The 109,185-nt window shown below is 70.0% G+C and carries 118 protein-coding genes, 1 tRNA gene and 4 pseudogenes (1 of these 123 only partly in view); 67 read left to right on the top strand and 56 right to left on the bottom strand.

Going from position 1 to position 109,185, the window contains the following annotated elements; genetic code table 11:
- Nucleotides 1-330, top strand: the 3' end of a protein-coding gene (locus tag ACI2L1_RS07710) for a hypothetical protein (RefSeq protein ID WP_404738393.1). Its footprint begins 1,122 nt before the window's first position; only the last 330 of its 1,452 coding nucleotides appear in the window; its start codon lies beyond the left edge, outside the window; it ends in the stop codon at nt 328-330.
- An 86-nt stretch (nt 331-416) separates the two neighbouring features.
- On the opposite strand, the gene ACI2L1_RS07705 is transcribed toward ACI2L1_RS07710, so the two are convergent.
- The 9 genes and pseudogenes from ACI2L1_RS07705 to ACI2L1_RS07665 all read right to left on the bottom strand — a co-directional run.
- A complete protein-coding gene (locus ACI2L1_RS07705) occupies nt 417-827 on the bottom strand; it encodes a VOC family protein (RefSeq protein WP_404738392.1) in 411 nt (136 codons plus the stop codon).
- Between the two features lie 10 nt (nt 828-837).
- Nucleotides 838-1,098: a DUF3099 domain-containing protein gene (locus ACI2L1_RS07700; protein WP_355744465.1), complete on the bottom strand. Its 261-nt coding sequence runs from the start codon at nt 1,096-1,098 to the stop codon at nt 838-840.
- 79 nt (nt 1,099-1,177) lie between these two features.
- A complete protein-coding gene (locus ACI2L1_RS07695) occupies nt 1,178-1,465 on the bottom strand; it encodes a DUF1416 domain-containing protein (RefSeq protein WP_020122955.1) in 288 nt (95 codons plus the stop codon).
- Between the two features lie 60 nt (nt 1,466-1,525).
- Entirely contained in the window at nt 1,526-2,365 is an 840-nt protein-coding gene (locus ACI2L1_RS07690; protein ID WP_404738391.1) for a sulfurtransferase, read from the bottom strand.
- Nucleotides 2,366-2,483: 118 nt separating this feature from the next.
- Complete coding sequence (locus ACI2L1_RS07685) at nt 2,484-2,564, bottom strand: Ms5788A family Cys-rich leader peptide (protein WP_350751515.1); 81 nt, start codon at nt 2,562-2,564, stop codon at nt 2,484-2,486.
- Between the two features lie 201 nt (nt 2,565-2,765).
- Complete coding sequence (locus ACI2L1_RS07680; protein ID WP_404738390.1) at nt 2,766-3,494, bottom strand: DUF2993 domain-containing protein; 729 nt, start codon at nt 3,492-3,494, stop codon at nt 2,766-2,768.
- Between the two features lie 123 nt (nt 3,495-3,617).
- Complete coding sequence (locus ACI2L1_RS07675) at nt 3,618-3,980, bottom strand: DsrE family protein (RefSeq protein WP_404738389.1); 363 nt, start codon at nt 3,978-3,980, stop codon at nt 3,618-3,620.
- 27 nt (nt 3,981-4,007) lie between these two features.
- Entirely contained in the window at nt 4,008-4,244 is a 237-nt protein-coding gene (locus ACI2L1_RS07670) for a hypothetical protein (protein WP_404738388.1), read from the bottom strand.
- 65 nt (nt 4,245-4,309) lie between these two features.
- Nucleotides 4,310-4,516: pseudogene (locus ACI2L1_RS07665) on the bottom strand (hypothetical protein); the annotation flags it as partial.
- A gap of 181 nt (nt 4,517-4,697) precedes the next feature.
- On the opposite strand from ACI2L1_RS07665, the gene ACI2L1_RS07660 reads away from it, so the two are divergent.
- The 9 genes from ACI2L1_RS07660 to ACI2L1_RS07620 all read left to right on the top strand — a co-directional run bounded on the left by ACI2L1_RS07660 (nt 4,698) and on the right by ACI2L1_RS07620 (nt 13,252).
- Nucleotides 4,698-5,537: a helix-turn-helix domain-containing protein gene (locus ACI2L1_RS07660; protein ID WP_404738458.1), complete on the top strand. Its 840-nt coding sequence runs from the start codon at nt 4,698-4,700 to the stop codon at nt 5,535-5,537.
- On the top strand, nt 5,519-5,716 hold the full coding sequence (locus tag ACI2L1_RS07655) for a DUF397 domain-containing protein (protein ID WP_404738387.1): 198 nt from the start codon (nt 5,519-5,521) through the stop codon (nt 5,714-5,716). The genes ACI2L1_RS07660 and ACI2L1_RS07655 overlap by 19 nt, the downstream gene beginning before the upstream one ends.
- Nucleotides 5,717-5,830: 114 nt before the next feature.
- Nucleotides 5,831-6,556 carry a hypothetical protein gene (locus tag ACI2L1_RS07650; RefSeq protein WP_404738386.1) on the top strand — a complete coding sequence of 242 codons (726 nt, stop codon included), beginning with the start codon at nt 5,831-5,833 and terminating at the stop codon, nt 6,554-6,556.
- A complete protein-coding gene (locus tag ACI2L1_RS07645; RefSeq protein ID WP_404738385.1) occupies nt 6,553-7,368 on the top strand; it encodes a hypothetical protein in 816 nt (271 codons plus the stop codon). Before ACI2L1_RS07650 ends, ACI2L1_RS07645 begins: the two co-directional genes overlap by 4 nt.
- Before the next feature lie 587 nt (nt 7,369-7,955).
- Nucleotides 7,956-8,813: a hypothetical protein gene (locus tag ACI2L1_RS07640; RefSeq protein WP_404738457.1), complete on the top strand. Its 858-nt coding sequence runs from the start codon at nt 7,956-7,958 to the stop codon at nt 8,811-8,813.
- Between the two features lie 215 nt (nt 8,814-9,028).
- Nucleotides 9,029-9,604, top strand: a complete 576-nt coding sequence (locus tag ACI2L1_RS07635) for an FABP family protein (protein WP_020122962.1) — start codon at nt 9,029-9,031, stop codon at nt 9,602-9,604.
- Nucleotides 9,605-9,816: 212 nt separating this feature from the next.
- A complete protein-coding gene (locus ACI2L1_RS07630; RefSeq protein ID WP_404738384.1) occupies nt 9,817-10,260 on the top strand; it encodes a Fur family transcriptional regulator in 444 nt (147 codons plus the stop codon).
- 10 nt (nt 10,261-10,270) lie between these two features.
- Nucleotides 10,271-11,236, top strand: a complete 966-nt coding sequence (locus tag ACI2L1_RS07625) for a YgfZ/GcvT domain-containing protein (protein ID WP_404738383.1) — start codon at nt 10,271-10,273, stop codon at nt 11,234-11,236.
- 231 nt (nt 11,237-11,467) lie between these two features.
- Nucleotides 11,468-13,252 (top strand): helix-turn-helix domain-containing protein, encoded by a 1,785-nt coding sequence (locus tag ACI2L1_RS07620; RefSeq protein ID WP_404738382.1) that lies wholly within the window; start codon nt 11,468-11,470, stop codon nt 13,250-13,252.
- A 13-nt stretch (nt 13,253-13,265) separates the two neighbouring features.
- Here the strand turns inward: ACI2L1_RS07620 and dtd are convergent, their stop codons facing one another.
- The gene (gene dtd, locus ACI2L1_RS07615; RefSeq protein WP_404738381.1) at nt 13,266-13,691 is read right to left on the bottom strand and encodes a D-aminoacyl-tRNA deacylase; all 426 of its coding nucleotides are present in this window, start codon (nt 13,689-13,691) and stop codon (nt 13,266-13,268) included.
- Between the two features lie 159 nt (nt 13,692-13,850).
- Here dtd and ACI2L1_RS07610 point away from each other — a divergent pair, with 159 nt between their 5' ends.
- Nucleotides 13,851-14,462: an aerial mycelium formation protein gene (locus tag ACI2L1_RS07610; protein WP_404738380.1), complete on the top strand. Its 612-nt coding sequence runs from the start codon at nt 13,851-13,853 to the stop codon at nt 14,460-14,462.
- A gap of 88 nt (nt 14,463-14,550) precedes the next feature.
- Nucleotides 14,551-15,798 (top strand): GNAT family N-acetyltransferase, encoded by a 1,248-nt coding sequence (locus tag ACI2L1_RS07605; RefSeq protein ID WP_404738379.1) that lies wholly within the window; start codon nt 14,551-14,553, stop codon nt 15,796-15,798.
- 243 nt (nt 15,799-16,041) lie between these two features.
- Here ACI2L1_RS07605 and ACI2L1_RS07600 read toward each other — a convergent pair whose 3' ends face one another.
- Nucleotides 16,042-16,227, bottom strand: a complete 186-nt coding sequence (locus ACI2L1_RS07600; RefSeq protein WP_404738378.1) for a hypothetical protein — start codon at nt 16,225-16,227, stop codon at nt 16,042-16,044.
- 184 nt (nt 16,228-16,411) lie between these two features.
- Here ACI2L1_RS07600 and ACI2L1_RS07595 point away from each other — a divergent pair, with 184 nt between their 5' ends.
- Nucleotides 16,412-17,329 carry a winged helix-turn-helix domain-containing protein gene (locus ACI2L1_RS07595; protein WP_404738377.1) on the top strand — a complete coding sequence of 306 codons (918 nt, stop codon included), beginning with the start codon at nt 16,412-16,414 and terminating at the stop codon, nt 17,327-17,329.
- A 35-nt stretch (nt 17,330-17,364) separates the two neighbouring features.
- On the opposite strand, the gene ACI2L1_RS07590 is transcribed toward ACI2L1_RS07595, so the two are convergent.
- Nucleotides 17,365-17,553 (bottom strand): hypothetical protein, encoded by a 189-nt coding sequence (locus tag ACI2L1_RS07590; RefSeq protein WP_053851924.1) that lies wholly within the window; start codon nt 17,551-17,553, stop codon nt 17,365-17,367.
- Nucleotides 17,554-17,755: 202 nt separating this feature from the next.
- On the opposite strand from ACI2L1_RS07590, the gene ACI2L1_RS07585 reads away from it, so the two are divergent.
- From ACI2L1_RS07585 to ACI2L1_RS07550, 8 genes are all read left to right on the top strand, one after another.
- Nucleotides 17,756-18,637 carry a GntR family transcriptional regulator gene (locus tag ACI2L1_RS07585; RefSeq protein ID WP_404738376.1) on the top strand — a complete coding sequence of 294 codons (882 nt, stop codon included), beginning with the start codon at nt 17,756-17,758 and terminating at the stop codon, nt 18,635-18,637.
- A 29-nt stretch (nt 18,638-18,666) separates the two neighbouring features.
- Entirely contained in the window at nt 18,667-19,371 is a 705-nt protein-coding gene (locus tag ACI2L1_RS07580) for an HAD family hydrolase (RefSeq protein WP_404738375.1), read from the top strand.
- A gap of 60 nt (nt 19,372-19,431) precedes the next feature.
- Nucleotides 19,432-20,016, top strand: a complete 585-nt coding sequence (locus ACI2L1_RS07575) for a GntR family transcriptional regulator (protein ID WP_404738374.1) — start codon at nt 19,432-19,434, stop codon at nt 20,014-20,016.
- The gene (locus ACI2L1_RS07570; RefSeq protein ID WP_404738373.1) at nt 19,997-20,272 is read left to right on the top strand and encodes a hypothetical protein; all 276 of its coding nucleotides are present in this window, start codon (nt 19,997-19,999) and stop codon (nt 20,270-20,272) included. The genes ACI2L1_RS07575 and ACI2L1_RS07570 overlap by 20 nt, the downstream gene beginning before the upstream one ends.
- Before the next feature lie 184 nt (nt 20,273-20,456).
- A complete protein-coding gene (locus ACI2L1_RS07565; RefSeq protein WP_404738372.1) occupies nt 20,457-21,272 on the top strand; it encodes a GntR family transcriptional regulator in 816 nt (271 codons plus the stop codon).
- Nucleotides 21,273-21,551: 279 nt separating this feature from the next.
- The gene (locus ACI2L1_RS07560) at nt 21,552-23,414 is read left to right on the top strand and encodes a phosphotransferase family protein (RefSeq protein ID WP_404738371.1); all 1,863 of its coding nucleotides are present in this window, start codon (nt 21,552-21,554) and stop codon (nt 23,412-23,414) included.
- A gap of 32 nt (nt 23,415-23,446) precedes the next feature.
- Entirely contained in the window at nt 23,447-24,064 is a 618-nt protein-coding gene (locus ACI2L1_RS07555; protein ID WP_404738370.1) for a TetR family transcriptional regulator, read from the top strand.
- Between the two features lie 41 nt (nt 24,065-24,105).
- Nucleotides 24,106-26,139 carry a HelD family protein gene (locus ACI2L1_RS07550; protein WP_404738369.1) on the top strand — a complete coding sequence of 678 codons (2,034 nt, stop codon included), beginning with the start codon at nt 24,106-24,108 and terminating at the stop codon, nt 26,137-26,139.
- 25 nt (nt 26,140-26,164) lie between these two features.
- On the opposite strand, the gene ACI2L1_RS07545 is transcribed toward ACI2L1_RS07550, so the two are convergent.
- On the bottom strand, nt 26,165-27,007 hold the full coding sequence (locus ACI2L1_RS07545) for a nitroreductase/quinone reductase family protein (protein ID WP_404738368.1): 843 nt from the start codon (nt 27,005-27,007) through the stop codon (nt 26,165-26,167).
- A 157-nt stretch (nt 27,008-27,164) separates the two neighbouring features.
- Between ACI2L1_RS07545 and ACI2L1_RS07540 the strand changes: the two genes are divergently transcribed.
- Together ACI2L1_RS07540 and ACI2L1_RS07535 are read left to right on the top strand one after the other, a co-directional pair.
- On the top strand, nt 27,165-27,788 hold the full coding sequence (locus ACI2L1_RS07540) for an RraA family protein (RefSeq protein WP_404738367.1): 624 nt from the start codon (nt 27,165-27,167) through the stop codon (nt 27,786-27,788).
- Nucleotides 27,782-28,354, top strand: a pseudogene (locus tag ACI2L1_RS07535) (hypothetical protein); the annotation flags it as partial. The gene ACI2L1_RS07540 and the pseudogene ACI2L1_RS07535, both read left to right, overlap by 7 nt.
- Here ACI2L1_RS07535 and ACI2L1_RS07530 read toward each other — a convergent pair.
- From ACI2L1_RS07530 to ACI2L1_RS07515, 4 genes are all read right to left on the bottom strand, one after another.
- On the bottom strand, nt 28,327-28,839 hold the full coding sequence (locus tag ACI2L1_RS07530) for a lamin tail domain-containing protein (protein ID WP_404738366.1): 513 nt from the start codon (nt 28,837-28,839) through the stop codon (nt 28,327-28,329). The pseudogene ACI2L1_RS07535 and the gene ACI2L1_RS07530 sit on opposite strands and share 28 nt — an antisense overlap.
- A gap of 311 nt (nt 28,840-29,150) precedes the next feature.
- The gene (locus ACI2L1_RS07525; protein WP_404738365.1) at nt 29,151-29,729 is read right to left on the bottom strand and encodes an O-methyltransferase; all 579 of its coding nucleotides are present in this window, start codon (nt 29,727-29,729) and stop codon (nt 29,151-29,153) included.
- Between the two features lie 144 nt (nt 29,730-29,873).
- Complete coding sequence (locus tag ACI2L1_RS07520) at nt 29,874-30,461, bottom strand: class I SAM-dependent methyltransferase (RefSeq protein WP_404738364.1); 588 nt, start codon at nt 30,459-30,461, stop codon at nt 29,874-29,876.
- A gap of 76 nt (nt 30,462-30,537) precedes the next feature.
- Nucleotides 30,538-31,230, bottom strand: coding sequence for a TetR/AcrR family transcriptional regulator (locus ACI2L1_RS07515; RefSeq protein WP_404738363.1), 693 nt, complete (start codon nt 31,228-31,230; stop codon nt 30,538-30,540).
- Between the two features lie 53 nt (nt 31,231-31,283).
- Between ACI2L1_RS07515 and ACI2L1_RS07510 the strand changes: the two genes are divergently transcribed.
- The gene (locus ACI2L1_RS07510) at nt 31,284-32,405 is read left to right on the top strand and encodes an FAD-dependent oxidoreductase (protein ID WP_404738362.1); all 1,122 of its coding nucleotides are present in this window, start codon (nt 31,284-31,286) and stop codon (nt 32,403-32,405) included.
- A gap of 116 nt (nt 32,406-32,521) precedes the next feature.
- Here the strand turns inward: ACI2L1_RS07510 and ACI2L1_RS07505 are convergent, their stop codons facing one another.
- Nucleotides 32,522-33,034, bottom strand: a complete 513-nt coding sequence (locus ACI2L1_RS07505) for an NUDIX domain-containing protein (protein WP_404738361.1) — start codon at nt 33,032-33,034, stop codon at nt 32,522-32,524.
- A 211-nt stretch (nt 33,035-33,245) separates the two neighbouring features.
- Here ACI2L1_RS07505 and ACI2L1_RS07500 point away from each other — a divergent pair, with 211 nt between their 5' ends.
- The 3 genes from ACI2L1_RS07500 to ACI2L1_RS07490 all read left to right on the top strand — a co-directional run bounded on the left by ACI2L1_RS07500 (nt 33,246) and on the right by ACI2L1_RS07490 (nt 34,989).
- The gene (locus ACI2L1_RS07500; protein ID WP_404738360.1) at nt 33,246-33,758 is read left to right on the top strand and encodes a helix-turn-helix domain-containing protein; all 513 of its coding nucleotides are present in this window, start codon (nt 33,246-33,248) and stop codon (nt 33,756-33,758) included.
- 75 nt (nt 33,759-33,833) lie between these two features.
- A complete protein-coding gene (locus tag ACI2L1_RS07495) occupies nt 33,834-34,505 on the top strand; it encodes a hypothetical protein (RefSeq protein ID WP_404738359.1) in 672 nt (223 codons plus the stop codon).
- Nucleotides 34,506-34,644: 139 nt separating this feature from the next.
- Complete coding sequence (locus ACI2L1_RS07490; protein WP_404738456.1) at nt 34,645-34,989, top strand: DUF2516 family protein; 345 nt, start codon at nt 34,645-34,647, stop codon at nt 34,987-34,989.
- Between the two features lie 82 nt (nt 34,990-35,071).
- Here ACI2L1_RS07490 and ACI2L1_RS07485 read toward each other — a convergent pair whose 3' ends face one another.
- From ACI2L1_RS07485 to ACI2L1_RS07475, 3 genes are all read right to left on the bottom strand, one after another.
- On the bottom strand, nt 35,072-36,373 hold the full coding sequence (locus tag ACI2L1_RS07485) for a PP2C family protein-serine/threonine phosphatase (RefSeq protein ID WP_404738358.1): 1,302 nt from the start codon (nt 36,371-36,373) through the stop codon (nt 35,072-35,074).
- A 297-nt stretch (nt 36,374-36,670) separates the two neighbouring features.
- Nucleotides 36,671-37,750, bottom strand: coding sequence for a C40 family peptidase (locus ACI2L1_RS07480; protein ID WP_404738357.1), 1,080 nt, complete (start codon nt 37,748-37,750; stop codon nt 36,671-36,673).
- A gap of 700 nt (nt 37,751-38,450) precedes the next feature.
- Nucleotides 38,451-39,263 (bottom strand): class I SAM-dependent methyltransferase, encoded by an 813-nt coding sequence (locus ACI2L1_RS07475; protein WP_404738356.1) that lies wholly within the window; start codon nt 39,261-39,263, stop codon nt 38,451-38,453.
- A gap of 198 nt (nt 39,264-39,461) precedes the next feature.
- Between ACI2L1_RS07475 and mshA the strand changes: the two genes are divergently transcribed.
- Nucleotides 39,462-40,799, top strand: coding sequence for a D-inositol-3-phosphate glycosyltransferase (mshA, locus tag ACI2L1_RS07470; protein ID WP_404738355.1), 1,338 nt, complete (start codon nt 39,462-39,464; stop codon nt 40,797-40,799).
- Nucleotides 40,792-41,292, top strand: coding sequence for a YbjN domain-containing protein (locus ACI2L1_RS07465; RefSeq protein ID WP_404738354.1), 501 nt, complete (start codon nt 40,792-40,794; stop codon nt 41,290-41,292). Before mshA ends, ACI2L1_RS07465 begins: the two co-directional genes overlap by 8 nt.
- Nucleotides 41,293-41,318: 26 nt before the next feature.
- Here the strand turns inward: ACI2L1_RS07465 and ACI2L1_RS07460 are convergent, their stop codons facing one another.
- Nucleotides 41,319-41,837 carry a hypothetical protein gene (locus tag ACI2L1_RS07460; protein WP_404738353.1) on the bottom strand — a complete coding sequence of 173 codons (519 nt, stop codon included), beginning with the start codon at nt 41,835-41,837 and terminating at the stop codon, nt 41,319-41,321.
- 10 nt (nt 41,838-41,847) lie between these two features.
- Nucleotides 41,848-42,696 (bottom strand): AraC family transcriptional regulator, encoded by an 849-nt coding sequence (locus ACI2L1_RS07455; protein ID WP_404738352.1) that lies wholly within the window; start codon nt 42,694-42,696, stop codon nt 41,848-41,850.
- Between the two features lie 49 nt (nt 42,697-42,745).
- Between ACI2L1_RS07455 and ACI2L1_RS07450 the strand changes: the two genes are divergently transcribed.
- Nucleotides 42,746-43,171 (top strand): DUF2000 family protein, encoded by a 426-nt coding sequence (locus ACI2L1_RS07450; protein ID WP_404738351.1) that lies wholly within the window; start codon nt 42,746-42,748, stop codon nt 43,169-43,171.
- Here the strand turns inward: ACI2L1_RS07450 and ACI2L1_RS07445 are convergent.
- Nucleotides 43,146-44,408 carry an MDR family MFS transporter gene (locus tag ACI2L1_RS07445; protein WP_404738350.1) on the bottom strand — a complete coding sequence of 421 codons (1,263 nt, stop codon included), beginning with the start codon at nt 44,406-44,408 and terminating at the stop codon, nt 43,146-43,148. The genes ACI2L1_RS07450 and ACI2L1_RS07445 overlap by 26 nt on opposite strands.
- A gap of 164 nt (nt 44,409-44,572) precedes the next feature.
- On the opposite strand from ACI2L1_RS07445, the gene ACI2L1_RS07440 reads away from it, so the two are divergent.
- From ACI2L1_RS07440 to ACI2L1_RS07430, 3 genes are all read left to right on the top strand, one after another.
- Nucleotides 44,573-45,334 (top strand): phosphoglyceromutase, encoded by a 762-nt coding sequence (locus ACI2L1_RS07440; protein ID WP_404738349.1) that lies wholly within the window; start codon nt 44,573-44,575, stop codon nt 45,332-45,334.
- A gap of 217 nt (nt 45,335-45,551) precedes the next feature.
- Nucleotides 45,552-46,115, top strand: coding sequence for a dihydrofolate reductase family protein (locus ACI2L1_RS07435; protein ID WP_404738348.1), 564 nt, complete (start codon nt 45,552-45,554; stop codon nt 46,113-46,115).
- Between the two features lie 191 nt (nt 46,116-46,306).
- A complete protein-coding gene (locus tag ACI2L1_RS07430; protein WP_404738347.1) occupies nt 46,307-46,633 on the top strand; it encodes a GYD domain-containing protein in 327 nt (108 codons plus the stop codon).
- Nucleotides 46,634-46,769: 136 nt separating this feature from the next.
- Here the strand turns inward: ACI2L1_RS07430 and ACI2L1_RS07425 are convergent, their stop codons facing one another.
- The 4 genes from ACI2L1_RS07425 to phoU form a co-directional block, all read right to left on the bottom strand.
- The gene (locus tag ACI2L1_RS07425; protein ID WP_404738346.1) at nt 46,770-46,979 is read right to left on the bottom strand and encodes a hypothetical protein; all 210 of its coding nucleotides are present in this window, start codon (nt 46,977-46,979) and stop codon (nt 46,770-46,772) included.
- 12 nt (nt 46,980-46,991) lie between these two features.
- A complete protein-coding gene (locus ACI2L1_RS07420) occupies nt 46,992-47,639 on the bottom strand; it encodes an SAM-dependent methyltransferase (RefSeq protein ID WP_404738345.1) in 648 nt (215 codons plus the stop codon).
- A 56-nt stretch (nt 47,640-47,695) separates the two neighbouring features.
- Nucleotides 47,696-47,944: an SCO4226 family nickel-binding protein gene (locus ACI2L1_RS07415; RefSeq protein WP_404738455.1), complete on the bottom strand. Its 249-nt coding sequence runs from the start codon at nt 47,942-47,944 to the stop codon at nt 47,696-47,698.
- Nucleotides 47,945-48,362: 418 nt separating this feature from the next.
- Nucleotides 48,363-49,052, bottom strand: a complete 690-nt coding sequence (phoU, locus tag ACI2L1_RS07410; protein WP_404738344.1) for a phosphate signaling complex protein PhoU — start codon at nt 49,050-49,052, stop codon at nt 48,363-48,365.
- 223 nt (nt 49,053-49,275) lie between these two features.
- Here phoU and ACI2L1_RS07405 point away from each other — a divergent pair, with 223 nt between their 5' ends.
- Nucleotides 49,276-50,529 (top strand): sensor histidine kinase, encoded by a 1,254-nt coding sequence (locus tag ACI2L1_RS07405; protein WP_404738343.1) that lies wholly within the window; start codon nt 49,276-49,278, stop codon nt 50,527-50,529.
- Nucleotides 50,526-51,206, top strand: a complete 681-nt coding sequence (locus ACI2L1_RS07400; RefSeq protein ID WP_009340348.1) for a response regulator transcription factor — start codon at nt 50,526-50,528, stop codon at nt 51,204-51,206. Before ACI2L1_RS07405 ends, ACI2L1_RS07400 begins: the two co-directional genes overlap by 4 nt.
- 81 nt (nt 51,207-51,287) lie before the next feature.
- Here ACI2L1_RS07400 and ACI2L1_RS07395 read toward each other — a convergent pair whose 3' ends face one another.
- On the bottom strand, nt 51,288-51,950 hold the full coding sequence (locus tag ACI2L1_RS07395) for a DUF461 domain-containing protein (RefSeq protein WP_404738342.1): 663 nt from the start codon (nt 51,948-51,950) through the stop codon (nt 51,288-51,290).
- A 599-nt stretch (nt 51,951-52,549) separates the two neighbouring features.
- Here ACI2L1_RS07395 and ACI2L1_RS07390 point away from each other — a divergent pair.
- The 6 genes from ACI2L1_RS07390 (at nt 52,550) to ACI2L1_RS07365 (ending at nt 58,801) form a co-directional block, all read left to right on the top strand.
- Nucleotides 52,550-53,032: a CarD family transcriptional regulator gene (locus tag ACI2L1_RS07390; protein ID WP_003953493.1), complete on the top strand. Its 483-nt coding sequence runs from the start codon at nt 52,550-52,552 to the stop codon at nt 53,030-53,032.
- 252 nt (nt 53,033-53,284) lie between these two features.
- A complete protein-coding gene (ispD, locus tag ACI2L1_RS07385; protein WP_404738341.1) occupies nt 53,285-54,049 on the top strand; it encodes a 2-C-methyl-D-erythritol 4-phosphate cytidylyltransferase in 765 nt (254 codons plus the stop codon).
- A complete protein-coding gene (ispF, locus tag ACI2L1_RS07380) occupies nt 54,039-54,530 on the top strand; it encodes a 2-C-methyl-D-erythritol 2,4-cyclodiphosphate synthase (protein ID WP_404738340.1) in 492 nt (163 codons plus the stop codon). Before ispD ends, ispF begins: the two co-directional genes overlap by 11 nt.
- Before the next feature lie 75 nt (nt 54,531-54,605).
- Entirely contained in the window at nt 54,606-56,012 is a 1,407-nt protein-coding gene (gene cysS / locus ACI2L1_RS07375; RefSeq protein WP_404738339.1) for a cysteine--tRNA ligase, read from the top strand.
- Between the two features lie 112 nt (nt 56,013-56,124).
- A complete protein-coding gene (rlmB, locus tag ACI2L1_RS07370) occupies nt 56,125-57,066 on the top strand; it encodes a 23S rRNA (guanosine(2251)-2'-O)-methyltransferase RlmB (protein ID WP_404738338.1) in 942 nt (313 codons plus the stop codon).
- A 118-nt stretch (nt 57,067-57,184) separates the two neighbouring features.
- Nucleotides 57,185-58,801, top strand: a complete 1,617-nt coding sequence (locus ACI2L1_RS07365; protein WP_404738337.1) for a DoxX family membrane protein — start codon at nt 57,185-57,187, stop codon at nt 58,799-58,801.
- Between the two features lie 206 nt (nt 58,802-59,007).
- Here the strand turns inward: ACI2L1_RS07365 and ACI2L1_RS07360 are convergent, their stop codons facing one another.
- The 4 genes from ACI2L1_RS07360 to ACI2L1_RS07345 all read right to left on the bottom strand — a co-directional run bounded on the left by ACI2L1_RS07360 (nt 59,008) and on the right by ACI2L1_RS07345 (nt 62,378).
- A complete protein-coding gene (locus ACI2L1_RS07360; RefSeq protein WP_404738336.1) occupies nt 59,008-59,739 on the bottom strand; it encodes an NDP-sugar synthase in 732 nt (243 codons plus the stop codon).
- A 59-nt stretch (nt 59,740-59,798) separates the two neighbouring features.
- Nucleotides 59,799-60,257: a hypothetical protein gene (locus ACI2L1_RS07355; protein WP_404738335.1), complete on the bottom strand. Its 459-nt coding sequence runs from the start codon at nt 60,255-60,257 to the stop codon at nt 59,799-59,801.
- Between the two features lie 226 nt (nt 60,258-60,483).
- Nucleotides 60,484-61,620, bottom strand: a complete 1,137-nt coding sequence (locus ACI2L1_RS07350; RefSeq protein ID WP_404738334.1) for an ABC transporter ATP-binding protein — start codon at nt 61,618-61,620, stop codon at nt 60,484-60,486.
- Between the two features lie 17 nt (nt 61,621-61,637).
- A complete protein-coding gene (locus ACI2L1_RS07345; protein ID WP_404738454.1) occupies nt 61,638-62,378 on the bottom strand; it encodes an RNA-guided endonuclease InsQ/TnpB family protein in 741 nt (246 codons plus the stop codon).
- Between the two features lie 16 nt (nt 62,379-62,394).
- On the opposite strand from ACI2L1_RS07345, the gene ACI2L1_RS07340 reads away from it, so the two are divergent.
- On the top strand, nt 62,395-62,607 hold the full coding sequence (locus ACI2L1_RS07340) for a hypothetical protein (protein ID WP_404738461.1): 213 nt from the start codon (nt 62,395-62,397) through the stop codon (nt 62,605-62,607).
- Between the two features lie 127 nt (nt 62,608-62,734).
- Here ACI2L1_RS07340 and ACI2L1_RS07335 read toward each other — a convergent pair whose 3' ends face one another.
- Nucleotides 62,735-62,917: a hypothetical protein gene (locus ACI2L1_RS07335; RefSeq protein ID WP_404738333.1), complete on the bottom strand. Its 183-nt coding sequence runs from the start codon at nt 62,915-62,917 to the stop codon at nt 62,735-62,737.
- A 174-nt stretch (nt 62,918-63,091) separates the two neighbouring features.
- Between ACI2L1_RS07335 and ACI2L1_RS07330 the strand changes: the two genes are divergently transcribed.
- The 4 genes and pseudogenes from ACI2L1_RS07330 (at nt 63,092) to ACI2L1_RS07315 (ending at nt 65,253) form a co-directional block, all read left to right on the top strand.
- Nucleotides 63,092-63,164 (top strand) — tRNA-Thr (locus ACI2L1_RS07330).
- Between the two features lie 113 nt (nt 63,165-63,277).
- Nucleotides 63,278-63,754, top strand: a pseudogene (locus tag ACI2L1_RS07325) (tetratricopeptide repeat protein); the annotation flags it as partial.
- Between the two features lie 8 nt (nt 63,755-63,762).
- Nucleotides 63,763-64,047: pseudogene (locus ACI2L1_RS07320) on the top strand (NUDIX domain-containing protein); the annotation flags it as partial.
- Nucleotides 64,048-64,866: 819 nt separating this feature from the next.
- A complete protein-coding gene (locus ACI2L1_RS07315; RefSeq protein ID WP_404738332.1) occupies nt 64,867-65,253 on the top strand; it encodes a hypothetical protein in 387 nt (128 codons plus the stop codon).
- Nucleotides 65,254-65,293: 40 nt separating this feature from the next.
- Here the strand turns inward: ACI2L1_RS07315 and ACI2L1_RS07310 are convergent, their stop codons facing one another.
- Nucleotides 65,294-65,497, bottom strand: a complete 204-nt coding sequence (locus tag ACI2L1_RS07310) for a hypothetical protein (protein WP_404738331.1) — start codon at nt 65,495-65,497, stop codon at nt 65,294-65,296.
- A gap of 518 nt (nt 65,498-66,015) precedes the next feature.
- Between ACI2L1_RS07310 and ACI2L1_RS07305 the strand changes: the two genes are divergently transcribed.
- The 4 genes from ACI2L1_RS07305 to ACI2L1_RS07290 all read left to right on the top strand — a co-directional run bounded on the left by ACI2L1_RS07305 (nt 66,016) and on the right by ACI2L1_RS07290 (nt 72,349).
- Complete coding sequence (locus ACI2L1_RS07305; protein ID WP_404738330.1) at nt 66,016-66,375, top strand: RICIN domain-containing protein; 360 nt, start codon at nt 66,016-66,018, stop codon at nt 66,373-66,375.
- Nucleotides 66,376-66,633: 258 nt separating this feature from the next.
- On the top strand, nt 66,634-69,264 hold the full coding sequence (locus ACI2L1_RS07300; RefSeq protein WP_404738329.1) for a glycoside hydrolase family 97 catalytic domain-containing protein: 2,631 nt from the start codon (nt 66,634-66,636) through the stop codon (nt 69,262-69,264).
- Between the two features lie 75 nt (nt 69,265-69,339).
- Complete coding sequence (locus ACI2L1_RS07295) at nt 69,340-70,980, top strand: glycosyl hydrolase family 28 protein (protein WP_404738328.1); 1,641 nt, start codon at nt 69,340-69,342, stop codon at nt 70,978-70,980.
- 157 nt (nt 70,981-71,137) lie between these two features.
- Nucleotides 71,138-72,349, top strand: a complete 1,212-nt coding sequence (locus tag ACI2L1_RS07290) for a glycoside hydrolase family 64 protein (RefSeq protein ID WP_404738327.1) — start codon at nt 71,138-71,140, stop codon at nt 72,347-72,349.
- Between the two features lie 319 nt (nt 72,350-72,668).
- Here ACI2L1_RS07290 and ACI2L1_RS07285 read toward each other — a convergent pair whose 3' ends face one another.
- From ACI2L1_RS07285 to ACI2L1_RS07275, 3 genes are read right to left on the bottom strand one after another with little or no spacing between them, the layout of a single operon-like run.
- On the bottom strand, nt 72,669-73,748 hold the full coding sequence (locus ACI2L1_RS07285; protein WP_404738326.1) for a DUF4037 domain-containing protein: 1,080 nt from the start codon (nt 73,746-73,748) through the stop codon (nt 72,669-72,671).
- A gap of 19 nt (nt 73,749-73,767) precedes the next feature.
- The gene (locus ACI2L1_RS07280; protein ID WP_404738325.1) at nt 73,768-74,250 is read right to left on the bottom strand and encodes a GNAT family N-acetyltransferase; all 483 of its coding nucleotides are present in this window, start codon (nt 74,248-74,250) and stop codon (nt 73,768-73,770) included.
- A complete protein-coding gene (locus tag ACI2L1_RS07275; protein WP_404738324.1) occupies nt 74,247-75,170 on the bottom strand; it encodes an aminoglycoside phosphotransferase family protein in 924 nt (307 codons plus the stop codon). Before ACI2L1_RS07275 ends, ACI2L1_RS07280 begins: the two co-directional genes overlap by 4 nt.
- Here ACI2L1_RS07275 and ACI2L1_RS07270 point away from each other — a divergent pair.
- From ACI2L1_RS07270 to ACI2L1_RS07260, 3 genes are all read left to right on the top strand, one after another.
- A complete protein-coding gene (locus ACI2L1_RS07270) occupies nt 75,169-75,822 on the top strand; it encodes a rhomboid-like protein (RefSeq protein WP_404738323.1) in 654 nt (217 codons plus the stop codon). The genes ACI2L1_RS07275 and ACI2L1_RS07270 overlap by 2 nt on opposite strands.
- 11 nt (nt 75,823-75,833) lie before the next feature.
- A complete protein-coding gene (locus tag ACI2L1_RS07265) occupies nt 75,834-77,231 on the top strand; it encodes an NAD(P)/FAD-dependent oxidoreductase (RefSeq protein WP_404738322.1) in 1,398 nt (465 codons plus the stop codon).
- A 152-nt stretch (nt 77,232-77,383) separates the two neighbouring features.
- Nucleotides 77,384-80,626 carry a Tat pathway signal protein gene (locus ACI2L1_RS07260; RefSeq protein WP_404738321.1) on the top strand — a complete coding sequence of 1,081 codons (3,243 nt, stop codon included), beginning with the start codon at nt 77,384-77,386 and terminating at the stop codon, nt 80,624-80,626.
- 83 nt (nt 80,627-80,709) lie between these two features.
- On the opposite strand, the gene ACI2L1_RS07255 is transcribed toward ACI2L1_RS07260, so the two are convergent.
- Nucleotides 80,710-81,687 carry a zinc-binding dehydrogenase gene (locus ACI2L1_RS07255; protein WP_404738320.1) on the bottom strand — a complete coding sequence of 326 codons (978 nt, stop codon included), beginning with the start codon at nt 81,685-81,687 and terminating at the stop codon, nt 80,710-80,712.
- A gap of 55 nt (nt 81,688-81,742) precedes the next feature.
- Nucleotides 81,743-82,903 (bottom strand): NAD(P)-binding protein, encoded by a 1,161-nt coding sequence (locus ACI2L1_RS07250; protein ID WP_404738319.1) that lies wholly within the window; start codon nt 82,901-82,903, stop codon nt 81,743-81,745.
- 130 nt (nt 82,904-83,033) lie between these two features.
- Between ACI2L1_RS07250 and ACI2L1_RS07245 the strand changes: the two genes are divergently transcribed.
- Entirely contained in the window at nt 83,034-83,774 is a 741-nt protein-coding gene (locus ACI2L1_RS07245; RefSeq protein WP_404738318.1) for a pentapeptide repeat-containing protein, read from the top strand.
- A 72-nt stretch (nt 83,775-83,846) separates the two neighbouring features.
- Here the strand turns inward: ACI2L1_RS07245 and ACI2L1_RS07240 are convergent, their stop codons facing one another.
- Nucleotides 83,847-84,347: a hypothetical protein gene (locus tag ACI2L1_RS07240; RefSeq protein ID WP_404738317.1), complete on the bottom strand. Its 501-nt coding sequence runs from the start codon at nt 84,345-84,347 to the stop codon at nt 83,847-83,849.
- A gap of 41 nt (nt 84,348-84,388) precedes the next feature.
- Between ACI2L1_RS07240 and ACI2L1_RS07235 the strand changes: the two genes are divergently transcribed.
- Complete coding sequence (locus ACI2L1_RS07235) at nt 84,389-85,807, top strand: M1 family metallopeptidase (RefSeq protein ID WP_404738316.1); 1,419 nt, start codon at nt 84,389-84,391, stop codon at nt 85,805-85,807.
- 33 nt (nt 85,808-85,840) lie between these two features.
- Here the strand turns inward: ACI2L1_RS07235 and ACI2L1_RS07230 are convergent, their stop codons facing one another.
- Nucleotides 85,841-86,380 carry a GNAT family N-acetyltransferase gene (locus ACI2L1_RS07230; protein WP_404738315.1) on the bottom strand — a complete coding sequence of 180 codons (540 nt, stop codon included), beginning with the start codon at nt 86,378-86,380 and terminating at the stop codon, nt 85,841-85,843.
- 121 nt (nt 86,381-86,501) lie between these two features.
- On the opposite strand from ACI2L1_RS07230, the gene ACI2L1_RS07225 reads away from it, so the two are divergent.
- Nucleotides 86,502-87,707, top strand: coding sequence for an MFS transporter (locus tag ACI2L1_RS07225; RefSeq protein WP_404738314.1), 1,206 nt, complete (start codon nt 86,502-86,504; stop codon nt 87,705-87,707).
- 27 nt (nt 87,708-87,734) lie between these two features.
- On the opposite strand, the gene ACI2L1_RS07220 is transcribed toward ACI2L1_RS07225, so the two are convergent.
- Nucleotides 87,735-88,613 carry an alpha/beta fold hydrolase gene (locus ACI2L1_RS07220; RefSeq protein WP_404738313.1) on the bottom strand — a complete coding sequence of 293 codons (879 nt, stop codon included), beginning with the start codon at nt 88,611-88,613 and terminating at the stop codon, nt 87,735-87,737.
- Between the two features lie 111 nt (nt 88,614-88,724).
- On the opposite strand from ACI2L1_RS07220, the gene ACI2L1_RS07215 reads away from it, so the two are divergent.
- Nucleotides 88,725-90,662 (top strand): BTAD domain-containing putative transcriptional regulator, encoded by a 1,938-nt coding sequence (locus ACI2L1_RS07215; protein WP_404738312.1) that lies wholly within the window; start codon nt 88,725-88,727, stop codon nt 90,660-90,662.
- A gap of 29 nt (nt 90,663-90,691) precedes the next feature.
- On the opposite strand, the gene ACI2L1_RS07210 is transcribed toward ACI2L1_RS07215, so the two are convergent.
- The 4 genes from ACI2L1_RS07210 to ACI2L1_RS07195 form a co-directional block, all read right to left on the bottom strand.
- Nucleotides 90,692-91,348 (bottom strand): hypothetical protein, encoded by a 657-nt coding sequence (locus ACI2L1_RS07210; protein WP_404738311.1) that lies wholly within the window; start codon nt 91,346-91,348, stop codon nt 90,692-90,694.
- A gap of 4 nt (nt 91,349-91,352) precedes the next feature.
- Complete coding sequence (locus tag ACI2L1_RS07205) at nt 91,353-91,949, bottom strand: Uma2 family endonuclease (protein ID WP_404738310.1); 597 nt, start codon at nt 91,947-91,949, stop codon at nt 91,353-91,355.
- A 70-nt stretch (nt 91,950-92,019) separates the two neighbouring features.
- Nucleotides 92,020-92,847, bottom strand: coding sequence for a helix-turn-helix domain-containing protein (locus ACI2L1_RS07200; protein ID WP_404738309.1), 828 nt, complete (start codon nt 92,845-92,847; stop codon nt 92,020-92,022).
- 212 nt (nt 92,848-93,059) lie between these two features.
- Nucleotides 93,060-93,521, bottom strand: a complete 462-nt coding sequence (locus tag ACI2L1_RS07195) for an ATP-binding protein (protein ID WP_404738308.1) — start codon at nt 93,519-93,521, stop codon at nt 93,060-93,062.
- A gap of 155 nt (nt 93,522-93,676) precedes the next feature.
- Here ACI2L1_RS07195 and ACI2L1_RS07190 point away from each other — a divergent pair, with 155 nt between their 5' ends.
- Together ACI2L1_RS07190 and ACI2L1_RS07185 are read left to right on the top strand one after the other, a co-directional pair.
- Nucleotides 93,677-94,531 (top strand): helix-turn-helix domain-containing protein, encoded by an 855-nt coding sequence (locus tag ACI2L1_RS07190; RefSeq protein ID WP_404738307.1) that lies wholly within the window; start codon nt 93,677-93,679, stop codon nt 94,529-94,531.
- Nucleotides 94,528-94,728: a DUF397 domain-containing protein gene (locus ACI2L1_RS07185; RefSeq protein ID WP_404738306.1), complete on the top strand. Its 201-nt coding sequence runs from the start codon at nt 94,528-94,530 to the stop codon at nt 94,726-94,728. Before ACI2L1_RS07190 ends, ACI2L1_RS07185 begins: the two co-directional genes overlap by 4 nt.
- A 58-nt stretch (nt 94,729-94,786) precedes the next feature.
- Here the strand turns inward: ACI2L1_RS07185 and ACI2L1_RS07180 are convergent, their stop codons facing one another.
- Nucleotides 94,787-95,362 carry a TerD family protein gene (locus ACI2L1_RS07180; RefSeq protein ID WP_119103030.1) on the bottom strand — a complete coding sequence of 192 codons (576 nt, stop codon included), beginning with the start codon at nt 95,360-95,362 and terminating at the stop codon, nt 94,787-94,789.
- A 179-nt stretch (nt 95,363-95,541) separates the two neighbouring features.
- Between ACI2L1_RS07180 and arfB the strand changes: the two genes are divergently transcribed.
- Complete coding sequence (gene arfB / locus ACI2L1_RS07175) at nt 95,542-95,979, top strand: alternative ribosome rescue aminoacyl-tRNA hydrolase ArfB (protein ID WP_404738305.1); 438 nt, start codon at nt 95,542-95,544, stop codon at nt 95,977-95,979.
- A gap of 90 nt (nt 95,980-96,069) precedes the next feature.
- Nucleotides 96,070-96,252, top strand: coding sequence for a hypothetical protein (locus ACI2L1_RS07170; protein ID WP_404738304.1), 183 nt, complete (start codon nt 96,070-96,072; stop codon nt 96,250-96,252).
- 4 nt (nt 96,253-96,256) lie between these two features.
- On the opposite strand, the gene ACI2L1_RS07165 is transcribed toward ACI2L1_RS07170, so the two are convergent.
- Both ACI2L1_RS07165 and ACI2L1_RS07160 read right to left on the bottom strand, forming a co-directional pair.
- On the bottom strand, nt 96,257-97,207 hold the full coding sequence (locus ACI2L1_RS07165) for an alpha/beta hydrolase (protein WP_404738303.1): 951 nt from the start codon (nt 97,205-97,207) through the stop codon (nt 96,257-96,259).
- A 47-nt stretch (nt 97,208-97,254) separates the two neighbouring features.
- Nucleotides 97,255-97,620 carry a nuclear transport factor 2 family protein gene (locus ACI2L1_RS07160; RefSeq protein WP_404738302.1) on the bottom strand — a complete coding sequence of 122 codons (366 nt, stop codon included), beginning with the start codon at nt 97,618-97,620 and terminating at the stop codon, nt 97,255-97,257.
- Between the two features lie 131 nt (nt 97,621-97,751).
- Here ACI2L1_RS07160 and ACI2L1_RS07155 point away from each other — a divergent pair, with 131 nt between their 5' ends.
- Together ACI2L1_RS07155 and ACI2L1_RS07150 are read left to right on the top strand one after the other, a co-directional pair.
- Nucleotides 97,752-98,621 (top strand): MerR family transcriptional regulator, encoded by an 870-nt coding sequence (locus ACI2L1_RS07155; RefSeq protein WP_404738301.1) that lies wholly within the window; start codon nt 97,752-97,754, stop codon nt 98,619-98,621.
- A gap of 80 nt (nt 98,622-98,701) precedes the next feature.
- A complete protein-coding gene (locus tag ACI2L1_RS07150) occupies nt 98,702-99,553 on the top strand; it encodes a sigma-70 family RNA polymerase sigma factor (protein WP_404738300.1) in 852 nt (283 codons plus the stop codon).
- On the opposite strand, the gene ACI2L1_RS07145 is transcribed toward ACI2L1_RS07150, so the two are convergent.
- Both ACI2L1_RS07145 and ACI2L1_RS07140 read right to left on the bottom strand, forming a co-directional pair.
- Nucleotides 99,550-100,029 (bottom strand): GNAT family N-acetyltransferase, encoded by a 480-nt coding sequence (locus ACI2L1_RS07145; protein ID WP_404738299.1) that lies wholly within the window; start codon nt 100,027-100,029, stop codon nt 99,550-99,552. The genes ACI2L1_RS07150 and ACI2L1_RS07145 overlap by 4 nt on opposite strands.
- A gap of 42 nt (nt 100,030-100,071) precedes the next feature.
- Complete coding sequence (locus ACI2L1_RS07140; RefSeq protein ID WP_404738298.1) at nt 100,072-100,647, bottom strand: flavin reductase family protein; 576 nt, start codon at nt 100,645-100,647, stop codon at nt 100,072-100,074.
- Between the two features lie 293 nt (nt 100,648-100,940).
- On the opposite strand from ACI2L1_RS07140, the gene cdgB reads away from it, so the two are divergent.
- Both cdgB and ACI2L1_RS07130 read left to right on the top strand, forming a co-directional pair.
- Entirely contained in the window at nt 100,941-102,596 is a 1,656-nt protein-coding gene (cdgB, locus tag ACI2L1_RS07135; protein WP_404738297.1) for a diguanylate cyclase CdgB, read from the top strand.
- A 122-nt stretch (nt 102,597-102,718) separates the two neighbouring features.
- Nucleotides 102,719-103,666 (top strand): CBM35 domain-containing protein, encoded by a 948-nt coding sequence (locus ACI2L1_RS07130; protein WP_404738296.1) that lies wholly within the window; start codon nt 102,719-102,721, stop codon nt 103,664-103,666.
- Nucleotides 103,667-103,759: 93 nt separating this feature from the next.
- Here ACI2L1_RS07130 and ACI2L1_RS07125 read toward each other — a convergent pair whose 3' ends face one another.
- The 4 genes from ACI2L1_RS07125 to ACI2L1_RS07110 form a co-directional block, all read right to left on the bottom strand.
- Nucleotides 103,760-104,107 (bottom strand): peptidase inhibitor family I36 protein, encoded by a 348-nt coding sequence (locus tag ACI2L1_RS07125; protein WP_404738295.1) that lies wholly within the window; start codon nt 104,105-104,107, stop codon nt 103,760-103,762.
- 106 nt (nt 104,108-104,213) lie between these two features.
- A complete protein-coding gene (locus ACI2L1_RS07120; protein WP_404738294.1) occupies nt 104,214-105,131 on the bottom strand; it encodes a 1-phosphofructokinase family hexose kinase in 918 nt (305 codons plus the stop codon).
- Between the two features lie 79 nt (nt 105,132-105,210).
- On the bottom strand, nt 105,211-106,449 hold the full coding sequence (nagA, locus tag ACI2L1_RS07115; RefSeq protein ID WP_404738293.1) for an N-acetylglucosamine-6-phosphate deacetylase: 1,239 nt from the start codon (nt 106,447-106,449) through the stop codon (nt 105,211-105,213).
- A complete protein-coding gene (locus ACI2L1_RS07110; protein WP_404738292.1) occupies nt 106,449-107,393 on the bottom strand; it encodes an ROK family protein in 945 nt (314 codons plus the stop codon). The genes nagA and ACI2L1_RS07110 overlap by 1 nt, the downstream gene beginning before the upstream one ends.
- Before the next feature lie 168 nt (nt 107,394-107,561).
- Here ACI2L1_RS07110 and ACI2L1_RS07105 point away from each other — a divergent pair, with 168 nt between their 5' ends.
- Entirely contained in the window at nt 107,562-108,770 is a 1,209-nt protein-coding gene (locus ACI2L1_RS07105) for an extracellular solute-binding protein (protein ID WP_404738453.1), read from the top strand.
- Between the two features lie 39 nt (nt 108,771-108,809).
- Entirely contained in the window at nt 108,810-109,043 is a 234-nt protein-coding gene (locus ACI2L1_RS07100) for a DUF3263 domain-containing protein (RefSeq protein ID WP_404738291.1), read from the top strand.
- Nucleotides 109,044-109,185: the final 142 nt, after the last annotated feature.

The following is a 109,185-nucleotide window of genomic DNA, read 5'->3' as shown; positions in this document are numbered from 1 at the left end:
TACCTCGCGGCCGACCCGGACGCGGTCTCCGTCGGCGCGGCCGCGGTGGCCGTCGCCGTCCTGGCCCGCGCGCTGCCGCTGCCGACCCCGGCCTCCGTGGTCGTCTCGCTGCTCGCGGCGGCGGGCGCGGGCATCGCGGTCGGCGGGATGACGGGCCTCGGAGCCAAGGGCGCCCTCCTCGGTGCGGGCGCCGCGGTGTGCGCGCTGATCGGCCACCGGGTCGCGAGCTACGACTACCCCTCCCGCTTCGTCCACTTCACGGCGGGCGTGGCCCTGCCGCTGGCCGCGGCGGCTCCGGCGGTGTACGTGCTGGGCCGGGCGATCGGCTAGGGCGCCCTGCCTGGAGCGGGTGCTGCGATGCGTGCGCTGCTCCGGCTCCGTTTCCGGCGGTGCGTGCTGGGCCGGGCGATGGCCGGTCAGGGAGTCTGTCGGGGCGTCTCGGTCCAGAGGCAGAAGGGATGCCCGGACGGGTCGTAGAGCACCCGTACGTCGTCCTGGGGCTGGTGGTCCGCCAGGCGTGCCCCTTCCGCGACCGCCCGCGCGGTCTCGGCCTCCAAGCCGTCCGGGCCGCCGTCCACCTCGATGTCCAGGTGCAGCATCATCTGCTGCTCGCCGGGCTTCCGGGTGGGCCAGACGGGCGGGACGTAGTCGGGTTCGGTCTGAAAGGCGAGGGACGTGCCCCCGGTACCGGGCGGTGGCCCGGTGAGGACCCAGTCCGGTTCCTCGGCGCGCACCACGTATCCGAGCAGGCGCTGGTAGAAGGCGGCGAGTTCGTGCGCGTCGTGGGTGTCGAGGACGACGGTGGACAGCCTCGCGGAGGAAGACATGTGCGCCTTCCTACTGCCGCCGCTTCTTCCCGTCCAGCTCGTCCCACCACTCGTCGGACTTCGGGTCGCCGGAGGGGTCGTCCCACCACCGGTCGTCGGGCCCGCGCCGGTTGGCCACCATCGCGGCGAGCGGCGGGATCACCATGGCCACCACGCACATCCCCACCGCGACGGGCATCGACCAGAGCCGTACGACCCCCCAGGCCAGGACGAACAGCCCGATGCAGGTGCCCATCATGGCGAAGTAGACATGCCGCCGTCGCGCCAACATACGTCCAGCGTAAGGCCGGGCAAGGCCGGAGGGCCGTACCCCCAGGCAGGGGTACGGCCCTCCGGTCGAGCTGGATGCCTCAGACCGCGATCGCGACCTCGGCGAGGCCGCCCTGCTGGGCGACGACCGTACGGTCGGCCGTGGCGCCCGGAACCAGGGCGCGGACGGTCCAGGTGCCCTCGGCCGCATAGAAGCGGAACTGGCCCGTCGCGGAGGTCGGGACCTCCGCCGTGAACTCGCCGGTCGAGTCCAGGAGGCGGACGTAGCCCACCACGGGCTCGCCGTCACGCGTCACCTGGCCCTGGATCGTGGTCTCACCGGGCTTGATCGTCGAGGCGTCCGGGCCGCCGGCCTTCGCTCCACACATGTCTTCTCCAAAAGAGGGGTCTGACCGGAAGGAAGGCCGGTCGGGTTGGACTTGGATTGCTTACTTGTTGGCGCCGAGCTCGATCGGAACGCCGACCAGGGAGCCGTACTCGGTCCAGGAGCCGTCGTAGTTCTTGACGTTCTCGACACCGAGCAGCTCGTGCAGCACGAACCAGGTCAGGGCCGAGCGCTCACCGATACGGCAGTACGCGATGGTGTCCTTGGCGAGGTCGACCTGCTCCTCGGCGTAGAGCTCCTTGAGCTCGTCGTCCGACTTGAAGGTGCCGTCGTCGTTGGCGTTCTTCGACCACGGGATGTTGCGCGCCGACGGGACGTGGCCCGGACGCTGCGACTGCTCCTGCGGCAGGTGGGCGGGGGCGAGCAGCTTCCCGCTGAACTCGTCGGGCGAGCGGACGTCGACCAGGTTCTGCGAACCGATGGCCGCCACCACGTCGTCGCGGAAGGCGCGGATGGCCTTGTTCTGCGGCTTCGCCGTGTAGGTCGTCTCGGCCCGCACCGGGACCTCCTCGACCAGCTCGCGGGCGTCCAGCTCCCACTTCTTGCGGCCGCCGTCGAGAAGCTTGACGTTCTCGTGGCCGTAGAGCTTGAAGTACCAGTAGGCGTAGGACGCGAACCAGTTGTTGTTGCCGCCGTAGAGGACCACCAGCGTGTCGTTGGCGATGCCCTTCGCCGACAGGAGCTTCTCGAAGCCCTCCTGGTCGATGAAGTCACGGCGGACCGGGTCCTGAAGGTCCTTGGTCCAGTCGATCCGAATGGCATTGCGAATGTGGTTCTTCTCGTAGGCGGACGTGTCCTCGTCCACCTCCACGATCGCGATGTCGGCGTTGTCGAGGTTGGCCTCGACCCAGTCGGCGTCGACCAGGACGTCGCTGCGGCTCATGCTCTTTCTCCTCCGGGGCAGTTGCGGCGGGGCGTGCGGAAGGGTGCGCGGGGCGCACGGATGCCTGAGAGTGCCGAGACACCAGGGCAAGGGGATGCGGGGGTCGATGCCGTCCGCTTCAGAAGGGGCGACAGAGCATGGCGGCGACGCGGCACAGGTCTACTGCCCGCCGCTTCGTGAGATCCGCCTGTCGCTTCATGACCTCGATCGTAGGGACGGACATACCGGCATGTCACCGGTGTGTCGCATGCTGAGATGCGATCGTCCGGAATGTGGGACCAGAGAGGGGCCCGGGACGTGGTCCCACGGTTCCCGGGCGGATGTAGCCGTCATCACATCTACGGTACGGACGTCACCGTCTCGCCTGTCGGACGTACGGGCGTCCGGCCCGAGGCTCGTCCTACCCGGCCAGCTTGACGTCCGAACCCTTCACCGCGATCTCCACACCGTTCGCACCCGCCTCGACCTTGTCGAGCTTGATGCCGCCCGGCAGACCCTCGATCTTCTGGTCGAAGTCGGTGATCGAACGGACGTCGGAGTCGGCGAGCGTGATGCTGCCGAAGCTCGGGATCGAGTCGGCCCGCACCCGGACGGTGTCCCCGTCGACGACGGAGACCGTGCCGAGCACCGAGACGGGCTCCTTCAGGGCGCTCACCTCGATGTCCACCTTGATCTTCCCGCTGCCGCCGTCGGAGAGCCCGACCACCTTGGCGGTGACGCCCAGCGGAAGCTGGGTCTCCTCGGACTTGGCGGCCTTCAGCAGCTGGTCGTAGGTGACGGTCGCGGAGCCGGTGGCGGTGTTCGCGGTGGCGGAGCTGTAGTCGCCGGAGAAGGCGACGCCCTTCATGTCCGCCTTGAGCTCGTCGATACGGATGCTGCCGCCGCTGGTGCCGGTGTCCGCGTCGTAACTGTCCATCCCGACCTCGACGTTGTCGAGCTCCCCGCCCGCGACCTGGGTCAGGAACGGGAACCCCTTGATGTCCACGCTCGGCGTCGTGGTCAGCCCCTCCTGCGTCTTCAGCCGTTCCGCGACCTCGCCCTCCGCGAAGTGGACCGCCAGACGGTCGGCGGCGACGAACAGCCCGCCGAGAATCACGACGGTGATCAGAAGTATTCGCAGGGCGCGCATGCGGTGGGTCCCCCCAGGGCGGCGGTCTAGGCGACGGTCGAGTGGCCGTCGAGCGTGACACTAACCCCGCGGGGTAGTGCGCCCGCCAAATTGTCGACCAGCTGTGACAGGCAGCGGGTCCGATCAGTAGACGAGCGCCTGCGTCTCGTCCGCCAAGGCCTCCTGTACGAACACCTGCGCGCCCGCGATCCGTACGCCCTCGATGACGTCCTTCTCCGTGATGTCCCGGCGGGCCGCGCACTGCGTGCACAGGGTGAGCCGCCCGCCCGCGAGGATCGAGTCCAGCAGGTCGGGCAGCGCGGCCGCGTGCGGCAGCTCGAACTCGGCGGCCCGCCCCGGCAGCGCGAACCACGCCGACTCCCCGGTCAGCCACAGCGACACATCCACCCCGCTGGCCACGGCCACCGCCGCCACGGTGAACGCCTGTGAACAACGCTCGGGGGCGTCGGCCCCGGCGGTCACCTTGATCACGAGCTTCTTCGCCATACGGGCAGCGTAGTGCGCGTACGGCGGTCAGGTCGTCGCGACGATCACCGCCAGCAGTCCCGCGATGCTGAGCGCGGTGAGCACACCGGTCCAGAAGGCGTCGTCCACGAGGACCCAGGGGATCCGCAGGCGCGGCCGTCGGCGCCGGCGGCGGGGGTGTGCGGCCGGCGGGGGAGGCGCCGCCCGCGCCACGGCCTCCGTCGAGGTCGGGCCTTCGGTCGGCAGCGGATACGGATACGGATAGTAGGGCGGCGGCACGCTCATGCGAGGCCCGCCTCTCCCTGCTGCCCGCACGGATGACCGGCCACAAGGAACGGACCGTCGGTCTGCGGAAGGCCGGCCCGCGCACGGTCGTTCGCCGCGCGGACCCCGGCGCTCAGCCGCTCCTGGTCGGTGGCCGGCCGCAGCGCCGCCGGATCGGCCTGCCACTCCCGGCCACCGCCCACGGGACGCAGCATCGCGTACGGCCCCGAGCGGTCCTGGTACTCGCCGACTCTGTTGGTGGCGGGGTCGAAGAGAAGCGTTCCCGGTTCCATGGCTTTTCTGTCCTTTCGCCCAACATCTATAAGGAATGCGACAGTTGGACTACTCTGCGTATTCCTGGGTCGGTACGAGCATGGCTCAGGGCGGGGACGGATCGCGACGGGAACGGCCGCAAATTCCACAGCGGGCGTTCCAAATTCCACAAATTCCACAAGGATGATCAAGGAGGGTGCGGTGCCGCAGCGGCGGGTCGTCACGGGGCGGAGCCATGAACCGAGGGCGCGGTTCGCGGAGGAACTGCGGTTACTGAGGGCCGGAAAGGGTGAGAGTCTCCGGGACTTGGCGGACCGGCTCGGCTGGGACGCATCGACGCTCGGGAAGATGGAGAGCGGGCGCAGCCTGGGCAGCCCGGAGGTCGTGGAGGCCCTGGACCAGCACTACGGGACGTCGGGGACGCTGCTGGCCCTCTGGGAGCTGGCGGTTGGGGATCCGACGCAGTTCAAGGAGCAGTACCGTCGGTACATGGTGCTGGAGACGGAGGCGCACAGCCTGTGGCACTTCGGAGTCAGTACCGTGCACGGCCTTCTTCAGGCGGACGGGTACGCCCGTGAGCTGCTTGCGCTGGGCGGTGCCAAGGGTGAGGAGCTGGACCAGCAGGTCGAGGCCCGCACCGGGCGGCGCAAGCTGTTGGAGGAAGAGGACGCGCCGCTGTTCCGGGCTGTCCTCGCGGAGGCGGTGTTGCGGACGCCCCTGCGGGACGCGGGCGCGTGGCGAGGGCAGTTGGAGCACTTGCTGGAGGCGGCGCAGTGGCCCAACACGATCCAGGTGCTGCCGCAGGGCGCCGGGATGCACGGTCTGGTGAGCAGCGACGTGATGTTCCTGAAGCTGCTGGGCGGGCGGACGGTGGTGTACCTGGAGAACGCCCTGCGAGGTGAACTGGTCGAGGAAAATTCGTCCGTTGAGCGGCTCCACCGTGCCTACGATGCGATGCGTGACCTCGCGCTGAACCCGGGCGAGTCACGGAAGTTCATCATGCGGATGTTGGAGGAAGTGCCGTGCGAGCCATCGACCTGAACGGTGTGACGTGGCGCAAGAGCAGTTACAGCAACCCGGACGGCGGCGCCTGCCTGGAAGTCTCCGACGACCTCCCCACCCTCGTCCCCGTCCGTGACAGCAAGGATCCCGGTCGGCGCGGGCTGGTCTTCTCTGATGAGGCGTGGGCCGTGTTCGTTGCGGATGTGGCCGGATCGTGATCAACCTTCCGTACAACTCTGGGGGTTGACCAGGAGTCTCCTGTGGAGCGCGCATACGGAATGCGCGCTTCACGTTTTGTGGGGGACGCGTTGGAAGTACCCGAAGTACCGGAAGTGCCCGAAGAGAGACCCGGTGGGCGCCGCCGGGGCCGTACGACACTGTTGATCGCCGCCGCGGCCGTACTCGGCGTCGTCGCCGGGAGCTGTACCGGATATCTGATCCAGGCCGACCGTGAGCCGACGAAGCTCGCCTCGCTCTCCCAGCCGACGCTCGCCCAGGCCAAGGGCCCGGCCCCCGAGCCCCTTTCCGCCTCCCAGGACCGCCGCGTGAAGACCGACGGTGACCTGCGCAAGCTGCTGCTGAAGAAGCCGGCCGGGGCGAAGGACGGCGACTGGGTGACCGGTGACCGCTGGATGACGCTGGCCGACACGGCGGCGACGTACGACAAGCCGGCCGGGGCGTTCAGTGACCTCGTAGCCAAGGAGTTCCGCCGCGCGGTCGACACGGGTTGGGAGGTCGGCAGCACCTACGGCGTCGAGATCCGCCTGGTCCAGTACCGGCAGGAGGAGGCGCTGCAGACCTCCGACTGGGCCGACGGCGAGAACTACTACGAGGACTCCGTGGACGGCACCAAGAGCTGGGCGGTTCCGGGCAGCGACAACGCGATGGCGTATGTCCACACCAAGCCGGACACCAAGCCCGGCTATCTGCCGCAGTACAACGCCACGGCCGTCGCCTGGCGTGGGGACATCGCCATGAAGATCTTCGTCTGGGACACCAAGCCCATCCCGAAGGCGAAGATCATGGAGCTGGCCGAGCGGCAGGTGAAGAAGCTGTGAGCGAGAGCGGGATCGAGATCGAGCAGGTGGCCGAGGTCGGTCCGGCCGAGCCGGCGAAGAAGCCGGTTCGTCGTGGTCGTATCGCCGCGGTGCTAGGGGCCGTGGTGCTGGCCGGGGCGGTCGTCGCGGGCGTCGGTTACACGGTGATCACCGTTGACGGCGCCGACCGGGACGCGGGTGCCCCCGTGTGGAAGTTCCCGAAGGGCGGGGCCGTCAAGGAGAAGGCGGCCGCCGTGAAGGGGCTGTCGGCGATGCTCGTGCCGTACGGCGCCGACGGGTGGAGCCGGGGGCCGGACATCGGGGAGTACGGGTACGACGCCGAGCTCAGTGGTGCCCAGGCCACCGCGCTCCGCAAGGAGTCGCTGAGCGGCCTGCCCCGCTCCCAGCGCAAGGCGTTGGAGAAGCAGATCGACAAGCAGCGCCTCACGGGTATCGCGATGCGCAGTTACATGAGCACCGACGAGATCTCCTCCGTCTACACGGACAAGGCCTCCGCGGTGACCATCGAGCTGGTGCAGCTGGACAACAAGGCGGCGGCGAAGGGGATCACGGAGTTCCAGAACGAGCTCCTCGACGCGCTCGGCGACGTCCTGCGCGACGGGCCCCGGATCGAGGGCCACAAGGACGCCCGCTGCTTCCTGGCGCCGACGGATTCCGACACGAAGCTGGACTCGATGCACTGCTTCGCCCTCCAGGGAAACGTCCTGGTCAGCTTTACCGCGGACAGCGCGAAGCCAATGCAGCAGAAGGGTGTCGCGATGCTCATGCGCGAGCAGCTCGACCGCATCGCGGAGCCGGGGGAGTCGGTGTGACCGAGCAGACAGAAGAGAAGACCTACCCGAAGCCCGACAGGCCTGCGGCGCCGGATTCGACAGCGGGGCCCGGGAAGGCTGAGGTGACGGGTCCGGTCGGCGAGGCCGGGCATGCGGCGACGGGGACGACCGTTTCCGGCGAGGCCGAGCAGGTCGAGGTGACAAAGTCGGTCGGCGGGGTCGAGCAGGGCCACCCGGCCGAGACGGCGGAGCGGATCAGCGAGACCGACCAGGCCGACCAGGCCGAGCGGACCGAGCGGACCGAGCGGACCGAGCGGACCGAGCGGACCGAGCGGACCGAGCCGCAGGACGTCGTGCCGTCACCCCGGCCCGCCGAGCCCGCGTCACCCACGCCTGCATCCGAGCCCAAGGCCGCCCCCGAGTCGGGGCGCGTGCCCGCGCCAGGATCGGCGCTCGCGTCCGCATCCGAGCCGGAATCCGCGCGTGTGCCCGAGCCCGGGGCGGTGCCCGGATCCGCATCTGAGCCCGCACTCGCCCCGTCAGACGCTGCCCCGGCCTCGGGGCCGGTGTCCGCGCCCGCGTCCACATCCGCGCCGGAGCCCCCACAGGCCCCCGCGCCCCCGGCGCTGCCCGCGTCCGCCCCCGCCCCGGCACTCGTACCCGACCCCGCAGCTCTCCAAGACCCCACCCTCACCCCAGACCCCACCCCCACCCCCAAGAAGGACCACCGCGTCCTCCGGGCAACCCTCCGCTGGACCGCCGCCCTCCTCACCTTCGCCGCGTTCGGTGCCGGGACCGCGTACGGGATCGCCGGGATGGAGCGGACGGACGTGCCGGGGCTGGCGACCGTGTCGGACGGGCGGTGGGTGTATCCGACGTTGACGAAGGCGCCGTTGCCCTCCGGCAGCCCGGGGCCCCTCGCGGCGGAGAACAAGGCCGGCAGCCACTACGCCGACCTGCGCGCGCTGGTGCTGCCCGCGCCCGAGGGGGCGACCGTCGACAAGGCGCTCAGCGGTACCGACGGGTGGCTGGCGACCAAGGACCTGCTCTCGGAGTACGCCGAGAAGGAGGACCGCGAGGAGCTGGGGAAGAAGCTCTACGACAACGGTCTGCGGCACATCGCGGCCCGCGGCTGGACCACCCCCGACGGCACGCACACCCGCGTCTACCTGCTCCAGTTCGACACCGCGGCCGTCGCGGACGACCTGTTCGGCCGGGACATCGCCCCGTACGGCAGCCCCGGCTACGAACTGCGCGACGCCCCCGACTCCGTCTCCGACGAGGACTTCCCGGACGCGGCCCGGATCCAGGACATCACCGCGTCCGTCTACGTCGAGTCCAAGCCGTACGGCAAGGAGCAGGCCCGGCACGCCTACATCAGCGCAGGCGACGTACTCGCCCTGGTCGTCCAGTCCCGCAAGGGCACCGCGAACCCCGTCCCCTTCCAGCAGACGGTGACCCTCCAGAGCCAGCTCCTGGGGTGAGGAGACCCGCACGGACCCCCGGGCCCCGGCCGCGTAAGCTGGGGCCCGGCCCTGTGTACATGCACCGCACCCCGCTCATCCGAGGAGCACCCCGTGGAGATCTTCTTCGAAGCCCTGCTGGTCCTGGTCTGCGTCGGCGTCCTCGCCTTCGCCGGGCTGACCGTGAAGAAGCTGTACCAGGGCCAGCGCTGACCCCCGTCTAGGAACCGCCACTCATGATCGAGATCCCGTCCGACCTCCACAAGGACCTCGTCCCGCTCGCCTTCCTGCTCGGCAACTGGGCCGGCGCGGGCGTGCATGACTTCCCGGGTTCGGAGAAGTGCAACTTCGGCCAGGAGGTGACCTTCGGCCATGACGGCCGGGACTTCCTGGAGTACGAGTCCCACACCTGGGTGCTGGACAACGACGGCAACAAGGTCCGCCCGCTGGAGACCGAGCACGGCTTCTGGCGCATCGACGCCGACCGCAAGGTCGAGGTGACGATGGTCCGCGACGACGGCGTCGTCGAGATCTGGTACGGCGAGATGGCCGACCAGAAGCCGCAGATCGACCTGGTGACCGACGCCGTCGCGCGTACGGCCGCGTCCGGGCCGTACAGCGGCGGCAAGCGCCTGTACGGCTACGTCAAGAGCGACCTCATGTGGGTCGGCGAGAAGCAGACCCCCGAGGTCGAGCTGCGCCCCTACATGTCGGCCCACCTGAAGAAGGTCGTCACGCCGGAGGATGTCGAGCGCTGGGCGAAGGCCCTCCCCGACGACATGCCGGACGACGGAATCGCCTTCTTCAAGTAGCCCTCCCCCTGACTCGGAACAGCCCCGGCCCGCCCACGCCGGGGCTGTTCGACGTTCCGGGTGCGGGCACGGAAGCCTTGGATGCCGAGGGCTGGAGCCGGGCTGCCGGTACCACCGCGATGAGGTAGATCACATGCGCACTACGCGGAGCTTCCCGTCCCACATCCCTGACCGGGCCGACGTCTCCCCCCGACGCTCCTACACTGGACCCCGTGGTGAGCACCGACTGGAAGAGCGACCTAAGGCAGCGCGGCTACCGGCTGACGCCGCAGCGTCAGCTTGTCCTCGAAGCTGTGGACACCCTGGAACACGCGACCCCTGACGACATCCTCACGGAAGTGAAGAAAACGGCGTCGGGGGTCAACATCTCGACCGTGTACCGGACGCTGGAGCTCCTGGAGGAGCTCGGTCTGGTCAGCCATGCCCATCTGGGGCACGGGGCGCCGACGTACCACCTCGCCGATCGCCATCACCACATCCACCTGGTCTGCCGCGACTGCGACAACGTCATCGAGGCGGACATCGAGGTGGCCGCCGAGTTCACGGCCAAGCTGCGCGACACCTTCGGCTTCGAGACCGACATGAAGCACTTCGCGATCTTCGGCCGTTGCCAGGACTGTTCCCTCAAGCTCAAGAATTCAACTACCGAGTCGTAGGCTTGTGCATATGAAGAGCCCCCTGCTGTCCCTGCCCGGCGCCGTCCCCGCCGAGGGCGTGGACGAAGGCGTCGCCGCGCACTACGGCGACCTGTTCCGCGAACAGCGCGCCCTCGCCGACGGCACCGGATTCGTCGACCTCTCGCACCGCGGGGTCGTGTCCGTCACCGGTGACGACCGCCTCAGCTGGCTGCACCTCCTGCTCACCCAGCACGTCAGCGACCTCCCCACGGGCCAGGCCACCGAGGCACTGATCCTCTCCGCCCACGGCCACATCGAGCACGCCCTCTACCTGGTCGACGACGGCACCACGGTCTGGGCCCACGTCGAACCCGGCACCCAGAGTGCGCTGATCGCCTACCTGGAGTCGATGAAGTTCTTCTACCGGGTCGAAGTCGCCGACCGCACGGACGAGTTCGCGGTCGTCCACCTCCCCGCAGGTTCCATCGCCGAGGTGCCCCAGGGTGCCGTCGTACGCGAGACGCCGTACGGCCGTGATCTGTTCCTGCCGCGGGCCGACCTGGAGTCGTACGCCGAGAAGTCCGGTCCCGCGGCCGGTCTGCTCGCCTACGAGGCGCTGCGCGTCGAGCACCACCGCCCCCGCCTCGGCTTCGAGACCGACCACCGCACCATCCCGCACGAACTGGGCTGGATCGACACGGCCGTTCACCTCCAGAAGGGCTGCTACCGGGGGCAGGAGACCGTTGCCCGCGTCCAGAACCTGGGCAAGCCGCCCCGGCGCCTGGTCTTCCTGCACCTCGACGGCAGCGAGGTGCATCTGCCGCCCGCCGGGACCGACATCAGGCTCGCGGACGAGGCACCCGACGGCCGCAAGATCGGTTTTGTGACGACGTCCGTACGACACCATGAACTCGGCCCGGTGGCGCTCGCCCTGATCAAGCGGAACGTACCGGTGGACGCGCGGCTCGTCGCCGACACCACGGCCGCGGCCCAGGAAGTCGTCGTAGAGCCGTAGGCGTCCGGTCGGCCCGTCTGCGCGGCATGCTCTGACTCTCCGCGTCGTCCCCGTCGTGAGCGCCCCGCCCCCCGCGCGGGGCGCTCTCCACGTCCCAGGATGAGTCCGGCTGGAAACACAGGGCGTGATATGTCGTTGACAACCCATAATTTGGCAACGGGCAGCGACCACACGAACACGGGGAGCAAGTGTTCGGCGAACGAAGTGGCGATATGCCCCGGGGGAGGCGCCATGACACCGGAAGAGGAATTCGCCGAGGCGCTGCGCATGCGCAGAAAGGCGGCCGGGCTCTCGCTCGGCGGCCTGTCACGGCTCGTCAACTACAGCAAGAGCTACCTCAGCCGGGTGGAGAACGGCAGTCGGCTGCCCGGCCCCGCACTGGCCCGGGAGTGCGACACGGCCCTGCACGCGGAGGGTGAGCTGCTGGGGCTGCTGCCCGACCGGCCCGAGGCGTCCGAGCGGCCCGAGCGCCGCCGGGGCGGTCCCTCCGGCCCCTCCGCGGAGCCACCTGCCCGGCGGGTCGGCATCGATGACGCCGGTGCCTTCGGTGCCGAGTTCGAACAGCTGATCCGCCGCGGCGACGCCCGCCATCTGCTCGGCGACATGTACGAGGCGGGCCGGCTCTACCTCGCGGCGTACCGGGCCGCCGAGGGCGACGACCTGGCCCGGGCCTACGCGGTGGTGCGGTGCGCCCGTCGCTGGTCGGACCCCGGCCAGGTCGACCGGGACCTCCTCGCGCGGATCGACGAGTGCCTGAAGACGCTGGCCGGCCGCGAGGACCTGCCCGCGGTGGAGTTACGGCTGCGTCTGACCGCGCACCGCGCCAAGAAGCTGACCATGGGCGTCGGCGACGACACCGCGGTCCCCGGCGCCGAGCCGGGAACCAGCGTGGACCGCGCCCGGGGCGTGCTCCGGGAGTTGCGCGAGAGGCTCCCCGGCATCGGCGCCGAGACGCACTGCGAGATCCTGACCGAATGCCGTTGGGCCCTCTACGACTTCGCCCCCGCCGGTGAACTCCTCGCGCTGTCCGCCGAGTTACGCGACGTGGCCACCCGCTCCCGCTCGCTGTTCTTCATGGGCGAGGCCCTGGTCGCCCTCGCCATCGACCAGTTGCGGGTGGGCCGGGTGACCGCCGCGGACGCGACCGTACGACGCCATCGCGAGCACGCCGCCCACCGGCACAGCACCCTCGCGCACTGGCAACAGGGCACGCTGGACGCCCTGATGAACCTGTGGCAGGGCGAGTTCGCCGCCGCCGAGGAGTGGATTCTCGGCGAGTCCAGGACGATCGCCGAGACCATGGAGAGGGATCTGTCGGTGCCCGCCGACACCCTCAGCCAGACCTGTCTGGGCCAGGCCTACTGGCTCCGGCACGAACAGGGCCGGATGGCAGAGCTGTTCGGCTCCCCGCTCATGTCCGGCGTCCGACGCCGCGACTACTTCCCGGTGTGGCGGGCGGGACTCGCGCTCGCCCTGTGCGAGACCGGCCGCCACGACCAGGCGGCCGACCAGGTGCTGGCGTTCGCCGCGGACACCGGGGGGTTCACCAGGTTCCCGCCGAGCGGCTGGGCGCTGCCCACGGCGGCCGTGCTCGCCCAGGCGTGCGCCGAGCTGGCGGAGAGGGACGTACGCCTTCAGGAACTGCTGCCGTACGTCCCAGCCCTGCGCGCCCTCCTGGACGCGCACCCCGGGGAACTGGTCCTCGCGGGCTGGCCGACCGTCCTGCTGGGCCCCGCCGCGCGCTTCAGCGGACTGCTGGCGCTGGTCGCGGGGGAGCCGGAGACCGCGCTCGGGCACCTGCGGCGCGCGGTGCGTCTCGCGCAGCACTCACCGGCGCAGATGGCGCGCCTGCGGCTGGACGAGGCGCGGGCGCGTCGCCGTACGGACGATGCGGCCGTACGGGCCGGGGCGTGCGACCTCGCCCGTACCGCGCTCCGTACCGCGCGGGAGCTCGGGATGACGGCCGTGGCGCGGGACTGCCACGAGTTCCTGCTCAGGGCGTCGGCGGAGCCGTAGAAGTCCTCGGAACTCACATCTCCAGCAGGACCGTGAAGGGGCCGTCGTTCGTCAGGGACACCCGCATCCGCGCGCCGAAGCGGCCGGTGGCCACCGTCGCGCCCAGCGCGCGCAGTTGGGCGACGACCTCCTCGACCAGGGGCTCGGCGACCTCGCCGGGGGCGGCCGCGTTCCAGGTGGGGCGGCGGCCCTTGCGAGCGTCGCCGTACAGGGTGAACTGGCTGATCACGAGCAGCGGGGCGTCGATGTCGCTGCACGACCTCTCGTCGTGCAGCATGCGCACCGACCAGAGTTTGCGGGCCAGTTGGACCGCCTTCTCCTTGGTGTCCTCGTGCGTGACCCCGACCAGGACGCACAGTCCCTCGCCGCTGATCTCCCCGACCGTCTCACCGTCGACGACGACGCTCGCGCCGTCCACCCTCTGCACCACCGCTCGCATGCGCTCATCATGCCGGTCCCGTCGGAAGCGGCCACGCGCGGGTTTGTTTTTGATCCTTAACCCCCCCATCTGGGGCCGTTCGGGGGCACTCGGTCACATAGCGGCCACTTGGGGTGGCACGATGCTTCCACACGCCGGTCGAGGGGACGGTTGAGACGCATGAGCACACCGAGTACGGGGCAGCATTGCGGGCCTGTTCGTGAGACGGGCCCGGACACACCCCGGCCGCCCGTGCAGCGTACGGGCAGCCCTCTGCTGCCGCCGGAACCACCCGAGCACGATCTCGCCACGCTGAGCCTGCCCGAACTGCGCACCCTGCGCCGGGACGCCCAGAGGGACGAGGCCGACCTCAGCTATGTCCGGCGGCTGCTGCAGGGCCGTATCGACATCCTCCGCGCGGAACTGGCACGCCGGTCCCCGAAGGGTGCCGTCATGGACATCGGCGAGGTGTCGGTCGTCGCACGCCTCCCGGAGATCCTCACGGACGCCCCGGCCCGCCATCGCTCCTCGGCCCGCCACGTCACGCTGGGCACGCCGTACAGCGAGGAGTACCGGCTGCTGGCCGCGGAGATGCTCGCCGAGGTCGAGCTGTCCGACCTGGAGGCCCGCACCGACCTGGAACTGATCACGGCGATGGGCCGGCTGGTGCGGTACGAGCAGCAGGTCTCCGGGCGGCGCCAGCGGCTGCAGCGGACGGCCGACGAGAGCAGCGGGGAGATCGCGCGGCGGTACCGGGAGGGGGAGGCACAGGTGGAGGACCTGCTGACCTAGGTCTCTGTCCTTCGGGACAGCTCGGCGTCGCGGACCGCGGCAGGGAAAACGACGCGACACCTCACCCCCACCGGCCTACCGTGGCCCCATGAGCGCCCGAGCCGACATCGACGTCCGTCCGGTCACCGAGGCCGAGTACCCGGAGTGGCTGCGGGCCGTGCACGCCGGGTTTCTGCGGGAGCCGGTCGTGGCGGAGGCGGAGCTGGAGGCCCGGAGGAGTCAGTTCGAGCCCGGTCGGTTCATCGGGGCCTTCGACGGGGACCGGTGCGTGGCGACCTTCCGGTCCTTCGCGCAGGAGGTGACGGCGGTCGGCGGCGGGTTCGTGGCCGCCGACGCGATCTCCGCCGTCACCGTCACCGCCACCCACCGCCGGCGCGGTCTGCTCACCCGGATGATGCGCCAGGACCTCGCGGACGCGAAGGAACGCGGCGACGTCGTGGCCACGCTGATCGCCGCCGAGTACCGGATCTACGGCCGGTACGGCTTCGGGCCCGCGACCTCGGCCGCCGAGTGGACGATCGACGTCCCGCGCACCGGCCTCGACCTCCGTGGGCCGGACCTGCACGGTCGTATCGATCTCGTGGGCCCCGACGACGTACGCAAGTTCGGTCCCGAGCTGCACGACCGGATGCGCCGTGCCACGGCGGGTGCCGTCAGCCGCGGCGACTGGCTGTGGCAGACCAAGACGGGCGCGGTGCGCGTCGACCCGAAGTGGACCGAGCCGTTCTTCGCGGTGTACCGGGCGGCCGACGGCACGGTCGAGGGGCTGCTGGCGTACGAGGTCGACGACAAGTGGGGCGACGCCAAGCAGCCGTTGAACACGGCGAGCGTGCGGTCGATGATCACCACGGCCCCGGCCGCCGAGCGCGCCCTGTGGCACTACCTGTGCTCTATCGACTGGGTCAACCAGGTCAGGAGCGGGGTGCGCGCCCCCGACGACCTGCTCCCGCAGCTCCTGCCGGACCCGCGTGCCGCCCGTATCACCACACAGGCCGACTGGCTGTGGGTGCGGATCCTGGATGTCGTACGGGCCCTGGAGGCGCGGACGTACGAGGGTGAGGGCACGCTGGTGCTGGAGGTGGTGGACGGCGCCGGGCTGACCGGGGGCCGTTACCGGCTGGAGGCCTCGCCGGACGGGGCCTCCTGTACGGCGACGACCGCGAGCCCTGATCTCACGCTGGACGTGCGGGAGTTGGCGGCGCTGTGGCTCGGTGACGAGTCGGTGGCGCGGCTCGTGGCGCTGGGGCGGGTCCGGGAAGAACGAATGGGCGCCGGCCGGGGGGCCGACGCCCTGCTGCGTACGTCCAGGCGGCCCTGGTGCCCGGACATGTTCTGAGGCTCCTTCGGGGCGGGGACGGGTGGGCCGTGCGTTGATCTGAGCTGTGCTTCGCATCCGTAGCGAGCTGTTCAGTTGTGGCTGTGCGGGTGTGGCTGTTCAGTTTTGGCTGTGCGCGTGTGTGCAGCTGTCGCTGCTGTTCAGTTGTCGGTGTTCAGTTGTGGCTGTGCAGACCGACCAGGCTCCCGGCTCCCCTCCAGGAGGGAGCCCGGTCAGCCGGATCCTGGGCCCGGCGGGCGGGCGTCATCCGGACTGGGCGAGCAGCATCACGAGGATGACCGCTCCGATGCCACCGATCGCGACGTTCTTGGACTTGACGCCGATGGTCAGCGCGACGAACGCGACGATGCCCATCGCACCCCACTTCCACTGGACGAGTGCCTCGAAGCCGACGGCGAGGGCGGCGATGAGGACGGCGATGAACGGCATGACGGTCCCCCTTCGGGACGGTGGCCCCTGTCGACCGCCGACGTGGCCAACCTTGTGAAGCTTTGACCATGTTTCTCAAGGTTGCTCAAGTTGGCGACCAACTTCACTGTACTTATCTCCGCTTGGATGCGGCTCATAACCACCTTCCAGTGAACTGCCCAAAGATGGCGGGAAGTTGTAGTGTTTGGTCGTGGACCCGAAACACGCCTCCGCCAATGGGCGGAAGAGGTCGCAGCGGCCACAGAAGTCACCTCAGGAGGTGGCCGACGAGCTCCGCGCCCGGATCCGGTCCGGCGCGCTGCGAGCAGGTCAGCGCATGCCCACGCAGGCGAGGCTGGCCGACGAGTTCGGGGTCGAGCGCGGGGTGGTACGCCAGGCGCTGTACGTCCTGCAGGAGGAACACCTGCTCACCAATGTCTCCAAGGGAAGTCCGGCGACCGTCGCCCCCGACCTGGGTGTCGGCCGGGCGCTGACCGGGCCCGGAGCCGTGCCGCAGCCCACCACGGTGGCCCTCGGCCCCCGTATCGCCTCCGCGTTCGCGGCCCCGCACGTGGAGATAGACGCCCTGTGCCTGACGTCGGTGTCCCTCAACCTCGCCATCGGCGAGGGGCTGCGCGAGATCCATGCCGGACGGCTGAATCCGGCCAAGGTCGATGTCCGTGTCCTGCTGCCCGGCCGGGACATCGACCTCGCGTTCCCGGTGCCGGTCGAGGCCCACGACGGCGACGGCCCGGTCCATGAACGCTGGCTGGCCCAGCGCAACGCGCAGGGGCAGGTGTTGAGGCACAACCTCCTGGCCCTGCGCGCCACGCACGGCATCGACGTACACGTCTCCTTCCGCGCCCTGCCCTTCACACCACCGGTGAAGCTGTACCTCCTCAACGGCACGGAGGCACTGTTCGCGTACTACACGCTGACGCGCCGCAAGGAGGAGATCGACCACGAGCACCTGGAGTTGTACGACTCCGAGGGCACCCAGTCGATGCTGTTCGCCTTCGAGCAGGGCGCGGGGCTGCGGGACACGACCTTCGTGGAGCAGTCCCATCTGTGGTTCAACGCACTGTGGGAGACGATCAGTTCGGAGTTGGCACTCACGAACTGACGTCTCCCACACCGACTGACGGGTGCTCCTCACCCTCATAGGGCCGGTCCCGCGACCAGCAGGGCGAGGACGACGGCCCCCGTCGAACTGATCGCCGGGTTCTTGGCCTTGATGCCGATGGTGAGCAGGAGCATCCCGATGATGCCGCTGGCGCCGTACTTCCACTGCAAGGTCTGCTCGACGCCGACTACGAAGACGGCGGAGAGGAGGGCGAGGGCCGGCATGTTGGTTCCCCCTTCGGGCTTCCGGGCGGGCGGGGCGGGCGAAGCTGACGGAGCGAACGGAGCGGACGAGGTGAGCCTGGAGGCAAAACTTCCACCAACTCAACCAAGTTGGTAACCAACTCTGACTATGTTGTCCCCACTTGGTGGGGGTTGATAAACAACTTCGCAACAACTCCCCATAGATGGATTGGAGTTGTAACGTTTGGTCGTGACCCAGGAGAACGTGGCAGTGAACGGCAGCAGAAGGCTCTCGCCCCAGGAAATCGCCGACACCCTGCGGGAACGCATCCGCGTGGGCGACCTCAAGGCAGGCGACCGCCTCCCCACCCAGGCCGAACTCGCGGAGGAGTTCGGCGTGGAACGGGGCGCGGTCCGCCAGGCCCTGCGCGCGCTGCAGGAGGACGGGTTGCTGAGCAATGTGAGCAAGGGGAGTCCGCCGCGGATCGCGGAGCGGGCGCCCGCACTGTCGGGTGAGCCCCAGCCCACGATGGTCGGCCTGGCCCCCCGCCTCACGGAGGCGTTCTCCAGCCCGCACGTCCACATCGACGCGGCCTGCTTGACGGCGGAGACGCTGATGGTGGCCCTGAGCGAACCGGTCCGCCACATCCACGAGGGTCGGATCCACCCCGAGTCGATCGACGTCCGTATCCTGCTGCCCTCCCGCGACATCAACCTGGCTTTTCCGGTGCCGGTCGAGGTCCCAGAAGACGACAACCCCGTCCATCAGCGCTGGTTGGAGATGCGCAACGCCCAGGGTCACGTCCTGCGCCACAACCTCCAGGCCCTGCGCTCCTCCCACAACATCGACGTCAACGTCAGGTTCCGGGCACTGCCGTTCACGCCGCCGGTGAAGCTGTACCTGCTCAACGAGTCGGAGGCGCTGATCGCGTACTACATGGTCGCGCGCCGGGAGGAGGCCACGGAAGCCGGAATGCTCGACATGTACGACGTCCTCGGCACCGAGTCGCTCCTCTTCTCCTTCGAGAAGAGCGCCGGCGAACGGGACGCCTCGTTCGTCGACCAATCGCAGAAGTGGTTCGACGCCCTCTGGGAAACCATCACCACGGACCTGACACTCTCCTAGTGACTCCTCAGAAGACGCACACTGAACCGGTGACAGCAGAGACAGCACGACTCGCATCACTGGTCACCTCGGCCCGGTACGTGCTCTGGGATCTGGATGGGCCGATCTGCGGGCTGTTCGCGGGATATCCGGCGTACGAGATAGCCGAGCAACTGGTCGGGCAGATAGACGCGTTGGGCATGGGCTCGTTGTTGACCGAGCAGGAACGATCCAGCAGTGACCCTCACGACGCTCTGTGGGGTGTGCACAGACTCCGCCCGGGAAGCGACTTGGTCCTCGAACTGGAGGAATGGCTGACCGTGCGAGAGCTGGAGGCCGTTCCAAAGGCGATGCCGACGATGCACGCGGATCGTCTGATCAGGACATGGTGGGCGCACGGAGCCAGGTTCGCCATCACGACCAACAACTCCGCCCGCGCGGCCAAGGCGTACATCGAGAGCCGTACGTTGGCGGACTGCTTTGCGCACGTCTACGGCCGTACGCAGAACCTCGACCTGATGAAGCCCAACCCGTACTGCCTGGAAGAGGCCATCAAGGCAATGGGTGCCGATCCCTCGGTCACCCTGATGGTCGGCGACGCCGCTACGGACCTCAAGGCCGCGCGGCAGGCTGGTGTCGGGTTCCTGGGCTACGCGCGTAACCCTGACAAGGACCGAATCCTGAGGGACGCGGGCGCCGAGGTCGTAGTGGGCTCGCTGGAGAAGGTGCTGGACGCGCTGCGCGGCCAGTCCTGAGGTCGGTACGGTCGGGTAGTGAACGAGGCACACGGCAAGGGAGCCGCCATTCTGGCGACGATGCGGGCCCGCATCGCCGACGGCGAGTACCGGGAGGGCGCCCACCTGCCTCCGCAGCGTGCCCTCGCCGAAGAGTTCGACGTCTCGCGCGACACGATCCAGCGCGTCCTGGACGAGTTGAAGAGCGAAGGCTGGATCGCATCGCGCCAGGGCAGCGGTTCGCGGGTCATCGCGACCCCGCCGATACATGTGGCGCCCGCCCCGAAGACGCCCCCTGTGCGTGTCGCCCTCGGCCCCTTCGTCGCCCGCGCCTTCGCCCGGCAGGTTGTCGAACTCGATGTCTTCACCTTCACGTCGGAGAGTCTGGACACCCAGATCCGGGTGCATGCCGACGCGATTCGCAACGAGGAGATCCTCGCCCCGGAGAGCATCGCGCTCCGGCTGCTGCTGCCCTCCGATTCGACTGAACTGCCGTACCCGAGAGCCAGAGCGATGTGCCAGGGGGGCCGACGGGCAGGAACTGGACCGAATCCTGCAGGAACGGCTCCGGTGGATCACCCAGCGGCACACGTCCTCCCTGCGCGACGCCCTGCGCAACCTCAAGACGGACGGACTGGTCGACCACGTGGACGTACAGATCCGTGAGGTGCCTCTCATCCCGACTTTCAAGCTGTATCTGTGCCGAGGTGTCGAGGGGCTCATTGGTCCCTACAAGATCGTGAAACGCACGATCCTGACGGCCGACGACACCGAGATCGACGCCTGGGACGTACTGGGCCTGGGCTCGACCCTGATACGGCTCGCCAACGACGAGGGCGATTCCCACGCCACCGGATCCGTGTTCATGCAGAGCTGGCAGGAGTGGTTCGACTCCTGCTGGTGTCGTTACGACCCGTCCTGAGACCATCGACTCCCCCCAATTTCAGTCCAGTGGGCTGGTTGCCGTGTTGTGGTTGTCCCCGGCCGAACAGATCGATAATCAACGTGAGTTGACTGGAACTGGTTTGGTTTCTGACCGGCGGCGGTAGGGTCCGCTTGTGGGTACCGGGAGTGGGGCCGATGAAGGCGGCCGGAAGTTTCAGGAGTTGAAGAGCTCCCTGCTCTCCTACGTCACAGAGCGGGAGGAGGGAGACCTTCTGCCGTCACAGCGTGACCTCGCCGCGACGCACGGCGTGTCCCGGGACACGGTCCAGCGTGTGCTCACCGTCCTGGCCGACGAGGGCTGGATCGAGTCACGTCAGGGTCGGGGCGCGATGGTGCTGCGCAGGCAGACCCTTCGATCCAGCGCACGTCGGAACACCGCCGCGCGGCGGGTGACACTCGGCCCGCTGATCGCTGCCGCGTTCGAGGCGAGGGATGTCGCCCTGGATGCCTTCACGCTTACGTCGGAGGTCCTCTACACGCACGTACGGGTGCAGCAGGAGCGCATCCGGGTCGGTGAGATCAGCCCGGCCACGATCACCATCCGCATGCTCGTGCCGTCCGACGAGCCACCGCCGCCCTTCCCGTTCGCACTGGGCGACCGGGACGACGAGAGGCCGCTGAAGCGCCTTCAGGACATCAGGCAGCACTACACGGACAACCTCCTCCGCCTGGTCGAGGATCTCGACCAGAGCATCGAGGGCCTCAAGGCCACGGTGGAGATCCGTCGGGTCGGCTTCATGCCGTACTCGAAGCTCTACGTCTTCAACGGGGTCGAGGTGGTGACCGGCCCGTACGTTCCGTCCGAGCGGCGCATCACCTACAGGGACGGAACCACCATGGACGTCATCGACGTCATGGGCTTCGACTCCACGCTGACCCACTGCGCCAAGGACGACGACCCGAACTCCCAGGACTCGTTGATCGTGAGCAGCTGGCAGCGATGGTTCGACTCGACGTGGCGGCTGCTCGCGACGTAACAAAGTGAGCACGGGGACGTTAAAAAGTCCGGCGCGGCCCCGACATGTCCGACAGGTCTCGCTCCAAGGGCGGCATTGCGGCCATGTGAGCAGGCGCATCCCGCTATCGTGTGCATCAATTTTCTTGGGTGCGCATCCTCTTTGAGGTTTAGAACTAGCGTTTCAGGAGCACAGGTGGCGATCGGGGCTTGGCCTGACCGCGGGGGCGAAGTCCGTAGTGCCGTCATCTCGGAGATCCGTAAGAGCCGGTACCGCCTGGAGCTCTCTCTGGGGACACCCATGGCTTCTTCTGGGGCGGGCGGCGGTGTGCAGCCCAGGACATGCCTTCCCGGCAAGCCCGTCGACCCCCTGACCATCAGGGCGCTGACCCGTCTCCTCGCGCAGTTGACCCTGGTGCGCAAGGAGGCGCTGCCGGCGCTGCCGGCCGACTGGCCGCCCAACGAGAGGGACAGCCGGGCCTATCTGGACACCGTCGTCCGGCGTACGACACAGCGCATCCTCGGCTCCAACGGGACTGACTTCAGTGGGCTGTTCGCCGTACTCGGTGTGCCCTGCGACGCTCTGGCCCGGTTCGCCGGACAGATGCCCTCCCCGGCCCGCCGCCCGTACGGTTTCCTGCTCATGAACCTCAACCGGGACAACGCGGTCGTCCTGGAGGGCCCCAAGCCCTCGATGGCCCGCCTCGACTGGAACTCCGCGTCGTACGGGGATCCCCTGCACGGTCTCGCGAATCATGTGGTGCGGATGCGCTACCCCGACCACCAGCAGGACGAGGTCCTCGAGGCCTGGCTGCGCGAGATGGGCAGTGCGAGGCTCACGGCGGTCAACGGCGCGCGCCGGGACTTTCCGCGTTACGTCGCGTTCGAGCGCATCAACGTCGCGTACGGCGAAGTCATCAGGTCGGCCGAATCCCTCGGCGACGAGATCGACGTAGACCGGCTGATGGCGGTGGCCGGCGACATCGGGGCGACTCTGGGGCGCGCGACCGACGTGCTCGGGATGTACGAGGTGCCACCCGAGAGGGAGATCGCGGACGCGCTGTTCCGCTGGCAGGCGGGGCGTATCGCGCAGGGGAGGACGCGGCTGCCGATCGCGTTGTTCCGGTGGCAGCGCGACACACGGGTCCGCGAGCGGGAGGACTTCCCGTACGACCTGGTGCGGCGGGCTCTGGCGCTGGAGGGCACCGCCCCCGCTGGCCGGGTCTTCCGGGGGACGGCGCACCTCAACACCGTCGTGCACCTCGATGAATACGCGGAGCCCGTGGTGGTCCGGCGCGAAACCGCGGCGGCGCCCCGTCGCGAGCAGGGGGAGCTCAAGGAGCACGCCGTCCTGCAAGTGATCGAAAAGGCCGGTCGGCAGTTCCGGGCGCCGAGAATCCTCGCGCTTGGCTATGACGACCGGCGGCGCCACTTCGCGATCCACACCTACGAGGGCCCGGCGACCGGGGCCCCGCGGCATCCCGAGGACGGGCTGCTGCCCGGCGAGGCCGACGAACTCGTCGACGCGCTCGCCACGCTTGCGGAGATCGATCACTCGACGTTGTCTTCCGAGGAGACGGAGGGGAGCTTCTACGCGCGGCTGAGTGAACGGCTGGCTGTTTTCGTCGACGAGCTTCCCCTCGAAACCCGGCAGGCAGCCCGGAAGTGGGGGCTGCCGGACGGCAAGGTGCTCCGGAAGATCCTCGGCCGCTACCAGGTGACGGAACGTACCGCCGTCCTCCTCCACGGGGACCTCAACCCCTGGAACCTGGTCCGTGACGGGCGTCGCGGCGGGCTGACGATCATCGACTGGGAGATGGGGATGATCGGCGACCCCCTGTACGACCTGGTGCGCCATCTGCATCTCACCCCGACCCGGCCCGAGATGCGTACACGCATGTTCAAACGCTGGAGCAGGTCGCTTCCCTCCGAGTACGTCGCCGGATGGGAGCAGGACTGGCGGGTCTACCGCTGGATCGAGCAGGTCCGCTCGGCTTACGTCGACCTGGACCGGATCACCACGGGGGCCGCCCTCGACACGCCGAACGTACGGCGTGCCGTCGACGCGTACGAGATGACCCTGACGGCGGCCACCGGATCCCTGGGGCTGCGCATGCGCAGGCGTGTGGTGCCGAAACTGCCCGCCCCGCTCAAGGCGTCCTGACCCGCCCACCACCACTGCGTAGGCTCACAGCCATGAGCGAACCCGGCCTGCGTGAGCGCAAGAAGCAGCGGATGTACGAGTCCGTGTCCGAGATCGCCATCCGGCTCTTCCTGGAGAAGGGCTTCGACGCCGTCTCCGTCGCCGAGGTCGCCGCCGCCGCGGAGATCTCGAAGCCGACCCTGTTCCGGTACTTCCCGGCGAAGGAGGACCTCGTCCTCCACCGGATCGCCGATCATGAGGACGAGGCCGCGAGGGTCGTGGCCGAGTCCGAGGAGCGGCCCCTCATCGCTCTGCGGCGGCACTTCCTCGACGGCCTGGAGCGGGGGGATCCCGTCACCGGGCTCAGTGACCATCCCCAGGTGCTCGCCTTTCATCGACTTCTCTACGGCACCCCCGCCCTGGTCGCACGGGCTCATGGCCACCTGGAGCGGCAGGAGGCCGCGCTCGCGGAGGTGCTCGGTGGGGATCTGGACGCGCGGCTGGCCGCCGGGCAGATCATCGCCGTGCGGCGGGTGCTCGCGATGGAGAACTGGCGGCGGATCTCGGCGGGGGAACGGATGGCGGAGGTGAAGGGGGACGCCGTGGTCGCCGCCGGGCGGGCGTTCGACGCGTTGGAGAGGGCCTTGGACGGCCGTACTGAAGCGCGGTAATAAATTTAACTCGGTTACGCTTTTCGTTTAGGCTTGGCGGAATGACCACCATCGAGCCCGGCCTCCGTCAGGAACTCCACCAGGAGCGCGCCCACCACGAACGCTGCCGTGCCGCCCTCGCCGCCATGGTCGACGGCGCCCAGGAGCAGGTCGTCATCGGTGAGGACGTCTCCGCCTCCGGGGCCGACGCCGAAGTGCTCGGGTACCGGCTGCGCAGTCAGGCGAAGGAGTTCCGGGAACTTCCCGAAGGGCCGTTGTTCTTCGGGAAGTTGGACTTCGCCGACGGTGAGCACGCCGGGCAGGCCTATCACCTCGGGCGGCTGCGGATCAGCGAGGATCCCGCCGCTCCGCCCCTCGTCGTCGACTGGCGTGCCCCCGTCTCCCGTGCCTTCTACCAGGCCGGCGCCCGCGATCCACGCGGGGTCGGGGTGCGGCGGCGGTTCGGGTGGGCGCCGGGGAGCAAGGGGGACTCCGCCGATCTCACCGGGTTCGAGGACGAGCGTCTGGCGGAGGGGCAGGACACCTCCAGCGCCTTTCTCGCCCGGGAGATCGAACGGCCTCGCGTCGGCCCCATGCGGGACATCGCCGCGACCATCCAGCCCGAGCAGGACGATCTCGTACGCGGAGACCTCGCCCGGTCCGTGTGCGTGCAGGGTGCTCCCGGCACCGGAAAGACCGCCGTAGGGCTGCACCGGGCCGCCTATCTGCTCTACACCTTCCCCCAGCGCGTCCACCGTGGCGGCCTGCTCATCCTCGGGCCCAACCGGACGTTCCTGTCGTACATCTCCGAGGTGCTGCCCGCGCTCGGCGAGACCGGCGTACGGCAGGCCACGCTTCAGGAGGAGATCGGCCGGCATCCCGTCAAGGGGAGTGACAGCGAGCGGGCCGCCGTCGTCAAGCACGACCCCCGGATGGCGGAGGTGCTGCGGCGGGCGCTGTACACACGGGTGTCCAGTGACGCGGTTGCCGACTCCCTTGAGATCGACGACGGTTCGTACCGATGGCGGGTCCGCGCCGACGAACTCGCGCGGATCGTGCACGGCGTACGCGCCGAGGAACTGCCGTACGACACCGGGCGGGAGCGAGTGCGCGGGCGGGTGGTGCGGAGCGTGCAACTCCAGGCCGAGCGGCGGGCCGGGCCGCAGAACAACGCCTGGGTGCGGAGGATCTCGCGGTCCGCAGCCGTCAGGGAGTTCCTCGAACTCGTGTGGCCGCGCGTGCGGCCCGAGGGGGTCCTCGCTCAACTGCTCGGTGACCGCGAGGCGTTGGCGGGCGTGGCCGAGGGGCTTCTGCGACCGGAGGATCAGGAGGAACTGCTCTGGACGCGACCGCCGCGATCCTGGAAGTCCGCCCGCTGGTCGTCCGCCGACCTGGTCCTGCTCGACGAGGTCGCCGGGCTCATCGAGCATCCCGAGGGCTACGGCCATCTCGTCGTCGACGAGGCGCAGGATCTGTCCCCGATGGAGTGCCGGGCGATCGCCCGCAGGGCGCGCTTCGGGTCGCTCACCGTCCTCGGTGACCTGGCCCAGGGGACCACACCCTGGGCGGCCCGCTCCTGGCACACCGTCCTGCGCCATCTCGGCAAGCCGGACGCGGCCGTCGTACCGCTGACCATCGGATTCCGGGTGCCGCGGGCCGTCGTCCAGCTCGCCAACCGGCTCCTCGCGCGGCTGGACGTGGAGGTGCCGGCGGGGCGGTCCCTGCGTGGGGACGGGGAGTTGAGGATCAGCCCGACCTCCCCGGACGCCCTGCCGGACGCGGTCGTGGACGCCGTACGGGACTCGCTCGCGTACGAGGGGTCGGTGGGGGTCGTCGCCGCGGACGCCGACGTCGAACGGGTGCGGCAGGCCCTCGACGCGGCCGGGATCGTCACCGCCGGGCCGGACGAGCTCGGGGCGCGGGTGAGCGTCGTACCGGCCGGTGTGGTCAAGGGACTTGAGTACGACCATGTGGTGGCCGTCGAGCCCGCCGCGATCGCGGAGGCGGAGGAGCGGGGGCTGCACCGGCTGTATGTCGTGCTGACCCGGGCGGTGTCGCGGCTGGTGGTGGTGCACGGGCGGCCGTTGCCGTTCTAGGGCGACGGCCGCCCGTGCCGCTGTGTCACACGCCGTCGAGGAGCGGGATCAACTGCTCCTCCTCGTACGTCAGATGGGCCTCCAGCTCGGTCGTCAGGCGGTCCACCTCCGTGCGCACGGAAGCGGGGCTCTGGCCGGCGAGCGCCTCGCGCAACTCCTCCACCAGAGCCGCGATGCGCTCGTGCTCGGCGCGCAGACGGTCGAGGGCCGGGGCCGCCTCCGGGTGGCGGTCGGCCAGGAACGGGAACATGGCCAGATCCTCGCCGGTGTGGTGGTTGTGCAGGCCCTGGCAGAACGTGAGGCAGTTGACGCGGAGTTGGGCAGCGAGGGTGGACCCTCCGGTGGCCATCTCCTTGCGTATCAGCGCCAGTTCGCGTCGGAAGGCGTCGTGGACGACTTTGATGGCCTCTCCAGGCGACGAGGCGTTGATGTTCGGCGGCCCCGGGCGGGCGATCTCGTGCAGGGCGACCACGGGGATGATCCGGTCCGTCTTCTCCTGGTACGCCGCCCAGCCGCGGTCCGCCTCCACGGCTCGCGCGAAGGCCCGGTCCCGCTCCTCGCCCGTCAGGACGACGGCCTCCGCCTCGTAGGTGAACACCCCGCTCTCGACGGTGACTTGGGGATGTGCGACGAGATTGCGGTACCAGTCGGGGTGGCGGGGCGAGCCGCCCGCCGAGGCGATCACGAGGATGCGGTCGCCGCCGTCGGGCAGGTAGCCGACCGGGTTGGTGTGCGGGGTGCCGGTGCGGGCGCCGGTGGTGGTGAGGAGGATCAGACGGCCGCCCTCGAAGGGGCCGCCGACGCGGCCGTTGTTGGCGCGGAACTCGTCGATGATCTGCTGGTTGAAGTCGTGGAAGGGGTTGGTCACTCTCTCTGCTCTCTCTGGTCTCCGGTCATGTCCTGGACGACTCAGAGAAAGCGGCGGACCCCTGGCCCTCCCCGGCCTCACTCAGAGGCCGGGCACCCAACTCGCTCACGGCACAAGGCCGACCCGGCAGTCATGCACACACGGTAACGTCCGGAGCGTGATCGAGACCACTGAGTTTGCGGACATTCCCACAACCACCCTGGCCGATCTGCTCGGCCGTGACCGGGTCATGGACATGGGGATCCGGCCGCTGTGGGGGCCGGTGCCGAGGATCGCAGGCCCGGCCTTCACCGTACGGTGCCCACCCGGCGACAACCTGATGCTGCACGCGGCGATCCACCGGGCGCCGGCCGGATCGGTGATCGTGGTCGAGTCGGGCGACCTCGACTACGCGCTGGCCGGCGGGAACGTGTGCGCGGTCGCGCAGCGGCGGGGGATCGCCGGGTTCGTCGCCGACGGCCTGATCCGAGACCTGGCCGAGGTGCGGGAGGCCGGCTTCCCCGTCTTCGCCCGGGGCGTCGTCCCGATCCCGGGCGCCAAGAAGGCCGTGGCGCCGCTGGGTGAGCCGGTGCGGTGCGGTGGGGTGCGGGTCGAGGCCGGTGACGAGGTGGTCGCCGACGAGGAGGGCGTCGTGGCGGTCCCGGCCGCCCGCCGGGCCGGCATCCTCACGGCCGCCCGCGCCAAGCTGGCCAAGGAAGCCGTCGAGACGCTCGACGAGTGGGAGGCGGCGCATCGGGCTCGTATCGACGAGATCCTCGCCGAAGGTGGGTTCGAGGGCTGAGGATGCTGCGCTGGATCCACGGTGACGCGACCGAACTTCCGCCGCTGCGCGTCGACTTGGTGACCATGACGGCCAACGTCGCCCAGCAGATCGTAGAAGCGGATGCCTGGCGGGAGACGCTGCGCGGCGCGTATGAGGCGCTACGGCCCGGTGGGCGGCTGGTGTTCGAGACGCGGGACCCGGCGCGGCGGGCCTGGGAGGAGTGGCACCGGGAGGCGTCGTACGCCATGGCGGACGTACCCGGTGCCGGGGTGGTGGAGAGCTGGGTCGAAGTGACCGCGGTGGAGGCGGAGTTGGTGTCGCTCCGGTGGACCTATGTGTTCGCCGCGGACGGCCGGGCGCTGACCTCGGACTCGACGTTGCGGTTCCGGGAGCGGGAGGAGGCCGAGGCATGTTCGGCAGCCTGTCCGTATGTTGCCACCGGCGCGCGGCGCCGACGGCAGATGGCCCCGACCGGTTCGCCCGGTCGGGGCCATCTGCCGTCACTCAGCGGGCATCACCTGGCGGGGTGGATGCACGGGGTGGGTGCACGGGAGGGTCAGCGGCGGACGTTGTCGCGCTGGTGACCGCCGTGCTGGTGACCGCCGCGGTGGTGGCGGCCCCAGGACTCGTCGTCGACGAAGCGGCCGTGGTCGTTGCGCAGGGTCGCGGTGTCGGAGTAGTCGTCCCAGACGTAGTCGCGGAGGTCCTGGAACAGGTCGGTGTCGGTGTCGCGGCCCTCACCGGTGTGGATACGGACCGTGGCACGGCCATCGAGGCGGTAGTGGTGGAAGGTGTAGGTGCGGCCGTCCTTGTTCCGCAGGGTCCAGCCGTCGAGGTTGACCGTCCGGCGCGTGGTGTTGGTGAGCTCCACCCACTCCTTGTTCAGCGAACGCCGCGAGCGGTCGTCGCGTCCGGGCGAGTCGTACTGCACCGCGCTGATCTCCACCTTCGGCCGCTCGGGCCGGGCGTGGTCGGCCGCCGACGCCGGCAGCGCCACCGCCCCGACGATCGCGGCGGCCGCGAGTGCGGCGGCGGAGATACGACGGGCGGTCACAGTGGAAGAAGACACAAAGCCCCCTGGTGCGGTTGTGCGGGTGGCGGCCGGTCGGCCGCGCCTTCACACCGTGGCCGTTCCGTGCAGGTTGTGAAAGCAACACGGGCACTCCGTTACTGTTCGCCCACTTCACTGTGATTCTCGTGTGTAACGTCCATTCATGCGGCGTATGCGCCAAGTTGACGCCCCTGCTGTTCGACGACCCTTGTGGGTACTGATCCGTATGCTCCGACCGCCAGGTCGCGCCACCCCGGCTCGGACGAGACCGTCACCCGAAAGTGAGTAACAGCTCTGGAGTGGTCGTGATCGCGGTCGACTCCTGGTCGTCAGGCTGTGCGCACCGCCATCAGCAGTCCGCTCGCCCATGCCAGGCGGACGCACCGGAAGTCCTCGCGTTCGTCCAGCTCTGCGAGAAGCCGTTCGACGGAGGCTTCGTGGCCCTCCGGCCAGCCGGGCTGGGGGAAGAGGTCGTCGATCAGATAGGTCCCGCCGGGAGCCACGAGTTCCAGGGCCCGGTCGAGGTGGGTGAACTTGCCTGGCCAGGTATCCGCGAAGACGAGGTCGAAGGGGGCACCGTCGAACTCCTCCAGCCATCTGCCGCCGTCCCCGGAGACGAAGGTCACCCGCGGGTCGGCACCCAGCTGTTCTCGGGCGATGGCCTGGACGGTGGGATCGAGTTCGACGGTGGTCAGACGGGAGGCGCGGTCCATCCCGCTGAGGAGCCAGGCGGTGCCTTCCCCGACTCCGGTGCCGAGTTCCAGGATCCGGCCCGCGAGCCGGGCGGCGGCGAGTGCTGCCAGGAGGCTTCCGGTGCGGTCCTCACTGGACATGATGAAGCCCGCGTCGCTTGCCTTGGAGCGCAGCACGGGCAGGGCGGTCGGGAGGCGGCTCGGCGTATCGTCCATCCGCCGATGATGCGAGGGCCGTGTCCTTGCGGACAAGGTATGCCTCAGGTTGAGCGGGACAACCGGGCGCGGCCCATCTCGCCGGGGAGTGTTCGTCTACACGGTGCGGCACACCGGTGACGCCCACTACGGCGTCGGCACCGCTCACGGCGACGACATCTGGGAGCACGGAGGCTTCGCCGTGCACTTCTTCCCTCGCGACCTGGTCAACGCGCTCGCCGAAGGGTGGGTCCCGGAAGACGTCTTCGCCTTCGAGGAGGGAGACCTCCCCCGCCGCCTGTGGCGCATCACTCCCCCCGGTCGCAGGACACGGCGCACCTCGCCGACAAGCGTGTGGATCTCCGAGGTGGACAGCGCCATGCACAGCAGCATGTGTGCGAAGACCGCGTCCACCGAGGCGTCCGGCACGGGCAGCTGGTCACGGACATCGTGCACGAGGGTCGTCACCCGCTCGGCGACACCTTGAGCCCGGGCGGCTGCGCGCAGCTGGCCAAGACCGGTGGCACTGAAGTCGGTGGCCTGCACCAGGAAGCCTTCGCGGGCGAGGAAGAGGGCGTCGCGGCCGTGGCCGGCACCGAGTTCCAGAACATCCCTTGCCCCGGCCGTGTGGAACACGCGGGCGGCGTGGACGGCGGGCGCGGACGGATGCGCGCCGTACATCCCCGGATGAGCGGCGTACGTGTCCTGCCAGTGCGCGAGCTGGGCCTCGCCCAGGTCCTTCTCCTCCGCCACGGATTCTCCCAGGTCAGCTCGTTGCGCCGCGTGCCCGAGGACGCTGCGGAGCACGTTACTGGTCAGGAGCTGAGTGTCACGCCGGCGGCCGGGCGAGTTTGGCGGCCACGGCGTCGAGGACCCAGTCCAGGCCGGTCGCGAAGGATGTCTCGGCGTCCACGTCCGTGCCGTCGTACACGGCCTTGGCCAGCGCCGGGAAGCGGCCCGTGGCCAGCATTTTCGTCATATGCGGGCCGTGGGCGCGCTGCCAGTCGTACTTGGACAGGCCCGTGGCGCGCTCGGCCCGCAGGTTGGCGATCTCGCGCCTGATCGCGCCGGTGAGGTAGGCGCTGACGGTCTCCACGGCGCGCATGACGGTGTCGAGGTCGGCGAGACCGTCGAGGGCGGCCAGCCTGGCCTCGGCCACGGCGAGGCCGTTCGGGCCCAGGGTCGGGCGGCCGCCGAGCAGGTCGGCCAGCCATTCGTGACGTAGAGCGGCCTGTCTGGTGCGGTGGGCGAGGCCGCGCAGCGCCTCCCGCCAGTAACCGGGCTGCTCCTCGGGGAGCATCTCAGCCTGGACCTCGTCCACCATGAGGTCGAACAGCTCCTCCTTGGTGGAGATGTAGCCGTACAGCCGCATCGGGCCGGCGTCCAGCCGGGCGGCGACCTTGCGCAACGACACCGCCTCCAGTCCGCCCTCGTCGGCCAGCGCGATGGCGGCGGCGACGATCCGCTCCCGGTCGAGCGGCACGGGGCGAGTCGGCGGCTCCGGCCGGTCCCACACAGTCATGGACACATCGTACTGTTGCGATACACCGTCATGTGTCAATACAGTGTATCGCCATGAGACATCGCATCGCAGTAGTCGGGAGTGGTCCCGGCGGCCTCACCTTCGCCCGCGTCCTGCACCGCCATGGCCACCCTGTGACCGTCCTCGAACGCGATTCCGCTCCCGACGCCCGCCCCCCGGGCGGCACGCTGGACCTGCGCGAGGGGCTGGGCCAGTTGGCGCTGGACAAAGCGGGACTGCTGGTGGAGTTCAAGGCGCTGTCTCGTCCCGAGGGGCAGGCCATGCGCATCCTGGACACGGACGGGACCGTCCTGCGCGACTGGCGACCCCGCCCGGATGAACAGGCCAATCCCGAGATCGACCGCGGGCAACTCCGTGACCTGCTGCTCGGCCCTCTCGACGTCCGGTGGGGCCAGGGCGTGACGCGGGTGGTGCCGGGGGCCGGCGATGGCGTACTGGTCCATTTCGCGGACGGGCGACAGGAGGCGTTCGACCTCGTGGTCGGCGCGGACGGCGCATGGTCCCGGGTCCGCCCCGCAGTCTCGTCGGTGACGCCGCACTACACCGGCGTCACCGCGATCGAGACCTCCCTGGACGACGTCGACGCCCGCCACCCTGACCTCGCCCGGCTGGTCGGCGACGGTTCCGTGGCGGTGTACGGCGTGAACCGAAGCCTCGTCGCCCAGCGCAACAGCGGCGGCCACGTGAAGGTGTACGCCCAGTTCCGCGCGCCGCTGGACTGGCACACGAACCTGGACCTGGCCGACGTCGAGGCCGTGCGATCGAGCCTGCTGGCTCTGTTCGACGGCTGGGCCGCTCCCGTCCTCGACCTTCTCTGCCACGGCGCCGCTTTCGTCCACCGCCCCCTCTACGTCCTGCCCGTGTCCCACACCTGGACCCACGTCCCCGGGGTGACGCTACTGGGCGACGCCGCCCACCTGATGCCGCCCTTGGGGGCGGGCGCGAACCTCGCGATGCTGGAAGGCGCCGAACTCGCCGAGTCCATCGCCACCGCCGGTGCCGGAGATCTGGACGACGCCGTCCGCGCCTTCGAGGAACGGATGTGGGCACGGGCCGGCAGGTGGGCGAAGATCACGACGGCCGGTCTGGAACGCCTCGTGAGCCCGGACCCCGCCGAAGCCCTCGCCCTCTTCGACCAAGTCCAGCCATCCTGACCGCCAAGCACGCGAGCACCAGCACAAACGGCTCGCCACGGGTTCACGGCAAAACCGCCCTCAAGCGAACGCACGGACGTCCGCACCGAATGCAACCTGCCGCGAGGCGAGCGAGGTCAGGACTGCGCGCTCCGGAACGCGAGATACCGGCTGAAGGCTTCGTGGCTGTCGGGGGTGAAGCGCCACTCCAGCAGTGCCGACCGCAGCTCCGGCTCGGTCAGCCGGCCATGCCAGGCGACCTCATCAGGATCGGCGGCCACGGTGTCCGGCACCACGGCTTCGTGCACGCCGAGCCAGTGAGGGCTCAAACCGCTGCGGTTGAGGAACGTGAACAGCAAGCGCGGCAGCACACGAATGCCCAGTTCTTCGGCCAGCTCGCGCGCGGCGGCCTGCTCATAGGACTCACCGACGTCCACGGCGCCACCGACCACGACCTCATAGAGCCCGGGGAAGCGCGACAGTTGCTCCGACCGCCGGTGGACGAGGATGCGGCCACCCTCATCACGACACACCGTCACGGCGACCCGATGCAGCCAACCCTCCCGGATGGCCTGCCGCCGGCTGACCACCACCCCCAGCACGCGATCTTGATCGTCGACACGCTCCACCAGTTCGTCCACGACGGACACCCTGGCAGAGCCCACCGACAACGCCGCTTCCCTGCGACTCGCGGAACCGGACCAAGAGCACCTGCGCAAGGAGGCCGGACCCGGATGACGACAGGTGTCGTGCGATTACGACACCTGTCGTGTTCAGGCTCAGCTCACCGGTGCAGTGGCGTGGCGCACTTTTGCAAGCGGGTGCTTGCAATAGTTAGCGGGGGTGGGGCAAGGTGGAGGCATGGCATCGCTCAACGTCGGCAATCTCGGTGAGTATCTGCGTGAACAGCGGCGCACTGCGCAGCTGTCGCTCAGGCAGCTCGCCGATGCCGCCGGGGTGTCCAATCCGTATCTGAGCCAGATCGAGCGCGGGCTGCGCAAGCCGAGCGCGGAGGTGCTGCAGCAGGTCGCCAAGGCCCTGCGGATCTCCGCCGAGACGCTGTATGTGCGGGCCGGCATCCTCGACGCCGAGCGGGACCGGGACGACGTGGAGACACGTGCGGTCATCCTCGCCGATCCCACGCTCAACGAGCGGCAGAAGCAGGTGCTGCTCCAGATATACGAGTCCTTCCGCAAGGAGAACGGCTTCGAGATAGCCCCGGCGGACGCGGCTCCCGCGCCGGGCGACGGTGCGGTGGATCCTCGGGGCGACGTCCAGGACGGTGACACCGCCGTACGCGACACCCGTAAGCCGAGCAGGACCCGTAAGAAGACCGGCGGCAGCGACGCCGACCCGCAGCAGACGGCCAGTTGAGGCACAGCCCGACCACCGGCCGACCGCGGGACCCCCAAAACCCTCAAGTGAAAGCGACCCGGGAGGACCATCACCATGGCCATCACCGACGACATCCGCAAGGCCGTCACCGACCCGACCCCGCTCTACTTCCTCGCCGGCGCCGGTGACCTGGCCTTCCAGGAGGCCAAGAAGGTGCCCGGCCTGGTGGAGCAGCTGCGCGCCGAGGCGCCGGCCCGTATCGAGGCCGTGCGCGGCACCGACCCGAAGGCGGTCCAGGAGAAGGCCCAGACCCGTGCCAAGGAGGCCGGCGCCAGGGTCAAGGAGACGCAGGAGACCCTCCAGACCAAGGTCGGTGAGTTCATCACCAACCTGGACGGCGACATCAAGAAGCTCGGCTCCACCATCGACGCGGACCTGAAGAAGCTCGGCGAGTCCGCCCAGGACATCGCCCTGCGCGGCGTCGGCGTCGCCGCCGAGTACGCCGTCAAGGCCCGTGAGACCTACGAGAAGGTCGCCGAGCACGGCGAGCAGACCGTGAAGACCTGGCGCGGCGAGGCCGCCGAGGAGATCGAGGAACTGGCCATCGCGGTCGAGCCGACCGCCGAGCCGGGCGAGATCAAGGTCGAGACCCCGACCCCGGCGGCCCCGGCCGCGAAGCCCACCAAGGCCAACGTCCCCGCTCCGGCCAAGGCGACGGCCCCCGCCGCCAAGAAGGCCACGCCGCGCAAGACCACGGCGAAGAAGACCACCCCGCCCGCCAAGTAAGGGCACCGCGGGACGCTTCAGGACTCAGGGCCGGGCACTTACCGAGTGCCCGGCCCGTTCTGCGGGTAGCGGGCTTGTGGGAACGGGTACGGTGACCGCGTAATCGTGTGAAGACGAGCCGAGTCTGGTGGTGGACGTTGTGTTGATGCAGGGGTTCGCAGGGTTTCTGTGGCTGCTCTACCTCGCCATGCTGGTCCTCGCCGTGGTGGCACTGGTGATGGCCTTGCTGTTCCGCGACGACGCCTACCGGGCGGCCGACAAGCAGAACAAGGGTTTCTGGCTGATCATCCTCGGCATCGTGGTCGCGGTGAACCTCTTCGTGCCGATGCTCTTCCTGCAGATCGCGGGTCTCATCGCCACGATCGTCTTCTTCGTGGACGTCCGTCCGGCCCTCAGCCAGGTCTCGGGGGGCAAGGGCTGGGGCCGCCGTGGCGGCGGAAGCAGCAGCGACGGCCCTTACGGCCCGTACAACGGCGGCCGCTAGCGGAAGCAGCCCTCAGGGAAGCAACCCGAGCGGCCCGAGCGGCCAGAAGGGCGCAGGCAACCGCGCCGCGACTTCCAGACCGTCACCCCTCCCGGTCGAGCAACAGCACAGCCACGTCATCCGCCAGCTCACCCCCGTTGAGCGACCGCACCTCATTCACCGCGGCCCGCAGCAACGCCTCCCCGCGCAGCCCCTCGGACAACTGGCGGCGGATCATGGACACCATCCCGTCCTCGCCGAGCCGTTCCCGTCCCAGACCGACGTGCCCCTCGATCAGTCCGTCGGTATAGAGCATCAGACTCCACTCGGCCCCCAGCTCCACCTGCATCCGAGGCCACCGAGCCCCCGGCAGCAGCCCCAGCGCGGGCCCGTTGTTGTCGTACGGCAGCAACCGCGCGGGCCGCCCCGGCCGGGCCACCAACGGCGACGGATGCCCGGCGAGACACAGTCCCGCCCGACGCCCGTCCGGCGCGATGTCCACCGTGCACAGGGTCGCGAAGATCTCGTCGTCGGACCGCTCGTGCTCCAGCACCTCCTGCAGCGTCCCGAGCAGCTCGTCCCCGCACAGTCCCGCCAGGGTCAGCGCCCGCCAGGCGATCCGCAGCTCCACACCGAGTGCCGCCTCGTCGGGCCCGTGCCCGCAGACGTCGCCGATCATCGCGTGCACGGTCCCGTCGGGAGTCCGTACGACGTCGTAGAAGTCCCCGCCGAGCAGCGCCCGCGACCGCCCCGGCCGGTACCGCGCCGCGAACCGCAGCGAGGAGCCCTCCAGCAGTGGCGTGGGCAGCAGACCCCGCTCCAGGCGCCGGTTCTCCTGTGCCCGCACCCGTCCCTCGGCGAGCCTTCGCTCGGCCGTGTCGGAACGTTTCCGCTCCACCGCGTACCGGATCGCCCGGCTCAGCAGCCGCCCGTCCAGCTCGTCCCGGAAGAGATAGTCCTGGGCGCCCACCCGCACCGCCTCCGCCCCGCGCTCGGCGTCACCGGACGCGGTCAGCGCGAGGACGGCGTGCCGGGGGGCGAGCTTCAGGACATGACGGAGTACGGCGAGCTCGTCGTCGTCAGCGGAACGGCCGGGCGCGGGCAGCGCGAGGTCGAGCAGGATGCAGTGCACGTCGTCGGTGAGCAGCCGCTCCGCCTCCGTGAGGTTGCGGGCGGTGCGGACGCGCATCGGCTTGCCGGTCGGGTCCAGGAGTTCGGGGACGACCGTGGAGCCGCCGGGATCGTCCTCGATCACCAGCAGGGTCAGTTGGGTGGCGGCGTTGTTGTCGACCGTGGCTTCCTTGCGCGGGGGGACTCCCTTGGAGGGGCCGTCCTTGGGTGTGGCCTGCGCCTGACCACCCTCCGCGGCCGGGATCGCTCGTTGCCGCGGTATGGGTACGGGCATGGTCTCGGATTCCTTCCCTCCCCCCGAGGGCACGATGGGGCGAGGGGTCTCGATCCACCGACGGGGACCATAGCGGGTGGTGGGGCGGGAAAGGAATGGCGTGAGACACGCCGCTTGGCGGGTCGCCAGTGTCATATGCCGCGTTCCGTACCGCAGTTGGACAGGTGACGGGTGTCGCGGGAATGACGAACGTCACGTTCGCGGAAGGTTTGCGGAGAGGTCAGGGGTGCCCCGCATCACATGACCCAGGTCTCGCACCGCTGCTCTGACGTCCTTTGTACGGCAGGCCGCAAACCCTCACGCATCCGGTCGAACCACCCCGAGTATCGGCATCGATCCCGCCCCCGCGAGCGTCACCGTCCGTCCCGGCCGCGGGGCGTGCACGATCGCGCCCTCGCCGATGTACATCGCGACATGGCTGGCGTCGTCGAAGTAGATGATCAGGTCCCCGGGCCGCATGTCCTTGATGTCGATGTGCTTGAGCTGCTTCCACTGCTCCTGCGAGGTGCGCGGGGTGGGCTTGCCGGCGGCCGCCCAGGCCTGCGAGGTCAGTCCGGAGCAGTCGTACGAGTCCGGACCCTCGGCGCCCCATTCGTACGGTTTGCCGATCTGTGTCGTCGCGTACTTGACGGCGAGCTTGCCGGCCTCGCTGGCCTTGCTGTCGATCTCGTCGAGGATGCCGGAGTCCAGCCAGGCCGACTGCGCCTTGTAGGCGGCCTGTTCCTCCAGTTCGGCGAGGCGCTCGCGCTCCTTCTTCTCCAACTGGGACTCGAGCTTCTCGGCCGCCGCGATCTGCTGCTCGACCTTCTTCTTGGCCGCTGCCTTCGCCTTTCGGCCCGCCTCCAGCTTGGTCCACTGGGCGGAGGCGTCGGCGGCGTACTGCTTCAAGTCCTGCTGCGTCTGTGTCAGTTCCGCGATCAGTGCCTTGGTGGCGCGCTGGCCCTGCAGCACCCGGCCGGTGCCGTCCAGGAACTCCTGCGGGTCGTCGCTCAGCATCAGCTGGGCCTCGTCCGGCAGTCCGTTGGTGCGGTACTGGGCGGCGGCCGCGGCACCCGCGCGGGCCTTCAGCTGCGCCAGCTTCTCCTGGCCCTTGACGATCTTCTTGGCCAGCGCGACGATCTGCGCCGACTGCTCCTCGGCCTTCTCCTCGGCGGCGTTGTAGGCGTCGGTGGCGACGGCCGCGTCGTGGTAGAGCGCGTCGAGCTGTTCGCGTACGGCCTCGATGTCCTTGTTGGTCACGTTGGTCGGCGAGGCCGTGGGGGTCGGCGTCGGAGTGGGGCTCGGGGCGGCGAAGGCGGCGCCCGGAGCCGACAGCACGGCCACCGCGCCGATCACGGTCACGGCCGTGGCGATCAGACCGCGCTTGCCCGTCCCCATACCCCTGCCCCCAAAGCTGATTTACCGTCAGTAACTTACGGTGCTCGGGGGATCGTGCCACGTCACGGCCCAAAACGACAGAGGCAGGCCTTCTCGGCGTATCCCTCCGCGTCCGGCGCTTGTTGGTGCTTCCCCCGCTCCCCGCCCCCCGAAGACGATCTCTCCGCCTTTGTGACGAACGACTCACACGGATCGTTCCCGGCAGGTCAGGACTTCTGGAGGGGATTTCCCGGGTGGCATCCCGGAGCTCATGCGCGAGGACATCGGAGTTCATGGGCGGAGGGCGCGCCGAGTTCATGCGCGCGGCCTGTGGGGACCAAGGCGTGAGGGCATCCCGGCGTTTCCGCGCGAGGCGAACCGGAGTTCTCGCGCGGGGCTTCCCGGAGGCCGGCCGCACGGCGTTCCGGAGTTCATGCGAGCGGTACCTCCCTCGGCGTGCCGGAGTTCATGCGGTCGGCGCCCCGCGCAGCCCCCCGGAGTGCACGCGCCAAGGCGCCCCCGTGGCTCACGCCGACGGCTCGCGCCGATGGCTCACGCCGATGGCTCGCGCCGATGGCTCGCGCCGATGGCTCGCGCCGATGGCTCACGCCGACGGCTCACGCCGACGGCTCGCGCCGACGGCTCACGCCGACGGCTCACGCCCGCGGCTCAAGCCCACGGCTCGCGCCCTTGGCTCAAGGCGACGGCTCGCCCCCGCGACTCACCCCCGCGGCGCCAACGCCCCCCACGCCACCGTCACTTCCCCCTGCCGCCACCGCGAAGGCCCGTCCACCACCGGCCAGTCGGCCGTCAGGTCCCGTGCCGTTCGGATCCACCGCTGCCGGGCGCCGTACGACGCGTAGGGCGCGGCGGCCGCCCACGCTCGGTCGAAGTCGCGCAGGAAGGAGTGCACCGGCTCGCCGGGGACGTTGCGGTGGATCAGTGCTTTCGGCAGCCGCTCGGCGAGATCGGAAGGCCGCTCAAGTGACCCCAGCCGGGCCGCGAAGGTGACAGTCCGCGGTCCCTCAGGGCCGAGCGCGACCCACACGTGCCGGCGCCCGATCTCGTCGCAGGTCCCCTCGACGAGCAGCCCGCCACGGGAATCCCCCGAGGCCGGCGCGAGCCGCGCACACAGCCGTTCCCATACACCGGCCACCTCGGCCTCGTCGTACTGGCGCAGCACGTTGGCCGCCCGGACCAGCAGCGGCCGCTGGGGGACCGGGATCTCGAACCCGCCGTGCCGGAAGACGAGCCCCTCGCGTGCGTACGGCTTGGCCGCCGCCACCCGCGCCGGTTCGATCTCGACGCCGACCACGCGCGTGCGTGGGGCCGTCTCGCGGAGCCGGGTGAGCAGCTCGACGGCCGTCCAGGGCGCGGCTCCGTACCCGAGGTCGACGGCGACCGGATCGGCGGCGCGGCGCAGCTCGGCGCCGTGTGTCGCGGCGATCCAGCGGTCCATGCGGCGCAGCCGGTTGGGGTTGGTGGTCCCGCGCGTGATCGTGCCCACCGGGCGGGAGGGGGCGCGGGGCGTCATGCCTACGAGGGTATGCGCCGGGCGGCAGGCCACCGCGTTCCCGACGCACCCCTCCATCGAACGGTTGAGCGATGGCCGGTAATCCTTCGGTAAAAAGCGCCACCGCCGGAATGGGAATGTCGCCCTCCGCTGTTGGACCCCCTTGGAGGGCGCCCCACACCCTCCGCCCGGCATGCCCGCAGCAAGGAGGAGCGCCACGTGAGCCAATACGTCAGCAGGCTCCAGCGTCGTTCCCAGGCCGCACCCCACCGGCTGCGCCTGCACCGCCGCCCGCGCCGCGTCGCCATGCTCTCCGTGCACACCTCACCGCTCCACCAGCCGGGCACCGGCGACGCGGGCGGCATGAACGTCTACATCGTCGAACTCGCCCAGCGCCTCGCCGCGATCAACATCGAGGTCGAGATCTTCACGCGCGCGACGACGGGCGGTCTCCCCCCGACCGTCGAGATGGCCCCCGGCGTCCTGGTCCGCCACATCGACGCCGGCCCCTACGAGGGCCTCAACAAGGAGGACCTCCCCGCCCAGCTGTGCGCCTTCACTCACGGCGTCATGCAGGCCTGGGCCGGCCACCGCCCCGGCTACTACGACCTGGTCCACTCGCACTACTGGCTCTCCGGCCACGTCGGCTGGCTCGCCGCCCAGCGCTGGGGCACCCCCCTGGTGCACGCCATGCACACCATGGCCAAGGTCAAGAACGCCAACCTCGCCGACGGCGACACCCCCGAGCCCGCCGCCCGTGTCATCGGCGAGACCCAGATCGTCGCCGCCGCCGACCGCCTCATCGCGAACACCGCCGAGGAGCGCGAGGAACTCGTACGTCACTACGCCGCCGACCCCGCCAAGGTCGCCATCGTCCACCCCGGCGTGAACCTCGACCGCTTCCGCCCCGCCGACGGCCGCGCCGCCGCCCGGGCCCGCCTCGGCCTCCCCCAGGACGCCCTGATCCCCCTCTTCGCGGGCCGCATCCAGCCTCTGAAGGCCCCGGACATCCTCCTGCGCGCGGTGGCGGTGCTGCTGGACGAGCGCCCCGACCTGCGCTCCCGCCTCCTCGTCCCGGTCGTCGGCGGCCTCAGCGGCAGCGGCCTCGCCAAGCCCGAGGGCCTCCAGAAGCTGGCCTCCCGCCTCGGCATCGCGGATGTCGTACGGTTCCACCCGCCCGTCGGCCAGGAGCAGCTCGCCGACTGGTTCCGGGCCGCGTCCGTGCTGGTCATGCCCTCCTACAGCGAGTCCTTCGGCCTGGTCGCCATAGAGGCCCAGGCGGCAGGCACCCCGGTGCTCGCGGCGGCGGTCGGCGGGCTGCCGGTGGCGGTGGCCGACGAACGGACCGGCTTCCTCGTACGAGGACATGATCCGGCCGCCTACGCGCGCGTGCTGCGCGACTTCGCCGACAACCCGGAGCTCTCGCCCCGCATGGGCGCGGCGGCGGCCCGGCACGCCCAGTCCTTCGGCTGGGACACCGCGGCCGCGGCGACGGCGGACGTGTATGCGGCCGCGGCCCAGTCGTACCGGCGTCACGTACGCTCCCACCATGGCTGACGAACCAAAGGCAGCACAGGTCATCGAGGGGGTCCTGAAGGACGCCGAACTGGAGTGGGAGAGCCCCGCATCCGGCCACTACGTCGTGCAGCTTCCCGGCACCCGCAAGCTGAAGACGACGGTGTCCCTGCTGGTGGGCCGCCACTCCCTGTCGCTGAACGCCTTCGTCATCCGCCACCCCGACGAGAACGAACCCGGCGTCCACCGCTGGCTCCTGGAGCGCAACCTCAAGCTCTACGGCGTGAGTTACGCCGTCGACCGGCTCGGCGACATCTACGTCGCCGGCAAACTCCCCCTGGCCGCCGTCACCGCCGACGAGGTCGACCGCCTCCTCGGCCAGGTCCTGGAGGCGGCCGACGGCAGCTTCAACACCCTGCTGGAGCTGGGTTTCGCCACCGCGATCCGCAAGGAGTACGAGTGGCGGGTGGCCCGGGGCGAGTCCACGCGCAACCTGGACGCGTTCGCGCATCTGACCCAACGCACGCAGGACTGACCCCGGGCTTTTCCGCTGCTCTACGCCTAGTTGGGCGGAAGTGAGTCGGTGGGCTGGGGATCGTTGGTCGGCTCGTGGGTCTCGCCGGGATCCTCGGGCGTGGCCGGCTGGTCCAGCTGGTCCGCGAAGGCCCGTAGCGCGTCGGCGAGTTCCTTCTTGGTGGGCAGCTCGTCGACCTTCTTTTCGAGTTCGGCGATACGGCGGTTGAGCTCCTCCAGCTCGCTCGGCGTGGAGGGTTCGTCCGTCGGTTCGTCGGTCGGTTCGTCGGTGATCGGGGGGTCGTCGGGGGACGTGGAGGTCGGGCTGGGATCGGTGCCACCGGCCGTTCCACCGCTGCCGCCGACCGTGCCGCCGTCGGTTCCGCCCTCGTCCGACGGGAGGGCGGTGGACACGCTCGGCTCGGCGGTGGGCTCGTCGTCCGAGCTCGCGGCGATGGCACCGCCGACACTGACCGCGACCAGGACGGCCGCCCCCGCGACGGCGACGGAGAGACGTCTGAACGGTAAGGACTTCTGTCGGTCATCCATGTTCTGTCTGTCATCCATGCCGCCGACGCTAACCGCCGACGATCACCGGACGGATGCCTTCCGTCGATCTCCTCGCGCTCATCCGGTAGCACCCCGGCGTCACCCCCACCAACCGCTTGAAGTGCCGGGTGAGATGGGCCTGGTCGTGGAAACCGGTGAGCGCGGCGACCTCGGCAGGACCGCTGCCCGCGAGCAGCAGACTCCGGGCCCGGTCGACCCGCCGCGAGGTCAGGTACTGGTGCGGCGCGATGCCGTAGGCGGTACTGAACGCCCGTACGAGATGCGCCGGATGGGCCTGCACCTGTGCCGCGGCCGCCTCCAGCGACAGCCCCTCCACGACCCGCTCGTCGAGGAGTTCGCGCAGGCGGCGGGCGAGGACGGGGTCGAGGCGCGGCGACTCGGCGTACAGCCGCGGCCGTAGCAGAGTCCTCAGTCGGTCGCCGATGAGCGTCAGCCGGCTCTCGGCCTCGAACTCCTCACCGGGCCCGGCCAGCGCCGTGTGCAACTGCCCCACCCGCCGCCGCAGTACCGGATCGCGCAGGTCGGGACCGTCGACGGCGGGTCCGATGAGGTCGTCGCCGAGGTGGGTGTGGTCGAGGTAGAGAACCCGCTTGCGGAAGCCGCCAGGAGTGGCGGGCGAGCCGTTGTGCGGGACGTGCGGCGGCAGCAGGGACACGGTGTCGCCGGGGGTGCCGTGCTCGTGCCGGTCGAGGTCGTACCGTACGGCGCCGTCGTCCACGATGAGCAGCGTCCACGCCTCGTGCACGTGCATCGGATAGGCGTACTCGGTGAAACGGGCGTGGAAGACCTCGGTGACGCCCGGGACGGCGGGGCGCCAGGCGATGACCTCGCGCCGGTTCGTCTCTCTGGCCGCCATGCAAAGAACGTACAAGACGAGGCCGTACGGCGGCCGTCAGTCTCGTCGTATGAACGAGGAACCCATCCGCTTCGACACCAAGATCGCCGTCCTGCTGCGCGAGGACCTGGAGACCTGGCAGCGCCTGAACGTCACCGCGTTCCTGGTCAGCGGCCTGGGCGCACAGGCCCCCGAGGTGATCGGCGAGCCGTACGAGGACGCCGACGGGGTGCCGTACCTGCCGATGTTCCGGCAGCCGGTGCTGGTCTTCGAGGGCACCAAGGAGACCCTGACGACGGCCCACGCGCGCGTGCTGTCCCGTTCGCTCCCGCGCGCGGTCTTCACGAGCGACCTGTTCGCGACGGGCAACGACCGGGACAACCGGGCGGCGGTGCGGGCGGTCGCGACGGCGGAGCTGGACCTGGTGGGGCTCGCGGTGCACGGGCCGCGCAATGCCGTGGACAAGGTGCTCAAGGGCGCGCGGATGCATCCGTGACGGCGGCGGACTTCTCGAGTACGGCGGTGTGGGACCCCTCGTCGGGCAGCCGGCGCATGAGGGCGGCGTACCCCACCGCCGCGACCGTACCGACGACCGCGCACAGCCCCCACAGCCAGGCGGCGCCGTAGCGGTCGATGACGAAGCCGGACATGAGGGGTGCGACGAGCGCGGCGACGGACCACGACAGGGTGTACATGCCCTGATAGCGGCCGCGGCCGTGGGCGGGGGAGAGGCGGACGACGAGCCCGGTCTGGGTGGGCGCGTTGATCATCTCGCCGAGGGTCCACACGCACACGGTGACGGCGAAGAGGCCGACGGACCCGGCGAAGGCGGTGAGCCCGAAGCCGTATCCCGCGAGCAGGGACGACACGACGAGCAGCCGCTGCGGATCCCGGTCCTGGATGAACCGGGTCACCGGGATCTGCAGCGCGACGATCAGCACGCCGTTGAGGGCGATGGCGAGGCCGTAGTCGGCGGGCGTGAATCCGGCCGCGCCCATCGCGACGGGCAGTCCGATGGAACCCTGCTGGAAGATCACGGCGACGAGGAAGGACAGCCCGACGACGCTCATGAACCGTCCGTCGCGCAGGACGGTCCCGAGGCGGACGTCGTCGGTGGCCTTCATGCCGTGCCGCGCCGGGGGCCGTGACTCGGGCAGCTTGAGGAAGACGACGACCGCGCAGACGGCGGTCATCCCGGCCTCGATGAGAAAGCCCGCGAGATAGCTGAACTCGGCGATGAACCCGGCGGCCATGGCGGAGACGGCGAAGCCGAGGTTGATGGCCCAGTAGTTGAGCGAGAAGGCCCGGACCCGGTCCTCGGGCCGCACGATGTCGGCCATCATCGCCTGCACGGCCGGCCGGGAAGCGTTGGAGGTCATGCCGACCAGGAAGGCGACGGCGGCGATGGCGACGGGGTGGTGCATGAAGCCGAGCAGCGCGACGGAGGCGGCGGTCGACGCCTGTGCCACGAGCAGGGTGGGCCGCCGCCCGAGCCGGTCGGTCATGACCCCGCCGCCGATCGACGAGACGACTCCGCCCAGGCCGTGGAGCGAGGCGACGAGACCGGCGTAGGAGGCGGAGTAGCCGCGGTCGAGGGTCAGGTACAGCGCCATGAAGGTGGCGACGAAGGCACCGAGCCGGTTGACGAGGGTGCTGGTCCACAGCCACCAGAACGCGCGGGGGAGCCCGGAGACGGTCTCGTGGGTGGCGCGTCTCAGGGTGGCGAGTGGCATGGACGATCCCCCGTGTATGTAAGCGTCCCAGCTGACGAGCACAACTTACGTAGACGGGCTGACCGCAGGCCACTCAATTAACAGATGCCGTCAACAATCCCGTCAACCGTCCGTCTGTCGAGCGGGCCCTACCCGTACCGAAGGTGTGGATTACGCTCCTACGCATGGCCGACGCACCGTACAAGCTGATCCTCCTCCGCCACGGCGAGAGCGAATGGAACGCGAAGAACCTGTTCACCGGATGGGTGGACGTCAACCTCAACGAGAAGGGCGAGAAGGAGGCAGTCCGCGGCGGCGAACTCCTGAAGGACGCCGACCTCCTCCCCGACGTGGTCCACACGTCCCTCCAGAAGCGCGCGATCCGAACGGCCCAGCTGGCCCTCGAATCCGCCGACCGCCACTGGATCCCGGTCCACCGCTCGTGGCGCCTGAACGAACGCCACTACGGCGCCCTCCAGGGCAAGGACAAGGCGCAGACCCTCGCGGAGTTCGGCGAGGAGCAGTTCATGCTGTGGCGCCGCTCCTACGACACCCCGCCCCCGCCGCTCGCGGACGACTCGGAGTTCTCCCAGTCCTCCGACCCCCGCTACGCGTCGATCCCCCCGGAGCTGCGCCCCCGCACGGAGTGCCTGAAGGACGTCGTCGTCCGCATGCTCCCGTACTGGTACGACGGCATCGTCCCCGACCTTCTCGCCGGCCGCACGGTCCTGGTCGCGGCCCACGGCAACTCCCTCCGCGCCCTGGTCAAGCACCTCGACGGCATCTCGGACGCCGACATCGCGGGCCTGAACATCCCCACGGGCATCCCGCTCGCCTACGAACTCGACGCCGACTTCAAGCCGGTGAACCCGGGCGGCACGTACCTCGACCCCGAGGCGGCCGCGGCGGCCATTGAGGCGGTCAAGAACCAGGGCAAGAAGAAGTAGGTTCCGTGATCATGCCTCCCACCTGCGCTTACGGCGCTGGCGGGAGGCATTTTCATGCGTTGGCACCTCCCTGGAACCTCAGCCCTTGGGATATTGAGGTCGGAGCGCCTTGCCGGCCGGAGGTGGAGTTCTGCCTGTGAGCCCAGATCGCACCGATGAGTTTCCCGCGCCGCGCCGGTCTCTACGCTGGAGACCGACTGACGGAAGGCATGGGGCCATGCGGAAACTGCTCTACGGCATGAACCTGACCCTGGACGGCTACATCGCCGCGCCCGGCGACGACATCGGCTGGGGCGGGCCGAGCGACGAGCTGTTCCAGTGGTGGCTCGACGAGGAGCGGGCGATCGGGCTGTTGATGTACGGGCGCAAGCTGTGGGAGACCATGAGTTCCTACTGGCCGACCGGCGACCAGCAGCCGGGCGCCACCCCGGCGCAGATCGAGTTCGCGCGGAACTGGCGGGACACGCCGAAGGTGGTGTTCTCGTCGACGATCGACAAGGTCGACTGGAACACGCGCCTGGTCACCGGTGACGCGGTCGCGGAGATCACCCGACTCAAGGCCGAGGACGGGGGGCCGATGAGGGTCGGTGGCGCGATGCTCGCCGGGGCGGCCATGCGGGCAGGGCTGATCGACGAGTACGCGACCGTCACCCATCCGGTCCTGGTGGGTGGTGGCACACCGTTCTTCACCGCGCTGGACAGCTGGGTGAACCTGAACCTGGTGGAGACACGGACGTTTCCCGGCGGGGTGGTCCTGAACAGGTACGAGACGAGGCGCTGAGCGCGATTCTTCCGGGACCACCAACAACCACCCAGGCTGGTTTGGGGGCGTGGAGCGCGTCGACGGCACCAGGTCGCTCATGGCAGTGGCCATACCGGTCATCATCCCGGCCGTTCGGGGGACGCGCGCGGCCTCGGGGGCCGTATCCCGCCCTGAGCGGGCATCCCTTGCTGGGACGAAAGGGAGACATGATGCCGCTCTATCTATCGAGGTTCAGCTACACACCGGAGACCTGGGCGAGACTCATCGGCCACCCCGAGGACCGCGCAAAGGCCGCTCAGTCGTACATCGAGTCCGTCGGCGGCAAGCTGCACGGCTTCTGGTACGCGTTCGGCACCCGCGACGGCTACAACTTGTGGGAGGCCCCCGACAACGTCTCCATGGCCGCGGTCGCCCTGGCGATCAACGGAGGCGGCGCACTCAGCTCGTTTGAGACGACCGTTCTCCTGACCATCGACGAAACCATGGATGCCCTGCGCAAAGCCGGGCAAGTCCAATACCGGGCTCCCGGCGCGTAGCGGTCCAGGTGGTCGCGGAAAGCCCCCAACCGGCGGTGTTGTCGCTGGTAGGGGGCGAGGCGTTTCTCGTCGCGTTCCGTGCGGGACGGGACCAGAAGCCGAAGCCCGCACAGCAGGAGCAGTCTCCGTGTCGTGGTCATGAGAAGAAGCCGGCCCAGTACTCGTCGGGACCGCACACGAAGTCGTCAGGGCGGTCCTTCCTCAGTGCCTCGTACCGTGCGCCGAAGACATCCAGCGCCTCTTGGAGCGAGCAGCCCAGGTGTTCGCGGAGTGCGATGAGGCCGAGGATGATCCGTTTGTCGAGGATGTGGTCGTCGGCGATGTCCACCGCGGCACCGTCCGTCATCACTGCTGCTCCTCAGGACCTCGCGCGGAGTCTGTCGTAGCCCACGAAGTCGAAGACGCGTGTGCCCGGTTGGAGTGGGGCGGGGGACGCGTCGTAGCGGTGTACGGCGACCGACTGGACCTGGTCCGCGGGAGTGAGCCACTCGCGGGTGAAGCCGCGCTCCTCGAACCACTCGCAGATCCGGGGGACCCGGTCGGGGGACTTGCGGTGCCGGGTCCAGATGACCCTGCCGCCGGTGCGGCACAGCTGCGTGCACGCCTCGGCCGTGCGCTCGATGTCAGTGTCCGTGATGTTGCCGAACACCCCGCAGAGCAGGACGAGATGGGCCGGGGCCAGGTCGGCGTAGTGGTCGAGGAGGGCGGCGTCCGCGGCGAGCGCCTCGATGCCGGACAGGCCGAAGGCGGTGGCGCTCTCCCTCGCCACGGCCACGTTGGCCGGGTCCAGTTCCACCAGGCGGGCGCGGACATCCGCACGGCGTGGGTGCGCGGGCAGTACGCCCAGCAGGTCACGGCCCTGGCCGGCGCACAGGCTCAGTACCCGCAGCGGACCGGGCGGGGCGGCGTCCAGGGCCAGGCGGATTCGGTCCTGGACCGACCGAAGGCGCTGGGCCAGCGGTGACTCGGGGGCGTCGTAACGGTCGTGCCACTTCTCCCAGTCCATGCGCGGACCCTACGGTCGGTCCGGACGCCGCTCCAACCGATATTCGCGAGACCGGGTCAGACCGTCAGCGGCACCTCGTGGATCTCGTCCGCCTTGTGGCCCGTCCGTTCGTGGATGCGCTGGACCGCCTCGGCCGAGGGCGCCTCGGAGAGGCAGTAGACGGTTCCCGACTCGGGGTCCGCCCAGGCGCGCTCGAAGTGCACGCCCTCTTCCTTCTCTATCGCGAGGTCGGCCTGGTGGGCCTCCATGAGCTGGTCGGCCGTGATGCCCTGCATCCCGTGGTGTACGTCCATGTACCGCGACATCGCCCGCACCTCCTGTTCTTCGGACTGCTTCAGGCTCCTTCGAGCTCCTTCCATGCTGCGCTTCCCGCCCTGTCGCGGCGACACGACGAAGGGCCCCGGTGCCGACACCGGAGCCCTTCACTGCCGTACGCCACTCAGCCGCACTGACACGGGTTGCCCGACTGGCACCCGCACCCGCAGCCGCACGCGCCGATGACCGTCAGGGTCCTGACCGGGGCGGGCCGCTCGGTCCGGCGTTCCTTCGTGGGGTCGGGCTGGGGAGTGCTGGGGGATTCGGCCATGGGTCCTCCTTGAGGCGAGGGCCCGAACGCCCCGACTGTCGGATCAGGCCCGATACCCATTGCACGTCCGCTCCACTGAGCGCATCAACGGCGCACTGTGGCTCGCACGCGCCCCGAACAGACCCGAAGGCGCCGGATCAGGCGCTCTCCACCCCTGTCACCGGCTGGATGTCCTGCTGGAGCTCGTCCGCGTGCTCGCCCGTCACCAGGTACACCACGCGCTTGGCCACCGACACCGCGTGGTCGGCGAACCGCTCGTAGTAGCGGCCGAGCAACGTCACGTCGACCGCCGTCTCGATGCCGTGCTTCCACTTGTCGTCCAGCAGGTGCTGGAAGAGCGTGCGGTGCAGCAGGTCCATCTCGTCGTCGTCCGACTCCAGCTGGAGCGCCAGGTCGACGTCCTTGGTGATGATGACCTCCGCCGCCTTGGCCATCAGGCGCTGCGCGAGCTGGCCCATCTCCAGGATGGTCGCGTGCAGGTCGTGGGGGATGGCCTTCTCGGGGAAACGGAGGCGGGCGAGCTTCGCCACGTGCTGGGCGAGGTCGCCGGAGCGCTCCAGGTCGGCCGACATCCGCAGGGAGGTGACGACGATACGGAGGTCCGTCGCCACCGGCTGCTGCCGGGCGAGGAGCGCTATCGCCCGGGCCTCCAGGTCGTGCTGGAGGTCGTCCACCTTCTGGTCGGCCTCGATCACGCTTTCGGCCAGCTTCAGGTCGGAGTCGAGGATGGCCGTCGTGGCGCGTCCGATCGCCGAGCCGACCAGCCGGGCCATCTCCACCAGACCGTCGCCGATCGAATCAAGTTCCTCGTGGTACGCGTCCCGCATCAGGGTTCCCTCTCGTACGTCGTTCCTGTGGGTTCCAGGGGCCAAAACCGGCCGCGAAACCGGTGCTGCGTACCCCACGCTCCCACGTTCGGCCTCGTACGCGTCCGTTTCCGACCTCCCAAATGAACCAATACTGGCTCCAAGGTGAACTCTGGGCGACGAGTGTTCGAGCTCCCACTCGGACGGCTGTGGCCAGGACGGATCCCATGCCTAACCTGGAGGCATGGACGTGAACGCGGCGGTCGCCGCAGCGGCAGCGATCGCCGGTGTGCTCACCGGTGTCATCGCCATGCTGGCGTTCCGCTGGAGCGAGCGGGAGCAGAAGCGCCCCACCCGCACCTCCCTGCACACGGACCCGGTGCTTCCGCCGGGCGTGGACACCGTCCTCTCCGTGCTCCGCTCCTCGGCCGTCGTCCTCGACGAGGCCGACGCCGTCGTCAAGGCGAGCTCCGCCGCGTACGCCCTCGGGCTGGTCCGCGGCGGCAAGCTCTCCGTGGAGCCCATGCTCCAGATGGCCCGGGACACCAGGAGGGACGGGGAGATACGCCAGGTCGAGCTGGACCTTCCGAGGCGGGGGACCGGACGTGGCGAGGCCCTCGCGGTCTCGGCGCGCGTCGCGCCCCTCGGCTCCCGGCTGGTGCTGCTGCTGGTGGAGGACCTCACCGAGGCCCGGCGGATAGAAGCGGTACGACGCGACTTCGTCGCGAACGTCAGCCATGAGCTCAAGACCCCCGTCGGCGCGCTCTCCCTGCTGTCCGAGGCCGTCATGGACGCCTCCGACGACCCGGAGGCGGTGGAACGCTTCGCCGGCCGTATGCAGATCGAGGCCACCCGCCTGACCAGTCTGGTCCAGGAGCTCATCGACCTCTCCCGGGTGCAGAACGACGACCCGCTGGAGGACGCCGAACCCGTCCGTGTCGACGAGCTCGTCGCCGAGGCCATGGACCGCTGCCGTCACCAGGCCGGCACCAAGCAGATCACCATGGCGGCGGCCGGCGCGGCCGAACTGCGTGTCTGGGGCAACCGCGGCCAGCTCGCCGCCGCCCTCGGCAACCTCGTCGAGAACGCCGTCAACTACTCGCCCGCCCGCACCCGCGTCGGCATAGCCGCCCGCAGGGTGTCCGCGCCGGGCGGCGACCACATCGAGGTGGCCGTCACCGACCAGGGAATCGGCATCTCCGACAAGGACAAGGAGCGCATCTTCGAGCGCTTCTACCGCGTCGACCCGGCCCGCTCCCGCCAGACTGGCGGCACGGGCCTCGGTCTCGCGATCGTCAAGCACGTGGCCGCCTCGCACGGCGGGGAGGTCACGGTGTGGAGCTCGGAGGGACAGGGCTCCACTTTCACCCTCAGGCTGCCGGAGGCGGGCGCGGCCCGCGACCGCGCGCTCCAGCACCCCGACCTCGACGACGAGGACGGGTCCACTCCCGAGTCGACTTCTTACGACCCGCTTCCCGCCCCGGAGGTCCTTCCGTGACCCGAGTGCTCGTCGTCGAGGACGAGGAGTCCTTCTCCGACGCCCTGTCGTACATGCTCCGCAAAGAGGGCTTCGAGGTCGCCATCGCGACCACGGGCCCCGACGGACTCGACGAGTTCGAGCGCAACGGCGCCGACCTCGTCCTCCTCGACCTGATGCTGCCGGGCCTGCCCGGCACCGAGGTGTGCCGACAGCTGCGCGGCCGCTCCAACGTCCCCGTCATCATGGTGACCGCCAAGGACAGCGAGATCGACAAGGTGGTCGGCCTGGAAATAGGAGCCGATGACTATGTCACCAAGCCGTTCTCCTCGCGCGAGCTGGTCGCCCGTATCCGCGCCGTCCTGCGCCGCCGCGGCGAGCCCGAGGAGGTCACCCCGGCGGCCCTGGAGGCCGGTCCGGTCCGCATGGACGTGGACCGCCACGTGGTCACGGTCTCCGGCTCCAAGGTCGACCTGCCCCTCAAGGAGTTCGACCTGCTGGAGATGCTGCTGCGCAACGCGGGCCGCGTCCTGACCCGCATGCAGCTCATCGACCGCGTCTGGGGTGCCGACTACGTCGGCGACACCAAGACCCTCGACGTCCACGTCAAGCGCCTGCGCGCCAAAATCGAGCCGGACCCGGGCGCGCCTCGGTACCTGGTGACGGTGCGAGGCCTCGGGTACAAGTTCGAGCCGTAAACAACAGTTGCCGTAAGCCGAAGGGCGGGACCTCCTGAGAGGTCCCGCCCTTCGTGTCGTACGACGGTGTCGTACGGACGCTCAGTGGCCCGCGGCCGACTCGCTCGCCGTCGCGCTCGCGGAGGCCGCGTCGCCAGGCGTGGTGGAGCCGCTCGGCGTGGTGGAGCCGCTCGGGCTGCCCGAGGTGGACGGCTTGGCCGTCTCCGCCGGTACCGAGGGCATCGCGGTCGGGCCCCACTTGGTGAAGTAGCTGTCGGCCGGGACCACGAAGGCCTGCAGGCTCACGTCTCCGGTCGTGCTGAAGGTGAAGGTGACCTTCTGGGCGTTGCCGTTCTTGACGCTTTCGCCGAGGTCGTTCACCGCGGCGGAGGCGTTGCCCTGGCCGCCGAGGATGACGGAGCCGTGGGCCGGGACGGTCACCTTGCCCTTGCCCTTGGCGGCCGTGATCTCGGCGCTCCCACCGTCCGCGATGGTCACGGAGTCCAGCGTCTGGGCGGTGTCGCCGCTGTTGAAGAGGGTGGCGGAGATCACCGCCGGGCCCTTGGTCTCACCGGAGGCCTCGGTGGAGGGCTGGGTGATGACCACCACGTTCTGGAGCTTGATGTCGCCGACGCTGGTCTCCGCGTTGTCCGGCTTGACCTCCAGCGTCTGGGCTGTGGTGCCGGCCGCGCACGCGGAGAGCGCGGCGACCGAGAACGCGAGGGAGGCGGCGGCGAGGGCGCCGCGTCGAAGGCTGCTGCTCACGGCGGCGGCAACTCCTTGACTTGAGCGGGGCGGCCCGTAAAGCCGCGCTAAGTGTCTGTCAGCGGGCTTAGGTTACCGAGCCGTTCCACCCGGTCCGCACCCGACCCTCCCCAAGGGGCGTGTCACTCCCGTTCACCCCGTCCACAAGTGACTCGTGAGTCACTTGCACTCCGCACTCCGGCGCTCGTCCTGCATTCACATAAGAGCCTTCGGCATCCAGTAGCAAAACTTCCGTGAAGGAATGCGCGATCGCCCCCGGAATTGATCACCGTCTGATCCGGTGGCCCCGCGTGATCAATTCCGGATTCGACGCGGAACCGACTCCGGACGCCGAACGGAGTAGCGGAAGTCGCACACTTGGAACCGGACATTTGTGGATGTTAGCCCGCCTGGCGGGGCCTCCGGATGCGTGTACCGTACGCGTTTCACCTCCCCCGGAGAGCCGCTCCGACCTGCGAATACCTTCTTCCGCTCGGCCTCCGCAGCACGTTCCTGTTGCAGTTGTCAAGCCCCGAGATATGCCCTGACCTGCGAAAACGCCATTCAGAACCCGCAGTTTCCGTGTTACCCTGGATAGCCACGGAAGGGGTACCTGTCACATGACGTTCAAGGTTGGCGACACCGTGGTCTATCCCCATCACGGGGCCGCGCTGATCGAGGCTATCGAAACTCGCCAGATCAAAGGCGTGGACAAGACCTACTTGGTGCTGAAGGTCGCCCAGGGTGACCTGACGGTACGTGTGCCAGCGGACAATGCGGAGTTCGTCGGCGTGCGTGATGTGGTCGGTCAGGACGGGCTGGACCGGGTCTTCGAGGTGCTGCGCGCGCCGTACGCCGAGGAGCCCACAAACTGGTCCCGTCGTTACAAGGCAAACCTGGAGAAGCTCGCCTCCGGCGATGTCATCAAGGTCGCGGAAGTCGTGCGTGACCTGTGGCGTCGTGAGCGCGAGCGCGGACTCTCCGCAGGTGAGAAGCGCATGCTCGCCAAGGCTCGACAGATCCTGGTGAGTGAGCTCGCTCTCGCGGAGAACACCAACGAAGACAAGGCCGAGGCCCTGCTCGACGAGGTCCTCGCGTCCTGACGACGCACGCTGCCGCCAGGTTCGGCTCAGCACATTGAGATGCCGCGGTGCCCGATGACGTATTTCTGTCGCCGGGCGCTGCGGCATGTTCGTACCCGAACACCGTACGACGGGACGGGTCCCCGATACTTGGCGTGCCGGGCCCGGGCAGCAGGCTCGACCGGTGTCACGGAAGGGTCCGGTCAAGGCGTCGCGCCCGGCACGCTGTCTCCGTACCCACGTTGGCCGAGCACACAAACCTGACAGGAACCGATGTCTGACGTTTCGCGCCCTTCGACCGCCGAAGCACGTGCCGAAGCCCGTACCGCGGTGGTGATTCCGGCCGCCGGAAAGGGCGTACGCCTCGGTCCGGGCGCCCCCAAAGCGCTACGCGCGCTGAACGGCACCCCCATGCTGATCCACGCGGTCCGCGCGATGGCCGCGTCCCGTGCCGTCTCCCTGGTCGTCGTCGTGGCCCCGCCCGACGGCGCCGGCGAGGTCAAGTCGCTCCTCGACGCGCACGCGCTGCCCGAGCGGACCGACTTCGTCGTCGTCCCGGGCGGCGACTCCCGCCAGGAGTCGGTGAGGCTCGGCCTGGAGGCGCTCCCGCCCGACTTCGGCATCGTCCTGGTCCATGACGCGGCCCGCCCGCTCGTCCCGGTCGACACCGTCGACGCGGTCATTGAGGCCGTACGGACGGGAGCACCCGCGGTCGTCCCCGCGCTGCCCCTCGCGGACACGGTCAAGGAGGTCGAGCCCGCTCAGGTCTCCGGCGAGCCCGAGCCGGTCGTGGCCACCCCGGCCCGCGCGCGCCTCCGTGCCGTACAGACCCCGCAGGGCTTCGACCGGGCCACCCTGGTCCGCGCCCACGACTCGGTCACCGAGGACGTCACCGACGACGCGAGCATGGTCGAGCAGCTGGGGCTGACGGTCGTGGTCGTGCCCGGCCACGAGGAGGCCTTCAAGGTGACCCGCCCGCTGGACCTGGTCCTCGCGGAGGCGGTCCTGGCCCGCAGGAGGCTCAACGATGGCTTCTGAGTTCGTGTTGCCGCAGGTCGGCATCGGCACCGACATCCACGCCTTCGAGGAGGGCCGCGAGCTGTGGTGCGCGGGCCTGAAGTGGGAGGGCGAGGGGCCCGGCCTGGCCGGCCACTCCGACGCGGACGTCGTCGCCCACGCCGCGTGCAACGCACTCTTCTCCGCCGCCGGACTCGGTGACCTCGGCCGGCACTTCGGCACCGGGCGCCCCGAGTGGTCGGGTGCATCCGGGGTCACCTTGCTGACGGAGGCGGCCCGGATCGTCCGCGAGGCGGGGTTCGTCATCGGCAACGTCGCCGTGCAGGTCGTAGGACCGCGGCCGAAGATCGGAAAACGCCGGGACGAGGCCCAGAAGCTTCTGTCGGAGGCGGCTGGAGCTCCGGTCTCGGTGTCGGGAGCCACCACCGACGGGCTCGGCTTCCCCGGCCGGGACGAAGGGCTGATGGCGGTGGCGACGGCGCTGGTGGCACGCAGGGTCTGAGCCGTCCTGGCGCGCGGAGTCTGAGATGTCGCGGACGGGTGCAATGCACGGGGGATCGCCCACTACCCTGGACCCGTGACCATTCGCCTGTACGACACCAGCGCCCGGCAGATCCGTGACTTCGCCCCCCTCACACAGGGCTGTGTCTCGATCTACCTCTGCGGCGCCACCGTGCAGGCCGCCCCGCACATCGGCCACATCCGCTCCGGCCTGAACTTCGACATCATGCGCCGCTGGTTCGAGTACCGCGGCTACGACGTCACGTTCATCCGCAACGTCACGGACATCGACGACAAGATCATCACGAAGTCCCGCGACCAGGGCCGCCCCTGGTGGTCCATCGGCTACGACAACGAGCGCGCGTTCAACGACGGCTACGACGCCCTCGGCTGCCTGCCGCCGACGTACGAACCGCGGGCCACCGGGCACGTCCCCGAGATGATCGAGATGATGCGCGGGCTCATCGAACGGGGCCACGCCTATGAGGCCGAGGGCAACGTCTACTTCGACGTGAAGTCCTTCCCGGAGTACCTCCAGCTCTCCAACCAGGAGCTGGACAACCTCCTGCAGCCCGCCTCCGACGGCGAGACCGGCAAGCGGGACCCGCGGGACTTCGCGCTCTGGAAGGCGACCAAGCCCGGCGAGCCCGACTGGGAGACCCCGTGGGGCCGCGGCCGCCCCGGCTGGCACCTGGAGTGCTCGGCCATGGCGCACAAATACCTCGGCACCGCCTTCGACATCCACGGCGGCGGCCTGGACCTGATCTTCCCGCACCACGAGAACGAGATCGCCCAGGCCAAGGCCTACGGCGACGAGTTCGCGCGGTACTGGGTGCACAACGCCTGGGTCACCATGAGCGGCGAGAAGATGTCCAAGTCGCTCGGGAACTCCGTCCTCGTCTCCGAGATGGTCAAGCAGTGGCGCCCGATCGTGCTGCGCTACTACCTCGGCACCCCGCACTACCGCTCGATGATCGAGTACAGCGAGGACGCCCTGCGCGAGGCCGAGTCGGCGTTCGCGCGGATCGAGGGCTTCGTGCAGCGAGTCACCGAAAAAGCAGGGAAGGCCGGGGACGTGGAGCCGGCGGCCGAGGTGCCGCCCGCCTTCGCCGAGGCCATGGACGACGACCTGGGCGTCCCGCAGGCGCTCGCCATCGTGCACACCACCGTCCGGCAGGGCAACAGCGCCCTCGCGGCCGACGACAAGGAAGCCGCGGTGGCCCGCCTCGCCGAGGTGCGCGCCATGCTCGGCGTCCTCGGCCTAGACCCGCTCGACCCGCACTGGGCAGGCGAAGCCGATCGCGGCGACGATCTGCACGGCGTCGTCGACAGCCTCGTACGCCTGGTCCTCGACCAGCGCGAGGCGGCCCGCGGCCGCAAGGACTGGGCCACGGCGGACGCCATCCGCGACCAGCTCGGCCAGGCCGGACTGACCATCGAGGACGGTCCGCAGGGGCCGCGCTGGACACTGGGTCCCCGTTAGTTCCCGGTCCTCTTTTTCTTGATCGATTGTGCCGCCCGGCCATCCGGGCGGCACACTGCATGTACGTACGACGATTTTCAGCGACGTAGAGACTCACGTAGACGGGTAGGTCATGGCAGCCAACAACCGCCGCATGTCCGGCAAGAAGGGCGCGCAGGTCGGCAGCGGCGGCCAGCGACGCAGGGGCCTGGAGGGCAAGGGCCCGACCCCGCCCGCCGAGATGCGCAAGGGCCACAAGAAGAACCGAATCGCCAACGCCAAGTCGAAGCAGGCCGTACGGCGTCCCGCGCCGCGCGGCCGGGGCGGCAAGGGCACCTCGGAGATGGTCGTCGGCCGCAACCCCGTCGTCGAGGCGCTGCGCGAGGGCGTGCCCGCGGTGACGCTCTACGTCCAGCAGTTCATCGACAACGACGAGCGGGTCCGCGAGGCTCTCCAGCTCGTCGCCGACCGGGGCGGCGTCCACCTCATGGAGGCCCCCCGACCCGAGCTGGACCGTATGACCAACGGGCTCAACCACCAGGGCTTGGTCCTCCAGGTCCCGCCGTACGAGTACGCGCACCCCGAGGACCTCGCCGCTGCCGCCTACGACGACGGCGAGGACCCGCTGATCGTCGCCCTCGACGGCGTCACCGACCCCCGCAACCTCGGCGCGGTCGTCCGCTCGGTCTCCGCCTTCGGCGGCCACGGCGTCGTCGTACCGGAGCGGCGCGCGGCCGGCATGACGGCGGGCGCCTGGAAGACCTCCGCAGGCACCGCCGCCCGTACGCCGGTCGCCCGTGCCACGAACCTCACCCGCGCCCTGGAGGGGTACAAGAAGGCCGGCATCGTGGTCGTCGGCCTCGCCGCCGACGGTGAGCACGAGATCGGCGACCTGGAGGCCCTCGGCGGCCCCGTCGCCATCGTCGTCGGCAGCGAGGGCAAGGGTCTGTCGCGACTGGTCGGCGAGACCTGCGACTACCGGGTACGGATCCCGATGCCGGGTGGTGCGGAGTCCCTGAACGCCGGTGTGGCGGCGGGGATCGTGCTGTACGAGGCGGCTCGTCGGCGGGCCTGAACGACTGTTCGGCGCGGTCACTCACACGGGGTGTTCCCGGCGTACGGGACAACCTTGACGGGGTCCGGACAGATCCGCCCAGTCAAAGCAGTGTCCTAACCACACGTCACTCGGTTAGATGAGTGTGGACACCAGAACACCCCGCACACCCACGGGGGGCCGCTCGTCGGGATTCGATTCCGGGTTCGATGACGCTCCCGCGCTGAGCATGGTGAAGGTGCCGAGCGATCCGGCGCAGATCATCGTCAACCACGCCAGCTTCCGCGTGCAGTTGGGCGCGTCGACGCGGCGCGTTGCCCAATCCCCGCGGACCGCACGGCGCTTGATCGCCGCCGAGGACACCGCCCGGATGCCGGCCGCCGGCGCCGCGGGGCGCCGTCGCCCCGTCGTATGGAGCGGCAAGTCAGCCCCCGACGACACCGGCGCCCACCGCCTGCTCCAGGCCGTGCGGGGCGGCAGCGTCGGCCACGGCGAGCCCCCCGCCGTCGACGCCGGAGCCACCCAGGTCATCCCCCGCATCGACGTCGACCACGGCTACCGGGCCGACTACGACGACGAGTTGGCCCAGACCATGCAGACGCCGCTCGTCGGCGCCCAGCGCAGCTACGACAGCGACAGCACCCGACTCCTGCCGCCCATGCCGACAGTTGGCAGCACCGACGACGAACCCGCCTACGCGCACGCGGACTTCGAGGACACCGGCGCCGACCGCCCCCTGCGGCGGCAGGGCGACGAGCCCGCGCGGCACGCGTACTACCCGGGCCGCCGGATGAACCTCGGCGTCGTCCTCCTCCCGCTCCGGATCTTCCTCGGCTTCATCTCCATCTACGCCGGCATGGGCAAGCTGTGCGACCCCGTCTACTTCGACGGCGGCAAGCGCGGCTCCATGGTCAAGTGGCTCAACACCCTGCACCCGTGGGAAGTGGCCGAACCACTGCGCCAGTTCGCCCTCCAGCACCCCGTCGGCTCCGGCCTCGTCATCGCCTTCCTCCAGGTCATCGTGGGCGTCCTCACGGTCCTGGGCTGCTGGCAACGGGTCGGCGCGGTCGTCGGCGCCGGCCTCTCCGCCGCGCTCCTCGTCACCGTCAGCTGGAAGAGCGTCCCCGCCTACGACACCCCCGACATCATCTACCTCGCCGCCTGGTCCCCGCTGATCATCGCCGGCGCCCCCGTCTACTCCATCGACGGCCGCCTCGCGGGCAGCGCCTGGCGCCGCCTCGGACCCCGCTCCGACATCTGGGAACTGCGCCGTTACGTCCTGCGCCGCGGCGCCCTCATCACCGCGATCGTGATGGGTCTGACGCTGCTGATCGGCTCGGTGCTCGGCGGAGCCGTCCGGGACGCCGACCGGGTGATCGTCCCCGGCCCCGGCGAGGCCCCGCGCAACGAACTGCCGGGTTCCCCGCTCCCGCAGGACTCCGCCAAGGCCCGCAAGAAGAGCCCGTCGGCGTCCACCGCACCCAGCCAGGGCGCGACCACAGGCCCGTCCGTCGGCACCTCGGCCACCCCGGGCGCCACCGGCGACATCGGCGCCAGCACCGGCGGCTCACCCAGCCAGACCCAGGGCACTACGGGCCAGACCTCACCCCAGCAGTCCTCCCCGGTCCAGCAGGCCCCCAGCACCACCTCGGGCCCGACCGGCGGCACCAGCACCTCCGGCGGTTCAACAGGCGGCTCCGGCACCGGGGGTTCCTCCTCCGGCGAACCGGGCCTGGTCGGCGGCCTGTTGGGGTAGGCGGGCCGGTGGGCGACGCACTGGGCAACCCCACCGGCTGAGAGACACCGCCCACGCAGAGAGAAGGTCCCGCACAGAGGATTGTGCGGGACCTTCTTGGCGCAGAGGGGGCTGTAGTGCTGTCAGGGGCGCGGGGCCTTATCAATGTGCGGCTCCGCCGCGCGGGCGCGACCAGCCACAGCGGACCCGCACCCTGAACACCACCGTCACCGCCCCAACGCGGCCAGCTCCTTCGCGGCCTCGGTCAGATCCTTCGCCGTGTCGATGGCCCGCCAGTACGCCCCCTGAGGAATCGGGAACCCAGCAAGCCGCAGCTCACGCGCCAACGTGGGGAACGTAGTCCGCTCATGATCCCCCCGCTCCGGCAGCAACGCGGCGAACGCGGGCGAGAACACATACACACCGGCGTTGATCTCGAACGTCGACGGCGGCGCCTCGATGAAGTCCGTGATGTGTCCGAACCCGTCGGTCTGCACGGCCCCCCAGGGAATCCGCGGCCGCGCCAACGCGAGCGTAGCCATCGCGTCCCGCTCGGTGTGGAAGTCCGCCATGTCACGCAGCGAGAACCGGGTCCAGATGTCACCGTTCGTCGCGTACCACGCCTGGTCCGGGTGCGGCAGATGCGCGGCCGCGTACTTGAGACCGCCGCCCCGTCCGAGCGGCTCCGTCTCGATGACGGTCTGGACGCGCACCGGGAGGTCGGCCGTCTTCAGCCAGTCCTGGAGCACCTCGGCGAGATGCCCACAGCTGACGACGACGTCCGTCACGCCTTCCTCGGCGAGCCATACAAGCTGATGGCCGATGATCGGAGTCCCCGTACCGGGGATCTCGACCATCGGCTTGGGCCGGTCGTCGGTATAGGGACGCAGCCGGGAACCCTGGCCGCCGGCCAGGATCACGGCCTGGGTGGGGCGGGACGCGGCGTTCGGATCGGTCATGACCGAAACTGTACGACGCGTCCCTTTCCCGACCTCGGTCGGCGCCCCTTCTCGTGAGGTCAGCCGTGCGCGGCCGCCACACCCGTCGCGAAGGACGTGTCGCAGACGGGGCGGGCATACGACTGCGCGCGCGTGGGGCCGTACACACGGACCGCTGCGCGGCCCAGGGCCCTCGCGAGGGAAACGCAGTGCCTGGCGAGCGACGGGCGGTCGTTCACCGCCTCCTGGAGGTGGGTGAGGGCGATGCCAGGGTCCTTCTCCTGGAGCTCGGTCATGAGCTGCCCCCGCAGGACGTCCTGCGGGGCGAGGGGCGCGCTGCGGGGCTTGCCGTCGGAGACCGTGGCGTCCGACGCGGTGAGCACCGAGGAGGTCGAGGGATCCCCGGACCAGTTGACTCGGGTGACCGCGAGGGTCCCGGAGAGCACCAGGACGACGGGCAGGACAAGGGCGAGGGAGCGGCCGATCCGGCGGGCGGGGCCCCGGCCGCGTCGCGTCTGTTGGCTAGTGGAGTGCTTCACGCGTGTGAGGGTAGCGCGTGGTAATTATTTGGCGACATTTAGTCACCGGTTCGGGGGACGAGGTAGTGCCTTTTGTGGGTAGGGCGTTGACGCACACTGCTCGAAATGACCGGTGTGCCGGGGTATTTGTCGACACCGTCCGAGCATGTCCCAGGCGCGAGAAGGGCCCCGCAGAGCATCTGCGGGGCCCTTCTCATGAACCTGGGTGATTCGCTGCTGTTCGTCCTCAGTCGGTGAGGCGCTCGCCCGTGGAGGTCGAGAACACGTGGGTCTCGCCCGGCCGCGGCACGACGTGCAGCGTGGCGCCCTTCTCCGGGACCGCGCGGCCGCTGACGCGGACGACCAGGTCCTTCAGCTCGTCGCCGACCTTGGCGGAGCCGTAGACGTAGCCGTCGGCGCCGAGCTCCTCGACGACGTTCACGGAGACCGCGAGGCCGGCCGGGGCGTCCTCGGTCGCCTTCGACAGCGCGGTCGCGGCGGCGCCGCCCTGCTCGACGATGTCGAAGTGCTCGGGGCGGACACCGACGGTCACCGTGGTGTCACCCTTGTCGGAGGCCGCCTTGAGGGCCTCACGGTTGACGGGCACCACGCTGTTGCCGAACTTCACACCGCCGTCGGTGATCGGGACCTCGACGAGGTTCATCGCCGGGGAGCCGATGAAGCCGGCGACGAAGAGGTTCGCCGGGCGGTCGTACATGTTGCGCGGGGAGTCGACCTGCTGGAGCAGACCGTCCTTGAGTACGGCCACCCGGTCGCCCATCGTCATGGCCTCGACCTGGTCGTGGGTGACGTAGACGGTGGTGATGCCGAGACGGCGCTGCAGCGAGGCGATCTGCGTACGGGTGGAGACACGGAGCTTGGCGTCCAGGTTGGACAGCGGCTCGTCCATGAGGAAGACCTGGGGCTCACGCACGATGGCGCGACCCATGGCCACACGCTGGCGCTGACCACCGGAGAGGGCCTTCGGCTTGCGGTCCAGGTACTCGGTGAGGTCGAGGATCTTCGCGGCCTCCTCGACCTTCTGCCGGATCTCCGCCTTGTTGATGCCGGCGATCTTGAGCGCGAAGCCCATGTTGTCGGCGACCGACATGTGCGGGTACAGCGCGTAGTTCTGGAACACCATGGCGATGTCCCGGTCCTTCGGCGGCAGGTGCGTGACGTCGCGGTCACCGATGCGGATGGCGCCGCCGTTGACGTCCTCCAGCCCCGCCAGCATGCGGAGCGAGGTGGACTTGCCACAGCCGGAGGGGCCGACCAGGACGAGGAACTCGCCGTCCTCGATGTGGATGTCGAGACCGTCGACGGCGGGCTTCGTGGAACCCGGGTAAATGCGGGTCGCCTTGTCGAACGAAACAGTGGCCATGGCTCAGAGGCCCCCTTCTACCGGCAGGAACGTGCCGGACGATCCGTTGTAGGAAGGTGGTGGTGTAGTCCACACAGATGGACTGGGTCAGGACGGTACCTGGCGTTCAGGCGTATGTCAGTACCTGAAGGACTGTGAACTTCGCGGAAATTTTCGAGCGGGGCAGAGCATCGCGCTTTTGACCTCGCCTCTTGACTTCCTGCTTCATCGCCTGCTGCCGACCGCACACAGCCCTGGTGAGCTGTGCCCGACCGGTCTTGCACGGGCTCCACAGGCCTTCCGGCCGACGGCCCATCGGTCCGTACTGCACCAGCCGTCCATGCGGCCAGCAAACGCAGACCTTCGTCTCGGAGGTTCACGGCGGCATTCACGTCACGATCGTGCGGGGGGCCGCACTCGGCACATGTCCACTGTCGAACCGAGACGTCCATCCTCGGCCCTGTGGCGTGGCAGCTGGAGCACCGCCGAGTGGGTGGGAAGAAGCGGTCGATGACGTCCAGCGTGCGGCCGTACCACTCGCACTTGTAGCGCAACTGCCGAAGCAGCTCGCCCCACGAGGCATAGAGCCGTGCGAGCTTCTCCCGGACGTTCTCCCGATTCCTCGAACCCCGCACCTTCGTGCGCAGCTCCCGCTGCAACCGCGCCAACTTCTCCGCGTACCGCTTCAACAACCGTGGGTGATCGAACTTCGTCCCGTCATCCAGGATGACCAGCGACGCCAGACCGACATCCACCCCAACCACCTTCGGCTCCCGCATCCCCGGGGCGAACACCATGGGCAGAGGCGCTATCCGCTCCTCCACCAACACGGCCACGAAGTACCGGCCCGCCCGATCCCGCGTCACCGACAACCGCACCGGCACATCCCCGGCAGGCAACGCCCGAGACCACCGGATGTCCAACGGCCCCGACTGCTTGGCCAACGTGATCAGCCCGGTCCCTGGCCGCTCCGGATCCTCCACCCACCTGAACCCCGTACGCACCTAGGTCGCCGTATCGCGCGATCGACCCTTCTTCTTCCGCCTCGGATACCTGGCCTCACCCCTGAAGAAACGGCCGTACGCCTGATCCAGATGGCGCAGAGACTGCTGAAGCACCGTCGAGGACACGTCCCTCAACCACGCAACTGCCGAGACCGCTCCTCGGTCGGGTAGAAGCGGAACCGGTACAGCCGGTGATGCGTGTCGGGCGCCTTGGCGTGGGACTTCAAGGGAGTCCCTTTGCGCGTGTGGTGCTTGCGACGATCGCCGATGCCGAGAACGTCAGGCTTGATGCGCTCGGCCTCCGTCTCCGCCATGGCCCCTCCCTGACGATCTGATCTTCGGAGCAGCACGTCAGCTCGATCAACGAACGGGTGCGCGGATGGTTACGCGCGGTTTTGGGATCGAGTGAGGGCGGAACTGCGTGGCTCGGGGCCAGGAGCTCTGTGTACAGTGGTGCAGCCTCCGCGTACGGCGTTGTAGTGCGCGTTGCCGCCTTAGCTCAGTTGGTAGAGCGCCGGCTTTGTAACCCGAAGGTCGTCGGTTCGATTCCGACAGGCGGCTCAACAAAAGCCCAGGCCAGGAGTTCTCCGGCCTGGGTTTCGCATGTTCTCCGGGGATGACGCGTCACGAGAGTGCTTGCGTGAGTGGCGGACTCGTTGACCTCTTGTCCTCGCGGCCTCGGCCACGTCGACGGCCAGACCGAAGCCCTCCTCCACATCACCCACGCCCGTGCCTTCGCCGCCGTCGGTGAGAGGCCCGCAGCGGCACGCACCTTCGCGGCCCCGCCGCCAGCACCTTCGGCGGGCACACCGCCCGCACGCTCACCGACCTCGCCGACCACGTCGGCACCGAACAGCAGCACCGAGACGCCCTGATCCGCTGGGACCCCAAGAAGTACGCGCGTCCACGCCCTCACCTACGCCGGCCTCGGCGACAGCCTCGCCGTGCAGGCCCATGCCGACGAGGCCGTCGCCGCTTGGTCCCAGGCCCTGACGCTTTTGGTCCCAGGCCCTGACGCTTATAGAGGGCATGACTTCCGACCGCGCCCGCAAGGCGATCACCTCGCTCCGCTCCACCCTCGCCATGGACGAGCGCCGCAAGTGTCCGGAGCCGCCGAACTCGCCCGCCGTGCACGCGAAACACTGGCCTAAGCTGCCCCACCAACCGCGTCGTCCTCCTCCAACGCAGCCAGAACGCCAAGTTCGCCCAGGGCATGTGGGACCTTCCCGTCGGCAAGAGCGAGGCGGGCGAGCCCATCACAGAGACGGCAGTGCGGGAGCTGTGCGAAGGGACCGGTCTGGTCGTGAAGCCGGAAGCCCTGAAGGTCGCCCACATCATCCACGGCGCCTGGGGCGTGGAGGCCCCCAACGGCTTTCTCACCGTGGTCTTCACCGCCCATGAATGGACCGGCGAACCGGAAAACCGCGAACCACGCAAACAGAATCCGAACTTGAACTCGCGAGAGGGCGTTAAGTCCGTTTCTGGTAGCGGCCGCGTCCGGGTTGTTCGAGGGCTCGTCGGTGGGCCGGCCGAGGTGCTCGTGCAGATCGCGGATGCGGAACACCTGCCTGGGGTGCTCGTTGAGCGTGGTCACGATGTGCTGGTAGACGGTGGCGGTCTCCGCGGGGGTTGTTGCGTGGTCGGGAGGGGTGAGGCTGTCGATGACCTTGCGGGTGGCGGTGAGCTCGGCCAGGCGGGTTTCGGTCTCGGCGAGGGTGGTGGTGAGCCGCTCGCGGGCGAGGCACCGGTGTGCAGCCGCTGCCCCGACCGCTCGGGACGGCGAAGCCGCGCCGGGCGAGCAGGGGAACCGATCTCGGCGATCTCCTCGCTGACCGTGGAGCGGCCTATGTCGTACAGTTCGCCAGCGCGGCATGCGGCGGGTTTGTGCGCAGGTGGACGAGGGCGAGTACGACGCGGTCGGTGAAGGCAAGCTCGTGCTTGGGGCCGGCCCCCGCCGCCCTCAGGCGCACGTGGCCCCGCCGCTCGTGCAGCGCCGCTTCGTGCAGAGCACACCACGGCTGGGTCAACTCTTCGATCAAACCGCCGAGATGTTGGCCGGGAACCCGGTGAAGGCAGGATGGGACAAGGCCGTGCGGGCCCACTTCTTGGTTCACACTCGAAGAACCCGGGCGGCCGTCCTCATGTCACGGCCGGACGGCGATCAACTATCGCCGACCGAGTCGTCAGCGTTCGTAGCGGCGGTGGAGGCGGCGCCAGTTGGCGAGGAGTGGGTAGGCAAGGACCTATGGGAACCAAAAGACGCTTGGGCTGGAACGAGGAGCGGACGATAGACGGCGCCGTTTACGCGGTGCTGTCCGTCATCGCCGGCGCACTCGTCCTCATTGGTATATGCGGGTTGTTGCTCGGTGTGAACGCGGATGCGAGCGGCGGCGAGTCTCTGAAGTGCGGGACCGCCGTCACTGGCGTGGAAGGCGCCATCACTTATGACGCCGTGCAGGCGGGTCTGCCGGAGCGTGCCGTGGACGCTCGTGCTGCGGCATGTGAATCGGCGATCAACACGCGCCGCATGTGGGCGTGGCCGGCCACCGGGGCGGGCGCAGTCGGCTGTTTGGTGCTCGTCTACCTGGTGCCCTTCGTACGCCCGAAGCCCGACTGGGCCTTCTCGGAGGTGCGCGGTATCCACCGTTGAGCCTCAGCGAGCCACGACATAACGCCGCACCTATTGCCGCTCATAGGGCGTCAAGTCCGTTTCTGGTAGCGGCCGCGGCCGGGTTGTTCGAGGAGTCCTTGGCGGACGAGTCGTCCCAGGCGGGAGCGGGTGACGTTGTCAGCTGGGACAGGGTCACCGCGCACCTCGGGTTGAACTGGCCGTTCACCAAGGAGAGTTGGAGGTGGCCCGCCTTGTGGGCGGGGAGCGGAACCGCTATCAGCACGCCCCCGGGCGTACGCCCCAGCCTTGATCGGCTACACCATGGCGGGACGCCATCCGGGACGTCGATGCGGTGACGTCGATGCGGTGTGCGGACTGGCCGATGAGGAAGTGGAGTCCGCAGCAGCTTGTGCGCCGGTATGGAAACGGTCTGCTGGCGGCGGAAGTTGACGCTGCTGGCGTCCGTCCGCAATGTCGCTTCCGATGTCACCGAAGTGGTCGGAGGTGGCGGCGACGTCGAACCGCCCACGGTAAGCGCGAACTTCGCGGCCGACGCGACGATGTACTCCTGATCGCAGGTAATCCCTTGAGAAGCGGCGGCGCGTCTGCCAGCGAACTCGTCCCAGAGGGCATCGCGCGCATGATCGCCGTGCCGGGGGATCGGCTGGTTCCGCGTCGACCACTTCAGGCCCGGCTGGGCAAACGCTTTCCATCTGATGCAAACATGTTCTTTGGTATAGACCTTGACGGTAAATCAACAGGACTTCACACTGGCGCACAATCCTCCACGGACAATTCGGCGTGGCGCGTGCGAGAGCTCTCCGAAGCTGTCCTCATCCCCCACTGGAGAAGGACGACGCTGTGCAACGAAGCTTGAGACATCTCCTGCCGTTGTGGCTGATAGCGCTTGTAGCCGGCGTGGCCGGACGGTCGACGGGATCGGTGCGATCAGCAGTGCCGGGGCAACTCCCGGCTGCTGCGGGACCATCCAGCCGCTCAGCAGTCGCAGATCCTCAGTGGCGGGTGCGTTGCGAGGGCAGCGTGGTCAACGTCGGACCCGGCAAGTGCCTGGATGCGGTTGAGCACGGGACAGCCAACAGCGCCCCGCTGGAGATCGGGACCTGCACCGGCGGCGCCCACCAGATCTGGCGGCCGTCCTAGCCACCCCTGCCCCCCCCGCCGGGCCGTACGCCCCCCCACACCTGCCCACGGCCCGGCGGGCTCCCAACCCGGCATCGCCTGCGGCACCGCCAAACGACACACCGACCGACCTGTGGGGCCGCAACGGCGGCGCCGACCAGCAGTGGACCACCCCCTGGCCAGGCGGGGATCCGGGGCAGGGCACAACCCGGATCCCTGTCATCTGACGATCGCTTCACGGCCCGTCGTCACCTCCACTCACCTCGATGAAGGACGCCCATGTCCATCAATCCGCCCAGACGCCTGCTGCAACGCTGTCTGCTGGCACTGCTGCTGCCCCTGGCTCTCGTGGTCCTGCCGGCGCACACAGCGGCCGCGGCCACCGGCTGGACCGTCACCGGCCCGTCCGCAGGCTCCCCGACGGCGGCGCAGGTCACGCTGAACGACGACGGCACGCTCACCTTCGCCGCATCGAGCCACGGCCAGACCGTCCTGTCACCGTCCCCGATCGGGATCCGCACCAGCGCCGCCGACCTGACGACAAACCTGACGTTCCTGCAGCGCAGTGACCGGACGGTCACCGAGTCGTACACGATGACCACGGGCAAACAGCGCAGCCGGCAGACTGCCTACACCGAGACGACCCTGTCCTTCTCGGGCACCGGCGGTGCCCGGCTCGACGTCGTGGTCCGTGCCTCGGACACCGGTGTGGCCTACCGTTACGTGCTGCCGGGCAGCGGATCGGTGACCGTGACCGGTGAGGCGTCGTCGTGGACGGTCCCGGCCTCGGCCAACGCATGGCTCGTGCCGCCCGACCGCGAGGACCAGGGCCAGTGGTTCGCCACCACCGCCGGTGGCGCTCCCACCAACACCTACCATCAGCCCGCGCTGTTCCAGATCGGCAACGCGTACGCGCTTGTGGCCGAGACGGACCTCGATGGCCGGTACGCGGCCTCCTACCTGTCCCACACGTCCGGCTCCGCCACCTACACCGCCCAGCTGGAGGGCGGGATCACCACCACGCTGCCGCTTTCGACGCCGTGGCGCACCGCGGCACTGGGCGACCTGGCGAGCGTCACCCAGTCCACGATCACCGACGACCTGGCCGCGCCCTCAAAGGTCTCCGACACCTCCTGGATCAAGCCCGGCACCGTCGCCTGGTCCTGGCTGAGCGAACACAGCAGCCCGTCCAGCGAGGCCCGGCAGAAGCAGTACGTCGACTTCGCCCAGCGTCACGGCTGGGGCTACGTCCTCATCGACGAGGGCTGGTCCTCGTCCTGGGTGCCGGACATCGTGTCCTACGCCAAGGCCAGAGGCGTACAGGTCATCCTGTGGTTCAACTCCTCGGACCTGCACACCGCGGCGCAGCGCGACCAGTGGCTGCCGCAGGTCAAGAACTGGGGAGTGGCCGGGGTGAAGATCGACTTCATCGATGAGTACTCCCAGCCGACCCTGCAGTGGTACGACGCCGTACTCGCCCAGACCGCGAACCTGAAGCTCATGGTCAACTTTCACGGCACCGCCATGCCGCGCGGAATGCAGCGCACCTGGCCGCAAGTGGTCGCCGCCGAGGCGGTGTACGGCTCGGAACAGTTCCACAACCGCGCCGCCTTCGACACCATCCTGCCCTACACCCGAAACGTGATCTCCAGCATGGACTTCACCCCCGTGGTGTTCAGCATGACCAGCCGTGACACCACCGACGCCCACGAACTGGCCACCTCCGTCGTGTTCGAGTCGGGCTGGCAGCACTTCGCCGACAGCCCCGAAAGCTACGAGGCACACCCCGAGGCGCTGCGCATCCTCGACCAGCTCCCCGCCGCCTGGGACGAGACGCGCCTGCTCGGCGGCAGCCCCGGCAAGGAGGCGTACCTGGCCCGTCGCGTCGGCGGGCGCTGGTACGTCGGTGGCATCTCCGCAGGGTCCGCCAGGACTTATCAGACGCCACTGTCCTTCCTCGGCTCCGGGCAGTGGCTGGCCGAGACCGTTCGCGACGGCTCCGGAGGCCTGACCCACGAGACCCGCGTCGTCACCAACGCCGACACCCTGTCCGTGGCGGAGGCTGCCAACGGCGGCTTCGTGACGGCACTGTGCCCCTACACGTCCGGCATGTCGACCTGCTCCCCCAAGGGCCAGGCCGGCGCGCTGAAGGGAAGCCAGTCCGGTCTGTGCGCGGACGTGCCGGGGGCGAGCCGGACCAACGGCACGCAGGTGGCGCTGTGGGACTGCCAGGGCCAGGCCAACCAGACCTGGACCGCCTCCCCGACCGGGCAGTTGACGGTCTACGGCGGTGCGAAGTGCCTTGACGTCAAGGGCGGCGCCACGTCCGACGGTACGGCCGTGCAGATCTACGACTGCAACAATTCCGCGGGCCAGCGGTGGACCGTGGGCAGCGACGGCACGGTGGTGAACCCCGACTCGGGCAAGTGTCTGAACGCCGCCGGGGGCGGCACCACCCCCGGCACCCTGCTGCAGATCTGGACCTGCAACGGCGGCCCTGACCAGACCTGGTACCGCGCCAACACCCCCGGCGCCTACAAGGGGAAGGGGTCCGGCCGCTGCCTGGACCTGCCCGGCGGCAACCAGGCAAGCGGCACCCGCCCGGTGCTGTGGGACTGCAATGGCGGCACCAACCAGACCTGGTTCTCCACGGTGAGCGGTGAACTGACCGTCTTTGCCAACCGTTGCCTGGAGGCCGCCGGAGGAGCCACCGCCAACGGCACCGCGGTACAGATCCACGACTGCAACGACACCTACGGCCAGAAGTGGCGGGTCCGCTCCGACGGCACGGTCGTCAACCTCGGTTCCGGTACCTGCCTGGACGCGGTCGACGCCGGCACGGCCAACGGCACCCAGCTGCAGCTGTGGACCTGCAATGGCGGCGCCAACCAGGTGTGGACCAGAAGCTGACCGCCCGTGCACTCGACCGGAGCCCCGTCCATGCGGTGTACCCGGCCCGCACTTCACCAGCCCGAAGGAATCCGGATGAGATCACCGTTCACGGCGACCGGCGGAGCCGAGCGTCGTGTCGCACGCAGCCTGGCGCTGGGACTGACCGCTCTCCTGCTGGCCGTCGCGACCCTTGCAGGATTTCCGCATCCCGTGCAGGCCGCATCGGCGAGCGTCGGAGCGTACCCGGTCGCGTCGATCTACCCGTCGTCGACGGACTACACGCTCACCGTCAACGGAACGGCTGTCCCCGTCACCAAGTACCCGGGGTACGACATCGCCCAGTTCGCCCTGGGAAGCGGTACCGCCACCATGGCGGTGACCAAGACCAACAAGACCAACATCGGCTCGTACAGCATCAGTCCGCAAAAGCTGAACATCAGCGGGGCGGTCAGCGGCCCCACCCTGACCTTCACCGTGCAGCACGACGACTACCTGATCGTCAAGCTCGACGGCCGCCCCAACCTGGTGATCGCAGCCGACCCGGCGGAGTCCGGCCGTCCGTCGTCCGGCGGCACCGGGATCTTCAACGTGCAAAGCGCCCCGTACAACGTGCAGCCGAACACCGGCGCCTACACCACGACGGCCTTCCAGACCGCACTGGACGACGCCGCCGCGTGGGGCACCAAGAACGGCGGACAGGGCATCGTCTACGTGCCGGCCGGTGTCTACACGCTGGGCAACCTGTACCTGCGGAGCAACCTCGCCCTCTACCTGGCCCCCGGTGCGGTGCTCCGCTACACCGGAGAGGCCGACCACTATGTGGTGGGCGGGCACAAGAACTCCCAGGGGCGTGACCTCACCTGGTTCATCTCCACCCGCTATTCGTCGTCGAACATCAAGATCTACGGCCGGGGGATCATCGACGGCAACGGAGCGGCCTCGCTCAAGCCCAGCAACCTGGGCGTGAATCTCCTCATGCCCATCTACACCGACGGATTCACGGTCGACGGCATCACGTTCCGGGAGTCGAGCAGCTGGGCGGTCATCCCCTTGCGTTCCTCGAATCTGACGTTCCGCAACGTCAAGTTCTTCAACAGGTTCGACATGGGCGAGAACGACGGGATCGACGTCACCGAGTCCACGAACGTCACCGTCACCCACGCGATCGGCATCGGTCTCGACGACCCGTTCAGCACCAAGACCTGGGGCGACGTCGCCGACATCTACAAGTCCGTCCCCGGCACCGCACGCCCGTTGAAGAACGTCACCTTCGACGACCTCGTCTCCTGGACCTACTGCTACGGAGTCAAGGCGGGCCAGGGCGTCATCCAGCCGCAGGACGACGTCACGTTCAAGCACGTCGTCGTCTACGACGCCGCCGTTGGCATCGGCGTCCACCACAAGTACGGAGCGTCGAGCGCCACGAACATCCGCTTCGACGACATCGACATCGAGCGGCTGGACTTCACCAACGACGGCAACCGGACGTGGCTGGCGCTGATGACCGGAAACACCCAGGGCGTCGGTCCGGTCACGGGTGTCAGCATCTCGAACGTAAAGGTCCGCAACGCCGGTACCACGGCCGCGCGCATCAACGGCCAGCCCGGTGCCCCCATCACCGGGGTCACCCTGAACAACATCGTGATGCCGACAAGCACCACCGCCGCGACCACGCTCGGTCAGATGAATCTCACCAACCTCTCGGACTACGGCCCCGTCACGATCACGCCGTAGACGCGTACTGCTCGAGTGTCGATCTCCCACCTGCCACCGCGCCGCTGCGCACACACCCACGGCAGCCGGATGGGCTTCGGCCGGGTCTCCGGCCCGGTCCTCACCGACTGACGGCGCACGGCGCGGCGTGATCCCCACCAGAAACCGAGGAGAACCCATGAGAACCCCCGTCATACTCCGCAGAACGATGGCCGCAGTGGCCGCTGCGCTGGTCCTGACCGCGTGGCCGGCCCTCACGCCCGGAGGTGCGGACGCGCAGGCCGCCGTGCCCAGCACTCTCCAGCTCACCATCAGCAACAACTCCGGCCGTACGGACCCGTTGTACATCTACAACCTCGGTAGCCTGCTCACCGTCAATCCCAACCCGCAGGGCTGGGCCGACGCGAGCGGAACGTTCCACCAGTGGCCGACGGGCTCCATTCCCCCCATCCCGGCACCCGACGCGTCCATCCCCGGTCCCGCCAACGGCCAGACCATGACGATCAACATTCCGCGCTTCTCCGGCCGCATCTACTTCTCCTTCGGCCAGAAGCTGGACTTCAGGCTGGCCTCGGGCGGCCTGGTGCAGCCGGCGGTGCAGAATCCCTCCGACCCCAACCGCAACATCCTGTTCAACTGGTCGGAGTACACGCTGGACGACACCGGCCTGTACATCAACAGCACGCAGGTCGACATGTTCTCCGCCCCGTACGCGGTCGGTGTGAAGAACACCTCCGGCACCGTCAAGAACACCGGCCACCTCAAGCCCGGCGGCTACAACAACTTCTTCAACGCCCTCAAGGGCCAGCCCGGCGGCTGGGGCAACCTCATCCAGACCCGCTCCGACGGCACCATCCTGCGCGCCCTCTCGCCCGCCCACGGTCTGGAGACCGGCGCGCTGCCCGCCTCGACCATGGACGACTACGTCAACCGGGTCTGGCAGAAGTACAGCACCTCGACCCTGACCGTGACGCCCTTCGCCAACGAGCCCAACAACAAGTTCTACGGCCGGGTGTCGGGCAACACCATGAACTTCACCGACGGTTCGGGCGCGGTCGTCACCAGCTTCCAGAAGCCGGACACCGACAGCATCTTCGGCTGCCACAAGCTCCTCGACGCCCCCAACGACCGCGTTCGTGGGGCCATCTCCCGCACCCTGTGCGCCGGCTTCAACCGCTCCACCCTGCTCACCAGCAGCAACCAGCCTGACAACAATTCAGCCGACTTCTACAAGGATGTGGTCACCAACCACTACTCCCGCAAGATCCACGCCCAGATGGCCGACGGCAAAGCCTACGGTTTCGCCTTCGACGACGTCGGCAACTTCGAGTCCCTGGTCAGCGACTCCAACCCGCAGACGGCATACCTGACCCTCGATCCCTTCAACTAGCCGCGGCCCCGCCGGCTCTTTCCCCTGACGGTGGCACGACGAACACGCGGTCAGGGGCCCACGAGAGTGGGCCCCTGACCGCGTTTCGCTGTGTCTGGTGGACACGTTCCGGGGACCGCGGGTCGTCAGCACACGCCCCCCGGGCGTACGCCCCAGCGCCTCGACCCAGCCGGGCCGGGTCAGGGGTGCGAGGGCGCCGATCAGGATGGCTGAGGTGGTGGGGCGTTCTGCTCCGGTGCGCGATGGCGGTGCGTTCATAAGTGTGAGTCTCCCCGTGAGTGTGAGTCCCCCCCCGTGTCGGCATATGGGCGCGAGACCGTCAGACCCGCTCCGGCCGGGCCCCGCGCATGTTCTCCGGCTCCGTGTCCGCAGGCCCCGGCAAGGGCAGCTGTCGGATCGCCCGGTCCGAGACGCGGGCCATCAGCGCCGCCGCGAAGCGGTCCGCGCGCAGGACGCGGAAGGGGCGGGAGTGGTACGGGCGGGTCGTGGGGTCGATCCGGTCCGTGAGGCGGAGCTGGTTGTGCAGGCCGGCGACCGTCTCGTAGGCCGCGGCGAGATGGGTCTCGCGGGTTCGCCAGTCCGTTGCCGTCAGGGCTGCTGTGAGGACCGGGGTGAGGCGGTCGCCCGCCGAGGTGCGGGCGAAGGCGCTGCCGAGCCATTTGCCGTACGGCGGGTAGCGGCGGTCCATGAGGAGGCACAGGCGCATCAGGTCGCGGGCCAGGCGGGCGGCGACGACGGCCGAGCCGAGTTCGTCGCCGACCTCGCCGCAGCGGCCGACGAAGGCCTCCTCGTGGGCGATGCGCTGCCACTGGCAGGCCAGGACATAGAGCCACAGGTCGTGGGGGTACCAGCGCAGGGCGGCGCGGGCGGGGGCCAGGGCGTGCAGGCCGTCGTGGAAGACGGCTCCGGCGGTGATCTCGGCGAGGCGTTGGGTGGGGGTGCCGAGCCAGTCGGCGGCGGTGATGGCGGACGTCGGGTCGAAGCCGAGGGTGTCGGTGAACCAGGAGGAGACGTGGGTGATCTCGACGCGGTGGTGGACGGGTCCCGCGGTGGCGCGCATGACGCGGATGTCGCGGGTCTCGCCGGTCGGGGCGAAGTTCGTGGGATAGCCGTGGAAGGTCTTCGGGAGGTGCTGGGCGAGGACGTGTCTGATACGACCCGCGTGGCGGGAGACGTCCCGGGAGCGGAGGAAGACCTGGAGGCGCGGGCCCCATTCGTGGTCGGCGGAACGCGGGGTGTCGTAGCCGAGGACCTCGGAGCCCGGGCCGATGCGCGCGGCGGTGTGGGGGATGCCGGGGGCGGCCTCCTCCAGTAAGGGGCCCACGGCTTCGGCGTAGAAGCGGCGGGAGAGTTCGAGGCCGGGGAGGAAGGCGGGGGTGCCGGGGCGGGTGATGCTCATGTCAGTGAGCCGTGCCCATTCAGTGAGTCGGCATGCGCGAGACCTTCACGAGGGCCTCGTCGGTCAGGCGGTACACCGTCCACTCGTCCTGGGGACGGGCGCCGAGGGACTCGTAGAAGTCGATCGCAGGGGTGTTCCAGTTCAGGACGGACCATTCCAGGCGCTGGTAGCCGCGTTCGACGCAGATGCGGGCGAGTTCGGTGAGGAGTGCCTTGCCGTGGCCGCCGCCGCGGGCGCCGGGGCGGACGTAGAGGTCCTCCAGGTGGATGCCGTGGACGCCGCGCCAGGTGGAGAAGTTGAGGAACCAGATGGCGTAGCCGATCACCGAGTCCGTGGAGTCGGTCGCCACGTGGGCGTGGGCGGCGGGGTGGGTGCCGAACAACGCCTCGTGGAGCTGTTCCTCGGTCGCGCGGACCTCGTCCAGCGCCTTTTCGTAGTCGGCGAGTTCGCGGATCAGGGTGTGGATGACCGGGACGTCGGCGGGAGTTGCGGGGCGAATCACGGTTGTCGGCTCCGGTGGGTGCGCAGGCGGTGGGCGATCTCGACATGGTGGGGTGCCAGGGGGCGGCTGTCCCAGATGGCGTTCTGGAGGAGTCGTCCCAGGGTCCAGGCACGCGCGCGTGCGCGGTCCAGGCCGAGTACGTCGGTCATGGCGTCGAAGCGCCAGGTGATCTCGTCGGCGTCGAAGCGGTTGTCGAGGGCGGGCCAGAGTTCGAACCCGGGGTCGCCGGCGAGGGGTTTGGGGTCGATGGCGAGCCAGGGGGCGCGGTCGGAGGCGAGGACGTTGTCGTAGTGCAGGTCCCAGTGCAGGAGTCGGTCGCCGGGTTCGTCGGCGACTTCGCGTACGGCGGCCGCGCAGTCGGCGACCAGGCGGCGGCTCTGCGGATCGGGGATTCGCTTCAGGGCTGCCGGGGTCTCGTCCCTCATGGCCCGCGCGATGTCGCCGAGTCGACGCATCCCGGTGGGGGCGGGCCCCGCGGTCAGGTGGGCGAGCAGTCCGGCGATGACGAGGACGGCCTCGCGGGTGTCGGGCAGGGCGGACAGCATGCGGGTGGAGTCGAGGCGTTCCAGGAGCATGGTGTGGGTGACCGGGTCGTGGTCGAGGAGGCGGACCGCGCCGTCGCCGTCCCAGACGCGCAGGGCGACGGGCTCGCCGGCGCTCTCCTCGTCGCGGAGTTGCAGCTTCAGGACCGCCGGGGTGCCGTCGTTCAGGACGACCGGCAGGACCAGTGCGGTGACCCCGTGCATGGGCGAGCCGTCCGGTCTGAGCTGCCAGCGCTCCAGGAACTCGGCGACGAGCGCGGGCAGTCCGGCGATGAACTCCCGTCCTTTGTCGCCGTTGTGAAGCTCCTGTGTCGCCGCCAGTTCCGCCGGGATGTCGATCACGTGCCGGACCCTACTCGCGTGCGTGAATCGCCTCATGCGAATTAACCGGGGTGTCCACAGGGTGCGGGCGTACGTCCGCAGCGCCCCCGGCACCTATGTGTGGCTGGCGGTCCTCTTCGTGACGACGGTGGCGTTGCACCACATGTCGCCGGAGTTCGAGGAGGAGTTCCTACGGCAGCGTTCGACCAACATCCATGAGTTGTCGAGCAATCCGCTGCGGGTGCTGGTCGCCAGCGCGATGTGGATCGACAGCGGGCACTGGCTGCCGTACGTCGTCCTCTACTCCCTCTTCCACGCGCCGGCCGAGCGGTGGCTGGGCACGGCGCGCTGGCTGGCGGTGTGCGCGGCGGCGCATGTGCTGGCCACGCTGATCAGCGAGGGGGCGCTGCTGTGGGGGATCCGGCACGGGATGGCGCCCGCGTCGTCGGTCAACACGCTGGACATCGGGGTGAGTTACGCGCTGGCCGGGGTGATCGCGGTGCTGGTGTACCGGATTCCGGCGCCCTGGCGGTACGGCTACGGGTTCGCCGTTCTCGTCGTGTACACGGTGCCGCTGGTGACCGGGCGGGCCTTCACCGACCTCGGCCACTTCACCTCCGTACTGATCGGGTTCGGGTGCTATCCGTTGGTCAGGGGGCGGGAAAGAACACGGAATCCGAAGGAGACAGCTACCGCGTCGGCGGGCTAACGTCCCAGGCCATGAGCAGCAGTGTCGTGAACGGCGGCGTCTCCTTCTGGTACGCGGACGACGGCTTTCCCGAGGTGCGGGAGCCGCTCGGCGGTGACGCGTCGGCGGACGTGGTGATCGTCGGAGGCGGCTACACGGGACTGTGGACGGCGTACTACCTGAAGAAGGCCGTGCCCTTTCTGCGGATCACCGTCCTGGAGCAGAAGTTCTGCGGCTACGGCGCCTCCGGGCGCAACGGTGGCTGGCTGTACAACGGCCTCGCGGGCCGCGACCGGTACGCGAAGCTGCACGGCCACGAGGCCGCCGTACGGCTGCAGAAGGCCATGAACGACACCGTCGACGAGGTCGTGAGGGCCGTCGGCGAGGAGGGCTTCGATGCCGGGCTCCACAAGGGAGGTGTCCTCGAAGTCGCCCGTACGCCCGCGCAGTTGGCGCGGCTGAGGGCCTTCCACGAGCACGAGCTGTCGTACGGCGAGAAGGACCGTGAGCTGTACGGCGCCCGGGAGACGGCCGAGCGGATCCGGGTCGCGGACGCGGTCGGGTCGTCGTGGACTCCGCACGGGGCGCGGGTGCAGCCGGTGAAGCTGGTGAAGGGGCTCGCGGCGGCCGTCGAGGCGTTGGGCGTGATCATCCACGAGCAGACTCCGGTGACGGAGATCCGGCCCAAGCACGCGGTCACGCCGTACGGCACCGTCCGCGCGCCCTATGTCCTGCGCTGCACGGAGGGCTTCACGGCCGCGTTGAAGGGGCAGAAGCGGACCTGGCTGCCGATGAACTCCTCGATGATCGCCACCGAGCCGCTGACCGGCGAGCAGTGGGCGGCGATCGGCTGGGAGGGTCTCCAGACGCTGGGGGACATGGCGCACGCCTATATGTACGCGCAGCGCACCGCCGACGGGCGGATCGCGCTGGGCGGGCGCGGGGTGCCGTACCGCTTCGGGTCGCGCACCGACAACGACGGGCGGACGCAGCCCGCGACGGTCGAGGCACTGCGGGAGATCCTGGTGGGCTTCTTCCCGATGCTGGCCGGCGTGCGGATCGCGCACGCGTGGTCGGGGGTGCTGGGGGTGCCGCGGGACTGGTGCGCCACGGTGACGCTGGACCGTTCGACGGGCATCGGCTGGGCGGGCGGCTACGTCGGCTCGGGCGTCGCGACCGCCAACCTCGCCGCCCGGACCCTGCGCGACCTGGTCCAGCAGGACTCCGGACAGGGCGGCCGGACCGAGCTGACGGAACTGCCGTGGGCCGGGCACAAGGTGCGCAAGTGGGAGCCGGAGCCGCTGCGGTGGCTGGGGGTGCGGGGCATGTACGCCACGTATCGCACAGCGGACCGGCGGGAGCTGACGAGTCACAGCGCGGAGTCGTCCCGGCTGGCGCGGTGGGCCGATCGGGTCGCCGGTCGGCATTGACGGGGTTGCCGGTGGGCACGGGCGGGATCGCCGGACGGCATTGATCGGATAACGCTTTCTGCGCCTGTGGATAACTCACGGTGCGTTGTCGGACCCCTGTGTCACTATCGCCTCATCGTTTACTGATCCAGGATTGATCCAGGGGGGATCCTTTGCCTGACGACGACTCCTGTCCGCCTGCGCGCAGACGCGGACGGGCGGCTGTCCTTGCCGCTCTCTTCGCCCTGCTGGCCTCGCTGTTGAGCTTGACGGGGGCGAGTACGGCCGTCGCCGCCGACGAGGAGTGCGCACCGCTCGCCCTCGCGTCCTTCGGTGACCCCGGGGACGCGGTGAACAAGGCCACCTCGCCGATCGAGGGCAGCAGTTGCTTCACGCTGACCGCACCGGCGGCGGGCCTGTATCTGGTGTCGGACGACAACAGCGAGACGTACGCGCAGGTTTCGGCCGCCGACGGCACCGAAGTCGACTGCTACGACGAGCGGTCCGGCCAGAGCGGCATGTGTCAGGTGCCCACGGCCGGCACCTACACGCTCAGGATCGTCAACAGTGGCTGGGTGGAGGCGCAGACCTCGTTCACCGTCGTGCCGCTCGGCGCGGACACCCCGGGCTGCTACGACTCCGTCGGCACGGGCTGGGACCTCGACCCGGTCAGCCGGACCTCCGCGGGTGAACTGGAGATCGACTGCCAGGCCTTCGAGGGCACGGCGGGCGAGCGGGTCCGTCTCACTCAGGGCACGAAGTACTACGGCGACACCCTCGCCCGGATCACCGACTCGACCGGTGCCTGGATCTGCCCGCGCGTCACCGAGGACGACGAGGACACCCGCAGCTGTGTGCTGCCCGGGGACGGCCCGTACCGGGAGATCTCGCAGGTGCGGTACGCGGAGCGGGGCTACCCCGCCGAGTACGCGGTCAAGGTGCGGTCGCTGTCCGACCCGCAGGGCTGCCGTACCGCGTCCGTGCGGCCCTTCGGGGCGCTGACCGGCCTGGAGTACGGCACCAACCCCTGCTTCACCTTCACCGTCGACAAGGCGGGCAGCTACCTCGCGCACTCCGCGGACGTCTACTCCGCGGCCGCGGTCCGGGTGTACGACACCGACGGGAAGATCGTCTGCCGGGAGAGCGATCCGTGCCGGCTGTCGGCCGCGGGCACCTATACGGCGGTTCTCGACGGCGCCTACCCCTTCCTCTACGAGGACGGTGAGCCGGACGACCTGCTCCTGTTCGACCGTGCCTCCGACGCCGGGTGTGCGACGGCCGACACGGGCGTCTTCCAAGGGGAGTTGAGCACGGTAGGGCAGTACGACTGCCTGACGCTCAACGTCCCGCAGGGCGCCCACATCGCCGCGCTCACCCCGATCGGAGCGTCCGGCGTGGACGCCGAGGTGGCGGTCTACGACGCGGACGGCAGCGCGCAGTGCACGGACACCGAACTGGCCGACGGCGACTGCGCGCTGACCGGTACGGCCCCCTACCGGGCGCTGGTCCACACCGACGACGTCGGCGACGACGCGACGGGCCCGTACACGATCGCCTTCCACCGCACCGACGCCGCGAGCGACTGTCCGGTCCTGCCGGCCGGCAGCTTCTCGGCCGACGGCGCGAAGGCCACGCTGAGCACCGGTGACGGCGTCTTCTCGGGCTGCCTGACCATCCCGGCCGACACGCACACCGGCGCGGAGCTCCTCCAGCTGGTCAACACCTCCGGCGGGACACCGGCAAAGTTCTCCGTCCTGGACGCCGACGGCCGGAAGGTCTGCGAACGCTCCGCCGCGCTCAACGGCTGGACGGTCTGCGCGCTGACCCCGGGCCAGGCCCACACCGTGCTGGTCACCGGCCGCGACCTGGCCGCCGACTACACGCTGACCCGGCGGGACGTCACCGCGAGCGCCGCCTCGGCGGGCTGTGCGAAGACCGCCGCGACGAAGGTCGGTGGCCCGTCCGTGACCGGCGCGGCCGCCGAGCCGGGCACCGTGACCTGCCACCAGGTCACCACCGACGCCGCCACCGATGTCCTGCACCTCGACGTGCGGGACGCGCTGGGCACCGCCAACATCGCCGTGTTCGGCGGTGACGGCACCGCCGAGTGCTCCTTCCGCAACCGTTCCTGCGCGGTCACCGGGTCCACCACCCATCAGGTCATCGTGCAGACCCCGGCCACGCTGCAGGCGGCGCCCGAGTACCACCTCGACGCCCTGCGCATCGCGACGGCGGACGGTCCGGCGGCGGAGTGCTCCAGGGTGCCGTCGGTGTCGTACGGCTACGGGCCGGTCACCGGGACCCTCGACGAGCAGCACAGCGCGGTGTGCGCGGTGCTGCCGACGGCCGGGTTGGACCGCTTCGACATGGCGATCACGGACACCACCGGTGCGACCGCCACGGCGGTGCCCGCGCTCTACAACAAGTCCTGGAACAACGGCTGTTCGCTGTACATACCGTCCGGCTGGCAGTGCGCGGCGGGCGGCTCCTCCTCGGCGGCGAGCCCGAGTGTGCTGGTGCTCGGTCTGCCGGAGAAGGCGTCCAGTACGTCGTACAGCGCCAAGCTGGCGTGCACGAGCACGCTGTGCGGCCCGGACAAGGTGGGCGTCACCGCGGTGAGCCCCGCCACCGGGGTCGCCGGGAGCAAGGTCACCCTCACGGTGACCGGCACCGCGCTGCCGGTGAGCGCCACGGTACGGCTGAGCCTGAGCGGCAAGACCGTGACGGCCACCGCGGACTCGGTCTCCGCCGACAACCGGACCCTGACCGCGACCCTGGACCTGACGGGCGTGGCCGCCGGCACCTGGAACGTGAGTGTGCTCGCGGGCGGCTACGAGTTCCCGCGCGGCACCTTCACCGTCACCGAGCCCCAGCTCACCAGCACGGCCGCACCCAAGATCACCGGGACGGCCAAGACCGGCGCCAAGGTGACGGCGGTGCCCGGCAGTTGGTCGGCCGCCCCGACGTCGTACACGTACCAGTGGAAGGCGGACGGCAAGGCGATCAGCGGGGCCACGGCGAGCACCTACACCGTCGCCGCCTCGGTGGTGGGCAAGAAGCTCACCGTGACCGTCACCGCCGTCAGGAGCGGCTGGAAGAGCGGTACGGCGACCTCGGGCGCGGTGACCGTGGCCAAGGGCGACGCGCCCAAGGCGACCAAGACGCCGGTGATCAGCGGCACCGCGAAGGTCGGCAGGACGCTCAAGGCGTCGAAGGGGACGTGGAGTCCCGCGCCGACGTCGTACTCGTACCAGTGGTACGCGAACGGCAAGGCGATCAGCGGGGCCACCAAGTCCTCGCTGGTGCTGAAGACCGCTCAGAAGGGCAAGAAGATCACCGTGAAGGTGGTCGCGCACCGGACCGGTCACAAGGACGGGTCGGCGGTGAGCAAGGCGACGAAGGCGGTCGTCAAGTAGGTCGTGCGTGGCAGGGGGGCGGCCTGGGGCCGCCCCCTCTTTTCATGCGCGTCGCAGCTGGGCGGGTCAGGGCTCCAGGCGGGTCAGGGCTCCAGGACCACCTTTCCGGTGGTGCCGCGCGTTTCCAGCGCCCGGTGCGCGGCGGCGGCCTCGGCGAGCGGGAAGCGCTGAACGGCGGGGGTGAGACGGCCCGCCGCGGCCTCGGCGAGGGCGCGCAGCTCCAGGGTGCGGACGGGGTCGGGGCCCGCCTTTTGCAGCATCACGGGCCCGAGGACCTGCTCGGAGACACCCTCGACGAGATACGGCTGCCCGTCGTGGATGCCCTCGCCGGACCAGCCGAAGACGATGTGCCGGCCGCCGGGGCCGAGGAGCGCGGTGCTCTCGCGGGCCACCTCCCCGCCGACGCCGTCGAAGACGACGGTGACGGCCCGGCCGCCGAGGAAGGCGCGGACCTTCCCGGGCCACGACGAGTCGGTGTAGTCGACGGCGAGGTCGGCGCCGTTGTCCCGTACCCGAGCTGTCTTCGTCGGTCCACCCGCGAGACCGATGACGACCGCCCCGGCGTTCTTCGCGTACTGCACGAGCAGGGTGCCGATGCCTCCGGCCGCCGCCGGGATCACGGCCACGGAGTCCGGGCCGAGCTCGGCGAACTGCACGATGCCCATGGCCGTACGGCCTGTCCCGATCATGGCGACGGCCTGGGCGAAGTCCAGGTTCTCGGGGATCTCATGGACGCGGTCGACATCGGTGGCGGCCAGTTCCGCGTAACCGCCGGGGGCGAAGCCGAGGTGGGCGACCACGCGCCTGCCGAGCCACAGTCCGGCGACGCCCTCGCCGAGGGACTCGACCACCCCGGCGACCTCGCGGCCGGGCACGGTGGGCAGCGCGGTCGGCTCGGGCAGCGGCCCCTGCCGCCCCTCGCGCAGGGCGGTGTCCAGGAGGTGGACTCCCGCCGCTCGTACGGTGATACGGACCTGGCCGGGGGCCGGGACCGGGTCGTCGACGGTCTCGTAGGAGAGGTTCTCGGCAGGGCCGAAGGTGTGCAAGCGGATGGCGCGCATGGAGGAACTCCCTCTGTAAGCAGGGCTCGGTCGGCAGGACACCCACGCTCCGACCTCAAGCATGCTTGAGGTCAAGGGTGTTCCGGCCGAGAGCCAGTGACACGGCGGTGAGGGCGCTGTTGAAGGAGACCTCCGAGAGCACTCCGGGCGCCGCGACCTGGTCGCCCGCGAGATAGACGTCGTCACCCCGGTCGACGGCGGGCCGGTCGCGCCAGCTGGTGCCGGGCAGGTCCACGGCTCCCGTACGGCCGTTCGCCACGGACTCGCGCCGCCAGGTGACGCGCTCGCGCCAGCCCTCGAAGGCGAGATCGAGCAACTGCTCCGCGCGCGCGACCCCGTCGGCTTTGCTCTCGTGCGGGGCGATGGGGATCTGCCCCTGGACGAGCTGTTCGCCCGCGGGTGCCAGGGTGCGGTCCTGGGCGGTGAACCGTTCGATCCAGCCGGGGGAGTCGAGGTCGGAGACGGCGAACGCATCGCCCCGGCGGCTGCGCAGGGCGAGGTCGACGAGGGTCGTACGGCCGCTCGGCCAGGTCAGCGAGTCGTCGCCCAGGAGGCGGCGGGCCGCGTCGAGGGAGGTGGCGACGACGACGGGGGTGTCGGTGGGCAGGGTGTCGACGCGGGCCAGGGTCTCCATCCGGACCCCGAGGTTCCAGGCCCGGGCGGCCATCCGGTCCACCACGGTCGCCCAGCCGCCGCGCGGATACTGGGCCTCGGGCGGCAGCTTGGTGGCGCGGCGCAGCCGCTCCTGCACGAACGCGGCGGACAGGGCGCCGGGATCGTGGTGGAAGAGCGCGACGGCGGAGTAGTGCGCGGCGGCCCGGGCGCCCTCCTCGCCCGCCTGCTCGGTCGCCCACGACAGGAAGTCCACGTCGACCGGTGCCTGCCCGGAGCCGCGGCGAAGCAGCTTGAGCATCGCGAAGGGCGGGGTGCGGCGGAGCGTGCCCCTGTGCCGCAGTCGCATCCGGGCCGCCTCCAGGGGCGGGAGCGGTGCGAGCGGACCGATGAGGTCGCGCTGCCTGAGCCAGGACCAGTGCGGGCCGCCGCTGTAGAGGGCGTGCGGGCCGTCGTTCGTGCGGTACGGCCCCTCGGCGGTCCTCGCCCGGCCGCCGAGCGTGTGATGGGCCTCGTGGACGGTGACCTTGGCGCCCGCCTCGGCGGCGGTGATCGCCGCGGTCAGTCCGGCGAGGCCGCCGCCGATGACGGTGATGCGGTGCATGTCCGGTGTCTCCTCTGCCTCGGGATCGCGCGTCTCTTCGGTATGACTGATCGAGGGCACCGGAATGTGACATGGGGGTGGTTTTCGCAGGTCAGCAGGATTGTCAGTGGTGGGGTGCAGGATGGGGGGCATGGTGAGGCGAGCGGCGGGTGGCGCGGGTGGCGCGGGCGGGGCGAGTGGTGTCGGTCGACCGGGCGCCTCGGGTGGTTCGGGCGGTTCGCGGGTGAAGGGGGCGCGGCGGCCCGAGGTGCGGCTGCCGCCGCTGGAACCGTTCGGGGGAGGGGACCTGGAGCCGGACGGGGACTACGACGGCCTGGAGTTCCTGGAGGCGGACTTCGTGGGGCAGGACGGGGCGGGGTCCCGCTTCATGGACTGTGCGCTGAGAGGCTGCGCGCTGGACGAGACCGGGCTGCGCAACGCCCGCTTCCTCGACTCGTCCCTCACCGGCATACGGGGCGTGGGCACCGACCTCTCGGGCGCGACCCTTCGTGACACCGAGCTGATCGACGCACGCCTCGGCGGGACCCAGCTGCACGGCGCGGCTCTCGAACGGGTCCTGATCCGCAGCGGCAAGATCGACTACCTCAACCTGCGCACGGCCACTCTGAAGGACGTCGTCTTCCAGGGCTGCGTCCTGGTGGAACCGGACTTCGGGGGCGCCCGCCTGGAGCGCGTCGAGTTCGTCGACTGCACGCTGAAGGGGGCGGACCTCACGTCGGCCACCCTCAAGGACGTCGACCTGCGCGGGGCCGCGTCGCTGGAGATCGCGCGGGGGATCGACCGGTTGGCGGGGGCGGTGATCAGTACGGCCCAACTGCTGGACCTGGCACCGGCGTTGGCGGCGGAGGTGGGGATCAGGGCGGAGGGCTGACACGGGCACGGGGCGGAACCCTGCTCTCCTGCTCGCAGGGCCGACCCCGCTCTCCCCTGCTCACATCCAGCGTCACTTCACCCTCGGGAATCGTGCCTGGAGCGTCCAGATCGCCGGGTTCTCGCCCAGGTCCTCGTGCAGGTCCACGAGGTCGGCGATCAGGTCGTGCAGGAAGTCGCGGGCCTCACGGCGCAGGTCCGCGTGGGAGAAGGTGAGCGGGGGCTCCTCCGCGGGCATCCAGTCGGACTCGATGTCCACCCAGCCGAAGCGGCGCTCGAAGAGCATGCGGTCGGTGGACTCGGTGAAGTCGAGTTCCGCGTGCTGGGGGCGGGCGGCGCGGGAGCCCGCCGGGTCGCGGTCCAGGCGTTCCACGATGTCGCACAGCGCCCACGCGAAGTCGAGCACCGGCACCCATCCCCAGGCTGTGGACAGTTCCCGGTCCTCCTTGGTGTCCGCGAGATACACGTCTCCGCAGAACAGGTCGTGCCGCAGCGCGTGGACGTCCGCGCGGCGGTAGTCGGTCTGCGGCGGGTCCGGGAAACGGTTGGAGAGGGCGTAGCCGATGTCGAGCACGTACGCGATGGTGTCACGCGACCTCTCATAGGATCGCGCGCGTGTCCCGATCCGCGCCGCTCGCCCGTCCAGCCCTGCTCGCCCGTCTCGCCCTGCTCCTCGCGAGCGGCGCCCTCACCGCGTGCGGCGGCGGAGTGCACGGCACCCCCGGCGGCTCCGGCCTGCGCGACCCGTACTTCCCGAAGGCGGGCAATGGCGGCTACGACGTCACCCACTACGGCCTCGACCTCGCCTACGACCCGGACACCTCGCGACTCTCCGGCACCGCGACCCTCACCGCCCGCGCCACCCAGGACCTCTCCGCCTTCGACCTCGACCTCGAAGGACTGGACGTCGAGAAGGTCACCGTCGGCGGCGACACGGCCCGCTGGAACCGCACCGGCCAGGAGCTGACCGTACGCCCGCACGACGACCTCGACGAGGGCCGCACCTTCCGAGTGACCGTCCGCTACTCCGGCACCCCGAAGACGATCACCGATCCCGACGGCTCGGAGGAGGGCTGGATGGAGACCGAGGACGGCGCGGTGGCCCTCGGTGAACCGACCGGCTCCATGGCCTGGTTCCCCGGCAACCACCACCCCTCCGACAAGGCGTCCTACGACCTCACGATCACCGTGCCCGAGGGACTCCAGGCCGTCTCCAACGGCGAGTTGACGGCGAGCAGGACCGCCGGCGGCCGTACGACATCCCACTGGCACACCGCCGAACCGATGGCGAGCTACCTCGCCACCGTCGCGATCGGCGAGTACGACATCCACCGCACCACCACCTCCGACGGCCTGCCCGTCCACACCGCCGTCGACCCGGCCGAGGCAGACGCGAGCCGGAAGGTGCTGGCGCAGATCCCGGCCGTGATGACGTGGGCGCAGGACACCTTCGGGCCGTACCCCTTCTCCTCCACCGGGGCGATCGTCGACCGCCGGGGCGACGCCGGGTACGCCCTGGAGACCCAGAACCGCCCCTTCTTCCCCGGCGCCCCCGACACCGGGACCCTCGTCCACGAACTCGCCCATCAGTGGTTCGGCGACTCGGTCACGCCGAAGACCTGGCGGGACATGTGGCTCAACGAGGGCTTCGCGACCTACGCCGAGTGGCTGTGGGCCGAGGACCACGGCGGCGACAGCGCCCAGGAGACCTTCGACGCGCTCTACGACCACGGCGAGGACGACTACGAGGACCTCTGGGACTTCCCGCCCGGAAAGCCGTCAAGCGCCGCGCACATCTCCGACAGCCCCGTCTACCTGCGCGGCGCGATGGTCCTGCACCGGATCCGGCAGACGGTCGGCGACGCCGCCTTCTTCGCCCTGCTCCGCGACTGGCCCACCACCCACCGCCACGGCAACGCGGACACCGACGACTTCACGTCGTACGTCGAACAGCTGGCCCCCGACAAGGACTTCGCCCCGATCTGGGACGACTGGCTGTACGGCGAGGGAAAGCCCGCGAAACCCGGGCCGTGATTCCGTCGCCCTCGGGTCCACAGGCGCCGCCCGTCAGCCGCGCGTCCCGCCCCCGCCGCCCGACAGCACCTTGCGCAACACCGTGCACAGCCGCCCGCGTTGGCGGTCCGGACGATGGCCGATCACCTCGTAGCCGAGGGCCGTCCAGAAGGCGAGGGCGCGGTCGTTGCCGTCGAGGACGGCGAGGCGTACGGCGGTACGGCCCTCGGTGCGGAAGCGGTCCTCGACGAGTCCGGCCAGGCGACGTCCGTAGCCTTGCCGCTGCACGCCCGCCTCGATCATCAGCAGCCCGATCCACGGGTCCGGGTCGGCCGGGTCGGGGTGGTGGGCGAGGGTGACCGCGATGCCGACCAGCCGGCCCTCGCTGCGGGCGAGCAGCACCTCCGCGTCCGGGTGCGCCAACTCCTCGGCCAGCGCGACCGCCACCTGCTCCGGACGGATGTCGTCGGGGTCCGGGAAGTCACCGCTGAGGGCGTGGAAGCCGCGGTTGGCAGCGTAGAGGGCGGTGAGTTCGGTCAGGAGGGGCGCCGGGATGTCGTGGTCGGGCGTGAGGGTGAGGGGGGTGAGGAGCACATCGGGCACAGTAGTTGAGGGTGTGGGGCCTGCGGTCGTACGTTGAGGGTTCGAATCGGGTTCGTCGACGCGCTGGTGGCTGGGTGGTGCGTCTCCTCGACATGCCCGATGGAGACGTTCCGTGCCGTACCGCTCTCTCCTGCGCATCGCAGGCGTCGGTTTCTTCCCCCTGGGATTCCTGGCCCGCCTGCCGTACGCGTCCTCCGCCCTCGCCACCCTGATCCTGCTCCAGGCGGCGACCCACAGTTACGCCTTCGCCGGTCTCGCCGCCGCCGCGCAGAGCATCGCCACCGCGGTGGGCGGCCCCGTCGTCGGAGCACTCGCCGACCGCCATGGTCACCGAACCGTCGGCGCCCTCGCCGCACTCGCCAACTGTGCCGCCTGGGCAGCCCTGTTGGTCGCGAGCCAGGGCGCTCGGCCCGCCATGCTCCTGTCGTCCGCCCTGGTGGGGCTGACCCAGCCGCAGGTCGCCCCGCTCGTGCGGGCGCGCTGGTCGCATCTCGTGCGGGCACGCGGTGAACTCCACCTGCTGCCCGCCGCGTTGTCGTACGAGGCCTCCGCCGACGAGCTGAGCTTCGTCGCCGGACCGGCGCTCGTCGGACTGCTCGCGACAGCCGGGTCGGCGGTACCGGCCGCGGCGACCATGGCACTGATCGTCGCGGCCACGTTGCCGTTCGCGCTGGTGCACAGCGCGGGGGCCGGTGCCCCCGCGCGGGGCGACAGCGGGGCGCGGCTGCCCCGACGTCCGCTGGCGGTGATGGTTCTCGGCATGACCGCGATGGGCGCGGTCTTCGGGGCCGTCCAGACCGCGGTCACGGTGTACGGCGACACCGTCGGCGGAACCGGTGCCGCGGGGCTCGTCTACGCGGAGTTCGGCATCGGCAGCGCCCTGGCCGGTGCCGCCTGCGCCTGGCTCCCACTACGGTTCACCCCGCGCGCCCGTTACCTCGTCTTCGCGGCGACGCTCTGCGCCGGGATGCTGACCCTGTTCGCCGGAGCGCGGCTGGTGTCGCTGCCGGTGGCCGTCGCCGTGGCGAGTTTCACCGTCGCGCCCTACATGATCAGCCTGTACGCCCTGACCGAACGGCTCGCCCCCACCGGCCGCACCGCGACCGCCATGACCGTCCTGTGCGCCGGCGGCCCCCTCGGCACCGCCACCGGCCAGTCCGTCTCAGGGGCGCTCGCCCAGTGTTACGGCATCCAGGGCGCCCTTCTCGTGGCCCTCGCCGCCGCGACCGGCGCGCTGCTGCTGGCGCTGGGGGCGGTCGTGGCCGACCGGGGGCGTGGGGACTGGATCGTGGAAGGGGAGGACACCAGGGCCGTCTAGTGCTGTGTCTCGGTTTGTACAGGAGGCTCAGCGGGCCAGCAGGTCCTGGATCGCCGCCGCGATCTCGTCGGGTGCCTCCTCGGCCATGAAGTGCCCCGCTCGGGTCAGCCGGTGGTCCAGGTCCGGCGCCCACGCCTTCCACACCGCGGCAGCGTCGTAGCCCAGCTGCGCGCCCCAGTCCTGCTGGACGACCGTCACGGGCATGGCCAGCTGCGAGCCCGCGTCCAGGTCAGCTTGGTCGTGCATGACGTCGATCCCTGCCGAGGCCCGGTAGTCCGCGACGATCGACGTCACCGCCGCGGCGCTCGCCCGCAGGTATTCGGCACGCACATCCTTCGGCATGGCGGTCGGGTCGTTGGCCCAGGCGTCGAGGAACGAGCCGAAGAACGCGTCCGCACTGCCTGCGATCATCGCCTCCGGCAGGCCCGGCGGCTGCGCCATCAGGAAGAGGTGGTAGCCGACCGCCGCCGAGACGCCGTGCAGGACGTTCCACATGTCGAGCGTCGGCACGACGTCGAGGATGCCCAGGTGCGTGATGGTCTCAGGGTGGTCCAACCCCGCCCGGAAGGCGACCAGGGCGCCCCGGTCGTGGCCGACGAGGGCAAAGCGCTCGTGGCCGAGCGCCGCCGCCAGGGTCACGACGTCGGCGGCCATGGTGCGCTTGGCATACACATCGGGGTCGGTGGCGGTCGGCTTGTCGCTGGCGCCGTAGCCCCGCAGGTCGGGACAGATCACCGTGTGCTCCTCGGCGAGCCGCTCGGCAACGTGTCGCCACATCAGGTGGGTCTGGGGAAAACCGTGCAACAGCACGACCGGGCTGCCGCTGCCGCCGACAGCGGCCGCCAGCTCCACACCGTCCGCACCGGGCAGCCGGATGTGATCGAAGCCGGGAAGGGTGAGCGCCATGAAGGGCCGTCCTTTCGGGTCGGGGACCGACCGGATCAGCCTGGGCGACGGCGATCAGCAGCCGATCAGTACGGCTGGGCGCAGCCGACCCCTGGCACAGAGGATGGGGGCATGCGAATCGACGTGCTCGGTGCCGTGCGGGCCCTCCACGACGACGGCAGCCCGGTTGACCTGGGCGGACCCCGCCATCGTGAGGTACTCGCCCGGCTCATCGCCGCCGAGGGACGGATGGTTACCACCGACACCCTCGTCGACGACCTGTGGACCGATCCACCGGTCCGTGCCGTGGGCGCATTGCGTACGTTCGTCGCCGCGCTGCGCCGCGCCCTCGAGCCCGACCGGCCGCCCCGCGATCCGCCGCGCGTCATCGTCACCGAAGGTCCCGGCTACGCGCTGCGCCTGCCGCGCGAGGACGTGGACGTCCATCGGTTCCAGGACACTCTGGCCCGCGCCCGGCGCGACCCCGACGTGCTGACCGACCTCGGCGCGGCACTCGCGGCCTGGCGCGGGCCCGCCTACGCCGATGTGCCCGGCTCCGCATGGGCGCAGCGCGAGCGGACCCGGCTGGAGGAACTGAGGTTGGAGGGGGTGGAACTGCGCGCCCGCATCCTCCTTGACTCCGGAGAAGGCGCCGGTCTCGTCGCCGAACTGGGTGCCCACGTCGCCGAACATCCGTGGCGTGAGCCGGCCTGGGGGCTGCTTGCCCGCGCGCTCCACCGCGGGGGCCGCCAGGCCGACGCGCTGGCCACCCTCCGACGCGCCCGCGCGATGCTCGTTGATCAACTCGGACTAGAACCTGGTGCCGAACTCCAGCGTCTGGAGACGGACATCCTCGTCGGGTCCGTGCCTCTCGAAGGCGCACGTACCGCGTGGACCGGCCCCGATGTCCGGCTCGGCCCGCGCACCACCGTAGAACTGGCCCGCACCCTCGCACTGGCGGGTGGCGACGCCCTCGTCCACTCACGGCGCGACCGCCTCGCCGCAGTCCAGGCGGCGGAACGCATGGGAGACGTCTCCCTGACCGCCCGGGTCATCGGTGCCTACGACGTGCCCGCCATCTGGAGCCGGGCCGACGACCCCGAGCAGTCCCGCGCCGTCGTCGCGGCTGCCGAACGCACGCTCACCGCGCTCGGCCCCGACGGCCCCGCCGACCTCTCCGCCCGACTCCTGGCCACGATCGCAGTCGAGAGCCGCAGCGCCGATCTGTCCGGGACCGAGCTGAGACGAGCCCAGCGCGCGTCACGGCAGGCCGAGGCGCTGGCACGGCACTTGGCCGATCCCGCCCTGCTGGCCTTCGCCCTCAACGGAGTGTTCCTGCAGTCCTTCACCCGCCCCGGGCTCGCGGCGGTACGGGACAGGATCGGCGCCGAGATCCTCGACCTGGCCACCCGGCACGAGCTGCCGAACTTCGCCGTACTCGGCCGACTCGTCCGCCTTCAATCCGCCTCGGCCCTCGGCGACCTCGACGCCGCGGCCTCGCACGCCGAGGCCGCCGAAGAGCTCGCCGCCACCACCGAGGCGCCCCTCGTCCCCGTCCTCACCGGGTGGTTCAGGGCCAGGGCCACGGCCGCCCGCAGCACGGAACCCGGCGGACCGACCGCCGCCACGGCCGCAGCGCACTACCGCGCCGCCGAGAACGCCCTCCGTACGGCCGGAATGGCGGGGCTGCACCGCGGCCTGTTCCCGCTCGCCCTACTGGGGCTGCGCCTGCTGCACGACCGGCCCGCGCCCACCGACCCGCACCTCGACTGGGGCCCGTACCGGCCTTGGGCGCGCCCCCTCGTGCTGCTCGCCCAGGACCGGGTCGAGGAGGCCCGTACAGCCCTCGCCGCGGTGCCCGAACCAGCGCGTGACCACATGCAGGAGGCCATGTGGTGCCTGACCGCCCGCGCCGCCGTACGCCTCGGCGAGCGCGGAATCGCCGCACACGCCGAGGCCTACCTGCGCGAAGCCCGTGCGGAACACGCCGGCGCCGCCAGCGGAATGCTGACCCTGGGGCCGGTGACGCGGTACCTGACAGAGGCGGAGGCATGCGCCGGAGCGGAGTAAGCGACAGCAACACGAACCCGGCCGTTCCTCTAGGTTCGCCGGGCTGCCGGGCGGGACTCGTGGCGCGGTGTGCTCTTCCAGCGCCACGTGGTGAGACGAGGGTGCCCCGGCAGTTCGGCGCGGCCGGTGGCCCACAACAGGGTGAGCCAGGGGTCCGCGCCGCCCGGAGCCTCTGGGAACAGACGGGCGAGCACACGCGAGCAGAGAGCGGAGGGCGGGGTCCAGGCAAGCCCGAAGCCTTCCGCCAGATCGTGCGTGTGTACCAGCGTCTCCACCACCCCCATCGCCGCGAACCCTTCGGGGTCCGACACCCCGGCGGCGTGGTGGGCGCGAACCCGGGGCGGCGTCGTACGCACCATGGCGACCAGCAGCGCGCCGCACGCCTCCAGCACCTGCAACAGGCCGGCCGGACCCGCGTCACGCTCCGCATGGACGAAGACCGGGGGCCCGTCCGGCCTCTTCCGGTTCAACGCGAACGGCACATGGGTGTCCAGCGGCGGGCTCTGCGGCCCCAGCTGAACGGCGTAGTAGAGCAGGTCGTTGGCGAGGTGCTCGGCGGTCTCCCAGCAGTCCCACTCCAGCGAACCGGCCTTGGCGCCCCACCCCTGCGCGGGTGCGTCCCTAAGGACGCCCACGGCGAGCCGCACGGCAAGGTCGACGTCGTCCGCGGTGACTCCGGCTTCCATGGATCTAGGAGTCCTTGTACCGCGGCAGGTTGTCCGTGGAGATCGTCCAGTCGCCGATGGTGACGTCCTCGCCGTACACGAAGTCCTTGCGGGTGGCGTAACGGGGGCCGTCGGGGGTGGGGTGGATGTCGGTGAGGACGGCGCCGGTGCCGGTGCGGGGGTCGAAGATCGCGTAGATGGGGATGCCGATCAGGGGGTAGTCGCGGACCTTGCTGACCCAGTCGTTGTCGGGATTGGAACGGGAGACGATCTCTACGGCAGCCACGATCGAGCGGGGGTCGAAGGAGCCGTCTCCTTCCATCTCTGCCTCGGTGATCACCATCACATCGGGACGGCGCATGATGCCCTCGGGCTCGTCCTCGACGTCGGGTTCGCCCGTGTGAGCCACAAGCACCTCCGGCATCACCTGCTCCAGGCGTTTGCGGACGCGCAGCACGGTGAGTTCGTGCGGCTTGGAGGGCGACATCATGTCGAGGACGATCCCTTCCTTGGTGATCTCGAACTTGCCGGGAAGGGTGTCGTCCGTGGACTGCACGAAGTCCCGCATGGCCCGGTAGAGAAGCGATGCGCCCTGCCGCATGTCGTCCGGCGCGATGGTCATGGCGCTCGCTCCTCGTCTGTGCCCAGGGGCCAGGATCGTCACGTCCATGCTAGGCGGCCTCCGGGAGATCTCATCGGCAGTCTCGGCAGCGGCCGGGTTCCGGGGCGCGGAAGACGCGGTCGCAGCCGTCGCAGGTCTGCTGCGGGTGGCGTACCTCCGGAGGTGGGGCCGGGGGCCGATACGGGGGCAGGGGCGGCAGCTGGGCGGTGAGGCGGTGGGCCAGGAGGGCTGCCGGGCGGTGCAGGGGTTCCGCGGGGAGGTCCGTGGTGAGGGCGTGGCGTACGGCGGTGGGGGTGACCTCCCGTTCCAGCCAGGCGGCGACTCCGGGGGCCAGGTGTTCCGTGTCCGTGGCCGACAGGAGCAGGCGGGGGTCGTGGCGGCGGAGGGTGGCCAGGACGTCGATGGCCTGCTGGAGGAGGACGGGGGCGGGGTAGCCGGGCTGCGGGACCGAAGGGAGTTTCCTGCGTGGTTTGTCCGGGGTGGGACGTCTGGCGGGCTTCCGGGGCGGGTCCGGGTCCGCGTGACGTCGGCCGGGCTGGTTGCAGGAAGTGGTGCGGGTGACGATACGGCCGCCGGGGACGCGTTCGCGGGTGCGGCGGAGGTAGCCGTGCGCTTCCAGTTCCCGTAGAGCCGCGGCGATACGGTCCCGGCCCTCGGGGAAGCGGGCGGAGAGGGTCTTGATGTCGACGGGGGCACCCTTGGGCAGCGACTGGATGTGGCACGCCAGACCGATCGCCAGCAGGGAGAGCTCCGGGTGCTGGGCGAGGTGGTTGCCGATCACCGTGAAGCGTTCGGTGTGGCGGGCGTTGTCGTGGATCAGACCACCCACGCGGGGGTGGTTTTTGCCCGCGGTACGGGACTGGGCGCGCGGGGGCGCGCTAGGGTTTTGCATGTCCATCGGGAAGCGTTCTCTTCCTTGGTGGTCAGGCCCTCGCAATGGGATGCCAGTCCCGGCGAGGGCCGTTGTATGTCCGCAGCAGGTCCGCGGTTGTGTCGCGCTGAGCGTAGAGCAAGCAACCGGGCCGAAATCCAGCTGAGTTGGCGATGTTCACTCGCGCGGGTGAGCTGCGCTCCGAGCGGGAGGAGGGGTGGGGTTTGGTCGGGTTTCTTTCACCCCGGAGTTCTTTGGGAAAGACCGCCCCCAACACCGGAGTACGGGTTTCTGGCGTTCGGTGAGAGGTCGATTTCCGCCCACACCGTCTTGCGGGGGCGGCGCCCCGGTGCGACACCCCACCGGTCCGCGAGGGCGTCCACAAGTGCGAGCCCACGGCCCGACTCGGCGTCCGGCGCGAGGAGTCGGACGTTCGGCAGCCGATCGCCCCGGGTGTCGGTGACCTCGATGCGCAGGGTGCCGCCGACGACGTAGAGCGTCAGGAGGAAGTCGCGGCCCGGGACCCTGCCGTGCGTGGCCGCGTTCGCCGCCAGCTCCGCCACGATGTGCTCCGCCGGGTCCAACGGGAGTCCCCAGTCGCGTAGTTGCTCGCCTGTCAGGAGTCGGGCCAGGCGGGCTCCTCGTGGGGTGGGGGACAGCTGAACGCTGAAGTTCCTGATGGTGGCGGTTTCTTGATTCACATCACTCAGAGTGGTGTCGCTTGCTTACCGTGAACAGTGACTGCGCCGATGCGTACGGTGACTGTCCGGAGCTTGTCCGGTCGTGTCCGGGCTGTCGGGGGCGGTCGTACGGGTAGGGGCGTCGCGGGTATGGACGTACGGCGGAGGGGCGCGCGATGAGTGTGGACGGTGAAGCGGTCGAGCCCGGGTGGGAGGTCGACCCCGACGACGAGTGGGGTGTCGCGGTGATCGCCACCGTGGGACGGCAGTTGAAGCTGAGGCGGGAGGCGGTGGGGATGCGGGCCGCCGAGTTCGGGGAGGCCGTTGGGTACGGCGAGGACCTGGTCTACAAGGTCGAGGGCGGGAAGCGGATTCCCCGGCAGGAGTATCTGGACAGGTCCGACGAGGTGTTGGGGGCCGGTGGGCTCATCTCCGCGACTTGGGAGGACGTCAAGAAGGTCCGGTATCCCAAGAAGGTGCGGGAGCTGGCCAAGTTGGAAGCGCAGGCGATTGAGATCGGCGTGTACGAGTGCAACATCATCGCTGGGCTGTTGCAGACGCCGGAGCATGCGCGCACCGTGATCGAGGCAGCGCAGCCGCCGTACTCACCTGACGACGTGGAACGCATGGTGGCCGCTCGACTGGCCCGGCAGTCGGTCTACGAGCGTGACCCGGCCCCGTCGATCCACTTCGTACTGGAAGAGGCACCGCTGCGTCGCCAAGTCGGGGGCACAATGGTGTGGAGGCGGCAGCTCGAACGCCTTCTGGAGGTGGGGCGGTTGCGTAACGTCACACTTCAGGTCATGCCGACCAACAACGACCCCCATCCGGGGCTGGACGGCAGGATCGAGTTGCTGAAGTTCCCGGACGGGACGGCAGTGGCTCGCGCCGACGGCGTTTTCAACGGCCGCCCGACCACGGACCCGAAACAGCTGCGCATCATCGAACTGCAATATGGCACGATCCGGGCGCAGGCTCTCTCTCCACGGGAGTCGCTGACCTTCATCGAGCAACTGCTGGGAGAAACATGATCCGCAAGGGCCCCAACGGGGACGCCTCCGAACTGGCGTGGTTCAAGAGCAGCTACAGCGGCGGAACCAATGGCGAGTCCTGCGTCGAGATCGCCACCACCACTGCAACCGTCCACGTCCGCGACTCCAAGACCACCACCGGCCCCCGCCTGGACTTCACCCCGGCCAGCTGGACCGCGTTCGTCTCGCAGGCGTAAAGACAGAACGGAGCCCCCGGCCGGTACGACCAGGGGCTCCCGCTCAACGCATCGAACGTCAGACGTTCACGCCGAAGTCCTGGGCGATACCGACCAGGCCGGACGCGTAGCCCTGGCCCACCGCGCGGAACTTCCACTCCGCGCCGTTGCGGTACAGCTCGCCGAAGACCATGGCCGTCTCCGTGGCCGCGTCCTCGGAGAGGTCGTAGCGGGCGATCTCGGCGCCGCCGGCCTGGTTGACGATGCGGATGTAGGCGTTGCGGACCTGGCCGAAGTTCTGCGAGCGGTTCTCCGCGTCGTAGATCGAGACCGGGAAGACGATCTTGTCGACGTCGGCCGGGAGACCGGCCAGGTTGACGTTGATCGCCTCGTCGTCGCCCGCGCCCTCGCCGGTGCGGTTGTCACCGGTGTGGACGATGGTCTGGTCCGGGGTCTGCTTGTTGTTGAAGAACACGAAGTGGCCGTCGGAGTAGACCTTGCCCTGCGTGTTGACCGCGATCGCCGAGGCGTCGAGGTCGAAGTCCGTGCCGGTGGTGGTGCGGACGTCCCAGCCGAGGCCCACGGTGACGGCGGTCAGGCCCGGAGCCTCCTTGGTGAGCGAGACGTTGCCACCCTTGGACAGGCTTACAGCCATGGTTTGGGAGTCCTTCCCTCGTTAAGCCGTCTATGTACGGCAGTACGGGCTCGAAGCTACAGCTACCCCTATGAACGCCGCGAGGGGTGTCAGAGGTTCCCCGTGTCTTTACTTTCTTTACCAAGTCGGAAGGCGGTCCGGCGATATTGGGGTGACGTGGACCGGACAGAGCCGGGAACATGGACCTCATGTCCGGTCCCTATGTCATCCGCGGCTCCGTCTCGCTTCCCGAGGCCGAGCTCATGTGGCGTTTCTCGCGGTCGTCCGGGCCGGGCGGTCAGCACGTCAACACCAGTGACTCGCAGGTCGAACTGCGCTTCGACGTCGAGCGGACCGAGTCCCTGCCCGACGTGTGGAAGCAGCGGGCGCTCGCCAAGCTGGCCGGGCGGCTCGTCGACGGCGTCGTCACCGTCCGCTCCTCCGAGCACCGCTCGCAGTGGCGCAACCGCGAGACCGCGGCCGTGCGACTGGCGGCGCTGCTGGCCGAGGCGACGGCGCCGCCGCCGAAGCCGCGCCGGCCGACGCGTATCCCGCGTGGGATCAATGAGCGGCGGCTGCGGGAGAAGAAGCAGCGCTCCGACACCAAGCGGGGGCGATCGGGACGGGACTGGGGCTGACGGCTCCATCTCCCGGAGCCGGGGCCGTTCGCGCCGTAACATCCGCCCGCACCGCGTCCTGCTGATCTGGACGAGGTGTGCCTGTGGATCATGCGTACGCATGACGGCCTGTCGGTCAGCTACCGCCACCCCGCCACCGGCCCGGCAGGCGTCGCGGTCCCCCACTACGTGGCCCGCGCGCAGCACCTCCTGACCTCCGTCACCACCGCCGGCCACTGGCCGCTCACGTCGCAGAGTCCACAGGTCAGTGATCGCCGAAGCGGCAGACGATAGGCGGTCAGAGGGCGGCGAGGACGCGGACGCGGTCGGTGAAGGCGCGCCGGGCGGGCTGGGACTGGGGCGCGATGCGGTCCCAGCCGTGCGGGACGCCGGGGTGGACGTGCAGTTCGACCGGGACGCCTGCGGCGGCGAGGCGCGCCGCGTAGGAGATGTCCTCGTCGCGGAAGATGTCCAGGTCACCGGTGTCGATGTAGGCGGGGGCCAGGCCGGTGAAGTCCCGCAGGCGGGCCGGTGCGGCGATCGGCGACACGGCCTCGGTGCCCAGCGTGTCGCCGAGCACCGCGTTCCAGGCGGTGTGGTTGTTGTCGTAGGTCCAGGTCAGGAAGGGCTCGCGGGCCGGGTCGGGAGTCTGGTTGCGGTCGTCGAGCATCGGATAGACCAGGATCTGCCGGGCCAGGGGCACCTGCCGGTCCCGCGCGAGGATCGCGGTGGCGGCCGCGGGCGCGCCGCCGCCGCTGTCGCCCATCACCGCGATGCGGCCGGTGTCCACGCCCATCTCGTCCGCGTGTCCGACCAGCCAGGTGAGACCGGCGAAGACGTCTTCGGCGAGGGTGGTGCCGGTGGCCTCGGGGGCGAGTCGGTAGCCGACGGACAGGAACGGCACCCGGCTGTGGGCGACGTACCAGGACAGCAGGGTGTCGTAGGCGTCCAGGTCGCCCAGGACCATGCCGCCGCCGTGGGCGTAGAGCACGGCCGGGCCGGGCGCGGTCCGCTCGCCGGTGGTGTACCAGCGCAGTTCGATCCGGGTCCCGTCGAGTGCGGTGGCGAAGTGGGTGGTGGTCTTGATCCCGGTGACCGGGGGGACCAGGGCCGCCATGGCGGCCTGGCCGAGGTTTCCGGCCTCCCGCAGCGCCCGCCAGTCCCCGCGCTCGCGGGCGGGAGCGTCCGCGGCCTGGGCGGCCATGGCGGCCAGGACCGGGACCAGCTCCGGGTCGAGGGTGTAACTCATGGGGTGCTTCTCGCTTTCCACGGATCTCAGTACGGCTTCCACGGGTCTCAGTACGGCGAGGGCTGGTTGCGGATCACGGCGAGGCTGACGATCCTGCCGTCGCGGACGCTGAAGTAGTCCGACATCACCAGCTCGGCCGGGAGGTTGGTCTTGTCGTACGTGCCGTCGTAGCGGGAGCGCACGATGGTGTCGCCGTGGTGGTCGACGACCTCGCGCACCTCCATCGTGACCTTGTCTCCGACCATCTCCTTCTCGGCCCAGCGCCGGATGGCGTCCACACCGTTGATCTCGCGGCGCGCGTCGTTGACGTAGGCGTCCGGGGCGAAGGTCGCGACCATCCGGTCGAGATCGAAGGCGTTGACCGCCGCCAGGTACTCGGCGACGACGGGCGGCAGGGGCGCGGTCATGGTCATGGTCTTGCTCCCTTCGAGGCGGCGGTCCGGTCGACCACCTGGCAGCAAGCCTGTGACGTGCCCTTGCGAGAGGGGCAAGCCCCGCGCGGACCCGTGACTCTCCCCCAAGGGGAGGTGGCACAGTGACGGGTATGGACGCCACCCTGCCGATCGGGGACTTCGCCCGGGCCACCCATCTGGGCGTGAAGACACTGCGCTACTACCACCGGGTGGGCCTGTTGGAGCCGGACGAGGTGGACCGGCACACCGGGTACCGGCACTACACCACCGCGCAGATCCCGACCGCGCAGATCATCCGCCGCTTCCGCGCCCTGGACATGCCGGTCGAGCAGGTGGCCAAGGTGCTGGCCGCTCCCGACATCGAGACGCGCAACGCGCTGATCGCCGCGCATCTGAACCAGATGGAGCAGGCGCTGACCCGCGCCCAGAACGCCGTCGCCTCGCTGCGCGACCTGCTCACGCACCCGCCGGGCGCCGCCCGGGCCGAGATCGGGCGCCGCCGTGTCCCGGCCACACCCGCGGCCGCGATCACCGAGACGGTCGACGTCACGGAGGCGCTGACCTGGTACCAGGGCGCGCTCGGTGAGATCCGCGCGACGCTGGACGCCCAGGGACTGGCCGCCGACGGACCGGCCGGCGGGATCTTCAGCAACGACCTGTTCACCCACGAGCACGGATCGGCGACGATCTTCGTACCGTGCGCCGGACCGGTACGCCCGATGGGCCGGGTCGCCGAACTGGTGGTCCCTCCGGTCGAGTTGGCCACGATCGTCCACCGCGGCCCGCACAAGAACATCGACCTGGCCTACGGAACGCTGGGCGCCTACGTCGCCGAGCACGCCCTGGCCGTGGACGGCCCGATCCGCGAGTACTACCCCGTCGGACGCCACGAGAGCACGGACCCGGCCGAGTGGCGCACCGAGATCTGCTGGCCGATCTTCCACACGGGACCGGCCCCCGACGACCTGGAGGTGCCCGGGGACGGCGACGCAGATCGGTAGCGGAACTCGGCGGGTGTCACATCTCTCCCCCTCTCGTCCGTCAACTGACCGACAGCGGACGGCGACGAGAGCGGTGACCCATGAGCGACAGTGACTTCCTGGCCGAGCGGTTCGAGGCACACCGGATGCGTCTGCGGGCCGTGGCGCGGCGGATGCTCGGGTCGGAGGGCGAGGCCGAGGACGCCGTGCAGGAGGCCTGGGTGCGGCTCAGCCGGGTCGACGTGCGGGAGGTGGACAACCTCGGGAGCTGGCTGACGACGGTCGTCGGGCGGGTCTGCCTCGACATGCTCCGCTCCCGCAGGACCCGCGCCGAACAGCCCCTGCAGCCCGAGACGCCGCTCCCCGCCGTCACACCGGACCCCGAACAGGACGCCCTCCTCGCCGACTCGGTCGGCTCCGCCCTCCTCGTCGTCCTCGACACCCTCACCCCCGCCGAACGGCTCGCCTTCGTCCTCTACGACCTCTTCGGCGTCCCGTACGACGACATCGCCGGCGTCGTCGGCAAGAGCCCGGCGGCCACCCGGCAGCTCGCCAGCAGGGCCCGGCGACGGGTGCGGGGAGCGCAGGGCGCGGACAGCGACTCCGTCACCCCCGCCCGCCGACGCGAACTCGTCGACGCCTTCCTCGCCGCCGCGCGCGACGGTGACTTCGACGGGCTGCTGGACGTGCTCGACCCGGATGTCGTGGTGCGCACGGAGGCCGGGGTGACCACGGGGGCGACGGCCGTGGCCAAGGGCGCGACCAGTTACGCACGGCACATCGCCGGAGCCGCCGTGCCCGCGCTCGTCGAGGGCCGCACCGGCATCGCCCTTCTGCGGGACGGCCGCGTGGAGCGAACGCTCGCGTTCACGTTCGTACACGACCGGATCACCGTCATCGACATCACCACGGACCCGGAGCGGGCGGCCCGGCTCGACGTCACCCTGGTCTAGTCGAGGCCGAGCACGCCCACCGTCTCGCCCTCGCTGAGTTCCCCGGTCCTGCGGAAACCGAGCTTCAGATAGAAGTCCGCCGGGCCGTCGGGGCCCTCGTGCCAGGTGACGTACAGCTCCTTGGTGCCCCGGCGGCGCAGCTCCTCGGCGACGGACTCGACGGCGAAGCGGCCGTACCCCTTGCCCTGCGCTTCGGCCGCGATGTTCAGCCGCCACAGACCGGAGCGGGTCACGCTGCCGCCGTCGGTGCGCCAGTCGATGTCGAGGAAGGCCATCAGGAAGCCGACCGGGCGGTCGCCGTCGACGATCAGGCGGGGCCAGGCGACGCCCGGGGGATGGACGTACGCCTCGGCGAGGGACTGCATGACGGGGGAGACCGCGAATTCCTGCTCGGGCCGGACGCGTATGCCGGTGGCGGATTCGAAATTCACGGGTGTGATCTTTTCGAGGCGGGGTGCGGAGATCGAGGAGGTCATCCGGGGACGTTAGTCCGGGCGTTCAGCAGGCGGCCACGGAATTCATCCCAACTGCCGGTACCTGCCACGGAAATACGCCAGTGGCCCGCCGTCCGCGCTCGGCACGTCCGCCGTCAGGACGCGGCCGATCACCAGGGTGTGGTCGCCGGCCGGCACGCGCTGTTCGGTGCGGCACTCCAGGGTGGCGAGGGCGCCGCTCACCAGTACGGCGCCGGTGGCCGAGCCGCGGACGTACGGGATGTCCTCGAACAGGAGCCGGTCGCTGATGCGGCCCTTCATGGCGAAGCGGCCGGCGATGTGCCGCTGGCTCTCGGACAGGACGGAGACCGCCCAGTGCGGCTGCTCGTCGAGGAGGTCGTCCATGCGGGAGCCCGTACGCAGGCTGACCAGCACCAAAGGGGGGTCGAGGGAGACCGACAGAAATGCCGTGGCCGTCATGCCGACGTCCTCGCCCTTGGGGCCCTCGGTGTCGAGCGGGGGCTCGAACGCGGTCACCAGGACCACACCGGCGGCGAGCCGGGACATGGCGGCACGGAACTCGTCGTTGCTCACCCCCACAGCATGCCCGGAGGCGGGCGCGGGGATCATCGGGACGGCGGGGGCGTGAGTGTTCGGCACACGGAAACGCTAATCTCGGCGCCGCGTGCCCCGCATCGGGCCTCCGCCCGAGACCGGACCTAGGACTAGCGACGGACGGCTCACCTGGGCCTCCACAAACACGCAAATTTTGCGTTCAGTAAACGCACAGGAAAAACGCAGAAACCCCGTTCAATTGCTCATCTTTCGCTGTGACTTGAGTCACAAGAGGTGCCAATTGTTGACCCTGTGTACCGAGCGGGGAGCGCGCTGTGATTCAGTGGCTGGACAGATGACCCTTGATTCACTGCGAGGTCTCGGGGGGAGGGCGAGCAATGGAGACCGAGTCGGAGCCTTACGTCCGCCTTGCGTCCCTGCGACAGCTGCACGAGGTCATGGCCGACATGAACACCGCGCGCAGCCTTGCGGACACACTGCAGACGGTTGCGAACGGCGTGACCCAGGCACTCGGCTACGAGCTGGCGTGCGTCAACCTCGTGCGCCCCGACGGCGACCTCGTCGTCGCCGCCTTCTCCGGGAACCAGGCCGCCGAGTCACTGATCACCGGCCGAGTGGGCTCCCGCGAGTCCTGGGAGCGCCGGCTGAGCATGGGTGAGACCTGGGGCGACCTGGTCTTCATCCCGCACACCGAGGGCTGGATCCTCGACGACGACGACGTCCCGCAGTGGTACACCGACGGCCCCGCGCCCCGCTTCGAGGACGAGTGGCACCCCTCCGACCGGCTGTTCGCGCCGATGTACACGCCGAACGTGAAGGGCGGCCAGTGCGGCGAGCTGATCGGCGTGCTCTCGGTGGACCGGCCGCGCAACGGCCGCCGACCGGGCGCATGGGGCCGCGAAGCGCTCCAGATGTACGCGTTCCAGGCCGCCATCGCGATCAGCAACGCGCGTCTGCGCGCGAACATGCAGCGCGCACTGGTCAGGCTCGAAAGGGAGCAGCAGGCCCTCAGGGCCAGCGAGGAAAGCTTCCGGCAGGCCTTCGAGTACGCCCCCTCCGGCATGGCCATCGCCGAGATGGGCGGCGACCAGCACGGCCGGATCCTGCGCACCAACGACGCCCTGTGCCGCCTCCTGGGCCGCCCCGCGTCCGCGATGCGCCGCTACGCCTTCTCCGACCTCGTCCACCCCGAGGACATAGGCACCCTGCTGCGCACCTCGGCGGAGGGGGGACGGGCCGAGCTGCGCCTCGGGCGCCGGGACGGCACGTACGTCTGGGTGTCCCTGCGCAACTCGGTGGTCGCCGACGCCGCCGACGGGCCGCGCTTCCTGCTCACCCACGTCGAGGACATAGAGGACCGCAAGCGCCGCGAGCTCCAGCTCGCCCACCGCGCCTCCCACGACTCGCTCACCGGCCTGCCGAACTCCGCCGAGCTGCGCTCGCGGCTGTCCTCCCGGCTCTGCCAGCGCTCCGCCCACGCGGGCGCCCTGGAGACCATGGACGCGGCCTTCGGCCACCCGGCCTTCGACGCGAACGGCCACGGCTTCGACTTCCGGTCCGGCGGCGCCGAGGCGTACGACACCTTCGACCACCATGTGCACACCGCCGCCCCCGAGGGGGAGCGCGACGACGGCACCAAGGGGCTCGCGGTGCTCTTCTGCGACCTCGACGGCTTCAAGTCGATCAACGACCGGTTCGGGCACAACGCCGGCGACGCGGTCCTCATCGAGGTCGCCCGGCGGCTGTCCCAGTGCGTGCGCGACGGCGACACCGTGGCCCGGCTCGGCGGCGACGAGTTCGTCATCCTCGCCGACGGGCTCGGCAAGGCCGACGCGGCGGACCTCGCCGTACGCCTGCGCAACGAGATCATCCAGCCGATCCGGGCCGAGGGGCGGGCCGTCCGGGTCGGCGCCAGCTTCGGTATCGGCTGGGCGCACTGCGGCATGACCGCGGACGAAGTGTTGAAGTCAGCCGACGAGCGGATGTACGTCGAGAAACGATCTCGTCCCAAACAGCACAGACGCGCGGGATGATCCCCAGGTCAGCGAGCTGATGCGATCCGAGTCACCCGTTTGCGGCATCGGGAGCGGGTAGGCTCGCCATTCTGACTCCACGTCTCGCATCCGATTCCGCACCTGCTGAGGAGTACCAAGGGATGACGTCCGGCAACAACGGCGCGAGCCCGCCCGAGGACGAAGACCCGTTCGGCTACCTCTACGCCGACGGCCAGGCCAACGGCGCCCAGCCGCCGTCCGGCGGCGGTTACGGCTACGGCTACCCGAACTCCGTCAACCGGACGCGTTCGGTCGGCCAGCGGCAGTACGGCCAGCAGCAGGCACCGGCCGCGCCGAACGGCCCGTACGGCCAGGTCCCGCAGCAGCAGGGCGCTTACGGTCAGCCCACCGCCCACTACGCGGCCCCCGAGACCTTCCCGGGCTCCGCACCCACCAGCCAGCAGCCCATGCCGGGCTACAGCGGTGGCGGCGGCCGGAGCGGCGGGCCCAACACCAAGGGCCTGCTGATCGGCGCGATCGCGGTGGTCGCCGCGGTGGTCATCGGCATCGGCATCGCGATGGCCGGCGGCGACGACCAGAAGGACGACAGCGGCAACCAGGCGGCGACGACGCCGAGCACGTCCGCGAGCTCGAAGCCGAGCGCGTCGTCCTCGTCGGCGGGGGCGGCGGCCGACCTTCCGAAGGCCGACGCGAAGACGATGCGCCTGGAGGGCGGCACGAGCACCGCTTCCGACGTGAAGGGCGCCCAGGCCGACGGCGGCGTCTACGTGCAGGGCTTCAACCAGGTGGGCGCCTCGGTCACCTGGACCGTCAACGGCATCGAGAAGGCCGGCACCTATCGGGTCTACGTCCGCTACAGCCTCCCCGCCGAAGACGCCAATGGGACGATGACGGTCAACGGGAAGGCCGCATCCCGGCCGCTGAACATGAAGAACTTCGGTGGGCTTCCCGCCAACGAATGGCAGGAGACCTGGGCCCAGGTCTCCCTGACCAAGGGCACCAACACGATTCAGCTCTCGTGCCAGCAGGGCAACCAGTGCAACGCCCTGCTCGACCAGTTCTCCGTCACGGAGAACGTCGACCAGTAGGGGCGCGGGCAGGGGCACAGCAGCCGCCGGAGGTGTTGACTCCCGGCGGCTGTCGAGCATCGTGAACTTCAGGTCGAGCGCTTTTGTCGCACCTCAGCCGTAAATCTCGACCGAGTTGGCGCTGCCGGGGTTGTCCGAGTAGGTGCCCGGCTTCAGCGTGACCAGCTTGGTGCCGGTGGCACAGCCGAGGGTGGCCTTCCAGAAAACCAGCTTGTAAGAAGTCTGGTTCGAGACGGACTTGGCGATGTGGTCGAGAGGGTAACAGCCGGGCTTTTCGGAGTAGACCGTCCTGGTCCCGGTCCTGTTCTTCCCCGACCATCCGCAGAACTTGCCCGTCGGGCAGGTGTTGGGATCGGCCGCCGCGGCCGGTGTGGCCAAGGCGCCGCCCAGCAGTGCGGCGGTCAGAGCCACCGTGGTCAGGCTTGTTTTGAGCATGCTCATCGAGCTTTCCCCTTATGTTCTTCGCTATTGGTCATGTAGCGAACGAGTGATCATCCGATCATCTGGTCAACAGGAGGGAAAGGGCGCTTTTCGGCCAAGTGCGGTTTCAGGTCGCTGTCACCGACACTCCGGCCAGGAGTTTCTCGTACGTCGTGTGGTCGAAGTCGCCTGCTGTCGGAGAGAGGACAGCGGCCGCCGACAGGGCGACCGCGCGGGTGAGACGGTCCGGCCAGGGGAGTTGATCCAGCAGGCCGGTGAGGAGGCCTGCGACCGCCGCGTCGCCGGCGCCGGTGGGGTTGCCGTGCACGGGAGTGGGCGGGAGCGCGTGCCAGCGGCCCTCCGGGGTGAGCGCCAGCAGCCCCCGTGCGCCCAGCGAGGCGACGACGGCACGGGCCCCCCTGCGCCGCGCGTCCTGTGTCGCGCGCAACGGCTCGTGGGAGCCGGTCAGTTCGGCCAGTTCGTCGGCGTTCGGCTTCACGATGTCGGGGCGGGCGGCGACCCCGCGGCGCAACGCCTCACCGCTGGTGTCGAGGAGGACCGGGACCCCGGCCGCCTTCGCCGTGCGGACCAGGCCCGCATACGCCCCCACCGGCACCCCCGGCGGCAGACTCCCGCACAGGGCCACCGCCGAGACGGCCGGGACGAGATCCTCGTACGCCTCCTGGAAGGCCGACCACTCCGCCGAAGTCACCGTCGGACCCGGCTCGTTGAGCTGGGTCGTGTCGCCGGTGAGTTCGTCCACCACCGCGATCGTGCGGCGGGTCGGGCCGGTGGCCGGGACGAGCGCGTCCACCAGGCCCGGTACGGCGGTGAGTTGGTCCTGGACGATACGGCCCGTGGCGCCGCCCGAGAAACCGGTGACCGTCACCTCGTGGCCGAGCGCGGCGAGCACCCGGGCCACGTTCAGCCCCTTGCCGCCCGGGCGTTCGGTGACCTCGGTGACCCGGTGGCTGGTGTGCGGCCGTAACGACCGTACGCGATAGGTGATGTCGAGAGCGGTGTTCAGCGTGACCGTGAGGATCACCTGGACCGACCTCCCCCGAAGGCAGAAATTGAGCCCGTCCAGTCTTCCAGGACGACCCCGACCTCAACAGCGGGACACATCACCCCAGTTGGGGAGCGACCACCCATTCACCCCGGCGCATGACGCCCTTGAGGTCGAATTGATGGTCCAGAAGCACCAGGTCGGCGTCCTTGCCGGGCTCCAGTGAGCCGATGCGGTCGTCCATCCCCAGCAGCCGGGCCGGGTTGGCGGAGATCGCGGCGACGACGTCCTCGACCGGGAGCCGGTCGACGGTCACCGCCCGCTTGAAGGCGCGGTCCAGGGTGAGGGTCGAACCGGCGATGGAACCGCCCTCGGCCAGGCGGGCGACGCCTTCGCTGACCTCGACCTCCAGAGGGCCGAGCAGGTAGCGGCCGTCGCCGAAGCCCGCCGCGTCCATGGCGTCGGTGATGAACGCGACCCTCTTTGAACGCGCGTGATGGAACGCCAGTTGCAGCGAGGCCGGGTGCAGATGCGTGCCGTCGTTGATGAGCTCGACCGTGATCCGCTCGTCCTCCAGGAGGGCGGCGATGGGGCCGGGGGTGCGGTGGCCCAGCGGCGGCATCGCGTTGAACAGGTGCGTGGCCACGGTGGCGCCCGCGTCGATCGCCTCGACGGTCTGCTCGTACGTCGCGTCCGTGTGCCCGATCGCCGCGATGACGCCGTGCTCGACGAGGAGCCGTACGGAGTCGATGCCGCCGGGGAGTTCGGTGGCCAGCGTGACCATGGCGGTCTTCCCGCGCGCGGCGTCGATCAGCTTGCGGACCTCCGCCGGGTCGGGGTCGCGCAGGAGTTCCTCGGAGTGCGCGCCCTTACGGCAGGGCGAGATGAACGGGCCCTCGAAGTGGATACCGGCGATGTCGCCCTGCTCGGCCAGCTCGGAGAGGAGTCCCGCTCGTTGGGCGAGGAAGTCCATGTCGCCGGTGACGGTGGAGGCGACGAGGGTGGTGGTGCCGTGGGTCCGGTGGGTGTGGATTCCCTTGAGTACGTCGTCGCTCGTGCCCGAGGTGAATGAGGCTCCGCCGCCGCCGTGGTTGTGGAGGTCGATGAATCCGGGGACCAGCCAGTGGTTGGTCACGTCGAGGAGCTGGGCGTTCTGCGGGGCGTCGGCGATGATTCGGGTGCCGTCGACGATCACTTGGCCGTTTTGGACGGTTCCTGTGGGGAGGACGACTGTTGCGCCGGACAGGACGAGGGGCGCATTGCCCGTTGCGGGGTGCGGGTTCGTCGTGGCTGGTCGCGCACGCGCGGCGGTAGCCGCAGATTCAGCGCTGTCCCGCGCCCCTGGGTGGGCTGCCATCAGCTCGTTGCCTCCGTACCGTCGGTCTTGTTGACGAGATCCCAGGCCAGTAGGCCGGCGCCCAGGCAACCCGCCGTGTCGCCCAGGGCCGCCGGGACGATCGTCGGGAGCTTCTGGAAGGTGATCCGTTGGCGGATTGCCTCCCGCAGCGGTGTGAACAACGTTTCCCCCGACTCGGCCAGGCCGCCACCGATGATCAGGGTGCCGGGGTCCAGGAGGGTGAGAGCGGTGACCAGGCCGTCGGCCAGGGCGTCCACGGCTCGTTGCCAGACCTCCCGGGCCTTCGGATCCCCGGCCGCCACCGCCTTCGCGCAGTCCGCCGCATCCGCCTCCGGGGTCCCGGTGACCGACGCCCATGCCTCGCTGACCGCCGCCGCGGAGGCGTACCGCTCCAGGCAGCCCCGCTGGCCGCACGGGCAGAGCGTGCCGTCCGGTCGTACGACGATGTGTCCGATCTCGCCCGCGAAACCGTGGGCGCCCGCCTCCACCCGGCCGGCGAAACCGATCGCGCTGGCGATGCCGGTGCCCAGGGCGACGAACAGGAAGCGGTCGGCGCCCTTGCCCGCGCCCACGCGGCCCTCGGCGAGGCCGCCGGTGCGGACGTCGTGGCCCAGGGCGACCGGGGCGCCGTCGAGGCGGTCCGTGAGCAGTGCGCGCAGGGGGAGGTTCCGCCAGCCCAGGTTGACGGCGTAGGCCGCGACGCCCTGCTCCTCGTCGACGATGCCGGGGACGGCGACACCGGCCGCGAGCGCGGGGGCGCCGAAGTGCTCGGTGCCGTACGCGCGCAGCTCGGCGGCGAAGTCGAGGATGCCGTCGACGACCGCGTCCGGGCCGCGCTCACGGCCGGTCGCCCGGCGGGCCTGGTGCAGGAACTCGCCGCCCGCGCCCACCAAGGCCGCCTTCATCCCGGTGCCGCCCACGTCGAGGGCGATGACATGTCTCACGGGGACAGTGTGACCCTTTGACCCGTGAGAGGTCTAGTCCACTCACGTGGTGTAGACCTGAGGGCGGAGATATGTATGACTTTTCGAAAGCTTTCGAACGTGAGTGTGGGGCGGTTGTCGGTGCGGCGGCGTAGGACGGGAACGATCGCGGCGGTGTCCGCACTGGGCATGACGGCGGTCTTGGGCGGCTGCGGACTGGGGAGCGGATCGGACGAGGTGACGCTGAGGCTGGTCGCCGCCGACTACGGCGACAGTTCGGCCAACAGCTCCCAGAGGTACTGGGACAAGATCGTCAAGGAGTACGAGGCCAAGCACTCCGGTGTGAAGATCGACGTCAGTGTGTACTCGTGGACCGACGTCGACAGCAAGGTCAAGGAGCTCGTCGACGCCGGGAAGGCGCCCGACATGGCGCAGATCGGCGCGTACGCCGACTACGGGGACAAGGGGCTGCTGTACAAGGCCGACGACCTGATCGGGATCCGGGAGCAGGCCGACTTCGTCTCGCAGCTCGCCTCCGCGGGGCGGATCAACGGGGTGCAGTACGGGATGCCGTTCGCGGCGTCGACCCGGCTGCTCTTCTACAACAAGACGCTCTTCGCCGACGCCGGGCTCACCCCGCCGAAGACCTGGAAGCAGCTCGCCGCCGACGCCGAGGCGCTGAAGGCGGACGGGGTGAAGTACCCGTACGCGCTGCCGCTCGGGCCTGAGGAGGCGCAGGCCGAGACCATGCAGTGGCTGCTCAGTGGGGGCGGCGGGTACGTCGACTCACTCGGGACGTACGGCATCGACTCCGGCGAGAACGTCGCGACGCTCACCTGGCTCAAGGACGACCTCGTCGGTAAGGGGCTGACCGGTCCTGTCGCGCCCGGGAACCTGAACCGGGCGGCGGCGTTCTCGGCGTTCGCCGCGGGGGATGTCGGGATGCTCGACGGGCATCCCTCGCTGATGAAGATCGCTGCCGCGAAGGGGGTGAAGTTCGGGATGGTGCCGATGCCCGGGGCCGAGGGGCGGACCAAGAACTCCATGGGGGTCGCCGACTGGATGATGGCCTTCAAGCAGAACGGGCACGCCGAGCAGGTGGGGGACTTCCTCGACTTCGTCTACAGCGAGAAGAACGTGCTCGCGTTCTCACGGGAGTACGACCTGCTGCCGGTGACCAACTCCGCCTCCACGGCCATGGGCGGGTCCTCCCGGGACGCCGACCTCAAGCCCTTCCTCGACGCGCTGCCCAACTCGGAGCTCCCTCCGGTGGGGAAGACGTCCTGGGCCTCCGTCAGCGCGGCCGTGAAGAAGCGGATCGGGGCGGCGGTGGGTTCGGGCGGGAGCCCTTCGGAGGTGCTGCGCGCACTGCAGCTGACCGCGCAGAACGCGGGGTAGGCGCTGTCGGTGTCGGTGGCCGGGGTTACGGTTCCTCGCATGGAGCATCCGGAGCTGGGCCGCAGGGAGCGGGACATCCTCGCGCTGGAGCACCGCGGCTTCTCGGGGCCCGGCGCGAAGGAGCGGGCGATACGCGAGGAGTTGGGCCTGGCGCCGGTCCGCTACTACCAGCTGCTCAACGCTCTGCTGGACGACGAACGGGCCCTGGCCTTCGACCCGGTGACGGTGAACAGGCTGCGCCGGGTCCGGGAGGCGCGTCGCTCTGAGCGGTAGGGCCTTTTCTCGCCCCCACCGCCCCTACCCGTCCCATCCCCAGGGGCTGCCGCCCCTTCGACCCCGTGCCCAGGGGCTGCCGCCCCTTCGACCCCGTGCCCAGGGGCTGCCGCCCCTTCGACCCCGTGCCCAGGGGCTGCCG

Source organism: Streptomyces sp. NPDC019531, assembly GCF_044903305.1.
In the GTDB taxonomy this organism is placed as follows: domain Bacteria; phylum Actinomycetota; class Actinomycetes; order Streptomycetales; family Streptomycetaceae; genus Streptomyces.
The sequence above is the reverse complement of the archived record's forward strand: the minus strand, read 5'-3'. Positions and strand labels throughout refer to the sequence as shown.

Excerpts from the sequence above, each read along its gene's own strand:
- ACI2L1_RS07705 (WP_404738392.1), bottom strand. The coding sequence starts at position 827 with ATGTCTTCCTCCGCGAGGCTGTCCACCGTCGTCCTCGACACCCACGAC.
- ACI2L1_RS07700 (WP_355744465.1), bottom strand. The coding sequence starts at position 1,098 with ATGTTGGCGCGACGGCGGCATGTCTACTTCGCCATGATGGGCACCTGC.
- ACI2L1_RS07695 (WP_020122955.1), bottom strand. The coding sequence starts at position 1,465 with ATGTGTGGAGCGAAGGCCGGCGGCCCGGACGCCTCGACGATCAAGCCC.
- ACI2L1_RS07690 (WP_404738391.1), bottom strand. The coding sequence starts at position 2,365 with ATGAGCCGCAGCGACGTCCTGGTCGACGCCGACTGGGTCGAGGCCAAC.
- ACI2L1_RS07685 (WP_350751515.1), bottom strand. The coding sequence starts at position 2,564 with ATGAAGCGACAGGCGGATCTCACGAAGCGGCGGGCAGTAGACCTGTGC.
- ACI2L1_RS07680 (WP_404738390.1), bottom strand. The coding sequence starts at position 3,494 with ATGCGCGCCCTGCGAATACTTCTGATCACCGTCGTGATTCTCGGCGGG.
- ACI2L1_RS07675 (WP_404738389.1), bottom strand. The coding sequence starts at position 3,980 with ATGGCGAAGAAGCTCGTGATCAAGGTGACCGCCGGGGCCGACGCCCCC.
- ACI2L1_RS07670 (WP_404738388.1), bottom strand. The coding sequence starts at position 4,244 with ATGAGCGTGCCGCCGCCCTACTATCCGTATCCGTATCCGCTGCCGACC.
- ACI2L1_RS07635 (WP_020122962.1), top strand. The coding sequence starts at position 9,029 with ATGATCGAGATCCCGTCCGACCTCCACAAGGACCTCGTCCCGCTCGCC.
- ACI2L1_RS07625 (WP_404738383.1), top strand. The coding sequence starts at position 10,271 with ATGAAGAGCCCCCTGCTGTCCCTGCCCGGCGCCGTCCCCGCCGAGGGC.
- ACI2L1_RS07620 (WP_404738382.1), top strand. The coding sequence starts at position 11,468 with ATGACACCGGAAGAGGAATTCGCCGAGGCGCTGCGCATGCGCAGAAAG.
- dtd (WP_404738381.1), bottom strand. The coding sequence starts at position 13,691 with ATGCGAGCGGTGGTGCAGAGGGTGGACGGCGCGAGCGTCGTCGTCGAC.
- ACI2L1_RS07610 (WP_404738380.1), top strand. The coding sequence starts at position 13,851 with ATGAGCACACCGAGTACGGGGCAGCATTGCGGGCCTGTTCGTGAGACG.
- ACI2L1_RS07605 (WP_404738379.1), top strand. The coding sequence starts at position 14,551 with ATGAGCGCCCGAGCCGACATCGACGTCCGTCCGGTCACCGAGGCCGAG.
- ACI2L1_RS07600 (WP_404738378.1), bottom strand. The coding sequence starts at position 16,227 with ATGCCGTTCATCGCCGTCCTCATCGCCGCCCTCGCCGTCGGCTTCGAG.
- ACI2L1_RS07590 (WP_053851924.1), bottom strand. The coding sequence starts at position 17,553 with ATGCCGGCCCTCGCCCTCCTCTCCGCCGTCTTCGTAGTCGGCGTCGAG.
- ACI2L1_RS07575 (WP_404738374.1), top strand. The coding sequence starts at position 19,432 with ATGCGGGCCCGCATCGCCGACGGCGAGTACCGGGAGGGCGCCCACCTG.
- ACI2L1_RS07560 (WP_404738371.1), top strand. The coding sequence starts at position 21,552 with ATGGCTTCTTCTGGGGCGGGCGGCGGTGTGCAGCCCAGGACATGCCTT.
- ACI2L1_RS07555 (WP_404738370.1), top strand. The coding sequence starts at position 23,447 with ATGAGCGAACCCGGCCTGCGTGAGCGCAAGAAGCAGCGGATGTACGAG.
- ACI2L1_RS07550 (WP_404738369.1), top strand. The coding sequence starts at position 24,106 with ATGACCACCATCGAGCCCGGCCTCCGTCAGGAACTCCACCAGGAGCGC.
- ACI2L1_RS07525 (WP_404738365.1), bottom strand. The coding sequence starts at position 29,729 with ATGGACGATACGCCGAGCCGCCTCCCGACCGCCCTGCCCGTGCTGCGC.
- ACI2L1_RS07515 (WP_404738363.1), bottom strand. The coding sequence starts at position 31,230 with ATGACTGTGTGGGACCGGCCGGAGCCGCCGACTCGCCCCGTGCCGCTC.
- ACI2L1_RS07510 (WP_404738362.1), top strand. The coding sequence starts at position 31,284 with ATGAGACATCGCATCGCAGTAGTCGGGAGTGGTCCCGGCGGCCTCACC.
- ACI2L1_RS07500 (WP_404738360.1), top strand. The coding sequence starts at position 33,246 with ATGGCATCGCTCAACGTCGGCAATCTCGGTGAGTATCTGCGTGAACAG.
- ACI2L1_RS07495 (WP_404738359.1), top strand. The coding sequence starts at position 33,834 with ATGGCCATCACCGACGACATCCGCAAGGCCGTCACCGACCCGACCCCG.
- ACI2L1_RS07485 (WP_404738358.1), bottom strand. The coding sequence starts at position 36,373 with ATGCCCGTACCCATACCGCGGCAACGAGCGATCCCGGCCGCGGAGGGT.
- ACI2L1_RS07480 (WP_404738357.1), bottom strand. The coding sequence starts at position 37,750 with ATGGGGACGGGCAAGCGCGGTCTGATCGCCACGGCCGTGACCGTGATC.
- ACI2L1_RS07475 (WP_404738356.1), bottom strand. The coding sequence starts at position 39,263 with ATGACGCCCCGCGCCCCCTCCCGCCCGGTGGGCACGATCACGCGCGGG.
- ACI2L1_RS07465 (WP_404738354.1), top strand. The coding sequence starts at position 40,792 with ATGGCTGACGAACCAAAGGCAGCACAGGTCATCGAGGGGGTCCTGAAG.
- ACI2L1_RS07460 (WP_404738353.1), bottom strand. The coding sequence starts at position 41,837 with ATGGATGACAGACAGAACATGGATGACCGACAGAAGTCCTTACCGTTC.
- ACI2L1_RS07455 (WP_404738352.1), bottom strand. The coding sequence starts at position 42,696 with ATGGCGGCCAGAGAGACGAACCGGCGCGAGGTCATCGCCTGGCGCCCC.
- ACI2L1_RS07450 (WP_404738351.1), top strand. The coding sequence starts at position 42,746 with ATGAACGAGGAACCCATCCGCTTCGACACCAAGATCGCCGTCCTGCTG.
- ACI2L1_RS07445 (WP_404738350.1), bottom strand. The coding sequence starts at position 44,408 with ATGCCACTCGCCACCCTGAGACGCGCCACCCACGAGACCGTCTCCGGG.
- ACI2L1_RS07440 (WP_404738349.1), top strand. The coding sequence starts at position 44,573 with ATGGCCGACGCACCGTACAAGCTGATCCTCCTCCGCCACGGCGAGAGC.
- ACI2L1_RS07435 (WP_404738348.1), top strand. The coding sequence starts at position 45,552 with ATGCGGAAACTGCTCTACGGCATGAACCTGACCCTGGACGGCTACATC.
- ACI2L1_RS07430 (WP_404738347.1), top strand. The coding sequence starts at position 46,307 with ATGCCGCTCTATCTATCGAGGTTCAGCTACACACCGGAGACCTGGGCG.
- ACI2L1_RS07425 (WP_404738346.1), bottom strand. The coding sequence starts at position 46,979 with ATGACGGACGGTGCCGCGGTGGACATCGCCGACGACCACATCCTCGAC.
- ACI2L1_RS07420 (WP_404738345.1), bottom strand. The coding sequence starts at position 47,639 with ATGGACTGGGAGAAGTGGCACGACCGTTACGACGCCCCCGAGTCACCG.
- ACI2L1_RS07415 (WP_404738455.1), bottom strand. The coding sequence starts at position 47,944 with ATGTCGCGGTACATGGACGTACACCACGGGATGCAGGGCATCACGGCC.
- phoU (WP_404738344.1), bottom strand. The coding sequence starts at position 49,052 with ATGCGGGACGCGTACCACGAGGAACTTGATTCGATCGGCGACGGTCTG.
- ACI2L1_RS07405 (WP_404738343.1), top strand. The coding sequence starts at position 49,276 with ATGGACGTGAACGCGGCGGTCGCCGCAGCGGCAGCGATCGCCGGTGTG.
- ACI2L1_RS07390 (WP_003953493.1), top strand. The coding sequence starts at position 52,550 with ATGACGTTCAAGGTTGGCGACACCGTGGTCTATCCCCATCACGGGGCC.
- ispD (WP_404738341.1), top strand. The coding sequence starts at position 53,285 with ATGTCTGACGTTTCGCGCCCTTCGACCGCCGAAGCACGTGCCGAAGCC.
- ispF (WP_404738340.1), top strand. The coding sequence starts at position 54,039 with ATGGCTTCTGAGTTCGTGTTGCCGCAGGTCGGCATCGGCACCGACATC.
- rlmB (WP_404738338.1), top strand. The coding sequence starts at position 56,125 with ATGGCAGCCAACAACCGCCGCATGTCCGGCAAGAAGGGCGCGCAGGTC.
- ACI2L1_RS07365 (WP_404738337.1), top strand. The coding sequence starts at position 57,185 with ATGAGTGTGGACACCAGAACACCCCGCACACCCACGGGGGGCCGCTCG.
- ACI2L1_RS07360 (WP_404738336.1), bottom strand. The coding sequence starts at position 59,739 with ATGACCGATCCGAACGCCGCGTCCCGCCCCACCCAGGCCGTGATCCTG.
- ACI2L1_RS07350 (WP_404738334.1), bottom strand. The coding sequence starts at position 61,620 with ATGGCCACTGTTTCGTTCGACAAGGCGACCCGCATTTACCCGGGTTCC.
- ACI2L1_RS07345 (WP_404738454.1), bottom strand. The coding sequence starts at position 62,378 with ATGCGGGAGCCGAAGGTGGTTGGGGTGGATGTCGGTCTGGCGTCGCTG.
- ACI2L1_RS07340 (WP_404738461.1), top strand. The coding sequence starts at position 62,395 with ATGGGCAGAGGCGCTATCCGCTCCTCCACCAACACGGCCACGAAGTAC.
- ACI2L1_RS07335 (WP_404738333.1), bottom strand. The coding sequence starts at position 62,917 with ATGGCGGAGACGGAGGCCGAGCGCATCAAGCCTGACGTTCTCGGCATC.
- ACI2L1_RS07300 (WP_404738329.1), top strand. The coding sequence starts at position 66,634 with ATGTCCATCAATCCGCCCAGACGCCTGCTGCAACGCTGTCTGCTGGCA.
- ACI2L1_RS07295 (WP_404738328.1), top strand. The coding sequence starts at position 69,340 with ATGAGATCACCGTTCACGGCGACCGGCGGAGCCGAGCGTCGTGTCGCA.
- ACI2L1_RS07290 (WP_404738327.1), top strand. The coding sequence starts at position 71,138 with ATGAGAACCCCCGTCATACTCCGCAGAACGATGGCCGCAGTGGCCGCT.
- ACI2L1_RS07285 (WP_404738326.1), bottom strand. The coding sequence starts at position 73,748 with ATGAGCATCACCCGCCCCGGCACCCCCGCCTTCCTCCCCGGCCTCGAA.
- ACI2L1_RS07270 (WP_404738323.1), top strand. The coding sequence starts at position 75,169 with ATGCGAATTAACCGGGGTGTCCACAGGGTGCGGGCGTACGTCCGCAGC.
- ACI2L1_RS07275 (WP_404738324.1), bottom strand. The coding sequence starts at position 75,170 with ATGAGGCGATTCACGCACGCGAGTAGGGTCCGGCACGTGATCGACATC.
- ACI2L1_RS07265 (WP_404738322.1), top strand. The coding sequence starts at position 75,834 with ATGAGCAGCAGTGTCGTGAACGGCGGCGTCTCCTTCTGGTACGCGGAC.
- ACI2L1_RS07255 (WP_404738320.1), bottom strand. The coding sequence starts at position 81,687 with ATGCGCGCCATCCGCTTGCACACCTTCGGCCCTGCCGAGAACCTCTCC.
- ACI2L1_RS07250 (WP_404738319.1), bottom strand. The coding sequence starts at position 82,903 with ATGCACCGCATCACCGTCATCGGCGGCGGCCTCGCCGGACTGACCGCG.
- ACI2L1_RS07245 (WP_404738318.1), top strand. The coding sequence starts at position 83,034 with ATGGTGAGGCGAGCGGCGGGTGGCGCGGGTGGCGCGGGCGGGGCGAGT.
- ACI2L1_RS07220 (WP_404738313.1), bottom strand. The coding sequence starts at position 88,613 with ATGGCGCTCACCCTTCCCGGCTTCGATCACATCCGGCTGCCCGGTGCG.
- ACI2L1_RS07215 (WP_404738312.1), top strand. The coding sequence starts at position 88,725 with ATGCGAATCGACGTGCTCGGTGCCGTGCGGGCCCTCCACGACGACGGC.
- ACI2L1_RS07210 (WP_404738311.1), bottom strand. The coding sequence starts at position 91,348 with ATGGAAGCCGGAGTCACCGCGGACGACGTCGACCTTGCCGTGCGGCTC.
- ACI2L1_RS07205 (WP_404738310.1), bottom strand. The coding sequence starts at position 91,949 with ATGACCATCGCGCCGGACGACATGCGGCAGGGCGCATCGCTTCTCTAC.
- ACI2L1_RS07200 (WP_404738309.1), bottom strand. The coding sequence starts at position 92,847 with ATGGACATGCAAAACCCTAGCGCGCCCCCGCGCGCCCAGTCCCGTACC.
- ACI2L1_RS07190 (WP_404738307.1), top strand. The coding sequence starts at position 93,677 with ATGAGTGTGGACGGTGAAGCGGTCGAGCCCGGGTGGGAGGTCGACCCC.
- ACI2L1_RS07185 (WP_404738306.1), top strand. The coding sequence starts at position 94,528 with ATGATCCGCAAGGGCCCCAACGGGGACGCCTCCGAACTGGCGTGGTTC.
- ACI2L1_RS07180 (WP_119103030.1), bottom strand. The coding sequence starts at position 95,362 with ATGGCTGTAAGCCTGTCCAAGGGTGGCAACGTCTCGCTCACCAAGGAG.
- arfB (WP_404738305.1), top strand. The coding sequence starts at position 95,542 with ATGGACCTCATGTCCGGTCCCTATGTCATCCGCGGCTCCGTCTCGCTT.
- ACI2L1_RS07170 (WP_404738304.1), top strand. The coding sequence starts at position 96,070 with ATGCGTACGCATGACGGCCTGTCGGTCAGCTACCGCCACCCCGCCACC.
- ACI2L1_RS07165 (WP_404738303.1), bottom strand. The coding sequence starts at position 97,207 with ATGAGTTACACCCTCGACCCGGAGCTGGTCCCGGTCCTGGCCGCCATG.
- ACI2L1_RS07160 (WP_404738302.1), bottom strand. The coding sequence starts at position 97,620 with ATGACCATGACCGCGCCCCTGCCGCCCGTCGTCGCCGAGTACCTGGCG.
- ACI2L1_RS07155 (WP_404738301.1), top strand. The coding sequence starts at position 97,752 with ATGGACGCCACCCTGCCGATCGGGGACTTCGCCCGGGCCACCCATCTG.
- ACI2L1_RS07150 (WP_404738300.1), top strand. The coding sequence starts at position 98,702 with ATGAGCGACAGTGACTTCCTGGCCGAGCGGTTCGAGGCACACCGGATG.
- ACI2L1_RS07145 (WP_404738299.1), bottom strand. The coding sequence starts at position 100,029 with ATGACCTCCTCGATCTCCGCACCCCGCCTCGAAAAGATCACACCCGTG.
- cdgB (WP_404738297.1), top strand. The coding sequence starts at position 100,941 with ATGGAGACCGAGTCGGAGCCTTACGTCCGCCTTGCGTCCCTGCGACAG.
- ACI2L1_RS07130 (WP_404738296.1), top strand. The coding sequence starts at position 102,719 with ATGACGTCCGGCAACAACGGCGCGAGCCCGCCCGAGGACGAAGACCCG.
- ACI2L1_RS07125 (WP_404738295.1), bottom strand. The coding sequence starts at position 104,107 with ATGAGCATGCTCAAAACAAGCCTGACCACGGTGGCTCTGACCGCCGCA.
- nagA (WP_404738293.1), bottom strand. The coding sequence starts at position 106,449 with ATGGCAGCCCACCCAGGGGCGCGGGACAGCGCTGAATCTGCGGCTACC.
- ACI2L1_RS07105 (WP_404738453.1), top strand. The coding sequence starts at position 107,562 with ATGACGGCGGTCTTGGGCGGCTGCGGACTGGGGAGCGGATCGGACGAG.
- ACI2L1_RS07100 (WP_404738291.1), top strand. The coding sequence starts at position 108,810 with ATGGAGCATCCGGAGCTGGGCCGCAGGGAGCGGGACATCCTCGCGCTG.